Source organism: Flavobacterium hibisci (assembly GCF_020026925.1).
GTDB classification, from domain to species: Bacteria; Bacteroidota; Bacteroidia; order Flavobacteriales; family Flavobacteriaceae; genus Flavobacterium; species Flavobacterium hibisci.
Map to the genome: position 1 here is coordinate 173,014 of NZ_JAIQDW010000002.1, position 115,343 is coordinate 288,356.

A 115,343-nucleotide genomic window follows, 5' to 3' on the forward strand; every position below is an offset into this window, starting at 1 on the left:
TCAAGCAAAGTCGAAAGTCCGCCAACAAAAACCACGGTATCAATCCCTTTTAATTTTTGGATTAGTTTGCTGAAATCTACATCAAAACCTTTTCCAAAATCGAATTCAAGATTAGCCTGCCAATTGTTTGACTGCGCATACAGAATTTCAATTTTATATTTTTTCCCGGCTTCAACAACAAATGGGATATTGGATGGTACCGTCCTCCAATTGTTATATTTTGAAATTGATTTTCCATTAACCAACAATTCAAAAGCTCCGGTAATACCCGTTTTAAATACAAGTGTATCTTTTTGTTTCGCTATATATTCTGCTTCATATTTTGCAGAAAATCCTTCTAGTTTAACCCCTGAAGCAAACTCGTGCTGACCGGCAGTTGTCATCTTCATTGGATTTACAATTTGTTGGGATATAACACTCGCTCCTTCTCTATCTGGATTATTCCAATAAGTAGCTTTCATTCCTTTTTTACCATCAAATGAAAGTTGGTCAAAATAGGTCTGGGTCACTTTATCTTCTACTAAATCACAGGCTTTGTCATAAACGATTTTATCTGCTCCCATTTTAGATTCAATTCCGTCCTTAATGGTAATTGTTCTAACCGGAGTTCCATTATAATTCCCCCATAACATTGGCTCGTTATCAGCATTTGGACCAATAAGTGCGATCTTGCCAGCGGTTTTATTTAAAGGAAGAATATTGTTTTTATTTTGCAGAAGCGTCATTGTTTTTTGGGCCATTTCAAGTGCTAATTGCTGATGCTCTTTATTATTCAGAACCGATGCAGGAATTTTTGTCCACGGCACAATGGCATCATCATCCATTTCTCCTAAGTCAAAACGACCTGTTAAAACACGTAGCAGGCTTTTATCAATATCTGATTCTTTGATTAAATCTTTTGCCACAGCCTTTGGGAGTTCTTTAAAAGGATATTTTTCCCAAACACATTCTACGTCAGTTCCTGCAAGTACAGCTTTAGATGCGGCATGCACTGCATCTGATGAAACTTTATGGGTGGTGTAAAAATCAGTGACTGCTCCACAGTCTGAAACAACTAAATATTTAAACCCCCATTCGTCACGCAAAATACGCTGCAAAAGACGGGTATTGCTGCAGCAGGGTTCATCGTCCAGACGCTGATAAGCACACATGACCTGACGTACATCTGCATCCTGTACTAATGATTTGAAGGCAGGCAGATAAGTTTCGTATAATTCGCGTGGATTTACATTATTGAGATTCAGTTCGTGTCTGCTCCATTCAGGTCCGGAGTGAACGGCATAGTGTTTTGCACACGCTAAAAGTTTACGGTATTTAGCATCTGCCGGGCCTTGTAATCCTTTTACAACAGAAATTCCCATTCGGGAAGTAAGATAAGGATCTTCTCCATAGGTTTCCTGACCACGGCCCCAACGCGGATCCCTAAAAATATTGACATTAGGAGTCCAAACCGAAAGGCTTAAAAAACGTTTGTTTTCATTTCCGTTCTGAATCCATTGATTGTATTTTGCCCTGGCTTCATCTGATACTGCATCAAAAACGCGATAGACAAACTGATCGTCAAATGAGGCAGCCATACCAATAGGTTCAGGAAAAACAGTTACATTATCATTATTGGCATAACCATGTAATGCTTCACTCCACCAATTGAATTTTTTAATGCCAAGTCTCGGAATAGCATCAGACTGATCGCACATCAATACTGCTTTTTCTTCAAGTGTCAATCTTGAAATTAAATCCTTCGCCCTTTGCTCTGAGCTCAGAGAAGGATTCTGAAAAGGATATTGCTGTGCATTTAAGCTTAATATTGAAAATAATGTTATAATGATGAGATTATTGATTTTCATATTTTGGTTTCAGAGAGTTAATAGCTATGTTTCAGATAAAGCGCGGAAATTAATTTGCCTTTGAAATTTTATCATCAATATTGAAATAATCAAAATCTACAAATCCGCCTGTATTTTTTGTAGCATAATTGAATAGTCCAAATCGATATCCCATAAAATGCGGAATGGTGTAAGGTAATTTTATTGCATTACCAATGCTGATCCATTTTTTTCCGTCCAGACTGTAAAAAAATCTTCCTGTATCAGCCCTGTCTTTGAAATTACATTCTGCTTTAAAATATATTTTGTCCTGATTTAAAGAAACACTTTCAATTTCTTTTGGAGTTCCTTTTTCAGCAGCTGTCATTATCATTTTCTTTACACCGTTTTCCACTTTTACAGCTACAAAACCGAAATCTTTTTGCAATAATGAAAGTCCGGCAATATCGCCCTCTTTCATTTTAGATAGATCTATTAATGTAGATGCGGAACATTCAGGCCCAAAAGTTCTTTGGGTCAAAGTGTTTTTAGCCTGAAGAAAACTGCTGTCGATTCGGCCTGTTTTTAATCGTAAATAGCCTTTTCTTTCTTTGAGAGACCAAAGAGAATTGTTCGGATTATGATTCCACTGCCACACTAATGGCAAATCGTTTTTGTCATTTTTTCGGTTAAAATCATCAGAGTTTACAATACCGGGAATAAGACTTTTATTTGCTGGTAAATCCAGATATTCAGGCACTTTTCCATTTTCTCCCAATACAGGCCATTCATTTTCCCATTTTACAGGAACCAGATAAGGAATACGGCCAACACCGCCGTAATCTCTAAACAAGTAAGAATACCATTTTCCATCAGGCGTATCGATAAGTCCCCCTTGCGCAACGCCTAAATCCTGCAAACCTATTCTGCCTTCCCACGGACCTGTAATTTTATCTGCCCGATGTATCACTACGGTACGCATCCCTCCTTTTGGCCAGCAAATATTAAACAAATAATATTTCCCTTTAATTTTAAAAAGCTGAGAGCCTTCTGACGGCAGCATTATATTGTCTCCGGCAGGCGCATGTGCATTTTCGATTAAAACTCTTTTTGTTTCTTCTTTAACTGCTGAAAGGTCATTTTCTAACTCTATAATTTGAATTTTTCCTGCACCCCAAACCAGGTAAACCTTACCATCATCATCAAATAAAAGGGAATGGTCATGGTAAGAATTATTTAAAACAATTCTTTTCCAAGGCCCTTTTTCAATATCTTTTGTTGAAAATATATAGGTTTTACCAGTTGTTCCCGAAAAAGTGCTTACATAATAAGTCCCATTATGATAACGAAGGCTGCTTGCCCATGAGCCACGGCCATAATCATTTTTTTCATTATCAAGATTCAGTTTATCACCCTCGTTTTCCAATATTTCGTATGCATAACTAACCAGTTTCCAGTTTATCAAATCCTTTGATTTCATAATGGGCACTCCGGGATTCATATGCATTGTAGTGCTGCTCATGTAATACGTATCTCCTATCCTAATCATAGATAAATCAGGTACATCTGCATAAATTACCGGATTATGGGCTTTTTTTTCCTGAGCCGTTACCAGAGACAGCGTAATAAAACTCAATAATAAAATGTGATATATATTTTTCATAATGATGTTTTTAGCGTTAAAACGTATCGTCGTATTTTTATTCTTTTTTACTTGTAACTAAATTGAGCACATTACTTTCTAGTTTTTGACAATTCTTAATTGATAAAACCTTGGGCTCTTTGCTCCATTCTTAGCAGTGATTTTAATATTGATTATCTGAATTTTATCAATATTTAACCTAATCGTTTTGTTATCTACAGAAATTACCTCAGCTAGTTTGTCATTAATCAGTATTGTGATATTATCCATTTTCAATTCATCCAGGACACTTATATCCAAAAACTTTCCTAAACTGTTTTTATTTAGCAATTGATACGAAATGTAAGCACGTGTATCTCTCCAGAACTTGCCGTCATCATAACCCGAATTACTTTTCTCCCCTTTATATAAATGATCTACTTCGGGCTGTTGTTCTCCACAATTAACTTTATCCACGGTTTTAGCCTCCAGGGCCAGGGCTTCAATTTCCTGTTGCTTTAATAATTGTTGCTTTTCCTTGTAATCCTCTTTAGAATAGGTTTGAAAATACATTTGATAACGGGCATCATGAATTTCGAAGAAAGGCTGCAACTCTAAAGAATCTAAACTAAAATGAAGTTTTTCAGTTTCTTTTGCTTTTGCCAGATAAGAGTCTTTTTCACCCACCAAAGCGTAAGCCTGGTCTAATGGAAAATATTTTCCTCTTGTGGCATGCCCCATTCTGCTGTCATCTGCAAATAGGCCATCCAATCCTTCCGTTGAAGTTTTCACTGCTAATACAATTGGACCGTTGACAAAAGCACTCCAGTTTGAACCATCTGGCAGGCTCTCTAAATGCGTAGAAGTTTTGAAAGTAACTGTGATTTTATCCCCTGATTTCCATTTTCTGTTAATTGGAATATAGCCTGAAGCCTGAGAATTAACATTTGCTATATCCAGAACCTTTCCGTTTACCAAAATTTCAAAATTTTCTGCCCATTTTGGATGGCGGATATTCAGTACAAAAGTTTTAGATTTTTTAAGTTTTATAACAAGTTCTGTACTATTTTCATAAGGGAATTTCGTGGTTTGTTCTAATGTTATTCCTTTCTCTTTCCAATTTAAAACAGAAGGAATAAAAAGATTTACAAAAACATTATCATTTGAATGACTATAAATTAATTCGCCATATTTAGTATGATTTTCCAATCCGGAACCCACGCAGCACCACATACTGGTTTCGGGTTGTGAATATACCCGATAATGATTTGGCCTGATAGGGGTAAAATAAACAAATCCTCCTTTTTCGGGATGCTGACTCGACAGGATATGATTGTATAACGTGCGTTCATAAAAATCCAGATAACTAATATCATTTTTATTCAAAAACAAAACCTTGCTCAGACGTTCCATATTATAGGAATTGCAGGTTTCAGGCCCCTGATTGGACTTTATCATACTACTGAAATCATTTATTGGATTAAAATGTTCCGCAACACTATTCCCGCCAAAGGCAACACTACGTTTTTGAGTTACATTATCCCAGAAAAACGCTACCCCTTCCTGCCATTCTTTATTAGCCGTAAGAGTGGCAATTTTTTCAAAACCAATAACTTTTGGTATCTGTGTATTAGCGTGCATACCGGTAAGCTTATCTTCTTTTTTCAATAATGGATTTAAGAAAGCTTTATGTGATAATTTTTCAGCAGTTTCAAGGTATTTTTTATCTTTTGTAATACTGTATAAATCCGCAAAAGATTCGTTTATGCCTCCATGTTCTGTTTTTAGGATTTTTTCAATCTGCTCGTCAGAAAGCGGACGAATTAATTCGATAAACCAATCTCCCAATTTTATTAAAATATCTTTGGCTTTTTCGTTTCCTGTATAATGATAAGTATCATTCAAACCAGCAAACAATTTGTGAATATTATAAATAGGAACCCAGGTATTATTCAATCCAAAACCACTGCCATCAATATCACCATTATGAATGCGATCCCAAAAAACTTTTCCCTGTGGAATACCGCCCACATACCCATTTCCATTTTTATCCTGACAACGGGCCAATTCAGAAATCATATAATCTGATCTGTTTTTAAGTTCCATATTTCCTGTAGCTGCATACATCATAGCTAAGGCAGAAAGATAATGCCCTCCGATATGTCCATCTAAACCAATGCTTTCCCAGTTGCCATATCGGCTTTCTTTAACAGGAAGGCCAGCATCTATTAAATAGGGAGCCAAAAGTTTATCCGGTTTAAGATCAAAAATATACTTCAAATCGACATCCTGAGCATTTTTAAACGGTCCTTCTTTCAGTCTGATTTCGCTTAGGTCAAACGATTGCATCTGAGCTATAACTGAAGATGTTATAAGCAAAACAAACAGGCAATATAAAATTCTATGTTTCATTTTAAGGTATTACTGTAAAAAATTATCGAATAAGAAATGTATATACTTTCCCTTTTAAGGTCATTAAGTCGTATAAATAAGTTGACTTAACATCTAATGCTTTTATATTAGATTCATCAGAAATAATTGGCTTTTGAACTTCATCAAGCTGATAAAAAACATTTGGGTTTACTCCTGATGCATTTTTCAAATTATTATGATCCTTCAAAGTTATTTCATTTGGAGTTCTCAATCTTAAGTTCCCTCCCAGATTAGACTGAATGCTAAGGGCAACTAATTTTCCCTTTTCCCATTTCAAATGCTTTATTTCAAAACCGCCTCTTGCTTTCAGGCCTCTTATTTCACCATATTCGCTCAAAGCATCAGGTAAGGCAGGAAGTAAATGAACTGCACCATCTGAGCTTTGCATCAACATTTCAGTAATGCCTGATGTACAGCCAAAATTCCCATCAATTTGAAATGGAGGATGCGCATCAAAAAGATTGTTGTAAGTGCCTCCTCCTTCATTTACACCAAGTGGAGTTAATTGATTCTGAATCAACTTATAAGCATGGTTACCATCCTGCATTTTAGCCCACCAGTTTACTTTCCATCCCATACTCCAACCGGTTGAGACATCTCCTCTTTGCAAAAGCGTATTTTTTGCAGCTGCAAAGAGTTCAGGAGTCTTATATGCCGAAATCTGATTGGAAGGATATACCCCATATAGGTGGGAAATATGGCGGTGATTGTCTTTGGGATCATCAACGTCATCCAGCCATTCCTGTAATTGATTATGCTTTCCGATTTGCATTGGCGGAAGCATTTTTCGCAACGTTTTAAGACTATCTGCAAATTCTTTGTCCTTTCTTAAAATCTCAGAAGCCTTAATAGCGGTACTGAAAACATCAAACACAATTTGATTATCCATCGTGGATCCGGCTGTAACTGCTGATCCCTGATGGGCTTTTGGGGCATTTTCAGGCGAATTTCCAGGCACTACCACCAGCCATCCGTTTTTTGGATGTTTTACTAAAAAGTCTGAATAAAAAACGGCAGCCCCTTTTATTACTTCATATACTGATTCAAGATATTTTTTATCTCCTGTATATAAATAATGTTCCCAAATATGCTGGCTCAACCATCCGCCTCCTGCATTCCAGACGCCCCAGGTAGCTCCGTCAACAGCTCCGTTGATTCTCCATATATCGGTATTATGGTGCGCAACCCAGCCTCTTGCCCCATACATTACGTTTGCCGTTTCTTTTCCTGTTTCGGCCAGTTCTTTTATCATTTTTAAAAGTGGCTGATGCATCTCTGATAAATTCGTTTTCTCAGCAGGCCAGTAATTCATCTCGGTATTAATGTTGATCGTATATTTGCTATCCCAGGCCGGCCTCATACTGTGATTCCAGATCCCCTGAAGATTTGCAGGCTGTCCTTCGGGCTGTGAAGACGAAATCAATAAATAGCGTCCGTACTGGTAATACAAGGTCACCAGCGAAGGATCAAAAACACTCCTAAAATTAGCCAGCCTTTGATCTGTCGGCAATTTTGCTGCATTTGTTGTTCCTAAATCAATGTGAACCCTGTTAAAAAATTTTTGATAACTGGCGATATGAGCTTTTTTCATTTTTTCAAAATCTTTTTTAGATGCCTGGTCTAAATACGATTTTGCAAGTTTACTTTCAGAGCCACTAAGATCATTATAATTAACAAAATTAGTTGCTATTGAAACATAAATTACAACAGAATTGGCTTTGTCTATTTTTATGGAATTACCTTCAGGCTTTATAGTTCCGCCTTCTGTTTTAAATCTGGCCAGTGCGTTAAACCTTACTTTTCCTTCTACACCCTCATGATCACTTGTAGTACCTGAAAGAGAGAGCATATTATTTACATCTGTCTCTATTTTTTGTTTTTTATGCTGAGAAGTAAATCCTGCATTTAAAGATAATTTACCAGGCATGTCTGCTGAAAGTTTAATCACTAAAACTCTATCAGGAAAGGATGTAAAAGCTTCTCTTGTATAAGTGACGCCATTTATTTTATATGTTGTTTTAGTTACTGCTTTTTCAATATCCAGCTCACGGTAATAATCTGTATAATGTTCCTGATCAGAAAAACTGATTTCTAAGTTTCCTACTGGCTGAAACATCTGTCCATGAGATTTTTTCGTGATGATATTCTCATTTATCAACTTTTCTGCTTTTTGGTATTCACCCTGAAAAATAAGGCTCCTTATATCATTTAGCGCGCCTTTTGCATTGGGATTATCATTTCTGTTAGGACTCCCGGTCCACACAGTACTTTCATTCAATTGAAATATTTCCTTTTCCACATTACCATACACCATGGCTGCCTGAAAACCATTTCCTATCGGAAGTGCATTTTCCCAAACCTTACCGGATGGAGTATCATACCACAGCTTCAAGGCACTTTTTTCCTGGGCAAATGATGATATTAACAGAAAAAAAAGAAAATGTACAAGAAATCTTTTCATAATTAATAAGTTACTTTCGTAAAACTGATTGTCAATATTCTGAATAGAAAATTTTAAAAGTGTTTATATTACACTTATAATAATTACAAATATAACACAAAACTCAATACAACAATCGGTTGTTTTATTTTTTTTTATTTATAATGAAAAAAAAATGTGAAATTGTTTTGTATAATATATTTTTTGATGCCAAAAATTAAATAATCCAGAATAGAAGTTTTACCAAATTAAGAATTTATATTCTATAATATGTAAATGAATCTACTAACAATTCCTAGATGAATCATTTACTATAAATCACAAAACAAAAAAACATGCCAATTAATAAAGGACATGTTTTGTTTGTTGCTATATAAAAAAATTGGAGAGGATTTCTTTTTATTTAAAAAGAAAAAAATATTATTTGTAAAAAGTAATTGTATCAGTTAAATTTTCTCTACTGATAAATGCTGTAATATATTCCTTTACTTCATTAGTTGTTTCTAAAGGTGTTGCAAATGAATTGATATGAAATTCATCATCCTGATCCAGAATATGTATTATTTCTGTATAACCTTTAGAAATTAAACTTCCTTTTAATCTAATTATATTCAACTGCTGCTGACCATTTAAATCTTTACGAACCTTTAGTTTTATAGCTTTATCCATAGTAAAATATATTTAAAATAATAGCCTCTTGCATAATCAAATATAACCAATAATTTATATTAAAACAATAATTAAAAATCAACACAAAGCACTACTTATCAACATCTTAATAACATTTTATAATGACATTATTAATATCCATATTTTGAAGAAATAAAATTCACAATGAACTTATATATAACCTTACCATATTTACCCGTAGTGCATTATCATTATTTTTTCTGCCAAAAGTTCAAAATTGTACAGTTTTCAGCAAAATTTGAATCAAGAAAATTTATATTTTATAGATTCTAATCTTAAAAATCTAATTTTATAACTACTAAACTCTAATATTTTATACAAAAAGCAAAGACAATTTGTCATAATGCACTACGGGTCATATTTATCTTTTTTAAAATCAATCGCTATTAAATCACCCCTATCAAAAGTCCTGATATTGTAGCGTAACATCAGAGATTAAATCTCCACTATCAATACGAAACGTCTTAATTTGTGTTACCTGTTTATTTATATTATAAGTGTACTCCATTTTAACGTTAGCTAAATTAGTACCCGAAACAAGACTTTTCTGATTGAAGGCCCTAGGATTATTAGGAACTGACAATTTTGTACCATCAATCTGCATCAGAATACCTGGTAAAACACTATTTAAGTGACTCACTACTGAACGTTTCTGATTATCATAATTACTAAAAATATATTCTGTATCTTCATTAGCATTATCTGCATAATCAAGTACAACACGCTCTATATTACCAGACGAAGCAAAGCGATAATACCAGGTTTCAAATAAATGACCCGACGGACTTTTTATTCTTCTTTCTTTTCCTCCATCTGTTCGATGATACCATTCGTTGATAAAAACAAGTGAATTGTTAATATATTCCTCTTCTTTTACCATACCATTTGCATTGTAGAAATATATTTTTTTTTCTAATGGTTTTGAAGCATCAGCATAATCTTTCAAGAATGTGATTTTGCCATTTTCGTAACTATAAGTATTAATAGCATTTAATTCAGGATTATTATCAATAGTTTTATAAGTTCTTAAACGTTTCTGGCTATCGTAAGTATATTCACTTGTTGAAGTCACATTTCCATTAGCATCTTTGTATATTGATTTCACAAGAAGACTGATCTTAGCCGGAGGATTATCACCTTCATCTCCGCTGTCTTTAGAACAGGATAGTAAAAGTATACAAAGCAATGGCAATAATAGATGTTTCATGTTTATTTAGAATTAAGATATAGATTATTTAAGGTAAATTTATTTTCAAAGGTGTAATTTATTGTTCAGCTAGAGCTATATCCAATGCTGCAGAATTTTGTTTGCCAATAGTCGTTGCAATGCCATTTTTCCATACTTTTGCTTTCTCCAAGCTTCCATCACCCTCACTGCCAGCTATGTATATTGTATTATTATCAATTACAATATTTACCAGATGACAATCTTGTGTTCCGTCAGAAACATTGCTGATTTGTCCGTTTTTCCAAAGCTTTCCCTGCCATTTTTTGGTTTCAGCATTATATTGCTCAAAAATTACGTACACATCATTTCCTGATACATAAATGCCTGTTGCTTTTGCTTTTTCACTGACAATTGTGGCTTTGCCTTTTTTCCAGAATTTTGCCTTTCCCTGTTCTTCTCCTGCTACATATACGTCTCCATTAGACACAAATAAAGCATTGGCTTCTGCACTTTTTACAACATCTGTAAGATCTTCTGAAACTCCGTTTTTCCAGAGTTTTACTATTTGCATCCCGTTGTCTGCCTCAGAACCTGTTGCATATACATTCCCTGCCGATACTGTTATTGCATTGGCTATTCCTTCTTTTGAAACATCAGTCAGTACTGAGGCTATTCCGTTTTTCCAAATTTTCGCTACATGCAAAGAACCGTTAAATTCATTACCCAGAATGTAAACATCATTCCCCACTACATATAAATCCGCAACAACTGCATCTCTTGACCCGTCCGTAATAGCTACAGGTACACCGTTTTTCCAAAGTTTTATTAGCCTTTTGGCATCTGTTTCTGTACTAATAGATTCATGGCCCGCAACATAAACATCCTTTCCAGATACAAACACCGCTTTTGCAACAGAGTTTTTTCCTGCTGTACCTAAATTTACAGTCACACCTTTTTGCCATATCGCAGCCTGATTTATACCTCCATTTTGTTCATATCCGGCAACATAAACATTCGCAATTTCAGAATTGCCAGTTGTCTGATCATCTTTACTGCATCCAGGTAAAATCAGCAGTATTATTGACACTATTGTACTGATGCCCATTATTCGTACATTCATTTTTATAAAGCTTTTTGATTAAAAATTTTTCTTTGATTATATGTTTAAAATCTTAGATGCGATGAAAAATACAACCTGACATAAAAATGGAAGTATATCAATTTTTTGCAAAGCATTTTTAGTTGAATTCAATTGGATGCAAAATAAAATTCTTACAATTTAACTTCATTGTAAAAAATGCTAAGTCTAAAAGCTTTTTTTATTTATTGACTTATTTATCTTTACATTCGGTACTTAATTCATGTTTTTTATTTGGAACTCTACTACCCACAACCTGCCTTACAACATCTGATATCCTGTTATCGGGTAATAAATTTTGGAAGTAACCCTGCTTTCAATCAGCCGTGGATGGTTTCGCCTTCAGGTTATAACACATTGACTATTCTTATTTCTCCGACAAATGTGCTGGACATTGGCAGAGGTGAAAGCATGCGGGCACGCATACGTTTCAGCGGACAATTGGATGGTGTCAGACATTTTTCCAGTGATGTATGTCTTAATACAGGGATTTTTGTTGAGTTTAAACCTGGCGCAGCTTATACGCTGTGGGGTATTCCACAACATAATTTTACTAACAGATGGACAGAAGCAGATGATTTCCTTCCGGATACATCAATATTTTACAACCTCTTAGATGATAGTTATCCTGATGTTAAAAAAACAATTTCAATTGTTGACAACTGGCTATTGGAACAAGCTGTAAAGTCAAAAAAAGATTGCCGAAAAGAACTCATGGCCGCAATGCAGCTCATTAAGGAAAGTAACGGCTGTATTGATATTGCCCAGCTTCGGAATCATGTTGGTATGACAAGGGCATCTTTCCAAAATCAATTCAAGGAACAGGTTGGGGTTTCTCCTAAAACGTACAGCCGCATCATTAGGGCGAATGCATTATACAAAGAAGTACTTCAAATGGAAACACCAGACTGGCAGCAGATTGTACATGATTATCATTTTTTTGACCAGGCACACTTAATTAAGGATTTTCAAAATTTCTTCGGAAATTCTCCTTCTCATTTTTTTGAGCAATCTCAATTTGCAAAAGATTTTAGTCATTTACTGGAAGATGATTCTGTAAAATGATAAATGTAGGGTGTTAGCTCATTTATTATTTATTTTAAAACTGTATAACTCCTCCGATAATTTGAGTTTGGTTGCTGGTATCTATATAAAATATAGCAAACAACCATAATCACATGTAAATTTATAAAAACATTAAAAACAAGCCTTTGAAACAATTGTAAGTTGCTATTAATTATAGAACTATTAATTCTTTTTTTGTAATAACTGCGTGAATTGAGTAGAATAAATTTGTAGATATCAAGTCAGGCTGACTGACAAAACAATAATTATTCTAAAACAATACTATCATGGAAAATCAAAACAACAACGAATATGGCCAAACAGATCCGGATTTTATTGATCAAAATACACCTGTAGATGGTAGTGAATTTCAAAATGAAAATCATTTTCAAAAGGATCTAAACAAAGAGAGCAAAACAGAATTTGGGGAAAGCGATCCTGATTTCATAGATCAGAATACGATTATTGACAATGACAACTATGCAAGGGATGAAGATCCATATCAATATCAGGAAGAGTTTATTGAAGACCTTAAACATCCTGAAAATGATTTTGAAACTAATACAACTAAATCAGGAAATCAGGATCAGTTCGAAAATAAAAATGACGGGATTACCAATACTGAGAAAAATAATGATCTTAGTGGAGATAAGGAATAATCACTTTTTTTACACCAGTAAATAAAACGACATGTTTTGAGTTAAATCATGTCGTTTTTTATACTCTGGACATATCTGTTTTTAAATTTCCTCCAGAACAGCAGCCCAGCCACCATTTTTAACCATTTTTACTTCAATCACATCATTATTTTTAATATTATCATAGCTCTTTTTTCTGTAATCCATTGCCTGATATCCTGCGTTGACTCCATCTTCAAATGAAGTTACTTTATAGGATCGTCCAGATTTCAAAAAGCTTAGATTTAGCTTAAAGGTTCTTTCCTTTTTGACATTGTTGGTAATCCCTCCAATGAACCATTTTGATCCTTTTCTTTTAGCAACAATAGCATATTGACCGGCTTCAGCTTCTAAAGCGACAGTCTCATCCCATGTAGTGGGAACCGAGGTTATAAATTCGGTACATTCTTTTTCTCTATAATAAAGTGTTGGATTATCGGCAAGCATCTGCAGACCGCTTTCAAAAACAACAAATAATGCCAATTGATACGCTCTCGTTCCAATACTTGCCGAATTAGGCCTTTCAGATTGGTACACTTCCGGCTGCATGCTAATCATGGCGCCCGGTGTATAATCCATTGGACCAACGGCATTTCGCATAAAAGGAATATATAAACTGTTATCCGGTTTACATCCATCCATATATTCCATTCCTCTAACTCCTTCGTAGGATATTAAATTTGGGTATTTATATTCTAAACCAGACGGTTTGAAGGCACCATGAAAATCCACCAATATTTGATATTTTGCAGCTTCTTTAATTACCTTTTCATAGTAATTCACCATTACCTGATCACTGCGGTCCATAAAGTCTATTTTTACTCCTGCTACTCCCCACTCTTTAAAGGTCTTGAAAAGTTCCATATTTTTATCCACTGTCAGCCACGTTAACCAAAGTACTATACCTACTTTTTTTTCTTTACCGTAACGAATCAGTTCCTTTACGTCAACATTTGCGTTAGGCGAATAGGGATCTGTGGTGCTGTTAGCCCAGCCTTCGTCCATGATGATATATTTGATACCGAATTTAGAAGCAAAGTCGATAAAATATTTATAAGTATTTAGATTATAACCTGACACAAAATTCACATCCGGACCATAAGGCGTAGCGCCATTCCACCACTCCCAGCTGGCCTGCCCCGGCTGTATCCACGAAGTATCTTTTATTTCGCTTTTGGGTGCCAGTTTCAATGTCATCGTGTTTTCAATAAGCTGTTTGTCATTTTTCGTTATAACAAAATAACGCCACGGAAAACTTCTGGTTCCTGTTGTTTTGGCAATATAATCTGCTTCTTTCAGAATTTTAAGGCTTCGGTCTCCGTCTGGCCCAAATTCTAAAGGCGTTTTTGGAAATGTCGATACTGCACCACTTCCGGTTCCTTTTAAAAACATTCCCGGATAATCTATCAGATCAGATTCGCTGATTAAAATTTTATACCGCTTTTTTGTATCTGCTAAAATGGGAAGCGTAGACATTTTATCAGGAGATTTCCATTCGCCTGCCTTGATGTGTGAATATTCTTCTTCGCTTGATGTTTTAAAACTTCCTGTCTGTTGTAAATGAAGCAGGTAATCTGACGGAAAATTGACTGTAAAATCTTCATTTAGTACTTCAATCTCTCCTTTTTTGGCGGTAATAAAACGGTAAGCCACTCCTTCATCAAAAGCACGGAATTCAACGGAATATCCTGCTTTAAAATTCAATAACAGATAATTATAAGTATTGGCAACTGTTGAGAATTTAATTGGAACAGCCGGTTTTATAACTTCGTTTACTTTTCCTGTTTTGCTTCCTGACAGTTTGGGGTTCAGGCCTAAAGTTTCATTTTTGAGCATTAATCCTAAATGATTTTCTGAAGTTAAGGCTTCGCTTCCTGCCGAAATTGAATAATAAATTTTATCCCTCAAACTGACGGCTATTGTAATCTCACCATTTGGAGAAATTATTTCAAATTTGGTTTTCTGAGAATAGGCATTATAACCTCCTAAAAGAAATAATAAGCATGCCAATAATTGTATCTTTTTCATCTGAAATGTTTATATATAAATAACGCCCCATTTTCATGGAACGTTATTTTATGAGTACTATTTATTTGGTCATTACTTGTATTTCACCACCATTTTTAAACAAATCGTGAGAAATGAAGTAACTGTTAATTTTTGCTCCGTTTACTTTAATGGCTTCTAAATCTCTTTTACCGTTAGGATTTTTTATGGTCACTTTTTTACCGGCTGGTGTTGTCCAGGCCACTTCCTTAAAAATTGGAACCGTCACAATATATTCAGGATCGGCAGGTGATAACGGGTAAAGTCCCAGCGCTCCAAACACATACCAAGAGGACATTTCACCCGCATCATCCATACCACTCAGGGCAAGTTTTTCGGGACCAATGCCGTACATTGTTTCTAATATCTCATCTATTCTTTTCTGCGTTTTTTCAGGCTTGTTTACAAAATAATATGAAAATGGCGCTTCATGAGCCGGCTGATTTCCATGACAATACTGTCCTATAAAACCGGAAATATTCCACGCTATATAATTTGGATTCCATGGTTTTGTGAATAGTTCGTCCAGTTTAGCTTCAAAAAGTTTGTCACCGCCATAAAGTTTAACCAATCCTGACATATCATGAGGTACATAAAAAGATACATTCCATGCATTAGCTTCCCTGAACATGTATTCATAATACGGAAATTCAGGATTAAATGGTGTAACCCAACTACCGTCTGCCAGTTTTCCTCTCATGAAAGTAGTGGAATTATCAAATACGTTTGCATAATTTTTAGAACGATTAACCAGATCGCTATAATGTTCTGTGTCATTTAGCTCTTTCGCTAATAAGGAAAGTGCATGATCATCATAAGCATATTCAAGAGTTTTAGTAACCCCTGCATTTCCTTTTGTTTCTATTTTTGGATCCTTAATATCCTGTTCCGGAACATACCCTTTTGCAATGTATTCTGAGATATGGGGTCTTGTTCCTCCTTCTTTATAAGCATTATTCAATAATAATTCGTAGGCTTTTTTAACATCAAAATTTCTAATTCCTCTCATATAAGAACCTGCAATAAACGATGCTGCGTGATCTCCGTGGAAAAATGTAGGCATAAAACCTTTAATCTCGCCTTCGTTAATCATGGAACTGATAATGTCTGCTGTAACATCCGGAGAAAAAATACTTAACAGAACCAATTTATTTCTGTAATCATCCCACAACGAAGGAAGCGTATAATAATGATAATTTTCTTTACGCACTTTTCCGGCTTCATCCGTAAACTGACCGTTTACATCGCTTCGTAAAGCCGGCCATAAAAATGACCTGTACAACATGCTGTAAAACATTACGTTTTGCTGGTCATTGCCTCCTTTCACCTGAATTTTAGAAAGAAGATTTTCCCACTGGGTACTTCCCTCATCAAAAACTTTTGAAAAACTTTTTTCTCCTACTTCTGCTTTCAGATTTTCAGCTGCATTTTCGACACTTACAAACGATAAGGCAATTTTAACTGTAACGGGTTTGGTGTCACCGTCTTTAAGATTGACTAAAGTATATCCGCCACTTTTTGCCATATCTTTAGTGTCTAATTTTTCGATTGGACTGCTTAAAGTAGCATAAAAATATATTTTCTCGCCTCCGGTTCTTTGAAAACCGCTTACTGCATTTGAGCCTTCCTGCTTAATCTGCCAGTCATCTACATGATTATTCGCTCTTCCTAAATCGAAAAGTACTTTTCTGCCTTTGTTATTTTTAAAAGTATATTCGTGCACACCACAGCGCAATGTTGATGTTAACTTTACCTGAACATTATATTCTTCCAGATAGACTTCGTAATAAGCCGGACTTGCTTTTTCCTGATCATGGTTAAAAGATGATTTATAAGGAAAAGCTGCTCCGTCCGGAACCGGCAAAAGCGGAATATGACACAAATTCCAATGCCCTTTATTGGTGTGTGTGAATCCTAAAATTTCGGTATCTTCATACTCATATCCAGCTCCTGATCTGTATTTTGTCATGGGACTTAACTGAACCATAGCGTTAGGTACTGATGAACCGGGAAAAACCAAGCCAGCCCAGACGCGCATATCCTTTGGAGGTGTATATCCAATAATTTTTGTATCTAATAATGGCGCTGTCCCAATAAACGAATTTACCAAAGCTGTATACTTTCCTTTTGAAAGGCCACCGCCTGATTTTTGAGCTGCCACATTATAGCCAAAAAACGACATAGAAAGGGCTGCAAGAATAATATTCTTGTGAAATTTTATCATTTTATAAGAATTTAAAAAGTAGTTAAATTAACTTTTTGGATGTAATTAATGATTTTGGTCAGTTCGAGAATTTTGGATAGAAAATCGTATCAGAACAGAAAAATTATCATTCAAAGCGGTTCTCGATACTTTTTTTGTTTCGTTTCTCTGCACAAAAAACACTCGAACTGACGTTTTGAATAATTACATCCAACGTGTTAAATAATTATAGCTCCAATAATTTCGGATTCGTTTTGTAAGTGTCCCATAAAAGCTCGCCAAACAAAGTATTCGTCCATGCGAACCAGGATCTGGTGAAATTTTTAGCATCATCCTTATGGAAAGATTCATGCATAAATCCGGTATCTCCGTGTGATGCTTTTAACATTCTGATACAATCCTTGATTTCGTTTGCATCTGAAGTTGTATAGGCTCTCATAACAAGAGACATTGGCCAGATCATATCCATTCCAACGTGTGGTCCTCCAACTCCTTCTGCCACTTTTCCTTTAAAAAAGAACGGATTATCTTCTGAAAGGACAAACTTTCTGGTATTTTGATAAATTGGATCTTTAACATCAATTGCATCCAGATACGGCAAGCTCAGCAAACTCGGAACATTGGAATCATCCATCAATAAATGGCCTCCAAAACCATCCACTTCGAATGCGTAAATATCCCCGTATTTCGGGTGTTTAACAACTGCATGTTCTTTAATGGCCTTGTCAACTTCATTAGCCAAATTCCTTAATTCTTTTGCAGTGGCAGTATCTTTTTTAATTGCCTCTAACATTTCTGCAGCCTGATTCATACTCGCTACAATAAAAAAGTTTGACGGAATAAGGAATGAAAAGACAGTTGCATCGTCACTTGGTCTAAAAGCGGAACAAACAAGGCCAACTGGTTTTACTGGATATCCATACCCTTTTAATGGCCTTGTATCAGTGGCAAACTGTGTTGTTCTTTGGAAAGTATAAGGATTCTTACCGTCTTTTTGCTGTTGGTCTTTGAAAACTTTTAAGGTCTCCTTAATTGCTTTTACCCAATTTTCATCAAATGGGGTAAGGTCTCCTGTGTTCTTCCAATAATTGTATGCCAGCCTTATAGGATAACATAGCGAATCAATTTCGTATTTTCTTTCATGAACACCCGGTTTCATGTCTGTATGATCTGTGGTCCACTCCCCTTTTTTATTTGGATCATTATAAAATGCATTTGCATATGGATCTTTCAGGATATATTCTGTCTGTCTGTTTATAACCCCTGCAATAAGATTTTTTAGTTTTGAATCCTTACCTGCAAAAGCCATGTACGGCCAAACCTGCGCAGAACTATCTCTTAGCCACATCGCATCGATATCTCCCGTAATAACATAAGTGTCTGGCCTTCCATTTTTCTGTGAATACGTTACAGTTGTGTCCAGCGTATTAGGAAAACAGTTGTTGAATAACCATCCTAATTCTTTATCCTTTACATTCTTTTGAAACTCAACAATTGTTTTTTCAATAAATTCACTTTCAAAATTTCTTTTGCCTTTAGCCACTCTCACAATAGGGAAATCTTTTGGTGCCTTTGTACCAGCAATGATTTCCATAGGATCAACAAGTGCTAAACTGCTAAATAAAACCGTGTTCTGGATAAATTTTCTTCTTTGCATTTCTTTATATTTTAAAATTGTAAAACAGAACTTCCTGTTATTCATTTGATAATGAATATGGAAAATCTTCTTTATTTATTCCTCTTTTGTTATTTGGCATTGCCGACATCTCAAAATCAATTGTAGCGCCTTTCATTAATTCGGAATGGCTCAGCCAGTTTTTCGAATAGGCTTTTCCATTCAATTTCATTCCTTTGACATAGCGATTCTCATTACTATTTGAACCTGCATTTATGGTTATGGTTTTGCCATTCTCAAGCTGGACCATTACTTTTTTAAATAAAGGTGCACCTATAACATATTGATCAGAAGCCGGAGTAACAGGATAAAATCCTAATGAAGAGAAAACATACCAGGCAGAAGTCTGTCCGTTATCTTCGTCCCCGCAATAGCCATCAGGTGTTGCGTGGTACATCCTGTTCATGGTTTCCCTTACCCAATATTGTGCTTTCCAGGGTTCTCCGGCATAATTATAAAGATAAATCATGTGCTGAATGGGCTGATTTCCGTGTGCATATTGTCCCATATTTGCAATTTGCATTTCTCTCATTTCGTGAATTACTCCTCCATTAAATTTTCCTGTAGCGAAAACAGGAGGTGATGAAAAAACTTTATCCAGTTGCGAAACAAATACTTCTTTTCCGCCCATCAAATCAACCAAACCTTGTACATCGTGAAAAACGGACCATGAATAGTGCCAGCTGTTTCCCTCTGTAAACCCGTTAAACCATTGAAAAGGATCAAAAGGCTCCATAAACTTCCCATCTTTATTTTTAGGACGCATCAGATTGTATTTTGGATCAAAAAGATTCTTATAATTTAAGCTTCTTTTTTTATACAAATCAATTTCTGACTGCGGTTTATTTAAGGCTTTTGCCAATTGATAAATAGCAAAATCATCATAAGCATATTCTAACGTTCTCGCCGCACTTTCCTGAATTTCATCATGAGGAACATATCCTAAAGCGTTGTAAGATTCAACTCCGGCACGTCCTACAGCTCTCAACGGACCTGCATTGTTTGCCCCATGTGTTACAGCTTTATAAAGGTTTTCGATATCGTAATTTTTTACTTTACCACTTTTTAAATACGCTTCAGATACAATGGATGCAGAATTATTTCCGACCATAATATCCCTTAATCCCGGACTCGACCATTCAGGCAGCCAGCCGCTTTCATTAAATGCATTCGAAAGTCCTTCCTGCATTTGTGTATTCAGTTCCGGATACATGAAATTTAAAAAAGGATATAAAGCCCTGAAGGTGTCCCAAAAACCAGTATCGACAAACATATAGCCCGGCAAAACTTTTCCGTTATACGGACTGTAATGCACTACTTTATTGTTAGCATCGTATTCATAAAATTTTCTTGGAAAAAGAAGCGATCGGTACAGGCAGGAGTAAAAAGTTCCTATTTGATCGGGTGTCCCGCCATCTACTTTTATTCTGCTTAATTCTTTGTTCCAGATTGCTTTTCCTTTTTCTTTAAGCTGATCAAAATTAGTATTGCCTATTTCTTTTAAGTTAAGTTCAGCCTGATGATAACTTATAAAAGATGAAGCCACCTGAGCGTTTACTTTTTCACCTGTTTTTGTTTTAAAACCAATTACGGCTCCGGCGTGATCTGCTTTCATTTCTAGAGCATTGCCTAAGATATCTCCGTTGAAAGTTGCATTTACTTTAAAATCTTTATCAAAAATAATGACAAAATAGTTTTTGAAATTTTCCGGAACACCGCCACTATTTTTGGTCGTGTAACCGATAATTTTTCTTTCTGACGGAATAATTTTTACGTAAGACCCTTTGTCAAATGCATCAATAACTATATAAGCCTTATCTGTTTCCGGAAATGTAAATCGAAATCTCGCTGCTCTTTCGGTTGGGGTGATTTCTGTCGTAACATTATGATCTGCCAGATAAACGCTGTAATAATAAGGCGTAACGGTTTCAGCCTTATGCGAAAACCAGCTTTGTCTGTCTTCTTCCTTAAATTTCAATTCACCTGTAACAGGCATAATCGAAAACTGGCCATAATCATTCATCCACGGTGAAGGCTGATGGGTCTGCTTGAAACCTTTAATTCGGTTTGATTTATACGTGTAAGCCCAGCCATCACCCATATTGCCCGTTTGCGGAGTCCAAAAATTCATTCCCCATGGCATAGCAATTGCCGGATACGTATTTCCGTTTGATATTCCGTAATCAGAATCAGTCCCGACTAAAGGATTTACCCAGTCAACTGGCTGCTGTGGTGTAATTATTTGTTTATTTTGAGCACTTCCAGATACGAAGGCCAAAAATGCTAATGCTAAGGTGTACTTACTTTTTATCAAAACCTGATCATTTAATAGAATTAATAACCTCCTTGTTTATTTTACTTACTTCAGAAAAATTCATTTTATCAACTTTACGGTCATACGTCATAAAGCCGTTTACTTCTCCCTCAACATCAGTTGTCTGCGTATATACTGCTGCTGAAAAACCAACTTTGGCCAATTCAATTAACTTGTCTGCATATTCCTTGTATTTGGCTGTAGTTTCGTCCGTATTCTTAAATTGGGTGTAACCCCAGTTTTTATCCGTTTGCCATAAATGACCGGTTACCGGAAAACCTATTCCGCCATATTCTCCCAACACTGTGATTCGGCGTGCATCGTACAATTTTAATTCAGGTCCCGGATAATGGTGAATGTCTAAGATATCCCCTGTCTGAAAATGATTTCCTCCACTTGAAGAATTTACCAGTCGGCTTGGGTCATAATTCTTAGTCCACTCTGTAATCTCAACTGTTTTGAACTGACCCCAGGCTTCATTAAAAGGAACCCAAACGACAATACTTGGATAAGAATACAAATGATCCATAATTTCACGCCATTCTTTTCTATATGTTTCTTCAGATTGTGCAGTTCTTTTTAATTCATTTCCATCAAAATAGTTGTGCATTTGCCAAATTGGACCTGCGTCTCCGTTTGGCATATCCTGCCATACTAAAATACCCATTTTATCACAATGTGTGTACCATCTTGCCGGTTCTATTTTAACGTGTTTCCGAATCATGTTAAAACCTAATTCTTTTGTTCTGATTATGTCGTATTTTAATGCTTCGTCTGTTGGAGCAGTGTATAATCCGTCAGGCCACCAGCCCTGATCCAACGGTCCAAACTGAAAACAATCTTTGTTGTTAAGCTGCATTCTGACAATACCATTATCATCTCTTTTTGAAGAAATCTTGCGCATTGCAAAATAACTTTTTACCTCATCAACAATTTTACCTGAGTTAATCAATTTAACTTTAATATTGTATAAAAACGGTGCATCAGGCGACCATAATTTTGGATTATCAAGCACTATATCCAAAGACTGTCCCGCAACTGCCTTTTCTGTAGCGATGGTTTTTATTCCGTCAAAAACGGTAATTTCAACAAGATCTCCGGCATTATTGCCTTGTGTTTCTGTTGCTATATTGATTGTATTGCGGTCAATATCTGGTGTTGTTCTTAAATTATTGATATGTTTTTTACTTACCGGCTCTAACCAGACTGTCTGCCAGATTCCGGTAACAGGTGTGTACCAGATTGACTCGGGATTTTTAACTTGTTTTCCTCTTGGCTGCGTTCCGTCACTAGTAGGATCCCAGACTTTTACCACTAATTTTTGAGATTTTCCATTTAGGAATGGCGTAATATTAAAGCTAAATGGTGTGTAACCTCCGGTATGAGTTCCAATTTTTACATCATTCAGCCAAACCTCTGTCTTCCAGTCTACTGCTCCAAAATGCAATAAAATATCTTTATTTTTCCAATTACTATCAATGGTAAAACTAGTTTCATACCAAACCTCTTTTTCTGAACCTACAGATTTCATAACTCCCGAAAGACTCGATTCAACAGCAAAAGGAACGAGTATTTTTCCGTCATATCCTTTTGGCGCTGCTTGTCCCACCGGCTGAATTGAATAATTCCATAAGCCATTAAGATTTTTCCACTCCTCTCTTTCCATTATAGGCCGTGGATATTCAGTTAATGTACGATTAGGATCAACCTGTTCTGCCCACTTTGTTTTTATCTTATCTCCCTGTGGTTTCCACTGTGCAATACATGCAAAGCCTGCAAAGAAGAAAAGTATAATCGTTAATTTGTTTTTCATTATGATACTTTATTTTTGAATTTTCGGCAATTTTTTTTAAAATGAGACTATTTTTAAAACTTTGATTTCAGTCAGACAAATATTATAAAACCTGAAGGCTGCTCATTTCCTTCAGGTGTTACAAAAATTACCAACACAAAAACAAACGCTTTTTATTTAATCAAAATATCCGTCTTTATCCAGTTTTGCTGCTGCTTCGATAAGCATTACACCGCTTAACTGCGTCGTAAGATCAGTATTTGCACCTGCAGCAGGCGCTACTTTCCAGTTGTTACCAGAAAACATATTTGGTCTCCGGATTCCTTTTTTATAAAATGTCTGGGCATTAAACTTTAAGAAATTTACAAATTTTTCCCTATCTGTAGAATTGATAGTCTGATGCTGAGCAAGCTCAGTAAAATAACGTACCAAAATACCTTTAAACAATCCACCATCTCCCTGACCTTCATCTTTAAGAATCCCTTCTGAAACTATTTTTGGATTTACTAAAACGTTTCTTCCTGTTTTTACAGCATCATTAAGATAAGTCTGTTCATTTGTCGCTTTATACAATCTCAAACCTATGCCTATCCATGTACCCATGTTATAGGTAAATACCCAGTCTTTATTGGTTACAACAACATTATTTATTTCAGATATATTATCCCATACAGCTCCTGTAACAGGATCTACAAGATTGGCTTTTTGCCATGCATAAATTTTCCTGGCCCATTCTAAATCTTCCGGTTTTTTGTCAATATCATAAAGTCTCATCGCTACGATTGCCGCAGGGGCATTAGATACTGCATTTTTTTGTTTTGGTGTATCTTGTTTCCAGGTAATACCACCGCCAAACACATTGTCACTCCAGCTTAATTTTATTCTTCCCCACAAATAATCGGCAACATCTTTATATTCCTGATCTTGTGTCGCACTGTAAGCACGAAGGCTTGAAAGGGCAAGCCAGATCATATCATCGTTAAAAACGTTATTATAAGTATTGCCGTTTTTTACTTTAATTCCCTGTACCAAAGCTTTCATTTTGGTTTTGTAATTATTATCACCTGTTCTTAAAAAACCATCCACCAGAACATCAAGTGCATGTGCATTAGGCCAATAATGGAAAGTGGTTTTTCCCGTATTGTTTTCTACAAAAGTACCATTAGTCCCTAAAAAATTGTTGTAGGTAGAAAGCTGTAAAGAATCTGCTGTTTTTTCCCAGGTGTATGCAAAATTATTACCACCTGAATTATTAGGATCGCGTAACGGAATTGCATCATCTTCGCATGAAGTGAATAAACCCAATCCTACAACAGATAAAAACAGAATACTATAACTTTTTGAAAAAAATCTTTTCATAATATAATTCATTTTAAATAACGTCTCCTTAAGATTACTCCTGAGGAGACGTGATAGTTATTTATAAAATTGTAAAACTGTGTGTGTAAGCTGGAACTGAAGCACTAAAGTTGATGACTGCATTTACATTTTTGTTATCTACTGCACCTGAAAATTTGAAACTGTTAGCCCAGAAATCATTGCTTACAGGAACCATGTACCAAAATGAAGCAGGAGTATTTGCATCAGGTCTGTTGTTATCCCCTTTTGTGCTTCCATACCATTGTTCGCTTGTAGTATTACCATTTACCACTGTAAATTTAAATTTATAACGCTCATCCCTACCCCATGATTCTTGTTTGAATACAATAAGTTTATTATCAGCTTTCCAGATACCTCCTCCTGAATAAGTATATTCAAAAAGATACTGACCTAGAGGCGGGAACCATAATTCTACTTTTTTGATTTCGGTCATAGTAGTTGAACCATTTGTAAAATCAACTGCAATTTTATATACTTTGCTATCTCCTGCATAAGTTGTAGTACCATCCTGTTTTAATTTTCCCTCATTATTAATGTAGAAAACTTCAGGAGTACCATTTTTTCTGGTAATGAATTTATAACTACCTGCCTGTAGTTTCGTATATATTTCGAATGTATTAGCGCCTGTTTTTTTGAAAGCTTGTGCGTTAGCCACTGTTTCTCCGGTTTCAGAACCTGTACCGGTTATAAACAACTGATCAGGCGCAGGAAATCCGCTTGGTGTTAATATTTCAATTACATTTGAAACTGTAGATTTTTCAACATTTATTCCTTTAGAAGAATAAACAGTCCACTTTAATTTTCCAAGTGTTTCTGATTCAATACCTGCCAATTTTGCAATTTTATTAAGATCAGTGAAAGAAAGATTTAAGCTTGGCTGAAATCCTTTTCCGTCAGAAGGCATAACGTAAACAGGATTAGAAAAATCCCCGTCAATCTTATCAAAAACCACATCATAAAGCACTACACCGTTATCTTCGGCTTTAGCCCCTTCCCATTCGAATACTGCAGAACTTTGCGCATTCAAATCAAAAAATTTGTTGTTTTCCGGTGAATAAAGCGTTTTAACAGCGCTTACCTTTGTATGACTCATTGAATCATCATTCTCGCAGCTAAGAAGAAATACTGCACATACAATTAATACTAATTTTGAATATATATTTTTCATTTTATATGTTTTTAGGTTGAGTTAGAATTACCAATTTGGATTTTGAGATAAATTTGTGTTAATCAAGCGTTCGTCTCTTGGTACAGGCCATAAATAATGCTTATCCGGATCAAAAGTTCTTAAGTTGACTCTTAAGTAACCATTGTCAACTGATGAAGACCCGAATTTTGCGCCATGTGCATAACCATTTAGTACATCCTCTGCTATTTTCCATCTTCTGATATCAAAGATTCTTAAGCCTTCCATACCAAATTCTGTACGGCGTTCATTTCTTATAATTTCCTGAAGAGCAGTCTGACCTAATGCACTGTTGAATGATAAAGCGGCTGCATCTGTAAAACCTGCACGAAGCCTTAAAGCTTTGATAGTCTGATCCCAAACAGTGCTGTTCATCTGGCCTATTTCATTTTTAGCCTCAGCATACATCAATAATATATCGGCATAACGGAAAAGCATTAAATTTAACCCAGACTGTAACGAAGTTAAATGTTGTGAATCGTAATATTTACGGGTATAATAACCTGTTGGGGTTGCAGATGATCCCTGTACATATTCATCAGGTCCTCCTGTACCCGGCTTGATGTTTATTACTCGAGAACTTCCGTCTGCTTCTTTCCAATTGTATTGATCATAAACTACTGTCGCGGTAAGTCTTGGATCTCTGTTACTATATGGGCTATTTTCATTGTAACCGGAACCAGATTCGTTTATTCTTTTTCCGTTCAGCATTACATAACTGTCAACCAATTCCTGAGTTGGAGCTAATGCATTTAATCTTGCTCCGGCTGATATAGGCGCCATATCAAAGAACTCTCCCCACATTCTGTCTATAGGTACATATTGCAAACTCAGAATATCTTCGCTGTTATATTCGTTCGCTGCCTGAAATACTCCTTCATACGATGGAAAAAGACTGTATTGCCCGTAAGTCATTGCCATGAAGTCCTCTGTTGTTTCGATAACATCTTCCCATCTGCTTTCGTATAAAAGCACTCTTGCTTTTAAGGCAGCTGCTGCCCCCATGGTTATTCTTCCCCTTTCGGAACTTGTTAATTGTGTATTTTTTGGCAATAATGGCATGACAGCATCTAGCTCATCTAATATGAACTCTACCACTTCTGCATGAGATGTACGAGTTAATGTTTGGGCTTCCTGAAGAGAAGGGTCTTTTTTAAGAAGCGGAATATCACCGAACCAGGTTGTTAATTGAAAATGCTGAAATGCCCTTAAAAATCGTGCTTCAGCCTTCATTCTTGTTATTACAGCCGGATCAGCATTTGGTACTCGATCAATATTTTCCAATATCAAATGACATGTTTTAATTCCTGCATATCTATCGAACCATTCATTTTTTAACCTTCCTAGAGACGGATCATAAATTCCTGCAGCAATAGATGCAGCTCCCTCATTATCACCTCTTCCATTATAAGCATTATCAGACAAACCTTCGTTGTAAAAGAAACGCGAGCTGTTCTGCATTTGTGAATATGCCGTATTAAGAAGCGTCTGAGCCTTTTCTACACTCGTCCAGTAAGTGGGATCGGTAAATTTATTTTCAGGCACAAGATCAAGATCTTCACAACTTACCAGAAGCAATAATACAACTGGTATGAATTTTATTTGTTTAAGTATATTTTTCATTTTGATTTTTTTAAAAGCTAATATCAATACCCATTCCGTAATAAGCCTGTGTTGGAAACGCTCTACCACTGTTAGCTCCTGAAGGAGTCATGTTACTATTGAATTCAGAAAGTTCAGGGTCAACAAATTTCACTTTCGACAATGTAAGCAGGTTTTGTCCTGATACATACATACGGAAACGACTCATACCAAGCTTTTCAGCAGCATTTGCTGGTAATGAATAACCTAACTGTATATTTTTAAGTCTGGCATAAGCACCATCGTATAAATACATGTCTGAACCTCTTCTAAAATTATTCGTATTAGATTGTGTCCCGTTGTTTGCCAAACGCGGATATCTTGCATCCGGATTTTGAGGTGTCCAGTAATCCAATTGATGGGTGTACATGGTCATACCATAATTATAATGAAATGGTTCAACAAGCTCACCCCTGATCATCATAGTTCTTTTTCCAACACCCTGAATAAAGATACTCAGATCGAAATTTTTGTAATCTGCCGTATAAGTTGCACCAAATGTGTATCTTGGAAAAGGATTTCCAAAAATGAATTTATCATTATCATCAATCTTACCATCCTTGTTCGCATCTACGTATCGGTTATCACCTGGCTGCACAGACAAACCGTCCGGAACTGCTGCTCCCTGAATTTCCTCCCAATTCTGGAAATAACCATCTCTTTTTAAACCAACATAAGAATTGAATGGAAGTCCTTCTCTAAGTAATACCTGCAACTCTTCTACCCCTGTTAATTTTTCATCGCCTCCACTATAATGAAGAACCTTGTTTTTAGAATCCCCAATATTTAAAGTCAAACTTTGGTTTAAAACTTTTCCTTTATGTCTGTAAGTAGCACTTATTTCCCAGCCTCTATTTTGTAGTTCTGCATCATTAAAATCTGGAAGATCCGTTCCAAAAACTCCAGGCACCTGTGGCTTAACAAGAATATTCCTTGTTACTTTATTGAAATAATCTAAAGAGAAACTCAAGGCTCCTTTAAAGAAATCCGCTTCGAGTCCAAGATTAAAAGTAGAAGCTTTTTCCCATTGAATATCAGCATTTGAAAAATCGTATCCTGTTCCACTTACAGAAGAGTTGTTAAATCCATATGCATTTGGGAAACTAAAATAGGTTGTTTGATATTGAAAATTATCTACACTTTGATTTCCTAAAACTCCATAGGATGATTTTAATTTAATGTTCCCAACTTTATTCCTATAGCTCTCCATAAAGCTTTCTTTTGTAAGGGCATAACCTAAAGATGCTGATGGAAAGAAACCCCATCTTATTTCATCCCTGAATTTTGATGAACCATCATATCTAAAACTAAACTCTGCAAAATATTTATCACCAAAATCATACGTGACACGTCCTAAAATAGAATTTAAACTGTTTTTGCCGGAACTGTCATTAGAATTATATGAATTTTTTTCAATAGTAGTTTCACTTGTAGGTGTACCTAAATCAGGACCCGTATTTTTTTTATAAATCCCAATTCCTCTGTCTGAATGATTTTCATTAGTAATCCCAATCAAAGCACCAACGTTATGAACTCCTGCAAAGGATTTATTAAACTCCAACAGCAACTGTGTGTTCAAATCAAGACTTTTTCTGGATTCATCATTAGTATTTCTATCTGCACCATACACTCCCTGAGGCAGAAAATCAACTTTTTGTGTCCTGCTGTACATACTGCCATTCCATAAACGACCACCAAAAACACCCTTAAGTTTTAGAAAGCTTGTCAATTTAAATTCAGCATTCAATGCACCAAAAAGATCGTCATTATCATATTTTCTGAAACCTCCCTGCTCCAAAATTCCTAAAGAGTTAAATTGCTGTAATACATCATTTGTTAGATAATTACCATCTTCATCTTTTTGTGTATAATATAATGGAACCCTGAAAGCATCTACCATTAAAGTACCTGTACTGGAAGAATGATCTGTAATTTTTTGTTTTGAATAAGCTAAAGTCGATGTCAACTTGAATTTGCCATATTCATTTGTAAGGTTTATCCTGAAATTGTAACGCTGCATCCCTTTTTTTGGACCTACAAAATTACTTTCCTGATCTAAATATCCCAAAGAAACTAAATAAGTAGAATTTTCATTACCCCCTGAAACAGAAAGATTTTGGTTTAACTGAAGTGCGGGTTTTACAATTTCTTCTGCAAACCACTCTGTATCCCCTTTTGCTTTAAGCTCAGCTATTTGCTCTGAGGTAAATACCGCGTTTGCAGCATCAGAATTGTAAGCCGCTTCATTTCTCAACATTGCATTTTCGTAACCATGAACCGGTTTAGTGAAGAAAAATGGGTTATTATATCCTACAAGGCTGCTATATTGCACAGACATTGGCTTTCCCTTACTTCCTTTCTTGGTTGTAATCAATACAACCCCATTATTACCCCTTGAACCGTAAATTGCAGCACTACCAGCATCTTTTAACACAGAAACACTATCTATATCATTAGGATTCAAAACATTAATATCCCCTCCTACGATTCCGTCAATTACAATCAAAGGACCATTGTTATTTAATGTACTAATTCCCCTAATGTTGATATTTAAACCTGCACCCGGTTCAGAGTTAGTTTGCTGAATAATTAAACTCGGAGCTTTTCCTTGTAATGCCTGAGTAGCATTAACACTTGGTCGTCCTTCAAAAGCCTGGCTATTTACCTGATCTATAGCCCCTGTAACCTTTTTCTTTTTTTGAGTTCCATAACCCACAACCACAACTTCATCTAAACTTGACACATCCAAATCCATAGCTACATTTATTGTAGTTCTGTTATTCACTTTTACCTCGACTGGCTTATATCCAATCATAGTAAATCGTAATGTCGTAGTAGCACTATTAACAGTTATAGAGTAATGTCCATCAAAATCTGCATTGACTCCATTCCTGGAATCACTGACATCAATAACAGATACGCCTGGAAGGGATAAATTATCTGACTTTGACGTAATAACCCCGGTAACTTGTGTTTTTTGATTTTGGGCGGTTGAATAGACATATCCGCCAAAAAAGAGAATACTTGTAAGAAAGAAACGCATGAGAAGCATTTTTTTCTTTTTTCTGCAATTTGATTGTTTCATCATAAAAATTTAAGGTTAGTTTTTGAATCAAATCAGTTTTCCCGCTTTAAGCAAACAGCTTTAAAAAAAGAATAAAAACTATTTCTTGTAAGCATCGCTAAAAAATCAATAAGGGCTTTTTTGAAGGTTAAAAGATCCCGGTAAATCCTAAAATCAAAAGCTATATCATTCATTAGTAAACTAATTCATAGCAAACATACTAAAACGTTTTAGTAAAAAAAAATATTTTTTACTAAATATAAATTTTATGTTAATATTATAAGACATAAGTTAAAATAAGGGAATTATTTAAATATAATTCAATAAAAGCTAACGAAAACGTTATAATTTTCGAAGGATAAATAGATACGAAGATTTGAGTTAGCGGTGTAAAAGTCCTTATTTTCTTCTAAAAACTGATTTAAAAAAAATAATCTGATTGCCAATTAGCATTGACAATCAGATTATAGCATTTTTCGTTTTTTGAACAGTTTTTTTTAAAATCTTGCTTATTTACTTAATGATGATTCGCGCACAATAAGTTCTGCATTGACCATAACTTTTTGAACAGTTTCTGTCACGTCTTTTTTCTTCAAAAGAGGAAGCATGATTTCCATTAATTTTGTACTTATATCATTTAATGGCTGGGAAACAGATGTAATAGTCGGGCTGTATATTTTATACATATCATTATCATCGAATGAAATTATCCCAAGATCATGTATTAAAGACGGATTATTTTCCTTAAAAATTTCCAGTCCCGTCTGAGTCAGATAGTTGGTTGCAAAAAACACAGCATCTAAATCTGTCCCGGCATCAAAAAAATTTTTAATGTGTTCTTTGCCTTTTCCTTTATACACCTCATCATAAGGAATTTCCAGTGTGTGGGGTTTTAACCCATTTTCATTTATTGCTTTAAGATATCCGCAAAGACGGCCCTCCATCTGACTCTGATTTGGGGCAATCGTAACAAAACCAATGTTTTTAAACTGATTATCAATCAAATGCTGTGTCGCATCAAAAGACGCCTTTTCATTATCAACAACAACACTATTGCAATCCAGTCCCTCAAAAAACCTGTCTAATAACACAACGGGTATATTGTCTTTTATTAAATTTTCAATTGTATCTTTTATACCCGGCGATGGAACGATAACGAATCCGTCAACCTGACGAAAATTGAATAATGTTATGAGCTCATTTGATTTCTCATCATCATTCTCATTACTGCAAAAAATAACTTTATATCCTTTATCGTAAGCAATGTCTTCAAAAATACGAGCTAATTTGGCAAAGAAATTATTTGAAATATCTTCGACCATAAAAACTAAAATTTTTGATTTACCTGTACGCAGACTCTGCGCAATTTGATTGGGCTTATAATTAATCAATTTCGCATAATCTAAAACCTTTTTAGTAAGCTCTTTAGAAATGTGTTTTTCTTTTGCTTTACCATTCAAAACAAATGATACTGTTGTAACAGATATTTTTAATTCGTCAGCAATATTTCTAATAGAAACAGGTTTCTTTTTCATTTAAGAATCTTTTTAACTTTTAACCACAAATTTGGCTCAAATATAGTAAAGTTATACTTTATTGTTAAAATCTAATTTAGTGGAATTTAAAGATTTATAAAAACTCCTGCTCAACCTCAAAGTGTATTAACTTAAAGAACAAACTAATTCTAGCGGCCAAAATCATCCTGAAGCCGCACTATATCATTTTCATCTGAAGGATTATTTTCATCTGTGTGCTGCCAGATTTCTGCAATAACACCCCATGAATCCAAACCAATCAAACGATGACGTTCTTCCTTATCCATTTGAATAAAATCGCCGTTATTCAGGGTTTTTAATTCTCCTTCAACATCAGTATCGCTAATTTTTACTCCAACAGGTCCTGTAACAACTTTCCAGATTTCTGATCTTCTGAAATGATATTGCCACGAAAGTCTGCTATCAGGAGCTACAACTAAAATTTTTGGGCTTAATTTATTTGTGATTTTAACCTCATCTAGTTTTAAATGCGAAAAAAACAACGCAATAAAGTCATTTGCCTGAGTTTCATCAATTACAAAAAAGCCTCCCCATGGCCTGGTTTGATCTTCATTTATAATATTGAAATTGTATTTTTGGATTTCATTTCTAATTTTTTCAAATACTGTTGCTTTACTATCTTGCTTTGAGACTTCTATATTCATTGTATACTTTTATAATAATTAATTTAATTTTAAAAAGCTGGCAGTTCTGCTTTTATCTTTTCCCAAAAAACCTCATTAAAAAGATAGCTTGAACCAATAATACTCGTTTCTTCAGTATTTTCAATAATACGTATTGCTAAATCAATATTATTATTTTTAAAATTCACTTTTAGTTTAGGCAAAAATAAACGGTGAGATTTTGCAATATTTCCTCCAATTACTAATAAATCGGCATCAAAATCAAGAAGATACGGAGATAAAAAAGTACTTAAATTATCCGCAAAGTCATCAAATATTTTTGCTGTTGAATAATTTTTGATACTGGTAATTTCTTTCACTCCGTCTGTCAATTTTTCTCCGCTTATACTTTCATATTCACTTGAAAACCATCTGGTTGAAAAATAACTATCTGCAATACTGTCTTTAAATTGCTTATCCCATAAACATCCATTGTCTGGCACATTACTTCCTTGTGTTACAGGCAGCTTATGATCTAAAAATGCAGCTCCAAATCCGGTTCCCAAAGTAATTGCTACCACCTTATTATTCCCCTTAGATTCTGGTTTAAGAGCTCCACCGACTCCAAAGCAGCTGGCATCGTTCAAAAACCTAAAACTTACCTCTTTTGTGCATAAATATTTCCGCAGTTCATCTGACACCGAAACATTATATAATGATTCATATTTATCATTACCTGTAAACATAGCTACTCCCGTTTGATACTGAAACGGACCTGGCATGGAAAAAGCGATTCTGATGTTTTCACCTGAAAAAATCATTCCGTTTTTCTCAAGTACCTTAATGGTTTGATTAATTACAAGTGCCCATTTTTGAATTATTATTTCTTTTGATGCTTTAGAATCTACAGATCCGCTAAAATATGTATCCGGGATTATTTTTAAATCATCATTGTTTACAGCTGCACTGCTAATATGGCTCCCACCTATATCGATACCTATTGTTATTGACATTTTTAATCGTTTTAATTATTTTAACTTACAATCAATTATTGAATTGACTATACTTTTTATTCTATTTATATTCAGTTAAAGCTTGTTTTTTAGATTAAAATAATATCCAAACCTAAAAAGAAAGACTTTCGCCATTTGATACTATATTGTCAAAAAACAATACTATTCTCGTATATAATTCTATTCTTGATTTATTCTTTTAGTACTCCAGAAATATTCTTTTGTAAAATTGATTCATAACAGCATATCTGATTTCATTACTATGCCAATGATCTGCTGATAACCCATCTTTTCGTACAAGAAAAACAATCCATATGGTTCAACTACATATAGATTAGTAGCCTTCTTATCAATTAGGTTAAGCCTTTCCATCTGAGAAATTAACACAAAAACATCACAAACGAGAAGTTAAAAAAGCTTGATATTCATCTGGAATCATGAATTGATGTATAATAAAAATTCTGATTGTATTGAAAAATTGAAATATGATTCAAAATATTACTTGCTTTTTTTAACGGATATGACAATCTCTTTATATACTAAGTATAACAAAATCAATAAAATAAATAGTTTGAAATCGTATTACTTATTGTCATAAACGAATAATAAGCAGGCAAATATACTAAAACGATTTAGTATTCAAAATATTTCAATTAATATTTTAAAATATTAATCGTTTTTTAAATTCTCAACTGATTTACAGCTAATGCGCAATTACACACAAGTATCTAATATTTTATAATTAATGAATCCCTATAGATATCAGGCGATAACCAATGAGTCAACTTATTAAAAATCTATCTGAAATTTCTTTACAAAAAAAAGCATTCATGTCGCTTCATAATCATTGATTTAACTCATAAATGCTAATCATTTTTTGTTAAAATAAATTTTTTTTTTCACAATGTTAAATTACTCACAATTACAAGTAAATACTGTTGAAGCCCTACAAACATCGCGTTTAACGTATTTTTAAAATATTAACATATAGATTATTGAATTAATATTTAATTGATATTAAAAAAACACATATAAAAAAAAACAGGATAGTGCAGGATAGAATTAGCAGCATAACCTTTTAGGTTTGACATATCTATATTTTACTAAAAAAAAGTTAAAACCAATCGTCCTCATTATTTTAAATTAACCAGAATGAAGAAAAAAATACACCAACTACTTGCCTTTTCATTTCTAATCCTGCTATCGAGTTGCAGCAAGGATGCTTATGATGATTATTATGGCCGACCAGATACCTTAGAGCCGCCTATTTACCAACAGTTGGAAGCACGTGGCAATTTTAAAAATCTTCTGGTTTTAATTGAAAAAGCGGGATACAAGGATATCTTAGGCAAAGCCGGTTATTGGACTATGATGGCTCCTAATGACGAGGCTTTTACTAAATATTTTCAGCAGCAAAGCATTACAGATGTAAATAAAATTGACGCAGAAACTGCTGGTAAAATTGTTCGTTATGCACTTATATACAATGCTTTCCGTACAGAACAACTTTCAGACTACCAGTCCGGAACGGGATGGATTCCAGACAATGCTTTTAGAAGAAGAACAGCTTTTTATGATGGGTTCATTACCAAAACAATTAATGGACAATCTAAAGTGATTGTCAGTGCCAATCGTAATGGGGGTTATGCAATTGGAGATAATAATAATAAATATATCAGTTACTTTACAGATGAGTATTTCGCATCAAAGAGTTTAAGTGCTGTCGATTTTAATTATTTCTATCCGAATGCGAAATACTCCGGATTTAATGTACTAGATTCTAAAGTTACCCAAGCCGACATTATTGCTGAAAACGGAATCATACATGAGATTGACAAAGTAAATCTGCCGTTACCTACACTTGAGCAATATTTAGAACAAAACCCAAAATATAGTAAGTTTCGTGAATTACTGGAAGATCACGGGCTGGTTTCTTACTTTTTTAGTCAGGAAGTTACAAACACATATCGTAATTACAGTGGAAAATCAGATGATGTTTACATTAAATTTTACGATCCTTCTCTATCTTTTTCTCCTAACAATGAAAACTATTTGAAACAGGCTGATAATGATGGCCAAAGTGATTTGTACACCCTGTTAGTCCCTGAAAATGAACCTCTACAAGAATTTATAGACAAGGTATTACTCAAAAATTATTCTTCTCTGAATGTACTTCCTCTATACATCTTTCGTGATTTTATTAATGCCCACATGGTCCAAAATGCTGTCTGGCCATCTAAGGGTCCGAGCAACAGTAATGCTTTAAATGAGAATTTAAGATTTGATTTTAACAGTGATATTGCTGAGGCTAAAATTTTAAGCAACGGATTCTTTTATGGCACTAAAAAAATTCAAAAATCGAATTTGTTTTACAGTGTTTATACCTCGGCATATTTAGATCCGAAATTCACCATGGCTACAAGATTAATGAATGATGGATCGGGACTGAAGGAAATGATTAGCAATATTAGTACAAGATATACCCTTTTCTTACCATCAGATGCTAAACTTATGGAGATGGGATTTGGATATAATGCTACACTTTCATCATGGACCTATATTAATCCCGCAGTTGGAGGTTCTTCAATTGCAAGTGGTCTGGCAAGGGCCCGTTTATTACGCATTTTGTATAATGGAATAGTACTAACTCCAAACGGTGAATTAGATGATTTGTCGGGTTCAGGAATTATTCGCACAGGCGATATGGATCTTCCTGGCGAATATATCAAATGGAAGAACAATAAACTATATGCCGCCGGAAATGAAGTAACAGGTGGTGTACCAGTTGGAATAATCGGTCACGAAGACCAGCAAAATGGCCGAACTTATTATGTAGATAATTTACTTCAATATAGTGAGGAAATGCAGGGATTAAAAATAAAACGCTTATCGGAAACGGCTAATTCTGAATATCTTTCTTTTTTTAATTACCTTAAAAATTCTTCTTTATATGACGCTGTTACGGGTAAAATCCAAGGCGTTGAATTAGGTACTTCTTACACTTTTGTAATCCCAAATAATGCTGCAATTGCAAAAGCAATTACTAAAGATGTTTTACCTCCATCTGTTACCCCATCTTCTCAATATGATAAGGACAGGATTGCAAATTTTATCCGTGCGCACATCTTAGTAAACAAAATAGCTTCTGATGACGGATTAACAACCGGTGAGTTTGAAACGCTAAGAAAGGATGATTTTGGTGAAAAAACCTATGTATTAGTTCAAAGTACTCCAGGGACTTTATCTTTCAGGGATTCGTATTTAAACCTGGCACACTACATATCCAACCAAAGCAACAACCTGGCAGACAGATCTTTAATTCATTTAGTAGATAACTATCTTACATATCAACAATAAAATGAGACAAAAAATTACAAATATATTTTACAGTTTTACTTTTGCCTTAGTTTTACTGACTGCTTTTCCAGCTTTGGCACAACAAGGAAATAAAACTTTTTTAGTTCGTGGTCAGGTTATCGACTCAAGTGATAAACTAAGTATCCCAGGAGCAACAATTGCAGAACAAGATTCTGAAAACCGTACTGTTTCTGGTGCCATAACAGATATCGATGGAAATTTTGCCATACGTGTAAAAGATCCAAATAATAAATTGTTTATTTCTACCATAGGATATAAATCTCAGCGCATCGAAATTAAAGGCAGGGAATCAATTAAAATTGCACTTGTTTCTACTGTAGAATCATTAACCGAGGTAGTGGTTACCAATACAAAAAAAGCTGATAACGGTTTAATGAAAATTGATGACAGAAACAGGACTACCAGTTCAGTTTCGATAAATGCTGCCGACTTAGCTTATACTCAGGCACCTACTATTGATGAAGCTTTACAGGGACGTCTGGCCGGGGTGGACATTACATCTACCAGTGGTGATCCGGGAGCAGGGATGCAAATCAGGATAAGGGGAACTTCTTCTATTTCCGGCTCCTCAGACCCCTTGATTGTAGTTGATGGTATGCCATATGAAACAGCGGTACCGGATGATTTTAATTTTGGAACAGCAGATTCAGAAAGTTATTCTGCTTTATTAAACATTGCCCCTACAGATATTGAAAGTATCACGGTTTTGAAAGATGCTGCTGCTACCGCAATGTGGGGGTCACGTGCTGCCAGCGGGGTTTTATTAATCACGACTAAACGCGGAGGAGTGAGTTCCCCTAAAATTTCTTACACCTATAAGTCAACTTATTCAAAATTACCTTCTACTATTCCGATGTTAAGTGGTGACCAGTACTCTCAGCTGATTCCTGAAGCTGTTATGAACAGAAACGGAATTCCATTGAATACGTGGCTTGTTAAAGAATTTCAATATGATCCTATAGATGTTTACAACTATAAAAATTATGGACAAAACACAGACTGGGTAGGTGCTATTTCACAAACAGGTTTAACACATGAACACAATCTTTCTTTACAGGGTGGAGGAGAAAAAGCACGCTATTTTAGTTCTGTTGGTTACTACAAACAAAAAGGGGTAACCGTAGGAACGGGGCTGGAAAGATTAAATGCCAGATTAAATTTGGATTATATCGTTTCTGACCGAATTAAATTCAGAACCGATATCGCTTATACTCATACTAAAACGCAGCGCAACTATGTAAACAGTTTTGATGATAAGGATGGCGACCGTTTACGCGCTGTTGCTTTCACTAAAATGCCAAATATGAGTATTTATGAATATGATGAAATGGGAAATCTTACACCAAATTATTTTTCTCCGGCGTTTAACATTCAGGGAACTTATTCTGGCACATATAATCCGCTTGCAATGGCTGAATATGCTATGAACGATCAGGTGCAGGATCGTATAACACCGCATTTTAATGTAAATGTTGATATTATCCCTAAAATATTCATCTCCACTTTTGATTTACAATTTGATTATAAAAGCACAAAATCGAAAGCATTTCTGCCACAAAATGCAACAGGACGTCCTTTTACTGAAACAGCAGTAAACAGAGCCTCAGATGCAGATAGTGACGAGTCTAATATTGTAACTAAAACAAACTTTATCTGGACACCAAATATTGGAGAAAAACAAACTTTACAAACCTTATTATCATTGCAGACCAATGATTTTATGTACACAACTCACAGATCAATGACCTCTAATACGGCTTCACCTGTATTAACAGACCCATCGGTTCCTTCAAGAACGCAAAACTCTGATCTATTTTTATATACTAGTAATGGTCAGGCCAGAACTGTAGGTGCATTAATGAGCGTACAATACGGTTTACTGGATCGTTACATTCTTAATGTCGGTGTACGTGGAGACGGAAGTTCTAAATTTGGCCCGGAAAACAGATATGGTTTTTTCCCTTCTATATCAGGTCGCTGGAGAGTTTCAGGAGAATCATTCATGAGAAACATTTCATTTCTTGACGATTTGAGTATCAGGGCGAGTTACGGAGAATCAGGAAGAGCCCCAAAAGCTGATTATACTTATTTCAACACTTATTCTAACTACACTACTCAATATTTAGGACTTAATGGGGTTTTCCCTTCTAATATTGAATTGAGTAATTTACGCTGGGAGACACTACAAGGTACTAACTTAGGTTTTAACCTTCAATTATTTAAAAGCCGTATTACTTTAGATGTCGATTTGTATAAAAATGTTACTAAAGACCTTATTTTCGATAACCTTCAGTTAAGCAGTATTTCTGGGTATAATAGTGTGGATCAGAACGTAGGTACACTACAAAACAAAGGATTCGAAATAGCGCTTAACACTACTCCCCTAAAATCTAATAAATGGAAAATTGATTTCAATTTCAATGTTTCAAGTAATGAAAACACAGTTACGGAAATCTCTGAATATTATCCAAGTGAAAGTGGAAATACTGACAGAAACGGAGAATACAAGCGATTCCTTCAGGTGGGCAATCCTTTTGGGTCATTTTACGGTTACCGCTTTAAAGGAGTCTATACCGATCTCAATGCAACAAAAGCTAAAGATGCCAATGGTAACACTATTGTTGGCCCTAATGGTCAGGACGTCTTTATGCGTTTCAATTATCCTATTACTGATTATGTTTTCCAGCCCGGAGATGCTATGTACGAGGACGTAAACCATGATGGAAATATCGACAGCCGTGATGTTGTTTATTTAGGAAATAGTAATCCTAAATTCTCAGGTGGTTTTGGACCTACAGTATCTTTTAATAATCAATTCAGGCTATTACTTTATTTCACATACAGAGTGGGTTATGAAGTAGTAAATGAAGCTGACATGAAAACTACTAACATGTACGGGTACAGTAACCAAAGCACGGCCGTTTTATCAAGATGGCGCAATCCGGGTGATGTAACCGATATGCCAAGAGCAGTTTATGGTGCAGGATACAACTGGTTAGGTTCAGACCGTTATGTTGAAGATGCCTCATTTGCCCGCCTTCGTTCGGTCACTTTTAGTTATACTTTCGGTAAGAATTTAATAAAAAAATTAAGACTGGGTGACTTAAACTGCTACATAACGGCTGACAATTTAATCACTTTTACTAAGTATAGAGGTCAGGATCCTGAAGTAAGTATGAAGTCCGGAGATCCTTTCGCTATTGCAAGGGATAATTCCAGTACGCCGCCAACAAAACGTATTACAGTAGGAGCTTCAGTTCGTTTCTAATAATAAAATTTGAATTATGCAAACTAAAATAAAAACCATTCTCGCCATCTTCACCCTCTTTATCTCTGCATCATCCTGCGATGATTACTTAGATTTACGCCCACAGGACGGAATTATCCGCGAAGAATTTTGGAAAACCAAAGAAGACATTCAGGGAGCTGTAATAGGTATGTATTCTTCTCTTTTAAACTCGCCTCCTGGTGTAAGTGATCTCCCTATGTCTCAGTATTTATTCATGCATGGAGAATTAAGAGGAGATATGATTGCCCCGGGCCCAAATGTTACTGAAGATCAAAGAGATATTATGTACTCGAACATTATGGCATCCAATGATTTGACTAACTGGGCTATCTTTTACAGAACTATTAATTATTGTAATACTATAATAGATCTTGCACCTACTGTTCTAAAAAATGATCCAACATTAACTCAGGTTCAGCTCAATCATTTTCTTTCTGAAGCTTTGGCAATAAGAGCCTACTTGTATTTTACACTGGCACGAACTTTTAAAGATGTCCCTTTAAAATTAACAGCAACACTTACTGATGAAGATAATTTTCAATTGCCTGCTAGTCCCCAAAAAGAAGTATTTGCCCAGGTAATCAAAGACCTTAAATTAGCAGAAGGATACGCTGTTGCAGATTATGGTGATAATGCATCTAACAAAGGACGCATTACAGTTTATGCCATTAATGCAATGCTGGCAGATGTTTATCTGTGGAATGATAATTTTCAGGAAGCTTATGATGCTGCTGAAAAAATAGTTAAATCGGGTAAATTTGATTTAATTGAAGCTTCAAACAATGTATGGTTTAATACTGTTTTTGCAAAAGGAAATTCGATTGAAAGTATTTTTGAATTTCAGTATACGAAAACAAATTTAGGCCCATTTTACGGTATATTTACTTTTAGGCCACAGTTTTTGGCTTCAGCAACTGTTTTAGAAGATGTGTTTGGGGTTGACTTTGAAAATCCTGCCAATAAAGATATTCGCGGTGACCGTACTGCTTTGGTTGCCGGAACAAATGAGATTTATAAATATGTAGGTTTAGACAACGATAACAGAAAAGATTTGCAGGATGCAGATACCCATTGGTTTGTATATCGTTATGCAGATGTATTACTGCTGCAGGCTGAAGCACTAGCTGAATTGAACAGAGGATCAGAAGCCCTCGCAATTATTGATTATGTCAGGTTAAAGCATGATGCAATAGACCAGACAGCTGAGTCAATTGGTACTGATAATAAAAAAGAAGTGATTGACTACATATTAGCAGAACGTTCGCGTGAACTTGCTTTTGAGGGCAAACGCTGGTTTGATATGCTTCGTAATGCCAGAAGAAACAACTACGAAAGATTAGATATTTTAACTGATGCTGCTCTTTTAAGCGCACCTCCTGAGCAACAGCAATCGATAGTTGCAAAATTAAAAGACCCAAACAGCCACTATTTGCCTATTAATACTTACGAGCTTTATACCAATAAAAAACTTGTACAAAATCCATTTTATAAATAAAATAACAAGACATGAAAAGATTATTAAGATTACCTGGCCTCTTGAGATTTACTTTAGTGTTTTTGATTGCTTTAGTGTTTCAAAATTGCTCTGAGCAAAAAATTAAGGAAAGTACAGATGAAACTCTTAACATTACCGAATATTTAAGAGATACACCAGATTATTCTATGTTTTTAGAAGCTCTGGAGATTACCAATTATGCTTCATTTATGAATACTTATGGAACTTACACCTTGTTCCTTCCTACTAATGATGCAGTAAATGCGTATTTAAAGGATGTAGGTGCCAATTCATTAAAGGAAGTTCCTTTGGCAGATTTACAGAATGTTGTTAAACTTCACATCTTAAACCAAACAATAAATACCACATCGTTTACCGATGGAAAAATAGCCACGCCAAGTTTATATGGTCAGTTTTTAGTAACAGGTGCGACAAATAAAAATGGCCAATCCAGTATAACAGTTAATAAACAAGCCAGTATCCTTAAATCGAATGTTGAAGTTGGAAATGGCGTTATCCATGTTATTGACAAAGTATTGCGTGTTGCAGATAAAACATTAGCCAAAACTATTGAACAAGATACAAACCTTTCTTTATTTACTGAAGCATTAAAAATTACAGGGTGGTATGATGCACTTGATAAGCCTATCGATTATACAAAAAATGATATAGATAGTTATCTTACTGTTTTAGCTCAGACTAATGATGCTTTTAAAGCAGCTGGTATTAATAATATAGAAGAGTTAAAAACAAAATATAGTCATTTGCATGAGCCTTTAAATCCAAAAGACAGTCTGAATTTATTTGTAAGCTACCGTATTTTACCAAAATTACAATATTTAGCAGATGTAGCAATTTCTCCAGCTTTAGTTACTAAAGCTCCGCTTGAAGTTATCAGTGCAAAACTTGACAAGGACGTGATCCTGTTAAACGAAGAGGTTTTTAACGGCGTATTAGAAAAAGGTGTTGCTATCACAAGAGAAAAAAGTGATGTCACTGCCTCAAACGGTGTGTTGCATATTGTAGGTGCTAATTTTGCAATCAAAAAACGGTTACCGGCTCCTGTATATTTTGATTTTTGTGATCAAAATGAATTTAGGCAGCTTACATCTGTTTTTAGAATTCCTGGAGCAGCTCCTAAAACCTCTTTAGCAAAAGCATTATTTAAAGATGTTACCTGGGATTCAAACGATCCTATCACATATTTCAAAGATGCCGCTAAAGGAGGTACAGTAGGCTTTGGCTGGCATGGCGACTGTCTTGAAATTAATCGTTTCAGAGATGGAAATTGCCAGAATATCACCTTTACGACTCCAGTCATTATTAAAGGAAAATATAAATTATGGATTTCTTACAGAGGACAAGATACAAAAGTAGGCCTTGTAAAAGTATTTGTTGACGGAGTAGAAATGTCAAGACAAATCAATATGCTCGAAAACGGTAATAAATTCTCCAGTATAGAAGAAAGAGTATTAGAATCTCAGGGATACAAACGTCATATTGAGCCTTCTTCCAGTAAAATGAATTGCCGCTTAGTAGGTACAGTAGATATTACCACTACGGGAAGACATAAGCTAATGTTACAAAGTAATAATGCATTCTCAGCGCAGGCCTGGTTTGATGTGGCAGAGTTTCGCCCGGTAGATATGGATCAGTTGTATCCAAAATTTAATTCTGGCACAAGTGGTTTTGCACCAATGAAATAATCAAGAATTAATAAAAAAATCTAATTTCAAACTTAATTAAGTAAAAATGACTTTATTAAAATATATAAAACTTCTTTTTGTCATTCTCACAATCGGATTGGTTTCATGTTCCAGTCCGTGGGATGATAAAGAAGGTAATGGTGATGCAAATTTAAATGTGACACTAAATGAGGCTATCAGTACTACACCAGAAACAGCTGAATTTGGTAAATTATTAACTCAAACGGGCTATGACAAAATATTAGCAGCCTCTAAAACCTATACTGTTTTTGTACCAACAAACGAGGCTGTGAAAGCCGTTAGTACAACAATCTTAAATAATCCGGAAGCACTGAAAAAATTTGTTGAAAATCATATTGCTTTAACTTCTTATTCATCCGTAAGAAATACTGATGAAGAAAGAATCAAAATGTTAAGTGATAAATACCTAACATTCAAAGGAACCAAAGCAATAGGCGATGCAACAATAGTCACAGCAGATCATTATGCTGCCAATGGCGTATTTCATATTATCAATAAGGCGCTTGCGCCAAAACTAAACATTTGGGAATATGTTACTTCACAAGCAAGTACTTCGGCAATGAGTAATTATTTACTGAGTTTAAAAGAATTTAGTATTTACAATAGTGATGCTATTGCAAAACTGGAGGCTGCTCCGGGATTCCTTGCAGATTCCTTATCTAACTCATTTTTAAAGAATGTTTATAATCTTAATAACGAGAAGAACTCTTATACGCTTTTCTTAATGGAAAATGATGGTTTCGATGCCGAAGTAACCAAAATGAAACCGTATCTGAATAAACCCTCTGTCGATCCTGCTTTAGATTTAACTACCATTTATTCTAAATACTTTACAGTAAGAGACATGGTTTTTCCAAAAGCCTATACAAAAGATGAACTACCGCAGAAGTTGACATCCAGATTTGGTGTTGAATTTGACGTTGACAAAACACTGATTGTAGGAGAGCCAATTGTGTTAAGTAACGGTATTGTTTACATCATGAAAAAAGTAGATGTTAAATTGGAAAAACGTCTGGTTACTACCATAATTCAGGGTGAAAACAACACCGGATATTATGGAGTTAGAAGCAGAATGCTCTATCGTGATAAAAAAGGGCCAACTAGTCCGCTTTATCCAGATGGTCTTTACAATGACCTTATGGTAGAACTTCCTAATCTGGCTCAGTTTACCTTATTTTATGGAGCAAATGATATGTTTAGTACAAAATATAAAATATCCTGGAGAGCCATAAACGACAGAACAGCCAATCTTTTTGAACAAAAATTGGCCATTGGAGGATTAGTCAATCCAACTGCTACGGGATTCCCAGTTGAAAATATTACAAAAACGTTTCCTCTTGTTATTGTACCACTTAATAATTATGAAGAGGTAGAAATAGGAGAATTCGAATACACTACTGCAGGCTATAGCGGACTAATTTCCTTAATAGGAGGAACAAAAACAACTAGTGCCCTGACTCTTGATTATTTGAAATTTGAACCTCAGGTTAAATAATATTTTATAAAAAGTTAATTATGTTAAAAATTATAAAACTAACTTGCCTTGTAAGCCTCTTTTTTGCCGGTAGTCTTGAAACGCAATTATACGCCCAGGAAGTTCAGGATTCAACTGCAACAGCTCCTCAGAAAAAAATACAGGGAATTTTAGTGCAGGGTGTTGTCAAAAACGCAAAAACGAAAGCACCGCTATCAGGAATCAACATTGCTGTTGAAGGGTTTTCTGCAGCCATTACAGAAGATGACGGTAGTTTTGAAATTGATGTACCCAATTTAGGAGTACTTCTTACCATAAGTGGTCAGGATTTTCAAACTAAAGTTTATCCCATCAAAAACAGAAAAACAGGTTTAGAAATATTCTTAAATGAAACCAACTACTCTGCTACCTATCAGATAGCAAATTTGCCATCAGGAAATGTAATGCAGTATAACAATACCAATGCAGCCAGTGTTGTTGACTTCGAAAAAGATCAATGGTCCAGTTCTGTAACCGAATCTGTTGCTGGATTTCTTCAGGGCAGAGCAGCTGGACTAAACAGTGTCAGAAATTCCGGTGCCCCCAACGCTGGAAGTTATCTGGCCTTGAGAGGTTTTAATTCATTATATGGCAGTAACAGACCTTTAATTATTGTAGATGGAATGATTTATGACGATGAAGATTATGGTTCCGGAATCATACAAAACAACAGTTCTTCTCCTTTAACAAATATTGATGTTAAGGATATCGAAGACGTAACTATCATTAAAGACGGTACTTCATTATACGGGACAAAAGGAGCCAATGGTGTGATAAACATAACAACAACCAGAGCAAGCGAGTTATCAACCAAAATTGATTTCACGATGTATGGAGGTGTTAACCAAACTCCGGATGAATTACCACTTTTGGGTGCTGATGCTTATCGTACGCACATCTCTCAGCTAGAAGCAAGCCGTGGTTTGTCACAGCAGCAAATTGCTGATTTGCCTTATATGAATGACCTTGTTGGTTCTCCTGGATATTACCAATACCATAACCAGACCAATTGGCAGGACCAGGTTTTTAAATCCAGTTATAATCAAAATTATTTCCTAAAAGTTCGTGGAGGTGACGATATTGCAAAGTTTGGTTTGTCTGTTGGTTACTTGAACAGCCAGGGAATTATTACAGGCACAAATGCTAAACGTTATAGCGTTCGCTTAAATGCTGCTCTGAAATTAACCGAAAAACTAACTATAGATGCTAATCTTTCTTTTATTGACAATCAGCAAAATCAGTGGAATCAAGGTTTCGCTTATAAAACAAGTCCGCTGTATTTAGCATTGACAAAATCTCCTTTTTTAACTTATAATGATGTTAGCGATGCCGGAGAAGTTTCTCCTAATTTTGCTGATACAGACTACTTTAATGTAAGTAACCCAAATGCTATTCTGGCAAATGGATTTGCCAAAAATAATAACTATCGCTTTTTTGGTAACTTAAAATTTAACTATGCCCTAAATAAAGCATGGAATATTACTTCAATAGTTGGTTTGAATTATAATAAAGAAAGAGAATCATTTTTTCTTCCGGATATGGGAGTTGCAGATCTTATCTTGCCTACCGCTATTGGTAAAAACCAATCAGGAAGCGAAGTTCAGATTTATAATGGCCTTTATACAGACACTTTTGCGAGTTATATGAAAAACTTTTCTAATGACCATAATTTAGATGTCCGTTTCGGATTCAGGGCTCTGACCAATAAAACAGAAAGCGATTTAGGTTTAGGATACAATTCTTCTACTGATGATTTTACAAGCGTGGGTGCAGGTTCTAACTTGTTGCGCCAGGTAGGTGGAGCGTTAGGTGAATCGAACTGGATGAATATGTATGCTAATGGAAATTATAATTTCCGTAATAAATATTTTCTAACCGCAAGTTATGCTGTAGATGGTTCAAGCCGTTTTGGAGATGATGCAGCAACAGGAAAAAGTAAATATGCCTTGATGACTTCAATTTCAGGTGCATGGTTAGTATCATCAGAAAATTTCATGAAAGATATAAAAGACATCGATTATCTTAAACTCAGAATTGGTATCGGTACAAGCGGAAACGATGATATTGGTAATTATACGGCTCAAACGTATTATGTTTCTCAAAATTTATTGGGAATGCAAGGTTTGGTTCGTGGTAATATTGGAAACCCTGATTTGCAATGGGAAACCGTTTTAAAAAAGAATTTAGGTATGGATTTAGGCTTGTTCAAAGAACGTATCAATCTTTCTGTTGACTATTATTTAAATAAAACATCCAACATGATTACCTACGAAACAATCGCTGCTGAAAGCGGATTTGATTATGTAGTTACCAACGGTGGCGCAATGCGTACATATGGAACTGAACTTGCTTTGAATGCACGTGTTGTCAACACTAAAGACTTTACTTTTGACTTTGGATTTAATGTTAGCCATTATAAAAATAAAGTTGAAAGTCTGCCAAGCGGCGATATTCTTACGCAATTTGGCGGAGCTACTTACTTAACTTCTGTTGGTAAAGATGCCAATTTATTTTACGGATTAAATAGTAATGGAGTGTACAGTACAACTGCTGAAGCTAATGCTGAAGGGCTATCAAGACGTTTAACAAATGGCAGCTTAGTTCCGTTTAGTGCTGGAGACATCCGCTTTACAGATATTAACGGAGACAAAGTAATTGATGATAAAGATCGTATGGTTATCGGAAACCCGAATCCGGATGTAATAGGAAGTTTCAGTACAAACTTTACATACAAGCGATTTAGTTTACAGGCTTTGTTTAATTTCTCTGTTGGTAATGATCTTTATAATGGAGTACGTTACAATCTTGAAAAAATGAGTGGATATGAAAATCAAAGTATAGCTGTTGCAAACAGATGGAGGGCCGAAGGTCAGCAAACAGACATGCCAAAAGCAACCTGGGGAGACCCAATGGGCAATGCTGAATTTTCAGACAGATGGATTGAAGATGGTTCTTACTTACGATTGAAAACCTTAGTATTAGGATATAATATTCCAATGAGCAGCAAGTATCTCAAATTTATTCAACTGTACGCTACTGCCAACAATTTGGTTACTTTCACCAAATATCTTGGATATGATCCTGAATTTAGTGCTACTTCATCTATTTTTGGACAGGGAGCAGATATTGGTTTGGTTCCTCAGTTTACAAACTATCAGGTTGGATTACGCTTAGGACTTTAAAATTATTATTACAACATACAGAACAAACCAATGACAACAACAATAAGAACAAAAAAATCGACCAAAGCCATGTTATGGGTTTCAGTGCTGTTACTGAGCCTTGGCTCTTGTGAGCAATATCTGGATGTAGAGCCTCAGGATAAAGTAGCTGAAGAGCAAATGTACCGCAATGTATATGATGCCGATGCTGCTGTTATTGGGATTTATGGAAAATTTATGGGGCTTGCAAAGAAGTACGTTATCCTTAACGAAATGCGTGCAGATTTGATGACAACAACCAATAATTCTGATCCTTATTTAAAAGAACTTTCAGAACAAAATATTTCGGCAGAAAACCCATATGTAAGTCCAAAAGACTTTTATCTGGTGATTCAAAACTGTAATGACGCCCTTAAAAATTTCGACATTATGGTTGCCGAAAAGAAATTTACGCAATCACAATACGAACAGCACTATGCAGATGTTGCCTGTATCCGTTCCTGGATTTATTTGCAACTAGGAATTCAGTATGGTACTGTGCCTTACATCACAGAACCTTTGGCAAACCTAGAAGACGTTAAGAATATTAGTAAATTTCCAAGACTTTCTTTTAATCAGCTTTTGGATGAACTGATAAACTTTACTGAAGGATTGAAGTATAAAAAAATATACGAATCAGGCAGCAGCTTATTAGTAACTGTGGACGGTTATAATACAGAGAAGTTTTTCATCAATAAAGAATGTTTATTGGGCGATTTACAACTTTGGAAAGGAAATTACCTGCAGGCCGCCATGCATTACAAGAATGTAATGGAAACCGGAACACCAAAAAACGATGTGGATATGTATAGAATTAAATATGCTGAAGTTGTGACAAACAATGACTTAGCAGTAGGTTATTTAAGATATTACGAACAGGACGCCACAACATTGGTAGATAACAATACGCAAGGCTGGAGATCCATATTTGGAAGAGACAGGGATGTATTGTGGAACACAGAATGGATTTGGTCATTGCCTTTTGATAGTGATTTTGCACCAAAAAATCCATTTATCGAAATTTTTTCAAAAACAGGCGGAAAGTATTTAGCAAAACCATCTAAACGAGCAATAGACCTTTGGCAAAGCAACACACAAAGCAATGGTTTCCCTTACGATGCGCGTGGGCAAAAATTCACTTATAAAATGGTGGGAGGCGAACCTGTCATCATGAAATATATTTATAAGTATGAAGCTGCAGCCAATACCTTTAAAACAGATGGTGACTGGTTTTTATACCGTGCAGCCAAATTACATCTGCGTTATGCAGAAGCAGCCAACAGAGACAATCAACACAGAATTGCTGATGCCCTTTTAAATTTTGGCATACAAGAAGCCTATACCCCAGCAGGATACAATAATGCTACTGGAGATGCAACAGATATTAAGCAAACCAAACAACCTTTTCCATATGATTTTGATGCACGTCAGGGCGACTTTCCCTCTTTTAGAGCAATCTGGCACCGTGGGGGTGGCATTCGTGGCCGTGCGAGACTTCAGAGAGCAACTGTTGTTGGAGACAGTTTAACATCAATCGAAAATAATATCATTGATGAAGCCGCTTTAGAATTAGCGTATGAAGGAAATCGCTGGGAAGACCTGGTGCGTATTTCTTTACGTAGAAATGACCCTGCTTTTTTAGCGGATAAAGTATTTGAAAAACTTAAAGGAGAAGGAAATGCAAATGCTGCGAATGTACGATCTAAACTAATGAATGTCAACAATTGGTATTTACCTTTTAACTGGTAAAACTTTACAATAAAAGAAATAGTCCCCCAACCTATTTCTTATAAAAAACCTTAGCAAAATATCACAGCTAAGGTTTTTTGCTCTTCAGAAGCTATTACAAGAGTAAACCATTTTAAGTATGCAATCTCAAAATTGACAAATTCATTTTAGAAATTCATCACAGACTTTTTTTACTTCTTTACATTACTCGAAATCCCTTATAAAGTTGCCATTCAAACCCATAAAAAATCCTCTAAACAAACTATTTGATTGGAGGATTTTTACTTTTTTAATCTTAAAACGAAAATTCTTCTACGGCTTTTAAAGCTTTTGGCAATGCACTTTCTGCAAAATCCGGTATTGAAGTTCCTTCTACACGAAAGGTTGTTACATCTGTCATTCCTAAAAAAGCCAAAACAGCACGTAAATAAGGCTCTGCAAAATCATAACTTTTATACGGGCCTTCAGAAAATATTGCCCCTGAAGCTACAGACAAATACACTTTTTTACCCGTTACGAGTCCTTTTGGATATCCGTCTGCATAGCTAAATGTTACTCCCGCTCTTGAAATCTGATCTACCCAGCCTTTTAAAACCGCCGGAATTCCAAAATTGTAAAGCGGAACGCCTATTACAATAATATCTGCATCCATTAATTTTTGAACAGCATCATTAGAATTTTTAATGGCCATTTTTTGCTCTAATGTCTGCAGTTCGACCGGCGTAAAAAATGCCCCAATTTGTGATTCATCCAGATAAGGCAAAGGTGTTTTTGAAAGATCGAGTGTCTGTACTTCGATTTCCGGGTAGGCGATTGTCAGTTTTTCAATAACTGCGTTCGATAATTTATTACTAAAGGAAGCATCTCCCTTAATACTTGTGACGATATTCAGAATTATTTTGCTCATGCTATTTTTATTTTGTTTACTACACAAACTTATTTACATTTACTATCTCTTTTATAGTACTATCCCCAAGGATAGCGCTATCGTTGAGGATAGTAACGTAAGCAAGATCAAAATGACAAGCGAAAACACAACTACATGCGAGGATAAAACCTGTTCAAAAGAATCCTGTTTAAGTGCCTTATTACCAGTAAGGGATGCTCTGGAAGTACTGAACGGAAGATGGAAATTGCCAATACTGATTGCTTTGTCTGATCGTCCCAAACGATTCAAGGAAATCTCAAGAGATCTGGATGGAATTACCGATAAAATGCTGTCGAAAGAACTCAAAGATCTGGAAATAAATAAACTGGTTATAAGAACGGTTTACGACACTTTTCCACCAACTGTTGAATACCGCAGAACATTGCACAGTCAATCTTTGGGAAATGTCATAATGGCCTTAAAAGACTGGGGAACTTTACACCGGAAAGAAATCATTGGAAAATAGTTTGTTAGATTAAGCTTTTAAAAAGATAAAATGATTTGCTTTTATTTTAAAATAAGATCTCTATATTTGCAACCTAGTTGCGTTATTTGCTGCTAAGATTTCCAAATCGAGAATGAATAAAAAGAAATTTTTACTAATTAATCTTTTCATGTCTTTAATGGTGTTGTTCGCAATGCTTTTTCAGACTATTCATTCTTATGAGCATATTTACACGCAAATCCACGAGAAACATTGCGACCATAAATACACTCCCAATCAAAAACAGATAACGCATAGTCATGCTGTCGATACGAATTGTCCTGTTTGTCATTTTACATTCAGCACATTTATTTCAAATTCATTTCATACTTTTTCATTTCATAAACCAAACGTTGTTACTTCGGCTGTTTTCTTTTACAGCAAAGCAACCTCAACGTTTTTCAAAGGCAGTCTCTTTGCTTTAAGAGCACCCCCTGCCCTATTTTAGTTTACCGGATTTACTATTTAAATGTTGAAAATCATTCTTTTTGTTTCGGACAAAAGGCAATGTATGCTATTTCAGATATTGATCTGATGAAATCTATTTTGGCGAATAGATTCCATCAGCAAATTTGATCAATCATGTTATTTTCTGGTTTAAACAAAATCGTTTCAGTAAACACTTCCCTCTTTACATTTAATAAAATAGCTCTGGACGTCCCTATGGAACGACCTGAAACAGCTATATCTATTTAAAAAATAATAATTTTCCAAATCCATACATTATGCTCACAGCAGTAAACCTGACTAAAAAATACGGCGACCAAATTGCTTTAAACGCTTTAAATCTAACCATCAACAAAGGTGAAATTTTTGCACTATTAGGACAAAACGGTGCCGGAAAAACTACTACCATAAACTTATTTCTCGGATTTATAAAACCTACAGGAGGCGAGATTAAAATAAATGATATTTCGGTCGTTACCGATGCTGATAAAACTAAAAAAGATGTGGCTTACATTCCGGAAACAGTTATGTTATATCCAAATCTTACTGGTCTGGAAAACCTGAAATTCTTTTCTTCCCTTGCCGGATTTAAATATTCAACCGGAGAACTGACTTATTTTTTAACCAAAGCTGGTTTACAGATTACAGCTCACGATCAAAATCTGGGTGGTTATTCAAAAGGAATGCGCCAAAAAGTAGGCATCGCCATTGCTATTGCAAAAAAAGCAAAAGTACTCTTGCTCGATGAACCTACAAGTGGTCTGGATCCTAAAGCTTCAAACGAATTTTCACAGATTTTAAAAGAACTTTCGGCAGATGGAACAGCTATCTTAATGGCGACACACGATATTTTCAGAGCAAGGGAAGTCGCAACACACATTGGCATTATGAAACAGGGAAATCTGGTAACCGTTATCGAAGCCGAAAAAATCTCTGCCAATGAACTCGAAGATTTGTACTTACAAACTGTTTAAAAGGAAATCAGGATTTCCATCAACCAAAATGAAACATCTATTTTTATTTGCCTTATTATTTTTATTAGGCATACCATCTATACAATCCCAAACGATTAACGAAAAAATAAAGGATAGCATTGCCAAGGATTCTATTGAAACGGAAGTGAAGCGAAATGAACTCCAAACCGTTGAAATCATTGGCCGTTCAACCAAAAAATATTACAGCGATTATTCTTTTGCAGCGACAAAAACGGCAGCATTAAACAAAGATATTCCACAATCTATTTCGACCGTAACCAAGGAATTAATTGCCGATAAAGCCGCTTTTTATCTGGCCGATGCCGTAAAAATGACAAGCGGTGTTATTCCGGCGAGTTATTACAATCAATATACGATTCGCGGTATCAGTCAAAATGAGGAAGGCCAAATCATCAACGGAATGCGAACTCGTCAATATTATTTTTTACAGCCACTCACCACCAATATTGAACGTGTGGAAGTAATAAAAGGACCTTCGAGTGCTACGTTTTCATCAGTAGATCCGGGTGGAAGCATCAATCTGGTGACCAAAAAACCTTTGGCAACTGAACATAAAGAGGTCAGCATGAGTGTTGGAAGTTTCAGCACTTTGCGCGGAACTCTGGATTTTACAGGTCCATTAAACGAATCCAAAACATTATTATATCGTGTAAACGGTGCTTACCAGGAAGCCAAATCGTTCCGTGATCTGGTTAATAATAAATCCTTCCTGATCTCGCCATCTTTCAGTTATATTCCGAATGAAAAAACGGCTATCAATACTGAATTGATTCTGAGCGATATGAAAGGAATTCTCGACAGAGGACAGCCTATTTTTGGTGCCGTTGCCGGAGTGACAGATTTAAACAAAACCCCAATAAGTTTGAATCTGGGTGCTCCGAGTGATTTTTTCAGGTCTAAAGAAATGATTCTGATGACGAATTTCGCGCATAAATTCAGTTCTAAAATTAGTTTCAATACCTCGTACATGAAACAAACCTGGACAGAAGATCTTCAGGAACACAGAACCACTAATGCCTTTGCCGTTGACATGAATAATCAGCCTGTAACGAGCCTGGCGATGATGCAGTTTGTACAGCGTCAGCAAAACTGGGATATCGACAATTTGAGCGCTTACTTAAATTTCGATCTAAAAACCGGAAAACTGACCCATAAATTATTGACAGGATACGATTTAAGTAGCTGGAACAAAAACATAGGCGGCGGTCAAAATGCAGCCAGAGGTTATCTCTTAAATGACGGCACTGTTGCAGGTTCTTTCGTTTTGGCAAATGCTGCAAATTATCAAACAATCACTATCGACGGAGTTGTTATGCCGAAACCAAATGTAACTTATTTCAATTTGAACAATCCAAAATATACCGTTACAAGTCCGGAAGATTATACTTTGAATGTTAGAACAGCACTACCATCGGCTTTAACGACAACGAACGCTATTTATATTCAGGATCAGATTCAGTGGGCTAAATTTACCTTTTTATTGGGTTTAAGAAACGAATGGTTCAAGGATATTACGAATTATAAAGCCAACAACGAACTTACTGTAAAAAAATCGGTTTTGCTGCCAAGAGTTGGGATAACGTATGCCGTAAACAATTCAATTAATGTTTATACGACTTATCTTGAAGGCTATCAGCCACAGTCGAACACAGTGACTTTGATGCCACAAACCGGAAGTTTACCTGCCGGAAGCCAGTTTGATCCGTTGGAAAGTAATCTAAAGGAAGTCGGAATTAAAGCTACTTTCTTAAATAACACCATGAGTTTTAACGCGGCTGTTTACGAAATCAACCAGCGCAATATTTTGATGAATGCAAATGACCCCGTAAATCCTGATTTACTGGTAACAAGAGGAGCAGAAAGAAGCCGTGGTTTTGAATGTGATTTGGCAGGTTACATTATTCCGGATTGGCAAATTAACGCTTCTTACAGTTATATTGATGCTGAAATTACCAATGATCACAATGCTTCATTAATTGGCGCCAGAAAACAAAATACGCCGAAAAACAGTGCCAACTTATGGACACGTTACAATTTCAGATCTGATTCTGCTCTGGATAATTTCGGAATTGGAGCGGGAATGCAATACCAAAGCAGCAAAATTCCGTGGTTTACCAGAGATTTTACAATTCCGGATTTTACCATTTTTGACGCCGCGGTTTATTACAAACCCACTAAAAGCAACATGCAGATTGCTATGAACATGGGTAATGTTTTTAACAGAACCTATTGGCTTGGCGCGCAAAACTACCTTCGATTATTTCCCGGTGCACCACGAAATGCGACGCTTACCGTAACTTATAAATTTTAACAAAGCATGTCTTTACACGTAGAAATTTTAATTGCAAAACATTTAAAAAATTCAGCTTTTAAAAACAAGGCTGTTTACATCATCACACTTTTTATTGGTCTTTTATTGGTTTACGCCGTTTTATCAGGCTGGAAAAACTATAGAAATCAAAACGAAACCAGTGAAAAATACCAACATGAATCCCGCGAAGACTGGCTGAAAAATCCTGACAAGAATCCGCACAGAATGGCACATTACGGCAATTTTGCTTTTCGAAAAAGCACTTCACTGAGCGTTTTTGAATTCGGAATGGAACCTTTTTTTGGAAATGCTATATTTCTCGAAGCGCATAAGCAAAATACAGCCAATTTTTCTGAAGCCGGATTCTCGAACAGCATGCTTCGTTTTGGAGAAATCAGTACTGCTATGATTTTACAAATTCTATTACCGTTATTGATTTTTTTCCTCGGATTTAATTCGGTCGCAGCCGAAAGGGAAAACGGAACACTAAAACTGCTTTTGAGTCAGGGTATCAACTGGAAACAGCTTTTATTAGGCAAAATACTCGGAATCGCCTCTGTCATTATGATGCTGTTTATTCCGGCAATTCTCGTTTTGGTTTTCATCTGGTTATTGCTTCAGAACTTTAGCATTTCATTTGACGAAACCCTTAAAATGATCTTGTTCATTGGGTTTCATTTTCTATATCTGCTATTTTTTTGCGCTATTGCCGTTTTGATTTCTGCTTCTTGCAAAACTTCAAAAAAAGCGTTGGTTTCGTTAATTGGGATTTGGTTGGTTATCGCAATTATTTTACCGAGAACCACGCAGGCAATTGGCGCTTATATTTACGAAGCTCCTTCGAAAATTAAGTTCAACAGCGATATCGAAAAAGATATTTTGAAACAAGGTGACAGTCATAATCCGAATGATCCGCATTACAAAGCGATTAAGGATTCTTTACTGGCGTTTCATAAAGTCGACTCGGTTCAGAAACTTCCTTTTAATTATTCCGGTTTTATCATGACCGAAGGCGAAAAAATCAGTTCGAATATCTACAATAAACATTTGGAAAATCTGCTTCAGGTTTACGAAAAACAAAACAGTTTTTCAAAAGCAGTATCATTTTTGAATCCGTATATCGCGATGAAAAACCTGTCGATGGCATTATCTAATACAGATTATGATTCATACATCGATTTTCAAAAACAAGCCGAAACCTATCGCTATGACATGGCGCAAAAAATGAATGCTTTGCAAATTAAATATATCAGTAATAAAAAAGACAAGCCGGCCGTAATCGACAAAGATCATTGGGCTGAAGTTCAGGAATTTCATTATGAGCCCAAAGGAGTTCTGACCGTTTTAAAAAACGAAATGGTCTCTGTTGTTTCACTTTTCCTCTGGATGAGTTTGTTATTTATTTTAATCCGGTTAGCTTCAAAAAACTTAAAAGCCATTTAATATGTTAGCATTAGTATTTAAAAATTTTATCCGCTCTAAGGGAACAAAAGTTGGATTATTGTTTCTTTTGATTATCGGATTTATCAGTCTTTTAATTGGCCAGCAATTCCAGCAAAAGCAACATAAAAATATCACGGAAGCAGCGGTTTATCAAAAAGAACACATTGCCCGAAACGCTTCTTTTCATAAAGACGAAATGGGGCTTTTACTATATTATGTAAAATTTTCACTGGTCAACAAAACATTCCCTCTCAACAGTCTGGCAATTGGTCAGCGTGACGTTAATCCGTCGATTCAGAGCGTTACAATCAGAGGTCTGGAAGGTCAGAAATATGATTCGGAACTCAATAATCCGGGTAATCTTTTGTTGGGAAACCTTGATTTTAGTTTTGTACTTGTTTATCTTTTTCCGCTTCTGATTATTGCTTTTACCTATAATATCGTTTCAGAAGAAAGAGAATCCGGAACCTGGAAAATCGTAGCTACACAAAGTGATAATACGTTTTTATACATTTTAAAATTATTCTATATCCGGATTTTAAGTTTGATTGCATTGCTGACAATTATCCTTATTATGGCTGTCGTACTTTTGAATATACCATTTGACAGTTCACTTCTCACTTTTTACATCATAAGTATTTTGTACATTCTCTTTTGGTTTGCCATTTGCTTTTTTATGGCTTCGCTTCAAAAAGATTCAAATTTCAATGCTGTAATCTTATTGACGATCTGGCTGTTTCTGATTATTATTCTTCCGGCAACCATTAACACTTATATTGTAAACAAATACCCGGTTCCCGAAGCATTAGAACTGACACTGAAACAACGAAATGCCTACCACGAAAAATGGGATATGGATAAAAAAATGACTATGGATAAATTCTACAGTCATTACCCACAGTTCAAAAGCTATATTTTACCGGATACCGAATTCAGCTGGCTATGGTATTATGCGATGCAGCAAATGGGTGATGACGAATCGGCCAAACAGTCTCAGGAATTACAGAACAAATTAAAACAGCGAAATCAGGCGAGCCAGACGATTGCGCAATTTATCCCGACTTTGCATACCCAGATTCAACTGAATGCAATTGCAAAATCGGATTTGGAAAACCAGCTTTTGTTTATGGAAAAGACAAAAGAATTCCATGAAAAAATGAGGTTGTATTTTTACCCTAAAATCTTTGATAATGCTCCGGTAACCGAAGAAAACTGGTCTAAATTTAAAGTAGAAACTTTTGAAGATACTTCGAAAACCAATTTTACAAAAGCTCTTTTACCACTAGTATTGTTCAATTTTCTATTGATTAGTTTAGGCTTGATGAATTTCAGGAAAAACTATCAGATAATTTAAGGATTAATCTCAATTTAGAGGGAATTTATCTTTAAATTCTCTGTAAGTACAAGAAACCTCGCTGATTGCGAGGTTTCTTTTTTATATCTTTGTAGAGCTTCTTTAAAACACGGAAAAAATCTCCACGTTATAGTTGGCGCAATATCTGAACGACTGGCTGAACCATTATCGAATCTAGAGCGCCTATGTACAAGTTACATTAACGGTAAACAAATTTTTCTATCTTCTTTATTAAACTCAAATTTATCAGAATTCAAATTAAACGCTTCAGATAATCCTTTAATCACTGAGTACAAGACAACAGTATCTACGGTATGGAAAGGATCCCAAACAATGAAAGGTATTTTAATAATCATTCTTTCTTCAATGAGTTCACTTCCGAAAGATTCAAAAAAAAGCTTAACTGCAAACTCACAAGTCAATCTCCATCTATCATCAGCAGAATAAATATAATGATAATTATTTAATTTCCTTTCTTCGCTATTAAAACGGTCTATATCAAATACTATACTTACATTATACCCCCTTTTATTTACAATTTCTCTAAATGAATATTCTGTTTGCATATGTTAATTATTTAATCATTTTTTCAACAGTTTTTGTAGAAACTTCTGTTTTAACTTTACAAAACATTGTTTACCATAAAAATAAATTAAAAAGACTGTCTACTCCAGACAGTCTTTTTAATTTATTCATTTACTATTACGCTCTAAACAAAGCAAACTTATTATAATCATACAAAACCTTATCGTAAGGCACCAATAATTTTTCCGTTTTTTCTGAAGACTCATCAAAAGTAATTCCGTTATGTTTTCTGAACAAATAAATCTCTCTCAGGCAATTGGACAAACTCTGATGAATTTCAGAAGTAAACAATGGTAATTGATTATCTCCTACCAACAAATCAATCTGGTAGTTTGAACTGCTTTTTGAAAGATTATTACCAATTATCCTGATAGTGAATTTGGTGCTTTTTCCGTGTTGTTTTCCCTGATAATGTATTACCATGACTTATATTATTAAAGGTTAGAATTTATTTTACAGTTAGCTTAAATTGCTTTTTAATTCAACATTTAAAGTTATAAAAAAAAAGCAAAATGCTACTGTTCCTATATTAAATTATACTTTTTTTAGCATAAAAAAACCGTAACGAATTACGGTTTTTTCACAATTAACTAAATAGATTAATCAACTTTTTTCACGAGTAAAATTCATTCATAAGCACGATTAATTAACGGTAATATTGGTAATATCTTTTTCTTCAGTTATATTCAGCAAAAAAGGTTTCCCATTTTCATCTAACATAGTCATATTTAAAGCATCTGTGTCCTTTTATTTGTCAGAAATTATGTCTGTAAAAATTACTTAAGAAAACAGTAAAAAAGTAAAGTAATTTTTCGCATAGATTCGGATCAAGGAATTTGCTGCAAAATTATGTGATTTAAAACTTCAGCACAAGCAATGTCGATAAAGTGTTAATAAGTAAAAACTGCGTTTTAATACTAAAAAAAAATAAAATATCCTTCACGCTGAATTTTTAATTAAATTTGATTAACTAATTATAAAACCCTTATTTTATGGAAATTAACTTTATTACATTTTTGGCTGCTGCTGTTGTTACACTTGTAACCGGTTTTATCTGGTACAATCCAAAAGTATTCGGAACCATCTGGATGAGAGAAAATAATTTTACTCAAGAAGATCTCAGAAAAGGCAATATGCTCAAAATATTTGGCTTTACTTATATTTTCTCTGTAATGATTTCAATGGCTTTAATGTCGTTCACGATTCATCAGTCCGGAGCCTTGGGAATGATTGGCGGACCTCCTATGATAGCAAGTGCCAAACCATCTTTTCATGCTTTTATGGCAGATTACGGAACAGCTTACCGCACTTTTAAACATGGTGCTCTTCATGGTTTTATGGCGGGTCTGTTTTTTGCTTTCCCGGTTATTGGAATCAATGGTTTATTCGAAAGGAAATCATGGAAATATATCTTTATCCACGCCGGGTACTGGATGCTTACGCTTACCATTATAGGTGGAATTGTCTGTGCATATGCATAACAAAAAACATAAATTAAATCCGTTTGAAATCCAGACTCAAACGGATTTTTCTTAATAATAACTTAAAGCAAACTAGTTATTGCAAATATTATCTAATTTTGAAGAAATTAGCTTACACTCTTGAATACAAACTATTCTTTTCAAATATATAAAAGCACGTCCCTGCTGCCTTTAGAATGGAACTTGCTGGCTTCAGAAAACATTTTTTTGACACGCGAATATCTCGAAGTACTGGAAAATTCCTGTCCGGTAAACATGACTTGCCATTTCATCGGAATCTTTGAAGAAAAAAAACTGATCGGGATTGTCCTGACCCAATTTTTATTTGCAGAAAAACTCGAATCATTTGGAGAGCGTGATAAGTGCTTAAAAACTTCTGTGCGCAATTTTGCCCTTAAGAATTTCGCTTCGCATGTTTTGTTTGTGGGCAATAATATGCTCACAGGACAGAATGCTTTTTCATTCGCTAAAAACGTAAAGCAGTCCAAAGCCATTAAAACACTTCATAAAGCCATCAGTCAGCTTAAAAAAGATTTAAAAGCGAGTGGCAAAAAAGTTCACATCACAAGCATAAAAGATTTTACCGCTAAAGAAATTGAACCGCTGCAGGCCGAATTCAAAAATAATTATACATTCTCTACCCAGCCGAACATGGTTTTTGAAATCAATAAAAACTGGAAATCAGAACAGGATTATATTGATGCTTTATCCAAAAAATACCGGGATCAGTACAAACGCGCCAGAAAAAAAGCAGAAGGAATCGTAAAGCAAAAAATGGCCTTATCAGACATCCGAAAATATGAAGATGTTATTTACGAGCTCTACTTTCATGTAGCAAAAAATGCCCCTTTCAATACTTTTTTTCTCGCCAGGAATCATTTTAGCTTTTTTAAAGAAATCATGAAAGATGACTTTTTACTGTATGGTTACTTTTTAGACGAAAAACTAATCGGTTTTAATACTCTTATAAAAAATGGTGAGACAATGGACACTTATTTTTTAGGCTATGACGAGAGCATTCAGCGTGATAAAATGCTTTATTTAAACATGTTATACGACATGATTAGCTATTCTATTAAAAAAGGCTTCAAAAAAATTGTTTTCGCCAGAACTGCTCTTGAGATTAAAAGTTCTGTAGGTGCCAAACCTGTCAAAATGTATGGTTTGATCACCCACAGCAATAGTTTAATCAATCATAATATTGCGCGATTTTTTAATTATCTGGAACCCAAAACCAATTGGCAGGAGCGAAATCCTTTTAAATAAATTATATTTTTTAAGGAATCGCAATTTTCATTTGCTTGTGCAAAATATGAATTTCTAATGACTTCTGTGCTCCGCAATATTCACCGTCAATCTGAAAACTCACCGGATAATCGGTTTGAATCGTAGCTTTATCTGTAGAAATAATAACAACATCTTCTGTATCAATTGGCATATTACCCGTAATAATTTTTCCGATTAAAAATAAATCCAGGTTTTTGAGAATTACCAATTCAAATTTACCGTCATTCATAGCTCCATTTGGATTAATGGTCACGCCTGTTCCATATTTTTGAGAATTGGCAATAACAATCATTCTTGCTGTATGTTCAACTGTTTCTTTGTTTGCGGTAATTGTCGCAACAAAAGGTTCATTGGATTCTGTTAGGGTTGTAAATGCCTGCAAAGCGTATCCCCAAAATCCGCGAACGTCACTTTCTTCATAATTTTTAACCAGATCGGCATTGAGACCTAAATCGCTTAAATGAATACTTTTTTTACCATTAATACAAATCATATCCATTTCGATATAATGATTTAAAAAAGCAATTTTCAGGTTTTCTTCGATTGTTGATGGCAGGTTTAAATCAACGGATAGACCATTTGCAGAACCGGCAGGCAAAATACCAATGATAACATCGTGCTCTTCCATAGCTTCGGCTACCATTTTAATTGTACCGTCACCTCCGGCTACGACAATTCGTTCCGGACTGTACTTATTGTATAGGTCTTGTATTTTTTTAACATCATTTTTTCCGGTGGTTTCGTACACCACCAGATCAACGTTATTTGTGTCTGCAAACTCCTGTACTGACTCAATCAAATCAGATTTATCCAAGTCTCCTGAAATGGGATTTACAACGAATATGATATTCTTTTTCAAAATTTTCTATTTAAAAACCAATTAAAATAATTAAATTACAGTTACATAAATATACGGAATTAATGAAACCAATTTTACAATTATATCGCGGTTATGCCAATGAACAGGAATTAATTGTAATGGGCCATGTATTTAAACGAACGTACAACTATGATTTTCAGAAGAAAAACTTCAAAAATGCACGTTCGATTATCAATCAGTTCAGAATAAAAACGATTCAGAATTTTGACATTTACCTAAAATTTGGAGAAAAAGAAATCCATACCAAAACTTTAGATGATGGTTATTTTAAGTTTTGCATTCCGCTTGAAAAGGAATTTCATTTTGGATGGATGGAATATCAAGTTAGTATTAGATATAAATCCGAAATCATTGTTTCCAGAGGTAGTTTTATAAGACCTCACGAAGGGAACCTGGGAATTATATCTGATATCGACGATACTTTTTTAATTTCGCACACAAAAAACATCTTTAAGAAAATATATATCCTGTTATTTAAAAATGTAAATGACCGAAAAGTTTTTAAAGATGTGGTCCCACATTATCAGGCTTTGAGTTCAGCGGGAAGAAATAATAAGGACGAACAGAATGCGTTCTTTTACATCTCAAGCAGTGAATGGAATTTGTATCGGTTTATTGTAAAATTCACCAAAATCCATAAGTTGCCCAGAGCTGTTATTTTACTGAAAGACATCAAAAGGGGCATTACTGATTTTTTCATGAGCGGACGCGGTGACCACAATCATAAATTCGACAAAATAAAACATGTTTTGGAATTCTATCCGAATCTTAAATATGTATTATTAGGAGATGATTCACAACACGATCCATTTCTGTACGAGCAAATATGCAAAATATTCCCGGTTACCGTAATTGCGGTTTACATCAGACAAACAGGCAAAAGTCAAAAGTCGGAAGTCAAAAAAATCATGAAAAACTTAGAAGCTCTCGATGTTTTGGCCTGCTATTTTAAAGAAAGCAGTGAAGCGATTATGCATTCAAAATCTATTGGGATTATCAAGTAGGTTTCAGGTTCTTGTTGGAACATGAAACCTGAAACTTGAAACAAAAATACTAAGCATTGAAATTATCAATCTCTTCCTGAACGATTTCCCAATCCAGAAGCAATTGATCTAAATCTGCTTTCTTTTTGTTGTATGCTGTGAAAAATGAAGCATCTTCGATATGTTTATCATAATTTGAAGCCAGCATTTTATCATCGTGCTGAATGTCTTTTTCCAATTGTTTGATTTGACTTTCAATTTTACTTAATCTATTTTGAAGCGCTTTTCCTTTTTTCTGGTCTTCGTACGAAACTTTAGCATTTTCCTTTGTTGGAGCTGCTGTTTTTACAACATCTTTTTTCTCTACTTCACGCATGTTTTCAAGATTGCGCTGCTCTAAGAAAAAGTTGATATCGCCCAAATATTCTTTGATCTTCTGGTCTTTAAATTCGTAAACGATATTTGACATTCCCTGAAGAAAATCCCTGTCGTGAGAAACCAGTAATAACGTTCCCCCAAATTTTTGAAGTGCGGCTTTCAGAACATTTTTAGATTTAATGTCTAAGTGGTTCGTCGGCTCATCCATCAGCAATACGTTGATTGGCTGTAACAATAATTTACAAAGTGCCAAACGGTTACGCTCTCCTCCAGAAAGTACTTTTACTTTTTTTTCTACATCGTCTCCGCGAAATAAAAACGAGCCTAACATATCACGCACTTTCATACGATTGGTGTCCGTAGCAGCATCTTCCATTGTTTGTAACAATGTGATTTCTCCGTCTAAATATTCGGCTTGATTTTGAGCAAAATATCCTAATTGTACATTATGTCCTAATTTGATATTTCCTTGATATTCAAATTCGTTTACCAATGCTTTAATGAAAGTCGATTTTCCTTGTCCGTTTTGGCCGACAAAAGCAATTTTACTTCCTCTTTCTACTAATAAACTGATGTCTTTAAGAATCGTTTTGTCTCCGTAAGCTTTTGTAACATGTTCTGCTTCAATCACTACTTTTCCTGGTTCTTTAGAAACTGGAAAAGAGATATTCATTACAGAATTATCGTCTTCGTCAACTTCGATTCTTTCTACTTTATCTAATTTTTTAATCAACGATTGCGCCATAGAAGCTTTTGAAGCTTTTGCACGGAATTTCTCGATTAATTTTTCTGTTTCTTCAATTTTTTTCTGCTGATTTTTTTGAGTCGCCAATTGCTTTTCGCGAATTTCATGACGCAATTCTAAATATTGAGAATATGGTTTGTTAAAGTCGTACGCTTTTCCTAAAGATATTTCGATGGTACGATTGGTAACATTATCCAAGAACATTTTATCGTGCGAAACGATTACAACAACTCCAGGATAATTGCGAAGGAAATTTTCTAACCAAATAATACTTTCGATATCTAAGTGGTTGGTTGGCTCATCCAGAAGCAATACATCGTTTGATTGTAATAATAATTTAGCCAATTCGATACGCATTCTCCATCCTCCAGAAAAGGTTTCGGTTTGGTTATTAAAAACTTCTCTTTTAAAACCTAAACCTAAAAGAATTTTCTCTGTATCTCCAACATAGTTATAACCTCCAAGAAGTTCAAAACGGTGTGTATAATCCGAAAGATCCTCGATTATCTGCCCATATTCTTCACTTTCGTAATCGGTTCTGGTAACCAATTGATGATTGATTTCTTCTAGTTTTTTTTCTACAACTTTAATTTCTGTAAAAGCTTCATACGCTTCTTCCAAAACGGTTCTTCCCTGTTCAAAATCAATATCTTGACGCAAGAATCCCATTCTGATATCTTTCTCTTGAGAAATTACCCCAGAATCTGGTTTAAAATCTCCTGCTAACATTTTTAACATTGTAGATTTACCAGCTCCGTTTTTACCGACAAGACCTACGCGGTCGCCGGCTCCTAAACGAAAAGTAACTTCTTCAAATAAATAGGTTCCTCCAAAAGAAACGGAAAGATTGTGTATGTTAAGCATAACTTGATTGCTGTAAAATAGAATGGTTTACTAAACCATTGTTGTTTATTAAATTACCGTATCTAAAAGCTTTTTGAATATGCTTTTTTTTAATTACGATTTTGAAAGTGCAAAAGTATAACTTTTAATTGAAGTTTCGTTCCTCAAAACCAATCGCTTTTGTATTTCTTAAAGACAAAAAAACGGATTGATACTAAATATCAATCCGTTTATATAAACGAAGAATTTGTTTTGTCCTAAATTTTGAATTAAGCTTCTTTTTTTTCAGGGAACATAATAGATGCTATTACTGAAATAATCAATACGCCTCCGATTACCAATAATGAATAAATGGAATCGATATGGTAGAATGGCGAAATGATCATTTTGATTCCTATAAATGATAAGATAATTGCCAATCCGTATTGTAATTTACTGAATAGGTGAATGAAGTTATCTAATAAGAAAAATAATGCTCTAAGTCCTAAAATTGCGAAGATGTTAGATGTGTAAAGAATAAACGGATCGTTCGAAATTGCAAAAATTGCCGGGATAGAATCTACTGCAAATAACAAATCGGTAAACTCAATTACTGCCACAACTACTAAAAGCGGTGTTGCTAATTTTTTTCCGTTTTCGAATGTAAAGAATTTATCTCCGTCGTATTTATCGCTTACGCTAAAAAACTTTCTGATTAATCTTGCTCCTCTTGTGTTGTTGTAATCTTCATCGTCATCATCGTCTCCAGAAGACCATGATTTGATTCCTGCATAAACCAAGAATAAACCAAAAGCAGTCATAATTAAGTTAATATCATATTTAAATCCTTCTATTCCTGCAAGGCTTAAAAGTTTGTTTAGATAAGTTAATTCTATCAAGAATGCTCCAGAGAATATAAATATCGCTCTTAAAACCAAAGCTCCGATAATTCCCCAAAACAATACTTTATGTTTGTTTTGATTGGCTACGTCAAAAAACTTAAATACTAATATAAATACAAATAGATTATCTACAGAAAGTGCTTTCTCTATCCAATAAGCCGATTGAAACTCATAGAACTTTGCAGCTCCGGCATAGTGATATACTAAACCACTAAAAATCATGGCTAAGCTGATCCATACTAATGACCACGTAATCGCTTCTTTATTTGATACGACGTGGCTTTTTTTATTGAAGATTCCTAAATCCAGTAAAAGCATAATGACTACTGCAATCGCGAAAACGACAATTAAACCGGGATGTTCCGAAAAGATTGGGTGTTGATTCATTTTAGATATTAATTAAGTTAATTTTTAAAGTTATGTATTGGCCATTGTTACTACGATTACCCTTCCTCCTTCTTCATTAGAAAGCAGTATTTTTTTTCCGTGTGTAAGTTCAACCATTGTTCCTATCGGAATTTCTTTGTTTTCTGTTACATCTTTTAAAGATGTTAGTTTTTGATTCACCAACACCCACTTGTCCTTAAAGAACGTAAAATAACCTACCGGCACTTTTTGGAGCGGGGTTAATTTCTCATTTCTGGCAATATTACGATTAACATGCCATTGAAACAAATATTGATCATTATAAACCATCAATCTATGATTCTCGGGTTTCCAAGTTGTTTCCTGAAACTGATAATACAGATCTAAAACTGGTAACGTACCTTCATGAGGCGTACCGCAAAAAGGGCATTTTGGTCTGTTTGTATTATCAAAAACATACCATTTTTGCTCGCAATAGGTATTATGGCATTTCTGCATTAAATCTGTAGTTTTCAAAAGTGCTGTTTCCCACTCTTCAGCAGTTGGTCTTAACATCGGATTATGAAGTCCGTCTATGAAAACTTTATCGAATAACGCTTTTAAGTATGGTCCTGTAATTGTATAAGGTAATTTGCTGCTATCTGCCCAAGGCAAATCCCATTTCGAAACCTGATTGATTTTAGGCCTGTTAGTAGCATCTGTCGGATGTTCTATAAAAATTGCCTTTTCTCCCATTGACAACAAATCATCTTTTTCGGTATCAAGATCATGAACCTTTCCACCTTTTAAAGGATGTCTGTGCAATAAAAACATGTAAATTAAAATGGGCAGCGAATGCAGATCGGTTAATCTGTTTGGCAGTTTTCTGTCAGGATCTGTTTTATGTAAATGCTTTGTTGCAAGTACTTCTGGCGCTATAAAACCAGGAGTTCCGATTACCTCTGCAGGAAATAATCCGGGAACGACCAAACCATCGATATCAATAATACAGGCCGCTTTCTCAACCGGATCTATTAAAACATTATTATGCGATAAATCGGAATGCGACAAACCCATTGCGTGCATTTTTTTGACACCGCGCGTAAGGTTTACGCAAATCTGAAAATAACTCAGCCAATCTCCTAATTCTGAATTTGCGATACGCAAAGGATAATGCGGATTTCTAAATTTTGAACTCGAAAACCATAATCCGTGTTTTTCTTTTCCTTGAATTAAATCGCTGGTTTGATATCCTTTTCTAAAGAAAAATTTAGGTTTATAAAGCGGTACAATAACTCCTGTCAAGCCTTTATATGTAATCACATCTGTAGGCCATCTGAAAATATCATTGATATAAAAATCACTGGCTTCTCCTTTTTGAATTTGATCAAAATATTTATTGGTTATTCGTTGTAGTCTTTCTTTTTGGTTATCATCCAGCTGTTCTCTAAAAACAGCAACAACGTATCTTTTGTCTGGACTAAAATAAACGTCTTTAACCCCGCCTCGCATCGGTTCGCCATTATCTTCAAACTGATAAGACTTGCTGGTATCTTTTATGGATTGTACTGTAACTATATTCATGATTTAATAAATTATAACCAAAGTCCTGTCATCATGATTTCCAGGACTCCAAAAATCCATCCAAGTAGAAAGCTGCCGTGCTATATCTGAATCATTTTGAAAATCAACTTTGGCATTATCGTCATTATTTCCATTTAAATCGGAGAAAAACTCCTGCCATTTTTCAATTTTTTCGAGATTAGCTTCGACAACAAACTTCGGATCGTAAATTCCGTCTGTCATTAACATCAAATACGAAAAATCATCCACTAATTTAAAACCAAAACGTGATGCATATTTTTCATTTTGAAAAATTTCCGGCATTGTAATAAATCGTGTTCCGCCGCAAAATTCGCCAACATCTATAGTATTCATCAATGTCACTGACGTCAGGTCTTTGTTTACTAAAGCAATTGGACAATCACCGACTCCAAAAGTCAAAACTACATAACCAAACTCATATTTTTTTACTAAAGCAAAAATTAATGTAGCGTGAAATTTATTTACTTCTTCGTCAATATTTTTAGCAAACTCTTCTATTTTTTGATTGACAAAATGAGCCGCTTTCGATAAACGGTCATAAACCAAATGATTTATTTTTGTTATCGATTCTTCGTCTGTTTTATTGTGATAATTATAAAGCAGTTCGTCGAATTCATTTAGATTTTCTTTTTCTAAATTTTCTTCAAAATACTGAACAACAGTTTCACAAGCTAATTTTGAACCTCTTCTGGATAAAGAAGCAGAACCGGCTCCATCTGAAACGGCTATAATACTCCAGCCGTTTGAGAAATTAGCAACGGTAAAATCGTCTTCCCTAAATGCACCGACATTGGCATGACTTCTTCCTCTTTTGGAAACGGCAACCATTTTTTTATCTAAAAATCTATCCGAAATCGCTTCAATATCTTTTTTACTGAATGGAGCTGCTGCATCACTTTCAATGTTTTTCCACAATGATTTCGGGTCTGGATTGATAATAAGCGTGATGATTTTCTCGTTTAGCGGAGATTCTTCAACATCTTCATTGATCTTTATTTTGAAAAGGAATCTTATTTTTAAATCACCATTAACTTTAGGAATTCCGTGAATGATTTTTTTGTCAGTATCAAATATAAGCCCTGTATCTTCTAGGTTTTTAATTTCGTAAAAAACAACATCCTGCCATTCTAATTGCTCAAAATCAATTTTTGCTTCATATGTTTTATTGACAGTTCCGTTTGGCAGAAAAACAGACTGATTTATAATGTCATCAATTCGATTTTTCAACTTCCAATTATTCATAATCATCTGCTGTTTTTCCTTAATTAATTTTACTGCATTAATATTTGATTCATTATGGATAAAATCCTCAAAAAGATGCTGTTTACTTTCTGGGATATCTACTTTATTTTGAGATAAAAAGGATTGAAGATATCTTTTGGTCTCTTCCATAATAAATATTACCCTTGTGTTCTATTTACATCAAAACCGCCTTCACCACAGCCATAAGAACCTTGATTGTTACACCAAGGACAAGTACTGATTTCTTCATCTCCAATACAATGTATTTTTTCACAAATACAAACAGCAAATGCAATTTGATTACCGCAGCATGGGCAAGTCGGACCTCCAATAAGTTCTTCTGTATTAACTTTGGTATTGAAATTAGTAGTGTCTGCCAATTCAAAATAAGAATTATCAACCTGATAAGCGCCTACAAGTTTATAATTTTTTGAAGCCAGCTCTACACCTGCATAAATTGACGGCGCAAGTGTTTTGCGATACTTCATTAAATAGGGTCTTTTGGTATTTTGACATTTTCCGTTTAAAACCACATAATTATCATCAACATATTGTTTGATTGGCTCTGTCTTGGTCAAATCTATTTTAGAAAGTGTTTCGCCGTCTAATTTTGCCAATTCAAAACCAGACGAATTATTTTCAACGCTAATGCTGCTGGTTTTTATAGAATCTGTAACCCATCTAAAAAACTCTTTGTATGACTGTGCGTTAGTATTTTTAAAATGAAGTACGTTTTCTGTCAGTTCTCCAAGCAATTGATTGTCTGTTTCGTTTCCAAATGAAACTGCAATTAAATTTGCTGTTCGCTGCCAATTATTTTTCCACTCATTTATTGCTGCTTTTGTATCATCTGTCGGAACCCCGTCTGTAAATAAAAACACAATTGGTTTCCAATCTCCTTTTACTTCATAAGTCGTTTTTACAATATTATTTCTTAATTCGAACATTAAGTGTCCTAGACCTTTACTCAAAGATGTACCGCTTCCGATAGGGAATTTCGGAGGATAAAAACTAACTATTTCTTGTAACGGAACTAATGTTTTGGGCTGACCTGCAAAAACGATAATCGACACAAAAACAGTTTCTAAAGCATGCGGATCTGTTTTTAACGCCTGAATTATAGCGGCTAATCCTTCTTCAACTTGCTGAATTGGTTCGCCAACCATCGATTCTGAAATATCAATTAAAAAATATATAGGTAGTCTTCTCATTTTAAAGGAGTTTTAAAGAGCTTAGAGATAAAGAAAATTTTTATGAAATTACGTTGTTTTTTAAAATTAAATCACGACAGTAATTTCGCTCGGCGGTGGCGGCAGTGTTACGTTTTCTCCTGTTCCCTGACTTTTGTTTCCTTGTTCGATTGTTTCAGAGACCCATTTAAAAAACTGCTTCAATGTAGAACTATCAGCAGAATCCAGATGTACCACATTATCTGTAAGTTCTTTAAGAATACTATCGTTTGCCATATGACCAGCAGCACAGCCCACGACAGCACCAAAATCCTGCGCTTTTATTTCTACAATTTTCTCTCTATATAACTGAATATCCGAAGGTTTTCCGTCCGTAAAAACAAAAAGTAAAGGTTTCCAGTCTCCTTTTTGGGTTGGAGAACTTTTTATCACTTCATTTTTAACTTTTTGAAGTACAAATTCTAATCCTGCACCAGTATTGGTCGGACCACTCTGTGGACAGGTTATTTCTGGAAGTTGAAAATGAACCAATTCTGTCAAAGGCACAATTTCTTTTACTTCTCTGTCAAAAGTTATAATACTGATCCATAACGAATCTAGGGCTTGTGCATCTGAGCGTAATGTATTAATCATACCGCTCAGAGCATTATTAAGCGCTTGTATAGGTTCGCCGTACATGGAACCAGACGTGTCTAATAAAAAATATACTGGTAGTCTTCTCATATAACCTTGCAAAAATGATTGATAGAATTACAAAAATTTAAACGGTAACAAATACAAAAGCGAATTGCAATTATAGGTAGGATTCTACAATTTTATGAATTGTTTGTCCTAAAAAGGTATCATCTGTAGGATCTCCAATTGCGCTGAATTTCCATTCCCCATTACGTTTGTATAATTTCCCCATAATAATAGAACGTTTGTTTACATACTGCGCTTCAGCCGAAACATTGTAAGAGGCAAATTCTGAAGTTACTTTTGTCGGCGTTCCTTCGTACATTCTGATTTTTGCATACGGAATTTGAGAGAAATCTTCTTTTCCTGCATTGTTTAAAAAGAAAAATATCTGGCTTACTTTGGCATCAACTTTAGAAAGGTCAACAGTAATAATTTCATTATCCAAACCATCGTCTCCTCCGGTATCTCCGGCAAGATCATCTCCGGTGTGCTTTAGAGCATTGTCAACAGTTATCAATTTACCTTTTGGCAAACCAAATTGCTGCAAAACTTCGGCTCTGTACAATGGAGAATATAAATGGTCACAAAGTTTGTTTTGGTCATCAATAAGTACACAGCTTAAATCTAAGTCTACTTCTGTAACATTTTTTGATAATCCTAAAAAACCTTTTGTTTCAATTGCGCCCCAGTTTACACCGACGCAAAAATTGGTTAATGTTTCACCGCTTGATTTTCGCAAATCAATTTTTTGTCCTTTGGTTAAGTTAATTGCCATACTTTTCAATTGGTTTTAAATTAGTTATATTTATTCAAATAATCTTGTAAGCCACCTTTCATTCCTATACCAACAGCTTCAAATTTCCATTCGTTATTTCTTTTGTAAATTCTTCCAAATTCTACTGCTGTCTCGATAGAAAAATCTTCATCCAATTCATACTTAACCAATTCAGTATTTGTCTGATCCAGAATTCTGATGAATGAATTTCTGATCTGTCCAAAATTCTGTCTTTTTGTATCTGCCTGATGAATCGTTACCACAAAAGAAATTTCGTGAACATCCGGAGAGATTAAAGATAAATCAATCTGGATTTTTTCATCATCTCCGTCACCATCACCGGTTAAATTATCTCCTGTATGAACTACAGCCCCATCAGGTGATTTTAAATTATTATAATAAACAAAATGGTTATCATTCGGAATTTTTCCGTTTGCACCAACTAAAAATACTGAAGCATCCACATCAAAACTTGAACCCGTGTTACTTGAATTACTATCCCATCCAAGACCTACTGTAAACTTTGGTGCATCAATACTTTGTCTTTGTCCTTTTTCTAAGTTAATTGCCATTTTATATCTTTAATTAATATTTATATTCAACATTGTTTTTAAAATATTGGTTTGTTCATCAACATTTTGGAGTTCTTCCAGAAAATCTACCGATGAAATTTTTTCATGATATTCCTTTAATACTTCTAAAACATTTTCGGGCAGTGTTGTTTTTATGACACTTAGTTCCCGCTTCAGTTCAGCATTTTTATTTTTCAGACTTCTTATAATTTCTTCTTTTGCGGATCCGTTTTTCGAAATATCAATATCTTTTGCAACTTCTTCGTTCAAAAAATAAAATGATTTTTCATTGGCTACAAAAACAAATTTATCGTTAGAATCCCTAAACTCATAAACCTCAATTATTTCATTATTACAAACCAGTCCGCAGGAAAACTTAATTTTAAAATTCAGGATATTCAAACGTCCCAGAAGTTTTTTTTCAAATCTCGCATATGGATTTTCATACACGCTTTTATTCAGCTGCGACAGTTTTTCGTACTGTTCAATTGTAATTTCCCTGTAATATTCTGCCTGAACACTTTGAGAAAAAGTGATTATATCATTCCAATTGAAAAAAACATCTTTTTCAGAAACAAACAACTGATAGAGTTCTTCTATCTTTCTGGACATATTTTGAGCATGCAGCTGCATTTGTCTGGCAAACTTACTCTCTCCTATTTCCAGTTTTAATTTTGATAAAATATCTTCATTAATATATATTTCATCGCTGATTAAAACATACTGCTGTTCTTTTGATTTTTTGATTTTTTGAAACAGATCAATAAGACTGCTTGTAAACTGAATATGAAAGAGCTCTAATTTATTAATATCTAATATTCGGTTCTTTTCAAAAAGAGTATGAATGATTTTTGTCCTTACCAAAATCCCGATAAGATCCTTGTGGTTAAAGAAATTGGATAACAATTCTAAAACCACAAGTTTTCTGTTACTGTCTTTTATTATTTGAAGATATCTCTCTTCTTCTTCCTCCTGCATTTATCTAATTTCCAATATTCAATTTGTGTAAATTTTTAGCTTACAACGCCTTTTTTCAATTCTTGTTCGAGACTTTGTAAACCTGCGTCCAGCTGTCTTCTGGTTTCTGTACCCTGATCGTGAATTTGTTTTACTTCTGTCAAAGTATCGATCAAAGATTTTGTTGTCATCTTCAACGTTTCAAGAGAAACAATGGTATTTTCGTTTTCTCTGGCAACTTCAATACTGTTTTGTTTCAGCATTTCTGCATTTTTCTGTAAAATAGTATTGGTTGTTTCAGAAACTCTTCTCTGAACTTCAATATTCTGTTTTTGTCTTTGTAAAGCTACAGCTAGCGTAAGCTGATTTTTCCATACCGGCATTGTAGTAGTCAAAATCGACTGTGCTTTCTCTGCAATAGAAGTATTATTGTTTTGTACAACTCTAATCTGAGCTAAAGACTGCAGCATAATAAAACGAACAATTTTCATATCGGCAAGACGTTTGTCTAAACGATTAATGAAAGTTCTTTTATCAGAAATTTGATAATCCTGATATTGTGCGCTGTTTGCTTCCATTACAGCAAGTTCTTCATTCAATTCTTTAAATCGAATTTGTCCTGCAATAATGTGTTTCTCCATTTCTTTGATCAGATTCACATTCCCATCAAACATAGTCTGAAGCGCGCTGTTATCTTTCACAGAATTAATCATTCCGGCTTTTACCTTATTACTGATTTTTTCAATATTAACCGTAATTCGGTCATATTCCTGGAATAATTTTTTTACATCAGTAATTAACTTATTCAGTAATGGAATTTTAGAAATGAATCTCTTAAATGGACCTTGGTCTAACTGATCAACATCTACATAATTTAATTCTGTAAGCAGATCGTTGATCAAAGTTCCAACTTCGCCAGAATTATATGTTCTGACATTGGTTAAGAAAGTATCACTTTGTTTTGCAATAGAGTTTTGAATTTCGGCACCATAATTCAGAATTGAATTGGCGTCGTTCTCATTCAATTGATTCGAAATAGATTTGTAATTGTTTACATCAGCTTCAGTAATAGAAGCTAAATTTACATTTCCATCTTTGTCAATCAATGCATTATTTTCCTGAGTAATCAATTGATTTTCTGACATGACTATAAATGATTCTGTTGAATTGTAACGATTGTCTGCTCCAGTTTTTTATCGTTTGTAGGTACTCCGACAGCGCTAAATTTCCATTCGTCGTTTCTCTTATAAAAGACACCCAAAACCATAGAAACATTTCCGGCAAAAGTAGCATCATTGGCAATATCAAAACGTGCAAATTCCTGAGTTACTTTTGTTGGGGTTCCTTCATAAATACGAATAGAAGCAAATGGGATGTCTTTAAAATCCTGACCTCTAAAACTGTTTATAAAAAATGCAACGTGATTTGCGGCTGGGGTTAATTGTGAAAAGTCTAAAGTGATTACTTCATTATCCAAACCGTCATCTCCATTTAAATCTCCTGTCAAATCATCTCCACTGTGTTTAATAGCACGATCGTTCGAAATTAATTTTCTAAAGTTTACCGAATCAATATGATTTTTTTTATCATCATAAACCGCACAGCTTGCATCTAAATCTACGGCTTCTTTTTTTGTACCAAAGAACCCCTTTTTTTCGATTGCTCCCCAGTTTACTCCAACACAAATGTTTTGTAATTTTGTACCGTTACTTTTTTCAAGATTTATACGTTGTCCTTTTTCTAGATTAATTGCCATATCTTAGTTATATTTATTTAAGTAATCTTCTAATCCGCCTTTCATTCCAACGCCCATTGCTTCAAATTTCCATTGACCGTCTTTATTGTAAATCCTTCCAAATTCAACCGCTGTTTCTATGGAGAAATCTTCTTCTAATTCATATTTAACCATTTCAGTATTATTGCTGTCGTCTACAATTCTAATGAATGAATTTCTAACCTGTCCGAAATTTTGTTTTCTGTTTACGGCATCATGAATGGTAACTACAACACAAATTTCTTTTACAGAAGGATTAATTTTAGTCAGATCAATTTTTACTTGTTCATCATCACCGTCACCATCACCTGTTAAGTTATCTCCCGTATGAATAACAGCTTCATCCGGAGATTTTAGATTATTGTAAAAAACAAAATGCGAATCAGATAATATTTTACCATTATCTCCCAGAATAAAAACAGAGGCGTCAAGATCAAAACTCGAACCTGTACTGCTGTTATTAGTATCCCATCCTAAACCAATAGTAAATTTTGGTGCATTTATATTTTCTCTTTGTCCTTTCTGCAAATTGATAGCCATAGTTTAATCTATTTTTATTACGTTAATATTCTTTTTATATTCTAAAATCTGATGGTAATTATTACTTATCGCAAGATGAAATAATTCGTTGCTTTTCTTTCTTGAAATATTAGATATCAAAAACGCAAATTGTTTATCATCAAGACTTAAAATAAATTTTACGATGCGGGTATTGTATTGAAAATCTTCGCTGTTTACTATAGAAACAATATCTTCTACATTTTTTACTGCAAAATAATTGTAATGATTTTCTATTTTTGGATGAATATCTTTGTTTATTAATTCTGCAAAATAAACAAATACAAAATCTCCCTTGACATCATATTGATCCAGGATTTTATTTACAGTATGTTCATGACTGCCAGTTATTTTGATATCATCAACAAATATGCAAAGCTTACCTTCAATAAAATTACGGTCTATGTAATAGGTATCATTCGAAATTAATTTAACACGCTGTTCAAAATCCAGATTTCCATAATCTGTTACATAAGTTTGGTTCCTGTAAATTTTAGATTCAATGCAGGCTTTTTTACCATTTTTAAACAAGAAGCTATTAAGCTCCTTTTTAAAATAGTAGCATAAGAAATTAGAAGCCGTTGGAATTGATAAATAAGGACTTGGCAGGATTACAATATCTTTTTCTGACAAGATTATATCTTTAAATTCCGCAACAAATCCATCAAAGAGCTCTTCTGCAAATTTCTCTGCGTAGAATTTATCTCCAAATTTAAACCGACTGTATTCTGCTTCCTTAAAAGAGCAGTTGTCTTTTTCTGTTATTTTGTGTAAACTGTAACTTTTATTCACTTTTATATTTTTAAGAGATGAGCGTTAAAACCAAATTTCAAAGCTCCGTTGTAATCGGCAACACTATTGTCGCCAATATGTAAAACATCTTTTTTCTCTATTTTTTTATATTTTTTAATTTCATCAAATACTAATTGGTAAATCTCTGTGTTTGGTTTAGAAAATCCAACTTCATCAGAGAAAATCTGAAACTTAAAATAATCCAGCAAATCGTAATATTTCAATAGCTTTCGTAATGTAAGCCCTTTAATGAAACCTGTATTACTCAAAATACTGATTGTTTTGCCTTCATTAGTAACATCATCAAACATTTTTTGAATATCAGTAAAAATTAAAACCGGTTTATATTTTAAAAACAATTCCTCAGTATGATTGTAAAACTGAGATAGCTTATCTGTTCCATATTTACTAAGATCTACATTTAAAGCTCCTAAAATTAAATAATATATTTCGTATGTTTCTATATTTAATCCTGTGTTTTCGTTAATATTATTACACAGAACATCGTAATATCTTACTACTTCATTTACTTTCTCAATAGGTTGTTGAATTTCAAAGAAATCCCTAAATAACAAATTTCTTTTTTGTTTAAATTCGGGATTGGATTTTATTAATGTAAGCCACAGATCAAAAGAAAGGTGACTGTAATTATCATAATTTATTTTCAATTGTATGTATTTTAAAGGCAATTAATTTCTTTGAGTAAGTCTCTGCTGGAAGCTCATTTATTTGATTATTTCTCCTGAATAATACTTCTCGAGAAAAAAGCTTAAGTCTGCTCTGTAACCAATACCGGAAGCTTCAAATCTCCAGTTATCATTTCGTTTGTACAACCTTCCAAACTCTACACCTGTCTCAATAGAAAAATCTTCATCTAATTCATATTTAGCAATTTCCTGACCGTTAGCATCATCGACAATTCTGATATATGAATTTCTAACTTGTCCGAAATTTTGTTTTCTTCTTTCAAAATCTTCAATTGTAACTACAAAGAGAATTTCCTCTACAGCATTATCAATTTTAGTAAGATCTACTTTTATCGCTTCATCATCATCACCGTCACTATTTCCACCTGTTGGATCATCACCTGTATGTTCTAATGCACCATCAGGAGAAGAAAGATTATTGTAAAAAACAAAATAATTTTCTCCTAAAAGTTTTCTATTCGCATTTATCATGATAGCAGAAGCATCTAAATCAAAATCATGCCCAGTACCCTCATTTGGGTCCCATCCTAACCCAATAGTTATATTCGATAGCCCAATATCTATTTTTTGACCTTTCTGTAAATTTATAGCCATTACAATATCTAATTATAATTTTATACTATACAATAATACAAAAAAGCAAATCATTAAAAATGTGGCCATCTGTTAAAAGCCAAATATTTATCAACAAAATAAAAAAATATCCTACTAATTTAAAAGGTTGATTGTATGTTATCATAACCATTTCTGTACTAGAAATAACATATAGAAAACAATTTGGAAGAGTTAAATACAAATAAAGATGCCAAGTAAAATCAATATTTCTATCTTTACATTCATTATTTCTAATACCAAATGCAATTAAAAACGGATGTATTTATGTGCCGTTTATTTTAAAAAATTAAAGCCTAAAAAATGTTTAAAAAAGGATCCAAACTCAATAGTATTTTAACAGGAAGTTGTCCGAAATGTCAAAAAGAGAGCATGTATGTGGATAAAAATCCGCTTCATTTGACTAATATTCTCAAAATGAATGAAAACTGTAGCCATTGTGGATTAAAGTATCAACTTGAACCGTCTTTTTTCTACGGTGCCATGTATGTGAGTTACGGATTAAATGTAGCTGTAGGTATAGCTGCCTTTATAGTTTCATTCGTATTTTTCGGCACAACAATCGAGCAATCATTTTTATCAATTGTTATTACGCTAATCGTTTTATTTCCCTTTGTTTTAAGGCTAGCCAGAAATTTATACATTAATATGTTTGTTTCTTATAATCCTAAGGCGGGCGAGAAATAGCAGACTTTAAATATCTTTTATGGAAACGCTTAATATCTGCCTGAGGATCAATCGGGTCTCCTTTTTCAATATGATTAAACAATAGTAGTGCCAATGAAGGACCGAGCATTACTCCACGTGTGCCTAATCCATTTAAAATATGAAGGGATTGATGTAATTCATGAGTTCCTATCAGAGGTCTTCTGTCAGCAACCGTTGGCCGAATACCACCAAAATGTTGTACGATTTCAAAATCGCATGTAATAATTTCTTTAATGCGTTCTAAAAGTTCTTTTTTTCCTTCTTCTGTTGGTCCCGCTGTTTTGTCATACCAATTGTAAGTAGCACCAACCTTGAAAAGATTTTCACCTAATGGGAGAATAAAAACACTTGTGTTTACAATAACATCAAGATTTAGATCAGGAGCTTTTATTATAAATAATTCACCTTTTGTCCCATCCAGTGGAAGATAATTAAAGAATGGATTTTTATGTAATCCAAAACCTTCCGCAAAAATAACATGTTTAGCCTGTATATTTTTATATTGAATTCCTACGTCTAAAAACTCAACAAGGCTACTGTCAAAAGTTTCTTCAAGCAACAAATTATTTGCAATCAAAAATTGCTTGTACTTTTCTAACAACAATGATGTATTTACATATCCGGTATGCAAAACTTCTCCGTAGCCGTAAGGAGAATCAATACCATTAAACTTTTTAGAAATTAATTTAGTAGATAAAAATGGTTCCAGATTTATTTTGTCTGAAGCAGCAAACCAATTGTTCTGTTCTTCTATTGAGAAAAACTTTCTTAAAACTGGCATTTTAAAATTAAATTTCTCCTTCAGTTTATCTTCTATCTGACTATAGAAATCATTCATTAAAACCAATTGTTTTTTAGCGTCCCAAACCTCACTAAATCGTTTCAAAATTACAGGATTATACAAGCCGCCTGCAACTTTAGAAGAGTTCTGAGATGTATCATCAATAACTAAAATTGTCTTATTGTTTTTAAGTGCAATTTCAGAAAAAGAAATTCCGGCCAACCCAGATCCAATGATTAAATAGTCAAACATGTATTATTGATAAATAAAAAACTCTTACTACAAAAGTAGTAAGAGTTTTTGTTATAATGTGATTTTGGAACTTAGTAATTCCACATATCTTGTTCGAAATTACGAATCTTTTCTTTTACTCTTTCAGACTCTAACAATTGGTTTTGTGCATTGTCTTTCATGTATTCTTTAATCTCACGATCTCCATACATATTTTCTTCTTTATACACAACAGCATTAAAACGTCTAGAATTTAAGATTTGATCAAATGAAATAGGAAGAGCTGAGTTATTATCGTTAAAAGCTTTTGCTTCATGCAAAACTTCTCTTGAATTTGGATAAAAAATCCAGAATAACTCAATATAATCCTTTTCATCACTGTTCATAGTATAAACATCAGGAGTTACCGGACAAATCCCAAGTAAACGATATTTCAATTCACTTTGACGTTTGTCAAAATACCAATATCCTTTAATTTTATACTGAGAAACATCTGCAGCAGTTAGATCTTGTTTTAAAATATATTCTGAAGGAACTGTTCTGGTAGGAGCAACTACTTCATCTACATAAGTAACTACTTTCTTCTTACCGGTACCAGTAACAACCTTTTTCTTAACAACACGAGACTTGTAATCATCTGGATATTGGTTAATAAGTTCCCTACCTGCATCTGTTGTATCAATACGTGACAATGATCCTTCGATGTCTTTCAAAGATTTTTTAGTATTGAAATAACTATCAGCATATACCTCAGTTATTTTGCCATTTTTCATAGCTTTCGTCAAAACATCATAAAGCGAACGTCTATCAGAACCAATATTAGCTGTATCTACCGGAAAATATAAGGGAAAGTTAATCTTCTCATTTAAATCAATAATTTCCCAGGTAGTTTTCCCCATTAATACATCTCTATCATCTACATAACCATAAGCCAAAGGCTTGTCATTATCTGAGATAAGCTGTGCAGGAGTTTTAAGTCCAATTTGTGCAGGTGTCTTCGCATTAAGCAAGTTAGATTGCGCAGTAGAAGTATAACTTCCGGCGATAGAAACAATAGCTATTAAAAAATTTCTTACTTTCATCATGATATCATTATAAGATATTGAACGTAGTTTTACCTACTTTATTATTGTATTTCGTAAATTACCGGAGCAGTTCTTGGCAATAAATAACTTCCAGCTCCAACAAGTTTAGTTTTAATTTCAGAAATAGTAACCTGATCTCCTCTGCCTGCTTTTGCTAGAACTGATTTACATTGTGCATTCATTTTGTTACCATTCACTACAACTGTAGGCTGACCAGCAATTTTTAAATTGAATCCAACTACATCTAAACCAACTTCAAAATCGAAATCAAGTAATTTAGCACCTATGGTAGCAATCTCTAAGTTAGATTTTGGTCCTTTAACAACCCCCATCTCACCTCTAATTGTACCTGTTGGACCAGGAATACCTTTAATTCTGAATGTTTTCTTGTCTGTAACTTTATCTCCATTTGGTAGTGTACCTGTAACAGAAATAGTAGCCTCTGTACCTGAACCTGGGCTCATATTGTATTTACCTGGTTTACCTGCAGAATTTAATCCTGGGGCACTGGCAACAATTTTATTAGCATCAACACCAGCAAAAGAAACAGAGATTGGATTAACAACACCTCTATAAACAACATTCATTTTATCGGCAGAAATTGTAGCAGAATTTGGTCTTGGAACTACAACATATTTTCCTGAAAATTTAAGCGGAATATTTTTACCATCTTCCAAGAATGTAAATTGACCATTAATATCTTGCTCTCCTACACCACCTGCGGTTAACGAGATAACTGCCTGACCATTAACAATTTGACCAGGACCCTGGAAAGAAGTTGGCTTAGTATTTTCATCGTAACGACCTAAAACTACTTTACCGGTTACTTTTTCACCTTGGAAATATGCATTCTTATCTAAAACTACGATTGCCTGATAGTTACTGTAAGAAGCAGCAGCAACAGCAGCTTTTCCTAATGCAGCACTATAAACATCAGATTCTGCTTTTTGAACATCATTTTGCCAAGCTGAAAGTTTAGCTAATGAAGCTACAGCTGGAAAACCTTTAAAGTGATAAGCCAAATACTTATCTTTCAAGCCTTCTTTATTTTTAACATCAGAAACATCAAATTTCTTTTCAATTTCTGCAACTATAGCTGCATACTTTTTATCAGATAAAGCTGCTTTCATGTCAGCTTTGTATTTCTCGATTTTAGAAATGATTTCATTTCCTTTTGCAGTATATCCTTCACCTGTAAACCAGTTGTCGATATTATCTCCTTTGTCCATTGCTTCATAAGGCAATTTTCCAGTCTCTTTATCAGTTTCAAAACCTTTTAAAACATCGCCTTTTAATCCACCGATGTATGCATAAAATTCTTTTGAAGCTGATTCAACTTTATGAGCTGTAACTGCAGCAGCGGCAAATTCTCCTTTTGCTTCAGCAGCTTTTTGATCAAGTGAAGACAATAGTCCGGCATTCGTTTGCTCAGACGATGTATTTGCACTTTCAAATTTTTCATTCATTAATCCAAAAGCAGACAATACTTCTTTGGACATATTCATTGCTAACATTGCGATGAAAACCAGATACATCAGGTTAATCATCTTCTGTCTAGGGGTTAATTTTCCTCCTGCCATTTTTTTCTAATTAGTTTTTATTAATAAATTTAATATATAGTTAAAAACTAATTATCCTTTGTTACTCATTGCAGAAAGCATACCACCATAAACATTGTTTAAAGAAGCAATATTAGCAGTCATAGATTGCATTTGCTCTTTCAATTTAGATGCATTTTCAGCGATTTCTTTATTAGCGTCAGCATTTCTTGCTGCACTTTCTAACTGAACTTTATATAAGCTGTTTAATGACTCCATTTGAGCAGCAGCCATTGACAATTCTTCGCTGTATTTTTTAGTAGATGCGATAGAATCTACAGTTGGAGCAATTCCTTTAGCAGCTGATTCGAAATTTTTAATACTGTTCCCTAAGCTTGACATTAACTCTCCGTCGATTTTAGCTTCTTTAAGCATTACATCTAATTTTTGAGACAATAATCCCTGAGCGTCAGATGGAGCCTCAACTTTATCAGCTTTCTTTTTTGGCTGACCATTTGCTAATTCAGGATACACAAGAGTCCAGTCTAATTCATCTTCTACAGGTTCAAAAGCTGATAGTGCAAAAATTAACGCTTCTGTAACTAATCCGACTGAAAGCATTAAGGTACCTGTTAAAGGTCCAATTTCAAAGTGAGTAATTTTGAATAATGCTCCAATAATTACTACTGCCGCTCCCATACCATAAGCGAAATTCATTGCTTTTTTACTTAATAATGCCATAATAATACTTTTTTAGGTTTTAATTTAGATTTAGATTTGGTTATTGAATTGAATTTAATTTAATTTATTTTTTACTTCCTGTAGCCTGAGTACCCATATAATCCTGTACGGTTCTGAACCCAATATAACTTCTTGCAGAATCTGCATATTCGTGATCACGTGTTCCTACTTGTAAAAAGTAAGCAACATCTTTCCATGAACCACCACGAACAACTTTTCTTTGATTATTTCCATCAATCACGTTTGGATTCATGGTTGAAACATATTCATACGCATTTGGATTATAAGCTGAATCAGTCCATTCTGAAACATTTCCTGCCATATTATACAATCCATATCCATTCATCTCATAAGATTTTGCCTCAACAGTGTACAAAGCTTCATCTGCTGCATAATCTCCTCTGCTAGGTTTAAAGTTTGCCATAAAACACCCTCTGTCACTTCTTGTGTATGGACCACCCCAAGGATATGTTGCAGATTCCAGACCTCCCCTTGCAGCATACTCCCATTCAGCTTCAGTTGGCAATCTGAAAGCATTAACTAAGTCACGCCCTTTTTTCTTTGATTTTATATAACTATTTTTATTTAAAGTTCTCCATGCACAGAAAGCCTTAGCTTGTTTCCAGGTCACCCCTACTACAGGATAGTCCCCGTATGCTTTATGCCAAAAATAATCATTATGCATTGGCTCATTATAAGAATAAGCAAAATCTTTAATCCAAACAGCGGTATCAGGATAAATCGGCACTTCTTCTGTTTTCACGAAGTCTTTTCTCTTACCAACTTTAGCTTTAGCAGCAGCCTGAATATCCATCCATGAATAACGGAATTTTAATTTATTCACATCAATTGTTCTCAACCCATTATAAGATTCTTCAATTGGCAAATACATTGAATCCATTACCTCAGCATAATATTCGTCTGGATAAGCTTTTGTATCTTTAATTAATTTAACTTTTTTATTTAATTTTCTTCCAGCATAAGGATCATCTTTTGTTCCTACACTATAATAATTATCATACATATATTTATCATACGCAGTCATTTTCTCAGGCTCAGAATCATTAAATGCATAATCTGCAATACTACCCGCTTTTTTACCTGACCCTCCAGCTGATTTTTGTCCGGTTTCATCAGCCAAAATAGCCAAACGAACTCTCATTGTTGAGTCTTTTACCCACTCTACAAACTGGCGATATTCAGAATTTGTAATTTCTGTTTCATCCATATAAAAAGAACGAACTGTTACAGTTTTAGTAGGTGCATCTTCTACCGCTGCTAAATCACCATCGGATTTACCCATGATAAAAGATCCGCCTGGAATCAAAGTCATTCCATAAGGCTTTTCAGGATGCCATTTTCCTCCTTGCACACCAACTAATTCGCCTTTATCACCGGATTTACCACAGCCAATTACTAGTGTTAACATTGTCGCAAATGCAATAAACTTCTTCATATAAATTTGGGATTTCTATTCATTATTATAAGTCGTAAACGTATTTATTATTTTTTAAATAAACAATACTATATCAATATTTATTTCAGCGGTCAAAATTAATGTTAAAAAAAATAAAAAAAAAATATTTTATCAAGAAAGAGTTAAAAATAATAGTCGTAAAATGCAATTTTTTATGATTAATGTTTTTATTGCTGTATTTCAAAATAAAATAAAATCTTTATAAAATTAAAAATTAAGCTTTTTAACAAAATATATTAATTACAAAGCGTTCTTTCGTTGTGCTTTCCACCACCTTTCCGGTAATTCCTGATTACAAGCACATAAATATTCATCATAAGAACAAGGTAACAACGTATTTCTTTTCAATTTATTACTTCCATTTGACAGGAATGGAATTTCGATCCACCACCGATCTGTTTTGTCGCTTTTGTAAAAAATTAACTCTTCATCTTCAAGTGGCACTATATACTTTAGATAATTTGTTCTGCTTCCAAAAGGATATTCCTTTGAACGATAATGATAACCTTCAACAAAATACCAAATTATTTGCGCAATTAAAGCTGCCTCAGGCATACTGCTATTATGATTAAAAATCCCAAATGATGAAACTTTATCGCTAATTCCTGCATAACGCGCTAAAGAGCAAATCTCTTTTCCATTAAAACCGTTCGGCTCAAAAGATATTGTATTTCCTGAATCCGAAGATTTTACAGAATTTAAATCGATACTAACCAAATCAGCATCCCTAAAAACAGGTTCAGCCAAAGCTATATTGTTTGAAATTTCGCCTAAACGATAAGCGTCGAAAAACAATTTTTCAATCAAATCAATTTCTTCCTGAGAATTATAATAAGTTTGATAACCAATATTACAATAGTTAAATAGATTATTAGGTTCATCAATTATGATTTTTGTTAAATACGAATTAGAGGAAACTATTTCATTTTCTTTACCAAAATCAAATCTGTTATCTACACTAACCATATTGACCATTTGCTCCAGATCATCATAAGCACGATACAAAGCATATGTCAAATCTTGTGAACCTCCTATAACTATAGGAATTACTTTATTTTTAATTAATGATGAAGTTACTTTTTTAAGCGCAAAATAAGTATCTTCAACTGACTCTCCAGCCAAAATATCTCCTAAATCAGCAATTGAAGCATCCCAATTACCCGGAAACATACCATAAAGTTTTTTACGAACAGCTGTCAGGTTTACTTCATTAACAATATCAATATTTCTACGATCTTCTAAAACACCTATAATAGCAATGTTTATTTTATCTATATCAGGAAACTGATCCTGAGTATGCAAAACAATTTTACTTCCCAATTCTTGAGAAGACAGAGAACTAATAAATTTTAAAACCCCTTCGCTAACTGGTTCCAGAAAATCAAATTCCATTTCTTATTTCTTTTTAGCAGCTGTTTTTTTTACTGGTGCTTTTTTAGTCGTTGTTGCCTTTTTAGCAGTTGTTTTCTTTGCAGGCGTTTTTGCAGCAATCATCTCCTGAACCTGAGCGAGTGTTAATTTTGTGGCATCAACATCTTTACTCAACTCAATTTTGATTTTGCCTTTTAAAATAACCGAGCGTCCCCAACGTGCTTTTTCAACTACAATTCCTTCTTCTTCCCAATTATGAAGAACCTTATCAATATTTTTTTGCAATTTATCTTCGATTAGTTCTTCAACATCAGCCTGAGATAAATTATCAAAATTGTATTTTTTGCTCACATTCACAAAAAGACCATTCCACTTTATAAACGGACCAAAACGTCCCACACCCTTTTGAACTGCTTCGCCTTTGTAAACTGCAATTGGCGCATCAGCAAGTGCTTTTTCGTCAATTAGTTCCTTTGCTCTTTCCTTGGTAACAGCAAGGGGATCCTCTCCTCTTGGAAGAGAAATAAAAACACTACCATGACGTACATAAGGCCCATAACGCCCATTACTTACTTCGACTTCTTCTCCTTTATATTCGCCTAAATTCTTAGGCAGTAAAAATAAATTCAAAGCTTCTTCTAATGTAATATTTCCAATATTCTGATCCGCCATTAAACTGGCAAACTTTTTATCTTCATCATCAGCTTCTCCAATCTGCGCCATAGGACCAAATTTCCCTAAACGAACAGACACCTGCCTTCCATCTGCATCTTTCCCCAGAATCCTTTCACCGCTTTCTCTTTCCGCATTTGCCTCAACGTCCTTCACATTTGGATGAAATTTATCATAGAATTCCTGCATCATCCTTGCCCAGTCAATATTTCCTTCAGCAATTTCATCAAAATCCTGCTCTACTTTTGCAGTGAAATTATAATCCAGAATGTTCCCGAAATTCTTAACAAGGAAGTCTGTAACAATTGTTCCGATATCTGTCGGAACTAATTTTCCTTTATCTGAACCCGTATTTTCTTTCAGCAACTTCTCACCTACTTTACTATTTTGCAAAGTAAGCTGTGTATAATTACGCTCAACGCCTTCAAGAGTACCTTTTTCAACATAATTTCTATTGATAATTGTTGAAATAGTTGGTGCGTATGTCGATGGACGTCCAATTCCAAGTTCCTCTAATTTTTTAACTAATGAAGCCTCCGTGTAACGTGCGGGCGGTCTTGAATATCTTTCTGTGGCAGTAATATAATTATTAGCCAGTTTTTCGTTTACTTTTAAAGCCGGAAGCATTCCCTCTTGTTCTTCTTCATCGTCATCATGACCTTCTAAATAAACTTTAAGGAAACCTTCAAAAAGCAATACTTCTCCTGAAGCTGTAAAAATTTCACTGTGATTATCAGCTTCGATCTTCACATTGGTCCTTTCAAGCTGCGCATCACTCATCTGCGAAGCCAAAGTTCTTTTCCAGATCAGATCGTATAAACGAGCCTGGTCACGATCAATATTCACCGAATGAAGAGACATATCAGTAGGACGAATTGCTTCGTGCGCTTCCTGAGCCCCTTTATTTTTGTTAGCGAAAGTTCTCGGTTTAGAAAATTCCTTCCCGTACGATTTTATGATTTCAGCTTCAGCAGCGTCCATCGCTTCTTTAGAAAGATTTACCGAATCCGTTCTCATATAAGTAATAAGTCCTGCTTCGTATAAACGCTGTGCTAACTGCATAGTGATTCCAACTGGCAAATATAATTTTCTTGCCGCCTCCTGTTGCAAAGTAGAAGTTGTAAAAGGTGCTGTTGGAGATTTTTTGGTAGGTTTAGTTTCTAAATCTGCTACCTTATATTTAGAACCGATATTTTGATTTAAAAAATCTTCAGCTTCTTTTTTAGTATTGAAGTTTTTTGGAAGTTTTGCCTTAAAAGCTTTTCCACCTTCATTTACAAATTCTCCAACAATAGAATACGTAGCAACTGCATTAAAGCTTTGAATTTCGCGCTCTCTTTCAACAATCAAACGCACAGAAACAGATTGTACACGTCCAGCAGAAAGTCCGCCTTTGATTTTTCTCCACAAAACCGGGGACAATTCATAACCTACCAAACGGTCTAAGACTCTTCTCGCTTGTTGCGCATTAACTAAATTATAATCAATTTCCCTTGGATTGTCGATTGCTTTAAGAATCGCAGATTTTGTAATCTCATGAAAAACAATTCTTTTGGTCTTTTTTGTATCCAGCTTTAATTCTTCCGCTAAGTGCCATGAAATGGCTTCTCCCTCGCGGTCCTCATCGCTTGCTAACCAAACCGTTTCGGCATTCTTAGAAAGTGATTTTAGTTTCGTTACCAAGGCTTTTTTATCAGGGGAAACCTCATATTTAGGTTTAAAACCATTCTCAACATCTACCCCTATTTCCTTTGATGGTAAGTCGGCTATGTGACCATAACTTGACTCCACCTGAAAATCGCTCCCGAGAAATTTCTCGATCGTTTTTGCCTTTGCAGGTGACTCCACTATTACTAAATTCTTTGCCATTTCTCTTTTTTTCTGCAACAAAAGTAGATGTTTTTTTTAAATATCAACCCTGATAATTCATTTTTGAAGTATTTTGATATTATGTTTCTAAAAATTGCAGATTTATCTGTAAACCGATAGATTATATATAGGTGTAGTTTTTAAAAGTTTATAACCGAAAAATGCATTCAGTTAACCGGATAGTATAGCCCGGATTATTTTACTATACTTATATTTCAATTGGAGTTCAGTGAGTTTTATTAGGAGTGAAAAGCCCTGAGTAAAAAATCAATTCTATTGCCAGAAAAACAGCGGGCAACGGAAGCTCGTTTTTGTGATACAGAAAAACAACTTTTTTCTATGAGGACTTAAAAAAGGAAGTAAGATAAGTTAATACAAAAGTTATAAATGTAAATTATTCATAATTCTGAAAACATTGTTAATTCTTTATCTGACATCTTGTCATATTAACCGTATTTACGCTATCTTTGCACTTTGAAATTTTACAATGGAAAAGATTATTGAAGAAAGCAAACAGGGCGAAAGTCTTGTTCTGGAAAACAAACCTGAAAATACTAAAAAACTCTTTATAGAAAGTTACGGCTGTGCGATGAATTTTTCGGACAGTGAAGTTGTAGCTTCGATTTTATCTGACGGAGGCTACAATACAACTTCTGTTTTAGAAGAAGCCGATTTGGTTTTGGTAAATACTTGTTCGATTCGCGACAAAGCAGAACAGACTATTCGCAAACGCCTTGAAAAATATAACGCTGTAAAGCGCACAAACCCGAAAATGAAAGTTGGTGTTTTGGGCTGTATGGCAGAACGTCTGAAAAGTCAGTTTTTGGAAGAAGAAAAAATTGTCGATCTTGTTGTAGGTCCTGATGCTTATAAAGATCTTCCAAATTTATTGGCCGAAGTTGAAGAAGGACGTGACGCCATCAATGTAATTTTATCGAAAGATGAAACCTACGGAGATATTTCGCCGGTTCGTTTGATGAGCAACGGAATCACCGCTTTAGTTTCGATCACGCGTGGATGCGATAATATGTGTACGTTCTGTGTTGTACCTTTTACACGCGGGCGTGAAAGAAGTCGTGAACCGCAAAGTATTATGGCTGAAATTCAGGATTTATGGAATAAAGGTTTTAAAGAAATTACACTTCTTGGACAAAACGTTGACAGTTACCTTTGGTATGGCGGCGGTTTGAAAAAGGATTTTGTAAATGCTTCTGAAATGCAAAAAGCAACAGCAGTTGATTTTGATCAGTTGCTTGAAATGGTTGCTGTTGGTTTTCCTAAAATGCGTATTCGTTTTTCGACTTCCAATCCGCAGGATATGCATGAAAGTATTTTGCATGTTATGGCGAAATATCCAAATATCTGTAAACACATTCACTTGCCTGTTCAGTCTGGAAGTAACCGAATTTTAAAGGAAATGAATCGTCTGCATTCCCGTGAAGAATATATGGCTTTAATTGATAAAATTAGAGCAATTGTTCCAGATGCTTCGATTTCACAGGATATGATTGCCGGGTTCCCAACTGAAACAGAAGAAGATCACCAGGATACTTTAAGTTTAATGGAGTATGTAAAATATAATTTTGGTTATATGTATTCGTATTCTGAGCGTCCTGGAACTTTGGCAGGAAGAAAAATGAAAGATGATGTCGAGGAGGAAACCAAAGCCAGAAGATTACAGGAAATTGTGGATTTACAGCAAAAACATGCCTGGTTTAGAAGCGAGGAATTTGTTGGAAAAACAGTTGAAGTTTTAGTAGAAAAAGTTTCTAAAAAGTCGAAAGATGAATTTTCAGGAAGAAATTCTCAGAGTATCACGGTTGTTTTCCCAAAAGAGAATTATAAAATTGGAGATTTTGTAAATGTGAAAATTACAAGCTGTACAAGTGGAACTCTTAAAGGGGAAGCTGTTGGGCTTAGTAGCATGAATTGATTTTTTTTAGCCACTAATTCCATAAATTTACCCGAATTTTCTTTCAATACATTCTGTATCTTTGCCGAAAAACAAAATAATGGAATTGTATAGAAAAGAAGAATATTATAAAGTTGTTGGAATTTGCATGGAAGTTCATAGAATATTAGGCGGAGGCCTTTTAGAAATTATTTATAAGGATGCCCTAGAATATGAATTTAGGAAACATAATGTTCCATATGAACGTGAAAAAGAATATGATATTCAATATAAAGAAATTGTTAGCACATAAATTCTATGCTGATTTTGTAGTTTATGATGAAATCATTTTAGAAGTAAAAGCATCAAAAGAAATAGTTGATGAACATACCGCTCAAACAATAAATTATTTAAAATTAGCTGATAGTGATTTAGGAATTATCGTTAATTTTAATAAAAAGACATTACAACACAAAAGAGTTATTCATTGACACGATTTCAAAAATTAGTGAAATTCGAGAAATTCGTGGCAAACAAAAATTACAAGCCAAAGTTTTGGGCAAAACCTGAAACAATAAATACTTGAAACAAATCACACATGGAAACAGTTCAAGCAATAAAACAACGATTTGAGATTATTGGTAATGATCCGAAATTAAATCGTGCTATCGAAAAAGCCATTCAGGTTGCTCCAACTGATATTTCGGTTATGGTAACTGGGGAAAGTGGTGTTGGTAAAGAAAACATTCCAAGAATAATCCATTCGCTTTCGCACAGAAAGCATGGTAAATATATTGCCGTAAACTGCGGTGCCATTCCAGAAGGAACAATTGACAGTGAACTTTTCGGACACGAAAAAGGTGCTTTTACAGGTGCAACAAGCACTCGTGAAGGTTATTTTGAAGTGGCTGATGGCGGAACAATTTTTCTTGATGAAGTTGGAGAACTGCCATTAACCACTCAGGTAAGACTTTTACGTGTTTTAGAAAATGGAGAATTTATAAAAGTAGGTTCATCTCAGGTTCAAAAAACAAATGTTCGTATTGTTGCAGCAACAAATGTGAATTTGTTTAACGCTATCGAAAAAGGAAAATTTCGTGAAGATTTGTACTATCGTTTAAGTACAGTCGAAATTACGTTACCGCCTTTACGCGAAAGAAATGAAGACATCCATTTATTATTCAGAAAGTTTGTGGCCGATTTTGCCCATAAATATAAAATGCCGCCTTTGAGACTGGATGATGGCGCAGTTCAGCTTTTACAGAAATTCAGATGGAGCGGAAATATTCGTCAGCTTCGAAATGTAGCAGAACAGATTTCTGTTTTAGAAACCAATCGAGATATTAGTTTAGCTACTTTGCAATCTTATCTTCCTGCCGAAGGAAGCAACCTGCCTTCTGTAATCAGCGACAGCAAAAAAGAAAGTGACTTCAGTACTGAAAGGGACATATTATATAAAGTGCTTTTTGATATGAAAAGCGACCTGAATGATTTGAAAAAACTCACTTTAGAACTTATGAAGAATGGTTCATCAAAAGTTCAGGACATTAATCCAAATTTGATTCAGAAAATATACGGTAATCAGCAGAACGAAAGCGAAATTGATTTTGAAGAAGAACCAAGAACAGCGGTCATGGCACCTGCAAAGCATGAAGATAATTATCACATACAAAATCACAATAATTATTTAGACGCTGAAACGATTGAGGAAGAAGAAATTTTACGTTTAGAGCAAAAAGAAATCGAAATGATTAAAAAGTCATTAGAGAAAAACAAAGGAAAACGAAAAGCTGCTGCTGATGAATTAGGCATTTCTGAAAGAACATTATATCGAAAAATTAAACAATTCGATTTATAATTAACCTCAGAGAGGTAAAATATTTTTAAACGAAAATGAATATCTTTGAGCCGGACGTCAGCGAACTGGCAAAACAACTCTTAAACAAAAAATGAAAAACTTAAAATATATTTTAATCCTGTTAATCGCTACAACTTTTAGCAGCTGCTCGATATATAATTTCACAGGTACCGGACAGATCGATGGAAAAACATTTCAGGTAAATTTTTTTCAGAATAATGCTGATTTGATTGAACCTGGAATCGACAGACAGTTTACATTGGCTTTACAGGATTTGATCATGAATCAAACCAATTTAAACCTGGTTAATGTGAACGGTGATTTGCTTTATGAGGGAGAAATCATAGATTACAGGATTACCCCAATGACCGCAACAGCAGATCAGCAGGCTTCTCAAAACCGCCTAACAATTCGTGTAAATGTTCGTTTTTCAAATAGAAAAAAGGAAACAGATGATTTTGAAAAAACATTTGAATTTTATCATGATTATCCTGCTCAATCGCAGCTTGTAGGAACCGTTTTAAATGAAGCTCTCAAAGATATTTTTGAAAGAATCACACAGGATATATTTAATGAGTCGTTGGCAAAATGGTAAAAATCTTTAATCGTTTAAACCAATTCACTAATTAAACAACTAAAATAATTAATAATGAACGTAACAAATTATACTTACCTAATCAATAAACCTGATGCTATAACAGAAAAGCAGACAGAAGCATTAGGAAATGTTTTAATTGAATTTCCCTATTTTCAAAGCGCCCGCGCATTGCGATTAAAAGGACTTTATAATCAAAACAGCTTTAAGTATAATTATGCTTTAAAAGTTACAGCTGCGCATACAGCAGACCGTTCGGTTCTGTTTGATTTCATTACTTCTGAGACTTTCACTTCCATTCAGGGAGAATATTACGATCGTAAACTCAGAGATCTTTTAAACATAACTGTTTTTGACAGTGAAATTGTATTAGCAGAAGAAAAAAAGAAACTGGCGGAACTTCGTATTGATCCTGTTGAAAAGTCTATATTAGATTCTATTAAGGAAGCTACAACTACAACAGCATTTGAGGAGCCTGTAAAAGTTGAAGAAAAAACAATTGAACCGGTTTCTGAACAATCAATTTTAGATTCTTTTGAAGAAGTCACAAACGTAGCTTTTAATGAGCCTGAAAAAATAGACGAAAAATCAATTGAGCCGGTTTCTGAGCAAGCCATTTTAGATTCTTTTAAAGAGGTAACAGCCGATACTTTTGAAGAGACTGTAAAAATTGAAGACAATCCAATTGATTCCATTATTGAGCAGCCAACATTAGAGTCTTTTAAAGAAGTAGTTCCAACTATTGAAGAAACACCAGCTATTGAACCTATACCAGTTAAAAAGGAAGGAATAAGAACTTTTTTTGAGGAAATTGTAGAGGAGGAAATTTCAGAAGAACTTCCTGAAGTAAGAGTTGAACCAATTGAAGAGTCAATATATAATTCATTACAAGAAGCTACAACAGTTATTTTTGAAGAAGTTCCTGCTGAAGAACCAAAAGAAACTGAAGTATCTGAAACAGTAAAAACGGCCGAGGAAAATCTGGAAATAGGAAAACCATTGGATTTTTCAGTTAATGAAAAACATTCTTTCCAGGAATGGCTGCAATTAGCAAGACCAGAACCAATTGACAGGACAAATGAAGGTCCGATAAAAGCTGCAAAGACAGAAACAAATGTTGAAAACATAGTCGAAAACGAAATGATTGACGAAGAAAAAAAGAAAAAAGCAGAAATAATCGATAAGTTCATCGAAACAAATCCGAAAATTTCACCTATAAAACAAACCGCAATAAATCCTGCGGTACAACTTGACTCAAATAAAGAAGATAATTCTTATTTAATGACAGAAACCCTGGCGAGAGTATATTTGGAGCAAAAAAAATACACAAAGGCAATACAAGCATATGAAATATTAATTTTGAAATATCCGGAAAAAATTACTTTCTTTGCAGACCGCATATCAGACATAAAGATTTTACAACAAAATAACAATAACAATAATTAAGTAATGAGCACATTTTCAATTTTTTTAGTTTTAATCACAATAGTTTGTTTTCTATTGATTGTAGTAATTATGGTCCAAAATCCTAAAGGTGGAGGATTATCGTCTACAATTAGCGGAACTCAAATGTTAGGTGGAGTACAAAAAACAACAGACTTTTTAGACAAAAGCACCTGGACATTAGCGACTATTTTGATTGCTTTAATTTTGCTTTCAAGTTTAAGTTTTACAGGATCATTGAGTGATACTGATTCTAAAATTATTGAAAAAACTGAAGCGCCTGCTGCTACCACACCAGCTGCTCCGGCTCAGGGAACTCCAGCTCCTGCAACTCCTGCAGCTAAATAATAATTTACAAAATAAAGATAAAATGCCAGCCTGTCAAAGCTGGCATTTTTTTTAGGAAAAAATGTCAGTTTTATTAGCATGGCACAATTTCTGAAAGCTTATTGAACATTAAAAAACGTATAACTATAATATTATAAAATCATGGCCTTAAACATTAAACCGCTTTCAGATCGCGTACTTATCGAGCCAGTAGCTGCAGAAACTAAAACTGCATCAGGAATCTTTATTCCGGATACTGCGAAAGAAAAACCACAAAAAGGAACTGTAGTTGCAGTTGGAAACGGATCTAAAGATCACACTATGACCGTTAAAGTTGGTGACACTGTTCTTTATGGTAAATATGCCGGAACAGAATTAAAACTGGAAGGAACTGATTATTTGATGATGCGTGAGGATGACATTTTAGCAATCATCTAAAAAATAAGATTAAGTACTCGGTATTAAAAATTAAGACTAAAGTAACTTTAAACAAATTAAAACTTTAAACAAAAAATTAAAATGGCAAAAGATATAAAATTTGATATTGAAGCACGTGACGGTTTAAAACGCGGTGTTGATGCATTAGCAAACGCTGTAAAAGTGACCCTTGGACCAAAAGGTCGTAACGTAATTATCGGAAAATCATTTGGGGGCCCAAATGTTACTAAAGACGGTGTTTCTGTTGCTAAAGAAATTGAATTAAAAGACCCACTAGAAAACATGGGGGCACAAATGGTGAAAGAAGTGGCTTCTAAAACTAATGATTTAGCTGGTGACGGAACCACAACTGCTACTGTTTTAGCTCAGGCTATCGTAAAAGAAGGTCTGAAAAACGTTGCCGCTGGTGCAAACCCAATGGATTTGAAACGTGGTATCGATAAAGCTGTTGAAACTATTGTAGCTGACCTGGCAAAACAAGCCAAAGTGGTTGGAAGTGATTCTGATAAAATCAAACAAATTGCTGCCATCTCTGCAAACAATGATGAAGTTATTGGTGAATTAATCGCTACAGCTTTCGCTAAAGTTGGAAAAGAAGGTGTTATTACTGTTGAAGAAGCAAAAGGAACTGATACTTTTGTTGATGTTGTTGAAGGAATGCAGTTTGACAGAGGATATCTTTCTCCTTACTTTGTTACAAACCCGGAAAAAATGGAAGTTGAATTAGACTCTCCATACATCTTATTATACGACAAAAAAGTATCTTCTTTAAAAGAATTACTACCTGTTTTAGAACCAGTTGCACAATCAGGAAAACCATTATTGATTATAGCCGAAGATGTTGATGGTGAAGCGCTTTCTACATTAGTAGTAAACAAATTAAGAGGTGCTCTTAAAATTGCAGCTGTAAAAGCTCCAGGTTTCGGAGACAGAAGAAAAGCAATGTTAGAGGATATCGCAATCCTGACTGGCGGAACTGTAATTTCTGAAGAAAGAGGTTATACTTTAGAAAACACAACTATCGAAATGTTAGGAACTGCAAAAAGGGTTTCTATTGATAAAGATAACACTACAATTGTAAGCGGTGCAGGTGAAGCTGATATCATCAAAAACCGTGTAAACCAAATTAAAGGTCAGATGGAAACTACAACATCTGATTACGATAAAGAAAAATTACAGGAGCGTTTGGCTAAATTAGCCGGAGGTGTTGCTGTTCTTTACGTAGGTGCTGCTTCTGAAGTAGAAATGAAAGAGAAAAAAGACAGAGTTGATGACGCTTTACACGCGACTCGTGCAGCTGTTGAAGAAGGAATCGTTGCCGGAGGTGGTGTTGCTTTATTAAGAGCTAAAGCTGCTTTAGCAGAATTAAAAGCTGACAATGCTGATGAAGCAACAGGAATCCAAATCGTTTCCCGTGCAGTTGAATCTCCGTTAAGAACTATTGTTGAAAACGCAGGTCTTGAAGGCTCTGTTGTGGTAGCTAAAGTTTCTGAAGGTTCAGGTGATTTTGGATACAACGCTAAAACTGACGAATATGTGGACATGCTTACTGCTGGAATTATCGATCCTAAAAAAGTAACTCGTGTTGCATTAGAAAATGCTGCATCTGTTTCCGGAATGATCTTAACTACAGAATGTGCATTAATTGATATTAAAGAAGAAAATGCCGGAGGCGGAATGCCAATGGGAGGCGGAATGCCGGGAATGATGTAATTATTCTTACCTTCTTTATGAGTTAAAACGCCAGATAGAAATTTCTATCTGGCGTCTTTTTTTGCTTCAAACTTATATTTATAATTTGACAATCATTATAATTTAAAATCCTGTTGAAACTGAAACTGTTTTCCATTGGCTTAATTCACCCTGAACACTTGCTATTTTTTGGTTTGCCATATTAAAAGCATCTTCACCTAAAAATAAATGCAATGGTGGATTTTCATCTTGACTAACTTTAATTAAAGCTTCCGCTAATTTTACAGGATCTCCCGGCTGATTTCCGTTGATTCCTTCTTTGTGTGCGTTTTCAGATTGTCTAACTTCTTTATATTCCTCAATTGGATTTTCTGGCAGTAATAAAGAAGTGTCTTTTAAGAAATCGGTTCTAAAATAACCTGGATAAACGATTGTAGCATGAACCCCAAACGGTTTTATTTCTGCTGCTAAAGATTCTGTTAAACCAGCAACTGCAAATTTTGTAGAACAGTAAATTCCCCATCCCGGAAATTCTCCGTAATATCCTCCAATTGAAGAAATATTAAAAATATGTCCTGATTGATTGGCACGAAGAATTGGTGCTGTGTGTCTGATTACGTTTAATAACCCGAAAACATTTACTTCGTAATTTTTTCTGGCTTCAGCATCGGTTAATTCTTCTAAAGCTCCTAACAACCCGTAACCAGCATTATTTACCAATACATCAATTGTTTTAAAATGATTTACGGTTTTGTCGATAGCATTTTTCACGCTTTTTTCATCTACTAAATCCATTTCAAGAGGAAGGAAATTTTCAGATGTATTTCCTAATTCTTTTATTAATGAAGATTCACTTCTTGAAGTTGCGGCTACTTTAAAACCTTCTGCTAAAAGCTTTTTAACTAATTCTAACCCAAGTCCTTTTGAAGCACCTGTGACAAACCAAACTTTGTTATTTCCCATGATTTTAAATTTTTACGTTTATAATTACAGGACAAAGGTATTAGCGAAGTGCTTCTCAAAAATTAAAGCAATCAAGTAAGAAGTTACAGAAATCAAACAATTTCAGCTAAACGATAATTTTTAGGCGAAACCTGAACATTTTTCTTAAAGAAATTGATAAAATGTGACAGTTCTTCGAATCCTAAACACCAGGCAATTTCATTAATATTCCAATTGGTTTGTTTTAAAAGAATCATCGCTTCCTGAACAATTCTTTCGGAAATAATCTGCGAAGTCGTTTTTCCTTTAGTATCTTTTAAAGCTTTATTGAGATGATTCACATGTACATTTAACTGACTCGCATATTCTGAAGGTGAGCGGAAATTAATCTGCTGTGTGATCGATTCTATCGGAAACTGGCGTTCTAACAATTCTAAAAACAAGGAAGAAATACGAATTGTCGCGTTTGATTTACTATACAATGAAGTAGTTACCGTTTGTGTTTTTAGCGCAAGGTGAATAATTTCGAAAACCAGATTTCGAAGCATATCATATTTAAAAGCGTAATCAGAATTGATTTCATCAAACATTCTTAAGTAAACCAATTTTAGAGATTCGGCTAATTCCATTGAGATGGGAACAATCGGATTTCCACCTGGCTGGAATAATGGATATTCTTTTAAATTTCCGTATTGGCTAAAAAAAGCATCGGTAAAAATGCAGAAGAATCCAGTTTGATTTTCATCAATCTGTTCCCAATTATATGGAATCTGCGGATTGGCAAAAAACAAAGCCTGATCTTCAATTTCAACTACTTTATCAGCATAGTGAACTTTGTTCTTTCCGATAATCAAACTTATTTTATAAAAGTCTTTTCTAGTATATGGAAATGGTTTGCAGATACTTCCAACAAAGTCATCTAATTTAAAAACATTAAAATGTCCGATTTCTTTTTTAAGATTTTCGGGCATTCCGTTTACTTTGATTGTGTAAAAATCTTCTAAGGTTTCTGTAAGCTTCATTTTATAAAGTTACAAAAATCAATCTTTATATAATTAGATAATTTGAAAATGTACTATTAGAAAATGTGGCAATTTATCGGGTGGTTGAATTATTTAATTGGCAAATTGCCCCCATTCTCTAATTATCAAGAAACCACTTTATAAGTAGGATCTTCAATTACATTTACATCAATAATGGCATCTGCATTTTTTAATAATTGACGAGAATCTTCGCTTAAATGTTTTAATTGGACAACTTTATTTAACTGACTGTATTTTTTGGTCAGATTATTTAAAGCTTCAATAGCCGACATATCTGCAACACGGCTTTCTTTAAAATCAATTACAATATGATTTGGGTCATTTTGAATATCAAAACTCTCGATAAAAGTTGTTGTAGAACCAAAGAATAATGGTCCGTAAATCTCGTAATGTTTTATGCCATTTTCATCTATATGATTTTTGGACTGAATTCTTTTTGCACTTTCCCAGGCAAAGACTAGAGCCGAGATAATTACTCCTATTAAAACTGCTAAAGCAAGATTGTGCAATACAATTGTAATCACAGCAACTAAAATGCCAACAAAAATATCATGCCGGGGCATTTTATTAATTACTTTAAAACTTGACCATTCAAAAGTCGTAATTGCCACCATCATCATTACGCCAACTAACGCTGCCATTGGCAATTTCCCGATTACAGGTGCACCAAAAAGTATGATTATTAAAATAGTTAAAGCACCAATAATTCCTGAAAGTCTTGCTCTTGAACCTGCGCCAAGATTTACCAAAGTCTGTGCAATCATTGGACAGCCTCCCATTCCGTAGAAAAAACCGTTTAGAATATTCGAGCTTCCCTGCGCAATACATTCTCGATTGCTGTTTCCTCTTGTTCCGGTAATTTCATCGACCAAATTTAGAGTTAGCAAACCTTCCGTTAAACCAACTGCCGCCACAATTACCGAATATGGAAATATAACTTTTAAAGTTTCAAAAGAAAATGGAATATTCGGAATATGAAATGGAGGAAATCCACCCTCAACCGAAGCAATATCTGCTACTGTTTTAGTTTCAATATTAAAAACAATTACCAATGCGAAAACTACCATGATAGCAACTAAAGATGCCGGAATTGTTTTAGTAATCTTCGGAAAAATCAGAACAATTGCGATTGTCAAAGCAACTAAACCAAGCATAATATACAAAGGAGTTTCCTGAAGCCATGAGACCTTGCCATTAACCATTGTTTTAAACTGCTCCAATTGCGACATGAAAATCACAACTGCTAATCCGTTTACAAAACCAAACATAACAGGCTGCGGAACCAGCCTGATAAATTTTCCGAGTTTAAAGAGTCCAATACAAATCTGTACTACACCTCCAAGAGCAACGGCAGCAAAAACATATTCTATTCCGTGCGATTTCATCAAGGCGATTAAAACAATCACAGTTGCTCCGGCCCCACCCGAAATCATTCCTGGTCTGCCACCAAAAATTGCCGTAACCAAACCAGCTATAAAAGCTGCATACAAACCTACCAAAGGTGGAAACCCTGCCAAAATAGCAAACGACAACGATTCTGGAATCATCGTCATAGCAACGGTTAAACCAGCTAAAATTTCATTTTTATAATTAACCTTTTGGGTAAAATCGAAGAGTTGGAAAGCTTTTTTCATAAGGCACAAATGTAGAAAATAAAGCCTTAAGAGAACAGGTCTTTTTAAATCTAAAAATTATAATTATTCAAATTTGAATACCTTCACAGCGATAATTAAAAAGTAATTTTATATATCAGATTATACCTTTTTCTTCCCGAATAAGGCTCCGGTAGACCACAACGCTAAAAAAATCAAAACAGGCTGAAAAAATAACCGTATCAAGCGAGCCTGATCAGTATCAAGACCAAAAGCAGTAGTTCCGTTTACATATTGTGCAATGTTCCCAGGGAAAATTAAAATGTAAAATAAAGCAAGTGCAATTCCGATCTTTACTTTATACTTCGTCAAAAACACCATTGCCAAGCCTAATAGTATCTCTACTCCCCCCGAAAGTATTACTACCAAATCTTTATCAAGAGGAATCCAATTGGGAGCCTGTGCCTGAAAATCATCTCTTTGAAAAGTAAAATGACCTATTGCGGCTGTTATCATAAATAATCCGAGCAATATTCTAATGAAATTTTGAAGTTTTGATGTTTCTGTGGCTTTCATATATAAATGAATTGTTCTGTTTTTATTTTTGAATTGAGGTTTGAAAATTTTACCCAAATTTAATCATAAGCTCTTCAACATATTTTGCAAAGTTTATTTAAACTGATTATGTAATTTCCATATCTATATATAACAAACCTGATTTACTTACAATATAACAATCGTGTCATTTTGTAATAAAATGCAGTATAAATACCCGTGTTATTTTTCTTAAAATGTAGTAATATTACCAGACAAATGTTAAGGCTAAATATCAACTTAAAAATAATTAATTATGAGTAAAGTTTACAACACATCCAATTGTGACGAAATTAAACTTAGTTTCGAACTGTCAAACAATCTGGGGTTTATCCCATTGTACACAAGAGTTTTTTTAGATCTTCAAAATGGAGTGAATGTTCAAAAGCCGATGTTTGTTACTCCAATGCATTTAACGGATGCTTCAATTCCTCTAACCCCATCATTTACACACAACAAAGGACTACTCTATTTTGAAACTTATATTAGTTATAAATCATTAAATGCTTCATCCAAAGAACAGATTATTGCAAACGCAAAAAAATTAATTTTTAATTATAAAATACAGGATTGCAATGGTACAAGTGAGGAATTTTCAACTTATGATTTAGGACCCGTAGATATTAAAAGTAAAGAACTGATTTATTTTGTCGCACTAATTGATTTGATATGAAAAAATTAACTACTTACTTATTTTTACTGCTGATACAGATTAGCGTGGCACAAAATTCTGCAAACTCTGTTGATTTAAAAGAAGTGCAAATTCTTAATTCAACAGCTTTAGCATTACTGGATAATTCGGCAGCAATCGTTACTTCAAATCCTGACTACAAAGATTTTAATATAAACACTGAAAATTTATCCAATTTATCTTTTGATTTCAGCTTAAATAAAGGAAAACTAAATGGTCTTGAATATTATGGAATTGGTAAAACTGTCGATGATTTTAAACAATTTACAAGTGATAAACTTTTAAGGCCTAATATTTCAGCAGTAATCCATCGAACTGACAGCACTACTAATATAGGAGCAGGGTTTAGTGTAAATGTATTTACACTTTTTCGCAAAAAGAAAGAAGATATGCAAAAGTCTTACGTAGCTATTAGAAACACTACGGACGAAATGATTACTAAAGCTGACCTGATTATGGCAAGAGATTTTCCTAATCTAAATAAAGTCACTAACCTTATAGAATATAATGAACAATATGCTAAAATACTGGAATCATTGCCAACTGTTGAAGCAAACGATTTTGCAGAGCTTTTAAAAAGACCTCTATTGACCCTTGATCTCGCCGCGGCATATAGCACTTTATATGATGGCAATAATCACAATAGCAATCAAAAAGACAGGACTGGAGTGTGGAGCACTGTAACCTGGTCTCCTAAAATTGATAAATCTTATCTTAATATTTATGGCTTTATCAGATATATAAAAGATAGTTCTGTTTATAATGAAGACACTAAAAACTTTTCAGATCAGTTTGAATATTTTGATTATGGAAGTAAAATACAAATTGATATCAATTCGTTTTCATTTGGCTATGAGTATATAAGAAGAAATGGAAATGGTAAAGATTATCGGTCTGTGGGATTAATACAATACAAAATCAACGCAAATTATTATATAACAGGAGGATTTGGTAAAAATTTCACTTCAGATTCATCAAAAGACCTGGTTTCACTTTTAGGAATACGTTGGGGAATCAATAAAAGCGATACTAAAAAATGGGAAGATTAATCCTAAATGAATTGAAAAAATATACATTCTAAACAAAAAACAGGTATTTATACGTATAGCCAGAATCAAAATTAGTCATATCCTTGCAAAGAATAATTTTAACCATCATTTTTAGTTAATCCGCAAGGAATTGTAAATGAAGAACTTTTTTTGGAATAATTAGTGAGATTTGAATCTGTAAAAAGATTTGAATCTCATTTTTTATTTAAACTCTTATCTAAATTACTTCTTAATCAAGAATAAAAAGATAATGTGAATACACTCTCTTATTCCATTACTATACTTAACTATTGCAATAGATTACTCTCCGGCAACGACCTCTTTTGTGTTTGATTTTATTAACCGCTATAGCCGTATGCAATCCTACCTAAACAGAAAAAATACTGTAACTATCTATCTTTCTGCCGTATCTGTAGAATTCTGTTAAATCCTGATCCAATATTTCGTAATAACTGTGATGCTGAAAATTAATTATTAAAAGCATCAATTGTTAGCTGATTTTTATAGCTTTGCAAAGCCACATTTTTCCAATCTTTTTAAAAAACAAATTATAATACCTAATCCTAATGCGATCTATTATTTCGACATTTTTATTTTTAATATTTGTCTGTTCAAATTCTCACGCTCAACTCAGTTCTGATAAAATATTTGAAAGTTTCAAGCAGGGGGAACGCCCCAACTGCTCTTCAATTGCTTTTATCAAAGCTTCACTAAATATTTATGGATTGGACAATCTTTTCATTACTGAAAAATTAAATGATAGTTTATATCAAATAACGTTAAAAAATAATGCTACGTTTCAACTAAAAACAAATGAATTAAATAAAGCTGAATTTTCTGCCGGATTTGTATTCATTAAACCGAATGAAGACAGTAAAAAAATAACTGATTATGCGGTATTGGCTTATGCGGTGATGGCAAAATACAAGCAAATTTTAGATAAAGAAAAGACTTTTGATAAGGCTCTCGAAGATTTAGAAGCGGGTGAAATACACACTCCAACTATTTATAAATATTTAGGTTTTCAAAAAGGCAAACAGGTTCAGGAACTAAAACGTCTTACAGGAGGTGAATTTTGCGGAGTTGTGGCATGGTCAAATGCACATGCCGTTTTCGTCTGTGAAGATTTTATGGACTATTACGGCAATAAAAAAAGCTTATGGGATAAGTATCCGGGACGTTTTAGAATATTAAAATCATAAAATAAACTTTATACAAATACCACTCAAAAATCGAATTTAGGGTGGTATTTTTGTATTCAAAATACCCTTAAAAAATTAAAGCCCAATACTCTTATGAGACGAGAAAATTACATTCCTTTCAATAAGGAATTTTTACTCGATCAACAAATAGCTGCTTTTGCAGAAGATCAGAAAAAAGTAGACGATTTTAAAAAGTTATTCGACATCATCGAACACTATTATCATTATGAAACTTTTAACCTTAATCGGAACCTAAAGCAAAACTATGGCTTATTCGATCCTGATTTAAGTGAGAAAGAACGTGAGATATATATTGGAAAAAGCAACTATTTAATTTTTAAGGAAACACTTCTACAAGTTTTAAAAAACGGCAACTATAGGCGTGTCGAGCAGGAAACCTTAGATAAAGCATTTAAGGAATCTGATTTAATTGGCTTAAAACTTTCAATAGATCTTAATGCCTTCAAGGACTATGAACTTTATGTTCGAGGGCAACATAAAACCAAAGAAAAAGTAAAAAAATATATTTTCTGGAAAAAAGAAATTGAGATCGAATACTATGAGCGCGTCATGATTTACCTAAATTATAACGATGCTGATTATCTTACTACAAAAAAAGTACAGCTGGGAAAAATGCCTGTTGATCCCGGATCAATTGTCCTGAAAATTTTTAAGCGCGTTCCTAAAAATGATCTTGAAACTATTTTTCCAAATGCCATTCCAAAAATGTCCACTACAGACAAACTTTTACTTTGGGTGCCTGGAATATTTGGTGGAATTTCATTACTAAGTGCAAAAGTGATCCCTGCTTTGATTAATATGTACGAAGCTTACAGAACAGGAGAAGCTATTGATTTATTAAATAGTAAAACCTCTCTAAATCAGGGATTAATTGCATTGGGAATTTTATCCGCATATTGTTTTCGCCAATATAATAATTTTATAAATAAGAAAATCAGGTACTCTAAAATGCTTTCTGACAGCCTGTATTTTAAAAATATTGGAAATAATAGCGGCGCTTTTTATTCACTTTTAAATTCATCCGAAGAAGAAGTACTCAAAGAAACTATTTTGGCATACTCTTTTTTATACAGAAGTAAAGATCCGTTAACAGCCGAAGAAATTGATGATCAAATCGAGACCTGGTTTAAAAATAAATTAAACACGAATCTTGATTTTAACACAAAAGAAGCCTTACTAAAATTAAAAAACATTGGCCTTGGAATTGAAACTAATGGCAAGTGGAAAGTCATTGCCCTTGAAGATGCACTTATCAAAATTGATGAGTTATGGGACAATGCTTTTAATTATAACCAAAAATAAATCCTCACTTCTCTGTAAGTAATTTACGCAATTAATCATTTTTATTTTCCCTTTTTCAAATAAAATTAATGATATTATAAAAATAGACTACAGAAATCAAATTATAGATACTAAAGCGTTCTGTATATTGTCAAATAAGAAATAATACGTTTTTTACCGATTTATTTTACACTTAATCGATTTAATTTTGTAATATTGAACAGTTAAAAAAATATAGAATTTTACAAAAAAACTGTTTTAAACCTATAATATTTGTTTTTTAATGCCCTTTTAAGCTAAAAAAACAGCAAAACAGTTAAAATAAATTATAAAAAACTGAATTATAAAATAATTTCAATTAAAGAAAAATTAAAAAATGACCAAAAAAATGCTACTTGGACTTTGGATTGTATTTCTTATTGTTGCTATCTTTTTTCTGATTTTACAAAAATGCATACAATCTGGCTATTGAGGGCATTTTAGCTGGTCGACAAAATATTCTAATTTGTGCTTACTAATTAAAAAAGGAAGAAACTGCTCTGTTTTCTTCCTTTTTTAATTATCATATGATCTATTCATTTTCAGTTTCAGAATAATCTTCTTGTGATTCTCCCACAGCTACCAATTCAGGTTTTGAAGCCTTGAGCGTATTGAATCTTTCTAATAGTTCTAAATCTTCCTCTTCTCCACTGAAATAAGGAAAAACATCCATAATTGGTGACTCTGAGATTGCTGGAATAGTGTAATCTCCCATAGTATTTTTCATAACCGCAACAGTATTATCATAAGCTTCTTTTACATCATTAGCCTGTACCAGTATATACATGTTGGTTTTGCGTTCTTTTCCGCTGTCTTCATCAAACGCTATTAAAGAAACTTTTGATTTAAACCAACGGTCTGCATTTTCGAACGGATGAATTTCTGCATAATTTGCCACTTTTATGTTTGTGATTTTAAATTCTTCGCTCACATAAGCTTTCATTTCTTCATTGATTCTGCTTTCAGCCTCCGTATAAGATATTGCATCCACTAAATAAGGTTCAGTTGTGACCTTTTGCGATCCAATATCATCAGTTTTTCTATATTTTACCTTGCATTCATACCAAATTGCACTCATATTTATTTTTTTAAGGATGCCAAAGATAGATTTTAGCAGAAATAAAACTCACATTTTTACAAAATAGATATTCACAAATTTGAAAAAATAGAATCAGTACAAAATTTGTGGCTAAATCAAAAATATTTAATAGATTTGATAGAATTCCTAAACCAAAAAAAATGAAAACATTAGAACAATGGTTTGAAGAATATGCTGTTAGTCATCAGAATCCCAAAAATAAAGCCATACATTATGTGTGTGTACCGGCCATCTACTTTTCTATCGTAGGTTTACTCATGAGTATCCCAAGCAATTTAATTGCTGATACTTTACGACTCAAAACGCCAATAATCGAAAACTGGGCTGTAGCAGTATTACTTTTTGTACTGGTTTTCTATATTCGGCTGTCTGTTGCTATGGCTTTAAAAATTGCCCTTTTTTCAGCTATTTGCCTGATTGTAAATTATTACATCTCACAATTCGTTCCTTTGTGGTTATTTTCAATTGGCGTTTTTGTAATTGCCTGGATTGGGCAGTTTTACGGACATAATATTGAAGGAAAAAAACCTTCTTTCTTAAAAGACCTTCAGTTTTTACTAATTGGCCCGGCCTGGGTTGTGGAGAATTTGTTTAAAAGAAAGGAACATTCTTAAAGTTTATCACTTCCTAATGATTCCGCATTATGAAAATTGATCAGGACGGTGTTAAAGTTGAAAAATATCATCTTTTTACTTATAGAAGAATAAGGCGCACTATTGGGTATTTAGGAATAAGTCTTCCGATATTTCTAATTAGCTTATCATTTTTTCCTTTTTTCAAAACTCAACTTCAGCCTTCAATAAGCCATTATTATTATACAAATCTTAGAGAAATTTTTACAGGAACTTTATTTGCCGTTGGATTATTTTTAATTTGTTACAGAGGTTCTGGAAATACATCTATCTGGAAAAACGATAACTTACTAACTAATATTGCCGGAATTATGGCTGCGGGTGTGGCATTATTTCCGACAAATCCCAATGATTTTGCTAATAAAATTTATACTTTAATTCCATACCCAGAAAAATATCTTGGCTGGCTTCATTATGGTTGTGCTGCTATATTATTCCTAATAATGGCTTTATTGGCTATCAACGTTTTTACCGTTGGGCAACATAATGAAACCCGAAGCCCTAAAAGTATTTTAAACGAAAATAACATTTACAGATTCTGTGGTTATTCGATTATTGCATTTGTAATTATGGTACCGGTTTCAGAAATCCTGAAACTTTCTACCTATTCAACTTTGATTCTTGAATCCCTTTCTCTTTTTGCTTTTGGTATTGCCTGGCTAATTAAAGGGCGTGCATTGGGGGACAAAGGCATAATTGGCAAAAAAATATATCAGGAAAATAATCCGGTTGATACAGAGAATGTTTTTGAGGAATAATACTTTATCAAGATTCAACACAGTAGCCCAGACAGAAGCGGCATCCTTTGCCTGACTTCTTTAGGCAGGGAAAGATATAGCGGATGGCTGGAAACAGCTCCTAAAAAAAAAGACAAAGAAGAAAAATTTCTCTCCTTTGTCCTTTCAAAGTGATCGCGGAGGGGTTCGAACCCCCAACCCTCAGAGCCGAAATCTGATATTCTATCCAGTTGAACTACGCGATCAATATTAAATAATCAATTCAAAATCTATTTTAGGGATTGGAATTGAGAACCTGATATATTTATTTTTTATTATTACGAAAGTAATTTTTTAACAATCGTGGAAATGGTTTTGCCTTCAGCAGTTCCACCAAGTTGAGCAGATACTAATCCCATTACTTTACCCATCGAAGCAATTCCTGAAGCTCCTGTTTCGGCAATAATTTTTGCTATCACAGCTTCTACTTCTTCTTCACTTAACTGAGCAGGCAAAAACTTCTCAATTACTGCAACCTGAGCCAATTCAGGTTCTGCTAAATCAGGACGGTTTTGTTCAGTAAAAATCCTGGCACTCTCTTTACGCGTTTTTACCAATCGCTGAAGTAGTTTTATCTCTTCATCCTCAGTTAATTCTTCTTTAGACCCTGATGATGTTGAGGCTAATAATAATTCCGACTTAACTGCCCTTAAAGCTTCTAAAGCTACCGTATCTTTTGCTTTCATGGCGGTTTTAATCTCATCCATGATTTTTGCTTGTAAACTCATCTTATATTTTATTTAAATAAGCAAGCTGCTTATCATTGCTATATTAATTAGATTATTTTGGCTTCGTTTGTAACTATAACAGACGTCTGAATGTCTATTTAAAAAAAGTCAAATTTTAAATTCTGTGCGAAGATAAAAAAAATAACCCGAAAATTAAATCCAATTTTCGGGCTATCCAAATATTTAGATTTTTAAACCTAATCTACGTTGTCGTGTAAGAACGAATTGTTTGAACGTAATTGTAAATCATTATTACTGTCTGTTCCAACTGAAATTCTTGAATTGGTGTTATTTGATTGCGAATTCGACAAATCTATTCCTAATCTTTTATATGCCGGTTCTTTTTCAAGTTCATCAATTCTGGAAACATTGTTATGAAATTTATAATTGAATTCCTTTAGTTTTCTTCTTCTCTCCTCAGCTCTTAGACGCAACGTTTCCTCAATTGTCAATTCCATTGGAGAAACATTTGAAGCTGCTGAAAAGTCAGGTTCGCTGGCAAATTCAGTCTTTGGTTTCAATGTGATATTTAATTCTTCAGGAATTACATCTTCTATCACTTTTTCAACCGGTTTTGATGCGATTAAATCGTTCTCCACCTCCATATATTCTTCTAACGAATACTTTATAATTCCATTTTCAGAAAGTTCTGTAACCGGCACGAAAGAAACGGGTTCATTAACTTTTATGTTACGGGTTTCATTTGTCAGTTCGAACAAAATTTTATTATCCTCTACAACTGGTTCTTTCTTTACTTCTGGTTCAGCTCTGAAAAGAGGTAAATCAAATGAAAATGTAGTTTGTTCCTGCTTCTCAAAAATTCTTTGCGGAGCTTGTGTTTCCTGAAAAGTCTTTACCTCCGGGGTTGAAATTGTAAAATCTATATCTGTAATTGGCGAAACAATTTCAAAAGTTACATCAAGATTTTTTATAAACTCTGACATTACCACTAACTCTTCCTGATTCATAGTTGGAGCAACAGCAACTGGAGTTGTCGGAGTAGGTATTACCGGAGCATTTGTATCTTCCATCAAATCAAAAACAACTTTCTCTTCTGGTTTCGCAATAGGCGTTTCAGCATTTAAATCAAAAGAAGCAAGCGGTCTGTTTGTTAGATTATGAACACTTCTTTGCTCATCTTCTAGTGTATGAATGATTTTTTTAGGCTCAGTATTTACAATCTCGTTTTGTTGTTCAACATCAAAACCAGTTGCGATAATAGTTACAGCAATAGCTTCACCCAGAGATTCGTCTTCACCAACCCCCATGATAATATTGGCATTATAACCTGCTTCTGCCTGAATATGATCATTGATTTCTCCAATTTCATCCAGCGTAATTTCGTCTGATCCAGAAACGATAAGCAACAATACGTTTTTGGCTCCTGTGATTTTGTTGTCATTTAATAATGGAGAATCCAATGCTGAAACAATAGCTTCTTTAGCCCTGTTTTCACCAGTAGCTACAGAAGATCCCATGATAGCTGTTCCACTATTTGACAAAACAGTTTTAGCATCACGTAAATCGATATTTTGAGTATAGTGATGCGTAATTACTTCTGCAATACCTCTTGAGGCCGTTGCCAATACTTCATCAGCTTTCGAGAATCCGGCTTTAAAACCAAGATTTCCGTATACTTCCCTTAATTTATTATTATTGATTACAATTAACGAGTCTACTTGTTTACGCAGTTTTTCGATTCCTAAAAGTGCTTGTTCCTGACGCACTTTCCCTTCAAACTGAAAAGGAATTGTTACAATACCAACTGTTAAAATTTCTCTCTCTTTTGCCAATTGCGCAATTACCGGAGCAGCCCCTGTACCTGTTCCGCCACCCATACCAGCGGTAATAAATACCATCTTAGTATTACGATCTAGCATTTTCTCAATATCGGCAATACTTTCGATAGCAGATTGTTGTCCTACATCAGGATTAGCTCCTGCTCCAAGACCTTCTGTCAAATTCACCCCTAACTGAATTTTGTTTGGAACAGAACTATTTTGTAATGCTTGTGAATCTGTATTACAAACGATAAAATCTACACCTTTTATTCCTTGCTGGAACATGTGATTAATTGCGTTACTTCCGCCCCCTCCTACGCCTATTACTTTGATGACATTTGATTGGTTTTTTGGTAAATCAAATGAAATGCTTCCAAATTCTGAGTTGCTCATCATCTTTTTGGTTTTGAAATTCTTATTTAATACATTTTTTACTCTTGACTTGGGGCCAATAGTAATTCCTTTTCTCTTATTCTTTTTATTCTGCGTTATCTAAAAAATCTTTGATTTTATCGACATATCTGTCAAAAAACGATTTTCTTATTTTAGTCTCTGTAGATTCCTCAACAGCAACATTACTTCTAACTTCTCTTGATTGTTCAATCGTTTCCATTCTTTCAACGTAGTTTTCTTCAACTTCGTATCGCTGTTGTGGTACCGGAGGAACATTTCTGTAAACCACTCTTGGCTGCTCATTTACTACTTCCATTCTGACAGCACTTTGTGTACTATTTTCAATACTGTTCATTACCAATCCAACTGCAGTTGCAAATAATGGACTTGAAATTTCCTCGCTGGAGTTACCAGCTAAATGCTCGTTTGGATATCCAATTCTGGTATCCATACCTGTTATATATTCTACCAACTGCTTAATGTGTTTTAACTGTGCGCCGCCACCTGTAAGAACAATTCCTGCAATTAATTTTTTACGAGGATCTTCATGTCCATAAGCTTTAATTTCAGAGAAAACCTGTTCAATTATTTCTACCACACGTGCGTGAATAATTTTGGACAGATTTTTAAGCGAAATCTCTTTTGGCTCTCTCCCTCTTAAGCCTGGGATAGAAACGATTTCGTTATCTTTATTTTCTCCCGGCCAGGCAGATCCAAATTTTATTTTTAAAAGCTCAGCCTGCTTTTCAATAATAGAACATCCCTCCTTGATATCTTCTGTAATTACATTCCCTCCAAAAGGAATTACAGCAGTATGACGAATGATTCCATCTTTAAAAATAGCTAAATCTGTTGTTCCCCCACCGATATCGATAAGTGCAACACCAGCTTCCTTTTCTTCCTGACTTAAAACAGCGTCTGCAGAAGCTAACGGTTCTAATGTCAATCCTGATAATTCAATTCCTGAACTCTGAATACACCTGCCAACATTTCGGATTGATGATGCCTGCCCCACTACCACGTGAAAACTAGATTCAAGTCTTCCGCCGTACATTCCTATTGGTTCTTTAATTTCAGATTGTCCGTCAATTTTAAATTCCTGAGGCAGTACATGAATGATTTCTTCTCCCGGTAACATCGCCAGTTTATTTACCTGGTCAATCAAAAGCTGAATATCTTTTTCGCCAATAACTTCTTCCGGATTATTTCGGCTTATGTAATCGGTATGCTGAATACTTCTGATGTGCTGTCCTGCAATGCCCACAACCACATCTTTAATTTTGTAACCTGAATTAGTTTCGGCTTCAAGAATAGCTTGCTGAATCGATTGAATAGTTTGGGTGATGTTATTTACAACGCCTCTTGCAACACCCAGACTTTTGGATTTACCAATGCCCAGGATTTCTAATTTCCCATATTCATTTTTTTTGCCTATCATGGCAACTATCTTGGTTGTTCCAATATCTAGACCTACTGCAATGTTATCTTTTTCCATTTTCTATTATTTTGTGCAAACTACTTGTTCCGTAAACCTCAGATCAATTTTATTGTATTTATATAACGAACTATCTAAAACAGCCTTTTGAAAAAAAGCTTTATAATTCCTGAATTTTTGATCCACATTCATTGTTCTGCCAAAATCAATGAAGTAATTATAATTTCTATTAAACATTTTTAAGCTACCATTAGGCATAATTTCTATTGCAATGATGTTTTTTTTCAAAAACGCATCGTCATAAATTGTGCGAAATAGGGCAGCTAAATCTTCGTTATTTTTTTTATTTATTGTTCCCGAAACAAGAGGAACACGCGCCGTAAAATTGTCTGACAAAGGCATTTTATTCCCTTCATAGTCAATATAGAAAGAGCTTCCACCATCATAAATTCTTGCTATTGGTGTTCTCTGTTTTACCCGCGCTTTAAGAACTCCATCAATACTTACAAAAACATCTGATTTCTCAACCATCTCTTGTGTATCGATGCTTTTCTCTATTTTATTCAAATCTAACTCATCTTTTCGGATACTGGAAGCGTCTCTTTTATTTTCTATCAACAATTTATTAACCGTTTCAGGCTTTACAAAAAGCTTGTTCTCTCCTACAAAAATAACCTCCGATTTCATCAGTTTTCTGTCTCCGTTTCGGTGCTGGGCAAACGAATACAGAAAGACAACAAGCCCTAAAATAAATACTAATCTTATATTTGTCCAATTAAATATTTTCATTTAAAATCGCTTTAATTGATGGTACCATCTCTCCAATATCACCAGCTCCGATTGTCACAATTACCGATGCATCATTTGATTTAATTTCGGCTAATAAATCTTCTTTTGCAACAATTTTTTTATTCGAATTAGTCATCTTAGCCAACAGCCATTCAGAAGTAACCCCTTCCATCGGAAGCTCTCTTGCCGGATATATATCCATTAAAAAGACTTCGTCAAACTGCGACAAACTTTCTGCAAATCCATCAACAAAATCTTTCGTCCTGCTGAATAAATGCGGCTGAAAAACCGCCAGTACTTTTCGATCTGGATACAGCTCCCTAACGGCTTGATGTACAGCATTTATCTCTGTTGGATGATGTGCATAATCATCTATATAAACTAAATTTTCAGATTTGATCTGATATGAAAAACGTCTTCTGATTCCATTAAAAGAAGCCAGCGCTTTTGCAATTGCATCTGTTGATGTTCCAAAAGTTTTTGACATTGCAATAGCCATCAATGCATTCATCAAATTATGCTTCCCTGGCAGTCCACAACGCAAATCCTTTATAATTTCTGATGGTGTTTGCACATCAAAAACGTAACTTCCATCTTCTATCCTAACATTAAAGGCCTTGTAAACAGCTTCTTCATTAATTGCACACTGAACTCCATCTAAGGGCAATTCTGTAGTAATAAAGAGATTATTTTTATCTTCAACTTTGGAGGCAAATTCTACAAAAGAAGCTTCTATAGCATCACTGGTCCCGTAAATATCTAAATGATCTGCATCCATCGATGTTATGCAGGCAATATTTGGGTGTAAATGCAAAAACGATCTGTCAAATTCATCTGCTTCGACAACTGTTACTGTTTTTCCGTTTCCAATTAGATTTGAATTATAATTCTCAACAATTCCGCCTACAAATGCCGTAACATCTGCCCCACTTTCATACAAAATATGACCCAAGATACTAGAAGTAGTCGTTTTTCCGTGTGTTCCTGCTACTGCAAAACTAAACGTCCCCTTGGTAATAATACCTAAAACTTCTGCACGTTTTTTAACCTGATACTGTCTTTCAATAAAGTAATTCCACTCTGAATGCGTCATTGGAACTGCCGGTGTAAAAATCACCAGTGTATTTTCTACATAATAATCAGATGGAATCAAACTAATATTATCTTCAAAATGAATATCAATACCACTTTCAATCAATTCATTTGTAAGCATGGAAGGAGTTTTATCATAACCCGAAACTTTTTTCCCGATATATTTAAAATAACGGGCCAGGGCACTCATTCCGATTCCTCCGATACCAATAAAATAAACGTTTTGTATTTGATTTAAATTCATTTGATTTTTATTTTGAGCTATTTTACGTTTATAAAAAACTAGTAATTAAGCCTTTATGTTTTCATTATTTAACAACTCAAAACGCTTAAAAATAACGTTATGATTTTTTTATTTTGTTCTATAATTACATTAAAAAGTTATATTATAACAACTTTTTAATTTCATCTACAATTACTTTTGTAGCATTGGGTCTGGCGAGTTTTTTAATATTATCGCTTAATTGATTTTGTTTTCCCTCATCCTTTAAAAGTGCTTCAAAAACAATACTAAACTGACTATCTAATTCTGATTCCCTTAATAAGATTGCGCCTTTTGCATCTACTATTGCCTGAGCATTTTTGGTCTGATGATCTTCTGCTACATTTGGCGACGGTATAAAAATTACCGGTTTTCCAACAATACATAATTCTGAAACTGATGATGCCCCTGCCCGGGAAATAATCAGATCTGCAGCAGCGTAAACAAAATCCATTCTTTCAATGAAATCAACTACTTTTACATCCTGCTGATTGTATTTTTTATAATCCTCAAAATATAATTTTCCGCATTGCCAAATTACCTGTACATTTTGCAAAAGAAAATTATTCAGTTCTTTTTCGATTAGATGATTAACTCTCCTGGCACCTAAACTTCCACCTAAAACTAACAGTGTTTTTTTATTCGGATCTAAACCATAAAAAGCAATAGCCTCATTACGTTTTGTATCAATATCAATCAAATCCTGACGAACCGGATTTCCTGTTAAAACAATTTTTTCTTTTGGAAAAAAGCGTTCTAAATTCTCATAAGCCACACAAATTGCGTTTGCTTTTTTGCTGAGCAGCTTATTTGTTATCCCCGGAAATGAATTTTGTTCCTGAATTACAGTAGGTATTCCGGCCGAGCCTGCTGCCTGCAATAAAGGTCCGCTTGCAAAACCACCTGTACCAATAACTACATTGGGTTTAAATTGCCTGATAATTCTTTTTGACTCTAACAAACTTGATGCTAACTTTAATGGAAACATCAGGTTTTGCACAGTCAGTTTTCGCTGTAAACCAGCAATCCAAAGCCCTTTTATCTCGTAGCCTGCCTGAGGTACTTTTTGCATCTCCATTTTATCTTTGGCACCTACAAAAAGAAATTCAGCATCAGGAAATTGTAATTTTAATTCGTTTGCAATCGCAATTGCAGGATAAATATGTCCTCCTGTTCCACCACCACTTAGTATGAATTTATACTTTGTCATATTTTTAAAAGTTATAGTTTTTAAACTATTCTTTTCTAATTTTATTTGTTCAATACTGCATTCATCGGATTTTTAGAATTATCCAGAATTGAATACATTTCTTCTTCTTCATATATTTCATTAGCAGCCAAATCTTCTTCTGCCAATTCTTTATCAATTAACCTTTGAAGCGCTTCTTTTCTTCTTTCTTTCTCTTCTTTCTCTTCAGCGATTTCTTCTTCTTTCTTAGTTACACTAATAATGATTCCCAAAGAAAAACAAGTCATCCAGATTGAACTACCTCCGCTACTTATAAGTGGAAGGG

At 34.3% G+C, this 115,343-nt stretch carries 89 protein-coding genes, 1 tRNA gene and 1 pseudogene (2 of these 91 only partly in view); 33 read left to right on the forward strand and 58 right to left on the reverse strand.

Annotation, left to right across the window (positions count from 1 at the left end; translation table 11 throughout):
• The 7 genes from xyl3A to K8B81_RS03205 all read right to left on the reverse strand — a co-directional run.
• Positions 1 to 1,847: the 5' portion of a xylan 1,4-beta-xylosidase gene (xyl3A, locus tag K8B81_RS03175; protein ID WP_223678748.1), read on the reverse strand. Its footprint begins 748 nt before the window's first position; 1,847 of the gene's 2,595 nt are visible here — the first part of the coding sequence; it begins with the start codon at positions 1,845 to 1,847; its stop codon lies off the left edge, out of view.
• Between the two features lie 49 nt (positions 1,848 to 1,896).
• The gene (locus K8B81_RS03180) at positions 1,897 to 3,468 is read right to left on the reverse strand and encodes a glycoside hydrolase family 43 protein (protein ID WP_223678749.1); all 1,572 of its coding nucleotides are present in this window, start codon (positions 3,466 to 3,468) and stop codon (positions 1,897 to 1,899) included.
• Between the two features lie 78 nt (positions 3,469 to 3,546).
• On the reverse strand, positions 3,547 to 5,838 hold the full coding sequence (locus K8B81_RS03185) for a glycoside hydrolase family 127 protein (protein ID WP_223678750.1): 2,292 nt from the start codon (positions 5,836 to 5,838) through the stop codon (positions 3,547 to 3,549).
• Between the two features lie 22 nt (positions 5,839 to 5,860).
• Positions 5,861 to 8,320: a glycoside hydrolase family 95 protein gene (locus tag K8B81_RS03190; protein WP_223678751.1), complete on the reverse strand. Its 2,460-nt coding sequence runs from the start codon at positions 8,318 to 8,320 to the stop codon at positions 5,861 to 5,863.
• 399 nt (positions 8,321 to 8,719) lie between these two features.
• Positions 8,720 to 8,968: a hypothetical protein gene (locus tag K8B81_RS03195; protein WP_223678752.1), complete on the reverse strand. Its 249-nt coding sequence runs from the start codon at positions 8,966 to 8,968 to the stop codon at positions 8,720 to 8,722.
• Between the two features lie 421 nt (positions 8,969 to 9,389).
• On the reverse strand, positions 9,390 to 10,196 hold the full coding sequence (locus K8B81_RS03200; protein ID WP_223678753.1) for a hypothetical protein: 807 nt from the start codon (positions 10,194 to 10,196) through the stop codon (positions 9,390 to 9,392).
• 58 nt (positions 10,197 to 10,254) lie between these two features.
• Positions 10,255 to 11,277, reverse strand: coding sequence for a hypothetical protein (locus K8B81_RS03205; RefSeq protein ID WP_223678754.1), 1,023 nt, complete (start codon positions 11,275 to 11,277; stop codon positions 10,255 to 10,257).
• 252 nt (positions 11,278 to 11,529) lie between these two features.
• Here K8B81_RS03205 and K8B81_RS03210 point away from each other — a divergent pair, with 252 nt between their 5' ends.
• Both K8B81_RS03210 and K8B81_RS03215 read left to right on the forward strand, forming a co-directional pair.
• Entirely contained in the window at positions 11,530 to 12,360 is an 831-nt protein-coding gene (locus K8B81_RS03210; protein ID WP_223678755.1) for a helix-turn-helix transcriptional regulator, read from the forward strand.
• 287 nt (positions 12,361 to 12,647) lie between these two features.
• Complete coding sequence (locus K8B81_RS03215; RefSeq protein WP_223678756.1) at positions 12,648 to 13,019, forward strand: hypothetical protein; 372 nt, start codon at positions 12,648 to 12,650, stop codon at positions 13,017 to 13,019.
• Positions 13,020 to 13,100: 81 nt separating this feature from the next.
• Here the strand turns inward: K8B81_RS03215 and K8B81_RS03220 are convergent, their stop codons facing one another.
• The 12 genes from K8B81_RS03220 to K8B81_RS03275 all read right to left on the reverse strand — a co-directional run bounded on the left by K8B81_RS03220 (position 13,101) and on the right by K8B81_RS03275 (position 33,509).
• Entirely contained in the window at positions 13,101 to 15,065 is a 1,965-nt protein-coding gene (locus K8B81_RS03220; protein ID WP_223678757.1) for a glycoside hydrolase family 97 protein, read from the reverse strand.
• Between the two features lie 61 nt (positions 15,066 to 15,126).
• Positions 15,127 to 17,307: a GH92 family glycosyl hydrolase gene (locus tag K8B81_RS03225; protein ID WP_223678758.1), complete on the reverse strand. Its 2,181-nt coding sequence runs from the start codon at positions 17,305 to 17,307 to the stop codon at positions 15,127 to 15,129.
• 205 nt (positions 17,308 to 17,512) lie between these two features.
• Positions 17,513 to 18,943 carry a glycoside hydrolase family 125 protein gene (locus K8B81_RS03230; protein ID WP_223678759.1) on the reverse strand — a complete coding sequence of 477 codons (1,431 nt, stop codon included), beginning with the start codon at positions 18,941 to 18,943 and terminating at the stop codon, positions 17,513 to 17,515.
• Positions 18,944 to 18,980: 37 nt separating this feature from the next.
• Positions 18,981 to 21,272, reverse strand: coding sequence for a GH92 family glycosyl hydrolase (locus K8B81_RS03235; RefSeq protein ID WP_223679052.1), 2,292 nt, complete (start codon positions 21,270 to 21,272; stop codon positions 18,981 to 18,983).
• A 10-nt stretch (positions 21,273 to 21,282) separates the two neighbouring features.
• Entirely contained in the window at positions 21,283 to 23,088 is a 1,806-nt protein-coding gene (locus tag K8B81_RS03240; protein ID WP_223678760.1) for a glycoside hydrolase family 2 protein, read from the reverse strand.
• A 156-nt stretch (positions 23,089 to 23,244) separates the two neighbouring features.
• The gene (locus K8B81_RS03245) at positions 23,245 to 24,426 is read right to left on the reverse strand and encodes a glycoside hydrolase family 76 protein (RefSeq protein WP_223678761.1); all 1,182 of its coding nucleotides are present in this window, start codon (positions 24,424 to 24,426) and stop codon (positions 23,245 to 23,247) included.
• A gap of 61 nt (positions 24,427 to 24,487) precedes the next feature.
• Entirely contained in the window at positions 24,488 to 25,615 is a 1,128-nt protein-coding gene (locus tag K8B81_RS03250; RefSeq protein ID WP_223678762.1) for a SusE domain-containing protein, read from the reverse strand.
• 27 nt (positions 25,616 to 25,642) lie between these two features.
• Positions 25,643 to 27,256 carry a RagB/SusD family nutrient uptake outer membrane protein gene (locus K8B81_RS03255; protein WP_223678763.1) on the reverse strand — a complete coding sequence of 538 codons (1,614 nt, stop codon included), beginning with the start codon at positions 27,254 to 27,256 and terminating at the stop codon, positions 25,643 to 25,645.
• A 10-nt stretch (positions 27,257 to 27,266) separates the two neighbouring features.
• Entirely contained in the window at positions 27,267 to 30,317 is a 3,051-nt protein-coding gene (locus tag K8B81_RS03260; protein WP_223678764.1) for a SusC/RagA family TonB-linked outer membrane protein, read from the reverse strand.
• Between the two features lie 530 nt (positions 30,318 to 30,847).
• Positions 30,848 to 31,873 (reverse strand): LacI family DNA-binding transcriptional regulator, encoded by a 1,026-nt coding sequence (locus tag K8B81_RS03265; RefSeq protein ID WP_223678765.1) that lies wholly within the window; start codon positions 31,871 to 31,873, stop codon positions 30,848 to 30,850.
• Between the two features lie 149 nt (positions 31,874 to 32,022).
• Entirely contained in the window at positions 32,023 to 32,538 is a 516-nt protein-coding gene (locus tag K8B81_RS03270) for a cupin domain-containing protein (RefSeq protein WP_223678766.1), read from the reverse strand.
• A gap of 29 nt (positions 32,539 to 32,567) precedes the next feature.
• Positions 32,568 to 33,509, reverse strand: coding sequence for an ROK family protein (locus K8B81_RS03275; RefSeq protein WP_223678767.1), 942 nt, complete (start codon positions 33,507 to 33,509; stop codon positions 32,568 to 32,570).
• 1,152 nt (positions 33,510 to 34,661) lie between these two features.
• On the opposite strand from K8B81_RS03275, the gene K8B81_RS03280 reads away from it, so the two are divergent.
• From K8B81_RS03280 to K8B81_RS03310, 7 genes are read left to right on the forward strand one after another with little or no spacing between them, the layout of a single operon-like run.
• Positions 34,662 to 36,866: a fasciclin domain-containing protein gene (locus K8B81_RS03280; RefSeq protein WP_223678768.1), complete on the forward strand. Its 2,205-nt coding sequence runs from the start codon at positions 34,662 to 34,664 to the stop codon at positions 36,864 to 36,866.
• 1 nt (position 36,867) lies between these two features.
• A complete protein-coding gene (locus tag K8B81_RS03285) occupies positions 36,868 to 40,155 on the forward strand; it encodes a SusC/RagA family TonB-linked outer membrane protein (RefSeq protein ID WP_223678769.1) in 3,288 nt (1,095 codons plus the stop codon).
• A 16-nt stretch (positions 40,156 to 40,171) separates the two neighbouring features.
• Positions 40,172 to 41,671: a RagB/SusD family nutrient uptake outer membrane protein gene (locus K8B81_RS03290; RefSeq protein ID WP_223678770.1), complete on the forward strand. Its 1,500-nt coding sequence runs from the start codon at positions 40,172 to 40,174 to the stop codon at positions 41,669 to 41,671.
• A gap of 11 nt (positions 41,672 to 41,682) precedes the next feature.
• Positions 41,683 to 43,377 (forward strand): fasciclin domain-containing protein, encoded by a 1,695-nt coding sequence (locus tag K8B81_RS03295; protein WP_223678771.1) that lies wholly within the window; start codon positions 41,683 to 41,685, stop codon positions 43,375 to 43,377.
• 46 nt (positions 43,378 to 43,423) lie between these two features.
• Positions 43,424 to 44,893: a fasciclin domain-containing protein gene (locus K8B81_RS03300; RefSeq protein ID WP_223678772.1), complete on the forward strand. Its 1,470-nt coding sequence runs from the start codon at positions 43,424 to 43,426 to the stop codon at positions 44,891 to 44,893.
• A 20-nt stretch (positions 44,894 to 44,913) separates the two neighbouring features.
• Positions 44,914 to 48,093: a SusC/RagA family TonB-linked outer membrane protein gene (locus tag K8B81_RS03305; RefSeq protein WP_223678773.1), complete on the forward strand. Its 3,180-nt coding sequence runs from the start codon at positions 44,914 to 44,916 to the stop codon at positions 48,091 to 48,093.
• A 30-nt stretch (positions 48,094 to 48,123) separates the two neighbouring features.
• Positions 48,124 to 49,860 (forward strand): RagB/SusD family nutrient uptake outer membrane protein, encoded by a 1,737-nt coding sequence (locus tag K8B81_RS03310; protein WP_223678774.1) that lies wholly within the window; start codon positions 48,124 to 48,126, stop codon positions 49,858 to 49,860.
• Between the two features lie 274 nt (positions 49,861 to 50,134).
• On the opposite strand, the gene K8B81_RS03315 is transcribed toward K8B81_RS03310, so the two are convergent.
• Positions 50,135 to 50,746 (reverse strand): FMN-dependent NADH-azoreductase, encoded by a 612-nt coding sequence (locus K8B81_RS03315; protein WP_223678775.1) that lies wholly within the window; start codon positions 50,744 to 50,746, stop codon positions 50,135 to 50,137.
• A gap of 112 nt (positions 50,747 to 50,858) precedes the next feature.
• On the opposite strand from K8B81_RS03315, the gene K8B81_RS03320 reads away from it, so the two are divergent.
• The 6 genes from K8B81_RS03320 (at position 50,859) to K8B81_RS03345 (ending at position 57,801) form a co-directional block, all read left to right on the forward strand.
• Positions 50,859 to 51,233, forward strand: coding sequence for a winged helix-turn-helix transcriptional regulator (locus tag K8B81_RS03320; protein ID WP_223678776.1), 375 nt, complete (start codon positions 50,859 to 50,861; stop codon positions 51,231 to 51,233).
• A gap of 112 nt (positions 51,234 to 51,345) precedes the next feature.
• Positions 51,346 to 51,699, forward strand: coding sequence for a hypothetical protein (locus tag K8B81_RS03325; RefSeq protein ID WP_223678777.1), 354 nt, complete (start codon positions 51,346 to 51,348; stop codon positions 51,697 to 51,699).
• Between the two features lie 277 nt (positions 51,700 to 51,976).
• A complete protein-coding gene (locus K8B81_RS03330) occupies positions 51,977 to 52,672 on the forward strand; it encodes an ABC transporter ATP-binding protein (protein WP_223678778.1) in 696 nt (231 codons plus the stop codon).
• A gap of 28 nt (positions 52,673 to 52,700) precedes the next feature.
• Positions 52,701 to 55,004 (forward strand): TonB-dependent siderophore receptor, encoded by a 2,304-nt coding sequence (locus K8B81_RS03335; protein WP_223678779.1) that lies wholly within the window; start codon positions 52,701 to 52,703, stop codon positions 55,002 to 55,004.
• A gap of 6 nt (positions 55,005 to 55,010) precedes the next feature.
• Positions 55,011 to 56,447 carry an ABC transporter permease gene (locus K8B81_RS03340; RefSeq protein ID WP_223678781.1) on the forward strand — a complete coding sequence of 479 codons (1,437 nt, stop codon included), beginning with the start codon at positions 55,011 to 55,013 and terminating at the stop codon, positions 56,445 to 56,447.
• Position 56,448: 1 nt separating this feature from the next.
• Complete coding sequence (locus tag K8B81_RS03345) at positions 56,449 to 57,801, forward strand: DUF3526 domain-containing protein (protein WP_223678783.1); 1,353 nt, start codon at positions 56,449 to 56,451, stop codon at positions 57,799 to 57,801.
• Positions 57,802 to 57,995: 194 nt separating this feature from the next.
• Here K8B81_RS03345 and K8B81_RS03350 read toward each other — a convergent pair whose 3' ends face one another.
• Together K8B81_RS03350 and K8B81_RS03355 are read right to left on the reverse strand one after the other, a co-directional pair.
• Positions 57,996 to 58,367: a hypothetical protein gene (locus K8B81_RS03350; protein WP_223678785.1), complete on the reverse strand. Its 372-nt coding sequence runs from the start codon at positions 58,365 to 58,367 to the stop codon at positions 57,996 to 57,998.
• A 136-nt stretch (positions 58,368 to 58,503) separates the two neighbouring features.
• Positions 58,504 to 58,809, reverse strand: a complete 306-nt coding sequence (locus tag K8B81_RS03355; RefSeq protein WP_223678787.1) for a hypothetical protein — start codon at positions 58,807 to 58,809, stop codon at positions 58,504 to 58,506.
• A gap of 569 nt (positions 58,810 to 59,378) precedes the next feature.
• On the opposite strand from K8B81_RS03355, the gene K8B81_RS03360 reads away from it, so the two are divergent.
• Positions 59,379 to 59,867, forward strand: coding sequence for a DUF1761 domain-containing protein (locus K8B81_RS03360; protein WP_223678789.1), 489 nt, complete (start codon positions 59,379 to 59,381; stop codon positions 59,865 to 59,867).
• A gap of 120 nt (positions 59,868 to 59,987) precedes the next feature.
• Positions 59,988 to 61,133 carry a GNAT family N-acetyltransferase gene (locus tag K8B81_RS03365; protein ID WP_223678791.1) on the forward strand — a complete coding sequence of 382 codons (1,146 nt, stop codon included), beginning with the start codon at positions 59,988 to 59,990 and terminating at the stop codon, positions 61,131 to 61,133.
• Positions 61,134 to 61,143: 10 nt separating this feature from the next.
• Here K8B81_RS03365 and K8B81_RS03370 read toward each other — a convergent pair whose 3' ends face one another.
• Complete coding sequence (locus K8B81_RS03370; protein WP_223678793.1) at positions 61,144 to 62,013, reverse strand: diacylglycerol/lipid kinase family protein; 870 nt, start codon at positions 62,011 to 62,013, stop codon at positions 61,144 to 61,146.
• 62 nt (positions 62,014 to 62,075) lie between these two features.
• Between K8B81_RS03370 and K8B81_RS03375 the strand changes: the two genes are divergently transcribed.
• Complete coding sequence (locus K8B81_RS03375) at positions 62,076 to 63,038, forward strand: App1 family protein (protein ID WP_223678795.1); 963 nt, start codon at positions 62,076 to 62,078, stop codon at positions 63,036 to 63,038.
• A 49-nt stretch (positions 63,039 to 63,087) separates the two neighbouring features.
• On the opposite strand, the gene K8B81_RS03380 is transcribed toward K8B81_RS03375, so the two are convergent.
• The 15 genes from K8B81_RS03380 to K8B81_RS03450 all read right to left on the reverse strand — a co-directional run bounded on the left by K8B81_RS03380 (position 63,088) and on the right by K8B81_RS03450 (position 77,653).
• Positions 63,088 to 65,004, reverse strand: a complete 1,917-nt coding sequence (locus tag K8B81_RS03380; RefSeq protein WP_223678797.1) for an ABC-F family ATP-binding cassette domain-containing protein — start codon at positions 65,002 to 65,004, stop codon at positions 63,088 to 63,090.
• Positions 65,005 to 65,252: 248 nt separating this feature from the next.
• On the reverse strand, positions 65,253 to 66,251 hold the full coding sequence (locus K8B81_RS03385; RefSeq protein ID WP_223678811.1) for a TerC/Alx family metal homeostasis membrane protein: 999 nt from the start codon (positions 66,249 to 66,251) through the stop codon (positions 65,253 to 65,255).
• 30 nt (positions 66,252 to 66,281) lie between these two features.
• Positions 66,282 to 67,793, reverse strand: a complete 1,512-nt coding sequence (locus tag K8B81_RS03390) for a helix-hairpin-helix domain-containing protein (protein WP_223678813.1) — start codon at positions 67,791 to 67,793, stop codon at positions 66,282 to 66,284.
• Positions 67,794 to 67,796: 3 nt separating this feature from the next.
• Entirely contained in the window at positions 67,797 to 69,206 is a 1,410-nt protein-coding gene (locus K8B81_RS03395; RefSeq protein WP_223678815.1) for a PP2C family serine/threonine-protein phosphatase, read from the reverse strand.
• Positions 69,207 to 69,214: 8 nt separating this feature from the next.
• Positions 69,215 to 70,267, reverse strand: coding sequence for a TerY-C metal binding domain-containing protein (locus tag K8B81_RS03400; protein ID WP_223678817.1), 1,053 nt, complete (start codon positions 70,265 to 70,267; stop codon positions 69,215 to 69,217).
• Positions 70,268 to 70,333: 66 nt separating this feature from the next.
• Positions 70,334 to 70,969, reverse strand: a complete 636-nt coding sequence (locus K8B81_RS03405; RefSeq protein WP_223678819.1) for a vWA domain-containing protein — start codon at positions 70,967 to 70,969, stop codon at positions 70,334 to 70,336.
• A 70-nt stretch (positions 70,970 to 71,039) separates the two neighbouring features.
• A complete protein-coding gene (locus K8B81_RS03410) occupies positions 71,040 to 71,699 on the reverse strand; it encodes a TerD family protein (protein ID WP_223678821.1) in 660 nt (219 codons plus the stop codon).
• A 20-nt stretch (positions 71,700 to 71,719) separates the two neighbouring features.
• On the reverse strand, positions 71,720 to 72,271 hold the full coding sequence (locus K8B81_RS03415; RefSeq protein WP_223678823.1) for a TerD family protein: 552 nt from the start codon (positions 72,269 to 72,271) through the stop codon (positions 71,720 to 71,722).
• Positions 72,272 to 72,280: 9 nt separating this feature from the next.
• Entirely contained in the window at positions 72,281 to 73,249 is a 969-nt protein-coding gene (locus tag K8B81_RS03420) for a hypothetical protein (RefSeq protein ID WP_223678826.1), read from the reverse strand.
• Between the two features lie 35 nt (positions 73,250 to 73,284).
• Positions 73,285 to 74,373 (reverse strand): toxic anion resistance protein, encoded by a 1,089-nt coding sequence (locus K8B81_RS03425; protein WP_223678828.1) that lies wholly within the window; start codon positions 74,371 to 74,373, stop codon positions 73,285 to 73,287.
• A gap of 2 nt (positions 74,374 to 74,375) precedes the next feature.
• Complete coding sequence (locus tag K8B81_RS03430) at positions 74,376 to 74,984, reverse strand: TerD family protein (RefSeq protein ID WP_223678829.1); 609 nt, start codon at positions 74,982 to 74,984, stop codon at positions 74,376 to 74,378.
• 3 nt (positions 74,985 to 74,987) lie between these two features.
• A complete protein-coding gene (locus tag K8B81_RS03435; protein ID WP_223678831.1) occupies positions 74,988 to 75,542 on the reverse strand; it encodes a TerD family protein in 555 nt (184 codons plus the stop codon).
• A gap of 3 nt (positions 75,543 to 75,545) precedes the next feature.
• Positions 75,546 to 76,352: a phosphoribosyltransferase family protein gene (locus K8B81_RS03440; protein WP_223678832.1), complete on the reverse strand. Its 807-nt coding sequence runs from the start codon at positions 76,350 to 76,352 to the stop codon at positions 75,546 to 75,548.
• A 2-nt stretch (positions 76,353 to 76,354) separates the two neighbouring features.
• A complete protein-coding gene (locus K8B81_RS03445; protein ID WP_223678834.1) occupies positions 76,355 to 77,020 on the reverse strand; it encodes an HAD family hydrolase in 666 nt (221 codons plus the stop codon).
• Positions 77,021 to 77,077: 57 nt separating this feature from the next.
• Positions 77,078 to 77,653: a TerD family protein gene (locus K8B81_RS03450; protein WP_223678836.1), complete on the reverse strand. Its 576-nt coding sequence runs from the start codon at positions 77,651 to 77,653 to the stop codon at positions 77,078 to 77,080.
• A gap of 321 nt (positions 77,654 to 77,974) precedes the next feature.
• On the opposite strand from K8B81_RS03450, the gene K8B81_RS03455 reads away from it, so the two are divergent.
• Entirely contained in the window at positions 77,975 to 78,358 is a 384-nt protein-coding gene (locus K8B81_RS03455) for a DUF983 domain-containing protein (RefSeq protein WP_223678838.1), read from the forward strand.
• On the opposite strand, the gene K8B81_RS03460 is transcribed toward K8B81_RS03455, so the two are convergent.
• The 7 genes from K8B81_RS03460 to topA form a co-directional block, all read right to left on the reverse strand.
• Complete coding sequence (locus K8B81_RS03460; RefSeq protein WP_223678840.1) at positions 78,339 to 79,412, reverse strand: NAD(P)/FAD-dependent oxidoreductase; 1,074 nt, start codon at positions 79,410 to 79,412, stop codon at positions 78,339 to 78,341. The genes K8B81_RS03455 and K8B81_RS03460 overlap by 20 nt on opposite strands.
• Before the next feature lie 71 nt (positions 79,413 to 79,483).
• Entirely contained in the window at positions 79,484 to 80,473 is a 990-nt protein-coding gene (gene porN / locus K8B81_RS03465; RefSeq protein ID WP_223679054.1) for a type IX secretion system ring subunit PorN/GldN, read from the reverse strand.
• 44 nt (positions 80,474 to 80,517) lie between these two features.
• Positions 80,518 to 82,056 carry a type IX secretion system motor protein PorM/GldM gene (porM, locus tag K8B81_RS03470; RefSeq protein WP_223678842.1) on the reverse strand — a complete coding sequence of 513 codons (1,539 nt, stop codon included), beginning with the start codon at positions 82,054 to 82,056 and terminating at the stop codon, positions 80,518 to 80,520.
• Positions 82,057 to 82,107: 51 nt separating this feature from the next.
• Positions 82,108 to 82,755, reverse strand: a complete 648-nt coding sequence (gene porL, locus K8B81_RS03475) for a type IX secretion system motor protein PorL/GldL (RefSeq protein WP_223678844.1) — start codon at positions 82,753 to 82,755, stop codon at positions 82,108 to 82,110.
• 64 nt (positions 82,756 to 82,819) lie between these two features.
• On the reverse strand, positions 82,820 to 84,211 hold the full coding sequence (gene porK / locus K8B81_RS03480) for a T9SS ring complex lipoprotein PorK/GldK (RefSeq protein ID WP_223678846.1): 1,392 nt from the start codon (positions 84,209 to 84,211) through the stop codon (positions 82,820 to 82,822).
• A 261-nt stretch (positions 84,212 to 84,472) separates the two neighbouring features.
• Positions 84,473 to 85,624 (reverse strand): formimidoylglutamase, encoded by a 1,152-nt coding sequence (locus tag K8B81_RS03485; RefSeq protein ID WP_223678847.1) that lies wholly within the window; start codon positions 85,622 to 85,624, stop codon positions 84,473 to 84,475.
• A 3-nt stretch (positions 85,625 to 85,627) separates the two neighbouring features.
• Positions 85,628 to 88,144, reverse strand: coding sequence for a type I DNA topoisomerase (topA, locus tag K8B81_RS03490; protein WP_223678849.1), 2,517 nt, complete (start codon positions 88,142 to 88,144; stop codon positions 85,628 to 85,630).
• Between the two features lie 487 nt (positions 88,145 to 88,631).
• On the opposite strand from topA, the gene miaB reads away from it, so the two are divergent.
• The 8 genes and pseudogenes from miaB to groL all read left to right on the forward strand — a co-directional run bounded on the left by miaB (position 88,632) and on the right by groL (position 96,409).
• Complete coding sequence (miaB, locus tag K8B81_RS03495; RefSeq protein ID WP_223678851.1) at positions 88,632 to 90,077, forward strand: tRNA (N6-isopentenyl adenosine(37)-C2)-methylthiotransferase MiaB; 1,446 nt, start codon at positions 88,632 to 88,634, stop codon at positions 90,075 to 90,077.
• A gap of 142 nt (positions 90,078 to 90,219) precedes the next feature.
• Positions 90,220 to 90,526: pseudogene (locus tag K8B81_RS03500) on the forward strand (GxxExxY protein).
• A gap of 107 nt (positions 90,527 to 90,633) precedes the next feature.
• The gene (locus tag K8B81_RS03505; protein ID WP_223678853.1) at positions 90,634 to 91,893 is read left to right on the forward strand and encodes a sigma-54 interaction domain-containing protein; all 1,260 of its coding nucleotides are present in this window, start codon (positions 90,634 to 90,636) and stop codon (positions 91,891 to 91,893) included.
• Positions 91,894 to 91,984: 91 nt separating this feature from the next.
• Positions 91,985 to 92,488: an LptE family protein gene (locus K8B81_RS03510; protein ID WP_223678855.1), complete on the forward strand. Its 504-nt coding sequence runs from the start codon at positions 91,985 to 91,987 to the stop codon at positions 92,486 to 92,488.
• 54 nt (positions 92,489 to 92,542) lie between these two features.
• Entirely contained in the window at positions 92,543 to 93,934 is a 1,392-nt protein-coding gene (locus K8B81_RS03515; protein WP_223678858.1) for a tetratricopeptide repeat protein, read from the forward strand.
• A 3-nt stretch (positions 93,935 to 93,937) separates the two neighbouring features.
• Positions 93,938 to 94,279 (forward strand): preprotein translocase subunit SecG, encoded by a 342-nt coding sequence (secG, locus tag K8B81_RS03520; RefSeq protein ID WP_223678867.1) that lies wholly within the window; start codon positions 93,938 to 93,940, stop codon positions 94,277 to 94,279.
• 141 nt (positions 94,280 to 94,420) lie between these two features.
• Positions 94,421 to 94,696 (forward strand): co-chaperone GroES, encoded by a 276-nt coding sequence (locus K8B81_RS03525; protein ID WP_223678869.1) that lies wholly within the window; start codon positions 94,421 to 94,423, stop codon positions 94,694 to 94,696.
• Between the two features lie 81 nt (positions 94,697 to 94,777).
• Complete coding sequence (gene groL, locus K8B81_RS03530) at positions 94,778 to 96,409, forward strand: chaperonin GroEL (protein WP_223678871.1); 1,632 nt, start codon at positions 94,778 to 94,780, stop codon at positions 96,407 to 96,409.
• A gap of 102 nt (positions 96,410 to 96,511) precedes the next feature.
• Here the strand turns inward: groL and K8B81_RS03535 are convergent, their stop codons facing one another.
• The 4 genes from K8B81_RS03535 to K8B81_RS03550 form a co-directional block, all read right to left on the reverse strand.
• The gene (locus K8B81_RS03535) at positions 96,512 to 97,351 is read right to left on the reverse strand and encodes an SDR family NAD(P)-dependent oxidoreductase (RefSeq protein ID WP_223678873.1); all 840 of its coding nucleotides are present in this window, start codon (positions 97,349 to 97,351) and stop codon (positions 96,512 to 96,514) included.
• A gap of 92 nt (positions 97,352 to 97,443) precedes the next feature.
• The gene (locus tag K8B81_RS03540) at positions 97,444 to 98,352 is read right to left on the reverse strand and encodes a helix-turn-helix domain-containing protein (RefSeq protein WP_223678874.1); all 909 of its coding nucleotides are present in this window, start codon (positions 98,350 to 98,352) and stop codon (positions 97,444 to 97,446) included.
• 125 nt (positions 98,353 to 98,477) lie between these two features.
• A complete protein-coding gene (locus tag K8B81_RS03545) occupies positions 98,478 to 100,007 on the reverse strand; it encodes a SulP family inorganic anion transporter (protein WP_223678876.1) in 1,530 nt (509 codons plus the stop codon).
• 120 nt (positions 100,008 to 100,127) lie between these two features.
• The gene (locus K8B81_RS03550) at positions 100,128 to 100,541 is read right to left on the reverse strand and encodes a DoxX family protein (RefSeq protein ID WP_223678877.1); all 414 of its coding nucleotides are present in this window, start codon (positions 100,539 to 100,541) and stop codon (positions 100,128 to 100,130) included.
• Positions 100,542 to 100,815: 274 nt separating this feature from the next.
• Between K8B81_RS03550 and K8B81_RS03555 the strand changes: the two genes are divergently transcribed.
• The 4 genes from K8B81_RS03555 (at position 100,816) to K8B81_RS03570 (ending at position 104,824) form a co-directional block, all read left to right on the forward strand.
• Complete coding sequence (locus K8B81_RS03555; protein ID WP_223678879.1) at positions 100,816 to 101,232, forward strand: hypothetical protein; 417 nt, start codon at positions 100,816 to 100,818, stop codon at positions 101,230 to 101,232.
• A complete protein-coding gene (locus tag K8B81_RS03560; protein WP_223678882.1) occupies positions 101,229 to 102,299 on the forward strand; it encodes a hypothetical protein in 1,071 nt (356 codons plus the stop codon). Before K8B81_RS03555 ends, K8B81_RS03560 begins: the two co-directional genes overlap by 4 nt.
• A gap of 725 nt (positions 102,300 to 103,024) precedes the next feature.
• On the forward strand, positions 103,025 to 103,501 hold the full coding sequence (locus K8B81_RS03565) for a hypothetical protein (protein WP_223678885.1): 477 nt from the start codon (positions 103,025 to 103,027) through the stop codon (positions 103,499 to 103,501).
• Positions 103,502 to 103,594: 93 nt separating this feature from the next.
• Positions 103,595 to 104,824, forward strand: coding sequence for a TMEM143 family protein (locus K8B81_RS03570; protein ID WP_223678887.1), 1,230 nt, complete (start codon positions 103,595 to 103,597; stop codon positions 104,822 to 104,824).
• A gap of 550 nt (positions 104,825 to 105,374) precedes the next feature.
• Here K8B81_RS03570 and K8B81_RS03575 read toward each other — a convergent pair.
• Positions 105,375 to 105,920 carry a DUF4494 domain-containing protein gene (locus tag K8B81_RS03575; protein WP_223678889.1) on the reverse strand — a complete coding sequence of 182 codons (546 nt, stop codon included), beginning with the start codon at positions 105,918 to 105,920 and terminating at the stop codon, positions 105,375 to 105,377.
• A gap of 161 nt (positions 105,921 to 106,081) precedes the next feature.
• Here K8B81_RS03575 and K8B81_RS03580 point away from each other — a divergent pair, with 161 nt between their 5' ends.
• Both K8B81_RS03580 and K8B81_RS03585 read left to right on the forward strand, forming a co-directional pair.
• The gene (locus tag K8B81_RS03580; RefSeq protein ID WP_223678891.1) at positions 106,082 to 106,555 is read left to right on the forward strand and encodes an Mpo1 family 2-hydroxy fatty acid dioxygenase; all 474 of its coding nucleotides are present in this window, start codon (positions 106,082 to 106,084) and stop codon (positions 106,553 to 106,555) included.
• 29 nt (positions 106,556 to 106,584) lie between these two features.
• A complete protein-coding gene (locus K8B81_RS03585) occupies positions 106,585 to 107,331 on the forward strand; it encodes a hypothetical protein (RefSeq protein ID WP_223678893.1) in 747 nt (248 codons plus the stop codon).
• Between the two features lie 150 nt (positions 107,332 to 107,481).
• Here the strand turns inward: K8B81_RS03585 and K8B81_RS03590 are convergent.
• From K8B81_RS03590 to K8B81_RS03625, 8 genes are all read right to left on the reverse strand, one after another.
• Positions 107,482 to 107,555: transfer RNA gene (locus tag K8B81_RS03590), tRNA-Arg, on the reverse strand.
• A 72-nt stretch (positions 107,556 to 107,627) separates the two neighbouring features.
• Positions 107,628 to 108,077 carry a GatB/YqeY domain-containing protein gene (locus K8B81_RS03595; RefSeq protein ID WP_223678895.1) on the reverse strand — a complete coding sequence of 150 codons (450 nt, stop codon included), beginning with the start codon at positions 108,075 to 108,077 and terminating at the stop codon, positions 107,628 to 107,630.
• Positions 108,078 to 108,274: 197 nt separating this feature from the next.
• Positions 108,275 to 110,254 (reverse strand): cell division protein FtsZ, encoded by a 1,980-nt coding sequence (ftsZ, locus tag K8B81_RS03600; protein ID WP_223678897.1) that lies wholly within the window; start codon positions 110,252 to 110,254, stop codon positions 108,275 to 108,277.
• An 82-nt stretch (positions 110,255 to 110,336) separates the two neighbouring features.
• Positions 110,337 to 111,746: a cell division protein FtsA gene (gene ftsA / locus K8B81_RS03605; protein ID WP_223678899.1), complete on the reverse strand. Its 1,410-nt coding sequence runs from the start codon at positions 111,744 to 111,746 to the stop codon at positions 110,337 to 110,339.
• Positions 111,747 to 111,752: 6 nt separating this feature from the next.
• Positions 111,753 to 112,475: a cell division protein FtsQ/DivIB gene (locus K8B81_RS03610; RefSeq protein ID WP_223678901.1), complete on the reverse strand. Its 723-nt coding sequence runs from the start codon at positions 112,473 to 112,475 to the stop codon at positions 111,753 to 111,755.
• Positions 112,462 to 113,811, reverse strand: a complete 1,350-nt coding sequence (gene murC, locus K8B81_RS03615; protein ID WP_223678903.1) for a UDP-N-acetylmuramate--L-alanine ligase — start codon at positions 113,809 to 113,811, stop codon at positions 112,462 to 112,464. The genes K8B81_RS03610 and murC overlap by 14 nt, the downstream gene beginning before the upstream one ends.
• 142 nt (positions 113,812 to 113,953) lie before the next feature.
• Positions 113,954 to 115,039, reverse strand: coding sequence for an undecaprenyldiphospho-muramoylpentapeptide beta-N-acetylglucosaminyltransferase (gene murG / locus K8B81_RS03620; RefSeq protein WP_223678905.1), 1,086 nt, complete (start codon positions 115,037 to 115,039; stop codon positions 113,954 to 113,956).
• Positions 115,040 to 115,080: 41 nt separating this feature from the next.
• A protein-coding gene (locus K8B81_RS03625; RefSeq protein ID WP_223678907.1) for an FtsW/RodA/SpoVE family cell cycle protein crosses the window boundary here: on the reverse strand, positions 115,081 to 115,343 show its 3' end. Its footprint extends 1,048 nt past the window's final position; 263 of the gene's 1,311 nt are visible here — the last part of the coding sequence; its start codon lies beyond the right edge, outside the window — the gene reads right to left on this strand; it ends in the stop codon at positions 115,081 to 115,083.

Coding starts and splice junctions, on each gene's coding strand:
- K8B81_RS03180 (WP_223678749.1), bottom strand. CDS start 3,468: ATGAAAAATATATATCACATTTTATTATTGAGTTTTATTACGCTGTCT.
- K8B81_RS03185 (WP_223678750.1), bottom strand. CDS start 5,838: ATGAAACATAGAATTTTATATTGCCTGTTTGTTTTGCTTATAACATCT.
- K8B81_RS03190 (WP_223678751.1), bottom strand. CDS start 8,320: ATGAAAAGATTTCTTGTACATTTTCTTTTTTTTCTGTTAATATCATCA.
- K8B81_RS03195 (WP_223678752.1), bottom strand. CDS start 8,968: ATGGATAAAGCTATAAAACTAAAGGTTCGTAAAGATTTAAATGGTCAG.
- K8B81_RS03200 (WP_223678753.1), bottom strand. CDS start 10,196: ATGAAACATCTATTATTGCCATTGCTTTGTATACTTTTACTATCCTGT.
- K8B81_RS03205 (WP_223678754.1), bottom strand. CDS start 11,277: ATGAATGTACGAATAATGGGCATCAGTACAATAGTGTCAATAATACTG.
- K8B81_RS03215 (WP_223678756.1), top strand. CDS start 12,648: ATGGAAAATCAAAACAACAACGAATATGGCCAAACAGATCCGGATTTT.
- K8B81_RS03220 (WP_223678757.1), bottom strand. CDS start 15,065: ATGAAAAAGATACAATTATTGGCATGCTTATTATTTCTTTTAGGAGGT.
- K8B81_RS03225 (WP_223678758.1), bottom strand. CDS start 17,307: ATGATAAAATTTCACAAGAATATTATTCTTGCAGCCCTTTCTATGTCG.
- K8B81_RS03230 (WP_223678759.1), bottom strand. CDS start 18,943: ATGCAAAGAAGAAAATTTATCCAGAACACGGTTTTATTTAGCAGTTTA.
- K8B81_RS03240 (WP_223678760.1), bottom strand. CDS start 23,088: ATGAAAAACAAATTAACGATTATACTTTTCTTCTTTGCAGGCTTTGCA.
- K8B81_RS03245 (WP_223678761.1), bottom strand. CDS start 24,426: ATGAAAAGATTTTTTTCAAAAAGTTATAGTATTCTGTTTTTATCTGTT.
- K8B81_RS03250 (WP_223678762.1), bottom strand. CDS start 25,615: ATGAAAAATATATATTCAAAATTAGTATTAATTGTATGTGCAGTATTT.
- K8B81_RS03255 (WP_223678763.1), bottom strand. CDS start 27,256: ATGAAAAATATACTTAAACAAATAAAATTCATACCAGTTGTATTATTG.
- K8B81_RS03260 (WP_223678764.1), bottom strand. CDS start 30,317: ATGCGTTTCTTTCTTACAAGTATTCTCTTTTTTGGCGGATATGTCTAT.
- K8B81_RS03265 (WP_223678765.1), bottom strand. CDS start 31,873: ATGAAAAAGAAACCTGTTTCTATTAGAAATATTGCTGACGAATTAAAA.
- K8B81_RS03270 (WP_223678766.1), bottom strand. CDS start 32,538: ATGAATATAGAAGTCTCAAAGCAAGATAGTAAAGCAACAGTATTTGAA.
- K8B81_RS03275 (WP_223678767.1), bottom strand. CDS start 33,509: ATGTCAATAACAATAGGTATCGATATAGGTGGGAGCCATATTAGCAGT.
- K8B81_RS03280 (WP_223678768.1), top strand. CDS start 34,662: ATGAAGAAAAAAATACACCAACTACTTGCCTTTTCATTTCTAATCCTG.
- K8B81_RS03285 (WP_223678769.1), top strand. CDS start 36,868: ATGAGACAAAAAATTACAAATATATTTTACAGTTTTACTTTTGCCTTA.
- K8B81_RS03290 (WP_223678770.1), top strand. CDS start 40,172: ATGCAAACTAAAATAAAAACCATTCTCGCCATCTTCACCCTCTTTATC.
- K8B81_RS03295 (WP_223678771.1), top strand. CDS start 41,683: ATGAAAAGATTATTAAGATTACCTGGCCTCTTGAGATTTACTTTAGTG.
- K8B81_RS03300 (WP_223678772.1), top strand. CDS start 43,424: ATGACTTTATTAAAATATATAAAACTTCTTTTTGTCATTCTCACAATC.
- K8B81_RS03305 (WP_223678773.1), top strand. CDS start 44,914: ATGTTAAAAATTATAAAACTAACTTGCCTTGTAAGCCTCTTTTTTGCC.
- K8B81_RS03310 (WP_223678774.1), top strand. CDS start 48,124: ATGACAACAACAATAAGAACAAAAAAATCGACCAAAGCCATGTTATGG.
- K8B81_RS03315 (WP_223678775.1), bottom strand. CDS start 50,746: ATGAGCAAAATAATTCTGAATATCGTCACAAGTATTAAGGGAGATGCT.
- K8B81_RS03320 (WP_223678776.1), top strand. CDS start 50,859: ATGACAAGCGAAAACACAACTACATGCGAGGATAAAACCTGTTCAAAA.
- K8B81_RS03325 (WP_223678777.1), top strand. CDS start 51,346: ATGAATAAAAAGAAATTTTTACTAATTAATCTTTTCATGTCTTTAATG.
- K8B81_RS03330 (WP_223678778.1), top strand. CDS start 51,977: ATGCTCACAGCAGTAAACCTGACTAAAAAATACGGCGACCAAATTGCT.
- K8B81_RS03335 (WP_223678779.1), top strand. CDS start 52,701: ATGAAACATCTATTTTTATTTGCCTTATTATTTTTATTAGGCATACCA.
- K8B81_RS03340 (WP_223678781.1), top strand. CDS start 55,011: ATGTCTTTACACGTAGAAATTTTAATTGCAAAACATTTAAAAAATTCA.
- K8B81_RS03345 (WP_223678783.1), top strand. CDS start 56,449: ATGTTAGCATTAGTATTTAAAAATTTTATCCGCTCTAAGGGAACAAAA.
- K8B81_RS03350 (WP_223678785.1), bottom strand. CDS start 58,367: ATGCAAACAGAATATTCATTTAGAGAAATTGTAAATAAAAGGGGGTAT.
- K8B81_RS03355 (WP_223678787.1), bottom strand. CDS start 58,809: ATGGTAATACATTATCAGGGAAAACAACACGGAAAAAGCACCAAATTC.
- K8B81_RS03360 (WP_223678789.1), top strand. CDS start 59,379: ATGGAAATTAACTTTATTACATTTTTGGCTGCTGCTGTTGTTACACTT.
- K8B81_RS03375 (WP_223678795.1), top strand. CDS start 62,076: ATGAAACCAATTTTACAATTATATCGCGGTTATGCCAATGAACAGGAA.
- K8B81_RS03380 (WP_223678797.1), bottom strand. CDS start 65,004: ATGCTTAACATACACAATCTTTCCGTTTCTTTTGGAGGAACCTATTTA.
- K8B81_RS03385 (WP_223678811.1), bottom strand. CDS start 66,251: ATGAATCAACACCCAATCTTTTCGGAACATCCCGGTTTAATTGTCGTT.
- K8B81_RS03390 (WP_223678813.1), bottom strand. CDS start 67,793: ATGAATATAGTTACAGTACAATCCATAAAAGATACCAGCAAGTCTTAT.
- K8B81_RS03395 (WP_223678815.1), bottom strand. CDS start 69,206: ATGGAAGAGACCAAAAGATATCTTCAATCCTTTTTATCTCAAAATAAA.
- K8B81_RS03400 (WP_223678817.1), bottom strand. CDS start 70,267: ATGAGAAGACTACCTATATATTTTTTAATTGATATTTCAGAATCGATG.
- K8B81_RS03405 (WP_223678819.1), bottom strand. CDS start 70,969: ATGAGAAGACTACCAGTATATTTTTTATTAGACACGTCTGGTTCCATG.
- K8B81_RS03410 (WP_223678821.1), bottom strand. CDS start 71,699: ATGGCAATTAACTTAACCAAAGGACAAAAAATTGATTTGCGAAAATCA.
- K8B81_RS03415 (WP_223678823.1), bottom strand. CDS start 72,271: ATGGCAATTAACTTAGAAAAAGGACAAAGACAAAGTATTGATGCACCA.
- K8B81_RS03420 (WP_223678826.1), bottom strand. CDS start 73,249: ATGCAGGAGGAAGAAGAAGAGAGATATCTTCAAATAATAAAAGACAGT.
- K8B81_RS03425 (WP_223678828.1), bottom strand. CDS start 74,373: ATGTCAGAAAATCAATTGATTACTCAGGAAAATAATGCATTGATTGAC.
- K8B81_RS03430 (WP_223678829.1), bottom strand. CDS start 74,984: ATGGCAATTAATCTAGAAAAAGGACAACGTATAAATCTTGAAAAAAGT.
- K8B81_RS03435 (WP_223678831.1), bottom strand. CDS start 75,542: ATGGCTATCAATTTGCAGAAAGGACAAAGAGAAAATATAAATGCACCA.
- K8B81_RS03450 (WP_223678836.1), bottom strand. CDS start 77,653: ATGGCTATAAATTTACAGAAAGGTCAAAAAATAGATATTGGGCTATCG.
- K8B81_RS03455 (WP_223678838.1), top strand. CDS start 77,975: ATGTTTAAAAAAGGATCCAAACTCAATAGTATTTTAACAGGAAGTTGT.
- K8B81_RS03460 (WP_223678840.1), bottom strand. CDS start 79,412: ATGTTTGACTATTTAATCATTGGATCTGGGTTGGCCGGAATTTCTTTT.
- porN (WP_223679054.1), bottom strand. CDS start 80,473: ATGAAAGTAAGAAATTTTTTAATAGCTATTGTTTCTATCGCCGGAAGT.
- porM (WP_223678842.1), bottom strand. CDS start 82,056: ATGGCAGGAGGAAAATTAACCCCTAGACAGAAGATGATTAACCTGATG.
- porL (WP_223678844.1), bottom strand. CDS start 82,755: ATGGCATTATTAAGTAAAAAAGCAATGAATTTCGCTTATGGTATGGGA.
- porK (WP_223678846.1), bottom strand. CDS start 84,211: ATGAAGAAGTTTATTGCATTTGCGACAATGTTAACACTAGTAATTGGC.
- K8B81_RS03485 (WP_223678847.1), bottom strand. CDS start 85,624: ATGGAATTTGATTTTCTGGAACCAGTTAGCGAAGGGGTTTTAAAATTT.
- topA (WP_223678849.1), bottom strand. CDS start 88,144: ATGGCAAAGAATTTAGTAATAGTGGAGTCACCTGCAAAGGCAAAAACG.
- miaB (WP_223678851.1), top strand. CDS start 88,632: ATGGAAAAGATTATTGAAGAAAGCAAACAGGGCGAAAGTCTTGTTCTG.
- K8B81_RS03505 (WP_223678853.1), top strand. CDS start 90,634: ATGGAAACAGTTCAAGCAATAAAACAACGATTTGAGATTATTGGTAAT.
- K8B81_RS03510 (WP_223678855.1), top strand. CDS start 91,985: ATGAAAAACTTAAAATATATTTTAATCCTGTTAATCGCTACAACTTTT.
- K8B81_RS03515 (WP_223678858.1), top strand. CDS start 92,543: ATGAACGTAACAAATTATACTTACCTAATCAATAAACCTGATGCTATA.
- secG (WP_223678867.1), top strand. CDS start 93,938: ATGAGCACATTTTCAATTTTTTTAGTTTTAATCACAATAGTTTGTTTT.
- K8B81_RS03525 (WP_223678869.1), top strand. CDS start 94,421: ATGGCCTTAAACATTAAACCGCTTTCAGATCGCGTACTTATCGAGCCA.
- groL (WP_223678871.1), top strand. CDS start 94,778: ATGGCAAAAGATATAAAATTTGATATTGAAGCACGTGACGGTTTAAAA.
- K8B81_RS03535 (WP_223678873.1), bottom strand. CDS start 97,351: ATGGGAAATAACAAAGTTTGGTTTGTCACAGGTGCTTCAAAAGGACTT.
- K8B81_RS03540 (WP_223678874.1), bottom strand. CDS start 98,352: ATGAAGCTTACAGAAACCTTAGAAGATTTTTACACAATCAAAGTAAAC.
- K8B81_RS03545 (WP_223678876.1), bottom strand. CDS start 100,007: ATGAAAAAAGCTTTCCAACTCTTCGATTTTACCCAAAAGGTTAATTAT.
- K8B81_RS03550 (WP_223678877.1), bottom strand. CDS start 100,541: ATGAAAGCCACAGAAACATCAAAACTTCAAAATTTCATTAGAATATTG.
- K8B81_RS03555 (WP_223678879.1), top strand. CDS start 100,816: ATGAGTAAAGTTTACAACACATCCAATTGTGACGAAATTAAACTTAGT.
- K8B81_RS03560 (WP_223678882.1), top strand. CDS start 101,229: ATGAAAAAATTAACTACTTACTTATTTTTACTGCTGATACAGATTAGC.
- K8B81_RS03570 (WP_223678887.1), top strand. CDS start 103,595: ATGAGACGAGAAAATTACATTCCTTTCAATAAGGAATTTTTACTCGAT.
- K8B81_RS03575 (WP_223678889.1), bottom strand. CDS start 105,920: ATGAGTGCAATTTGGTATGAATGCAAGGTAAAATATAGAAAAACTGAT.
- K8B81_RS03580 (WP_223678891.1), top strand. CDS start 106,082: ATGAAAACATTAGAACAATGGTTTGAAGAATATGCTGTTAGTCATCAG.
- K8B81_RS03585 (WP_223678893.1), top strand. CDS start 106,585: ATGAAAATTGATCAGGACGGTGTTAAAGTTGAAAAATATCATCTTTTT.
- K8B81_RS03595 (WP_223678895.1), bottom strand. CDS start 108,077: ATGAGTTTACAAGCAAAAATCATGGATGAGATTAAAACCGCCATGAAA.
- ftsZ (WP_223678897.1), bottom strand. CDS start 110,254: ATGATGAGCAACTCAGAATTTGGAAGCATTTCATTTGATTTACCAAAA.
- ftsA (WP_223678899.1), bottom strand. CDS start 111,746: ATGGAAAAAGATAACATTGCAGTAGGTCTAGATATTGGAACAACCAAG.
- K8B81_RS03610 (WP_223678901.1), bottom strand. CDS start 112,475: ATGAAAATATTTAATTGGACAAATATAAGATTAGTATTTATTTTAGGG.
- murC (WP_223678903.1), bottom strand. CDS start 113,811: ATGAATTTAAATCAAATACAAAACGTTTATTTTATTGGTATCGGAGGA.
- murG (WP_223678905.1), bottom strand. CDS start 115,039: ATGACAAAGTATAAATTCATACTAAGTGGTGGTGGAACAGGAGGACAT.